105 protein-coding genes (2 of these 105 only partly in view) are annotated in these 113,024 nt (G+C 63.6%); 41 read left to right on the plus strand and 64 right to left on the minus strand.

Annotation, left to right across the window (positions count from 1 at the left end; genetic code table 11):
- From G5134_RS05700 to glyA, 13 genes are all read right to left on the minus strand, one after another.
- Nucleotides 1-1,292 carry the 5' portion of an ABC transporter substrate-binding protein gene (locus G5134_RS05700; protein WP_005298104.1) on the minus strand. It extends 265 nt beyond the left edge of the window, so the window shows 1,292 of its 1,557 coding nt (coding positions 1-1,292); it begins with the start codon at nt 1,290-1,292; its stop codon lies off the left edge, out of view.
- Between the two features lie 59 nt (nt 1,293-1,351).
- Nucleotides 1,352-3,076, minus strand: coding sequence for a dipeptide ABC transporter ATP-binding protein (locus G5134_RS05705; RefSeq protein WP_065016777.1), 1,725 nt, complete (start codon nt 3,074-3,076; stop codon nt 1,352-1,354).
- Between the two features lie 510 nt (nt 3,077-3,586).
- Nucleotides 3,587-4,081: a phosphatidylglycerophosphatase A gene (locus G5134_RS05710; RefSeq protein WP_065016776.1), complete on the minus strand. Its 495-nt coding sequence runs from the start codon at nt 4,079-4,081 to the stop codon at nt 3,587-3,589.
- The gene (thiL, locus tag G5134_RS05715) at nt 4,078-5,037 is read right to left on the minus strand and encodes a thiamine-phosphate kinase (protein ID WP_010633101.1); all 960 of its coding nucleotides are present in this window, start codon (nt 5,035-5,037) and stop codon (nt 4,078-4,080) included. Before thiL ends, G5134_RS05710 begins: the two co-directional genes overlap by 4 nt.
- Nucleotides 5,038-5,235: 198 nt before the next feature.
- The gene (gene nusB, locus G5134_RS05720; protein ID WP_005298096.1) at nt 5,236-5,649 is read right to left on the minus strand and encodes a transcription antitermination factor NusB; all 414 of its coding nucleotides are present in this window, start codon (nt 5,647-5,649) and stop codon (nt 5,236-5,238) included.
- A 14-nt stretch (nt 5,650-5,663) separates the two neighbouring features.
- The gene (gene ribE / locus G5134_RS05725) at nt 5,664-6,134 is read right to left on the minus strand and encodes a 6,7-dimethyl-8-ribityllumazine synthase (RefSeq protein ID WP_010633100.1); all 471 of its coding nucleotides are present in this window, start codon (nt 6,132-6,134) and stop codon (nt 5,664-5,666) included.
- A 131-nt stretch (nt 6,135-6,265) separates the two neighbouring features.
- Entirely contained in the window at nt 6,266-7,375 is a 1,110-nt protein-coding gene (gene ribBA / locus G5134_RS05730; protein WP_005298092.1) for a bifunctional 3,4-dihydroxy-2-butanone-4-phosphate synthase/GTP cyclohydrolase II, read from the minus strand.
- Between the two features lie 141 nt (nt 7,376-7,516).
- The gene (locus G5134_RS05735) at nt 7,517-8,170 is read right to left on the minus strand and encodes a riboflavin synthase (RefSeq protein WP_005298090.1); all 654 of its coding nucleotides are present in this window, start codon (nt 8,168-8,170) and stop codon (nt 7,517-7,519) included.
- A 54-nt stretch (nt 8,171-8,224) separates the two neighbouring features.
- Nucleotides 8,225-9,334 carry a bifunctional diaminohydroxyphosphoribosylaminopyrimidine deaminase/5-amino-6-(5-phosphoribosylamino)uracil reductase RibD gene (gene ribD / locus G5134_RS05740; protein WP_065016775.1) on the minus strand — a complete coding sequence of 370 codons (1,110 nt, stop codon included), beginning with the start codon at nt 9,332-9,334 and terminating at the stop codon, nt 8,225-8,227.
- A 96-nt stretch (nt 9,335-9,430) separates the two neighbouring features.
- Nucleotides 9,431-9,880: a transcriptional regulator NrdR gene (gene nrdR, locus G5134_RS05745; protein ID WP_005298086.1), complete on the minus strand. Its 450-nt coding sequence runs from the start codon at nt 9,878-9,880 to the stop codon at nt 9,431-9,433.
- Between the two features lie 122 nt (nt 9,881-10,002).
- Nucleotides 10,003-10,335, minus strand: coding sequence for an NIPSNAP family protein (locus G5134_RS05750; RefSeq protein ID WP_065016774.1), 333 nt, complete (start codon nt 10,333-10,335; stop codon nt 10,003-10,005).
- Between the two features lie 78 nt (nt 10,336-10,413).
- The gene (locus G5134_RS05755) at nt 10,414-10,887 is read right to left on the minus strand and encodes a hypothetical protein (RefSeq protein WP_421231920.1); all 474 of its coding nucleotides are present in this window, start codon (nt 10,885-10,887) and stop codon (nt 10,414-10,416) included.
- 82 nt (nt 10,888-10,969) lie between these two features.
- Nucleotides 10,970-12,223, minus strand: coding sequence for a serine hydroxymethyltransferase (gene glyA / locus G5134_RS05760; protein ID WP_005298078.1), 1,254 nt, complete (start codon nt 12,221-12,223; stop codon nt 10,970-10,972).
- A gap of 420 nt (nt 12,224-12,643) precedes the next feature.
- Here glyA and G5134_RS05765 point away from each other — a divergent pair, with 420 nt between their 5' ends.
- A complete protein-coding gene (locus G5134_RS05765; protein WP_017783746.1) occupies nt 12,644-12,931 on the plus strand; it encodes a hypothetical protein in 288 nt (95 codons plus the stop codon).
- A gap of 36 nt (nt 12,932-12,967) precedes the next feature.
- On the opposite strand, the gene torS is transcribed toward G5134_RS05765, so the two are convergent.
- On the minus strand, nt 12,968-15,778 hold the full coding sequence (gene torS, locus G5134_RS05770) for a TMAO reductase system sensor histidine kinase/response regulator TorS (protein WP_421231921.1): 2,811 nt from the start codon (nt 15,776-15,778) through the stop codon (nt 12,968-12,970).
- A 70-nt stretch (nt 15,779-15,848) separates the two neighbouring features.
- Here torS and torT point away from each other — a divergent pair, with 70 nt between their 5' ends.
- Both torT and G5134_RS05780 read left to right on the plus strand, forming a co-directional pair.
- Nucleotides 15,849-16,901 (plus strand): TMAO reductase system periplasmic protein TorT, encoded by a 1,053-nt coding sequence (gene torT, locus G5134_RS05775; RefSeq protein WP_421231922.1) that lies wholly within the window; start codon nt 15,849-15,851, stop codon nt 16,899-16,901.
- 21 nt (nt 16,902-16,922) lie between these two features.
- Nucleotides 16,923-17,327, plus strand: coding sequence for a GFA family protein (locus tag G5134_RS05780; RefSeq protein WP_421231923.1), 405 nt, complete (start codon nt 16,923-16,925; stop codon nt 17,325-17,327).
- A 60-nt stretch (nt 17,328-17,387) separates the two neighbouring features.
- Here G5134_RS05780 and G5134_RS05785 read toward each other — a convergent pair whose 3' ends face one another.
- On the minus strand, nt 17,388-18,809 hold the full coding sequence (locus G5134_RS05785) for a PLP-dependent aminotransferase family protein (protein WP_024941493.1): 1,422 nt from the start codon (nt 18,807-18,809) through the stop codon (nt 17,388-17,390).
- Nucleotides 18,810-18,943: 134 nt separating this feature from the next.
- Here G5134_RS05785 and G5134_RS05790 point away from each other — a divergent pair, with 134 nt between their 5' ends.
- Together G5134_RS05790 and G5134_RS05795 are read left to right on the plus strand one after the other, a co-directional pair.
- Nucleotides 18,944-19,969: a TlpA family protein disulfide reductase gene (locus G5134_RS05790; RefSeq protein ID WP_024941492.1), complete on the plus strand. Its 1,026-nt coding sequence runs from the start codon at nt 18,944-18,946 to the stop codon at nt 19,967-19,969.
- Nucleotides 19,970-20,034: 65 nt separating this feature from the next.
- Complete coding sequence (locus G5134_RS05795; protein ID WP_065016770.1) at nt 20,035-22,062, plus strand: protein-disulfide reductase DsbD family protein; 2,028 nt, start codon at nt 20,035-20,037, stop codon at nt 22,060-22,062.
- A 261-nt stretch (nt 22,063-22,323) separates the two neighbouring features.
- Here the strand turns inward: G5134_RS05795 and torR are convergent, their stop codons facing one another.
- The gene (gene torR / locus G5134_RS05800) at nt 22,324-23,037 is read right to left on the minus strand and encodes a two-component system response regulator TorR (RefSeq protein WP_065016769.1); all 714 of its coding nucleotides are present in this window, start codon (nt 23,035-23,037) and stop codon (nt 22,324-22,326) included.
- A gap of 155 nt (nt 23,038-23,192) precedes the next feature.
- On the opposite strand from torR, the gene torC reads away from it, so the two are divergent.
- The 7 genes from torC to G5134_RS05835 all read left to right on the plus strand — a co-directional run bounded on the left by torC (nt 23,193) and on the right by G5134_RS05835 (nt 32,491).
- Nucleotides 23,193-24,359, plus strand: a complete 1,167-nt coding sequence (gene torC, locus G5134_RS05805; protein ID WP_082969880.1) for a pentaheme c-type cytochrome TorC — start codon at nt 23,193-23,195, stop codon at nt 24,357-24,359.
- A 27-nt stretch (nt 24,360-24,386) separates the two neighbouring features.
- Nucleotides 24,387-26,879, plus strand: a complete 2,493-nt coding sequence (gene torA, locus G5134_RS05810) for a trimethylamine-N-oxide reductase TorA (RefSeq protein ID WP_065016767.1) — start codon at nt 24,387-24,389, stop codon at nt 26,877-26,879.
- A gap of 98 nt (nt 26,880-26,977) precedes the next feature.
- A complete protein-coding gene (gene torD / locus G5134_RS05815) occupies nt 26,978-27,646 on the plus strand; it encodes a molecular chaperone TorD (RefSeq protein WP_065016766.1) in 669 nt (222 codons plus the stop codon).
- Nucleotides 27,647-27,650: 4 nt separating this feature from the next.
- Nucleotides 27,651-28,019, plus strand: coding sequence for a hypothetical protein (locus tag G5134_RS05820; RefSeq protein ID WP_065016765.1), 369 nt, complete (start codon nt 27,651-27,653; stop codon nt 28,017-28,019).
- A 169-nt stretch (nt 28,020-28,188) separates the two neighbouring features.
- The gene (locus G5134_RS05825; RefSeq protein ID WP_019839502.1) at nt 28,189-29,331 is read left to right on the plus strand and encodes a hypothetical protein; all 1,143 of its coding nucleotides are present in this window, start codon (nt 28,189-28,191) and stop codon (nt 29,329-29,331) included.
- Nucleotides 29,318-29,938 (plus strand): hypothetical protein, encoded by a 621-nt coding sequence (locus G5134_RS05830; protein WP_065016764.1) that lies wholly within the window; start codon nt 29,318-29,320, stop codon nt 29,936-29,938. The genes G5134_RS05825 and G5134_RS05830 overlap by 14 nt, the downstream gene beginning before the upstream one ends.
- 102 nt (nt 29,939-30,040) lie before the next feature.
- Nucleotides 30,041-32,491 carry a sensor domain-containing protein gene (locus tag G5134_RS05835; RefSeq protein WP_206220607.1) on the plus strand — a complete coding sequence of 817 codons (2,451 nt, stop codon included), beginning with the start codon at nt 30,041-30,043 and terminating at the stop codon, nt 32,489-32,491.
- A gap of 34 nt (nt 32,492-32,525) precedes the next feature.
- On the opposite strand, the gene G5134_RS05840 is transcribed toward G5134_RS05835, so the two are convergent.
- Nucleotides 32,526-32,825 carry a hypothetical protein gene (locus G5134_RS05840; RefSeq protein ID WP_065016763.1) on the minus strand — a complete coding sequence of 100 codons (300 nt, stop codon included), beginning with the start codon at nt 32,823-32,825 and terminating at the stop codon, nt 32,526-32,528.
- 170 nt (nt 32,826-32,995) lie between these two features.
- Here G5134_RS05840 and acs point away from each other — a divergent pair, with 170 nt between their 5' ends.
- The 7 genes from acs (at nt 32,996) to G5134_RS05875 (ending at nt 40,839) form a co-directional block, all read left to right on the plus strand.
- Nucleotides 32,996-34,942 (plus strand): acetate--CoA ligase, encoded by a 1,947-nt coding sequence (gene acs, locus G5134_RS05845; RefSeq protein WP_065016762.1) that lies wholly within the window; start codon nt 32,996-32,998, stop codon nt 34,940-34,942.
- A gap of 265 nt (nt 34,943-35,207) precedes the next feature.
- Nucleotides 35,208-35,657: a type II 3-dehydroquinate dehydratase gene (gene aroQ, locus G5134_RS05850; RefSeq protein WP_010633081.1), complete on the plus strand. Its 450-nt coding sequence runs from the start codon at nt 35,208-35,210 to the stop codon at nt 35,655-35,657.
- Nucleotides 35,658-35,693: 36 nt separating this feature from the next.
- Nucleotides 35,694-36,152: an acetyl-CoA carboxylase biotin carboxyl carrier protein gene (accB, locus tag G5134_RS05855; protein WP_005298038.1), complete on the plus strand. Its 459-nt coding sequence runs from the start codon at nt 35,694-35,696 to the stop codon at nt 36,150-36,152.
- A gap of 15 nt (nt 36,153-36,167) precedes the next feature.
- A complete protein-coding gene (gene accC / locus G5134_RS05860) occupies nt 36,168-37,508 on the plus strand; it encodes an acetyl-CoA carboxylase biotin carboxylase subunit (protein ID WP_005298029.1) in 1,341 nt (446 codons plus the stop codon).
- A 79-nt stretch (nt 37,509-37,587) separates the two neighbouring features.
- On the plus strand, nt 37,588-37,866 hold the full coding sequence (locus G5134_RS05865; RefSeq protein ID WP_010633080.1) for a YhdT family protein: 279 nt from the start codon (nt 37,588-37,590) through the stop codon (nt 37,864-37,866).
- Nucleotides 37,856-39,334 (plus strand): sodium/pantothenate symporter, encoded by a 1,479-nt coding sequence (panF, locus tag G5134_RS05870; protein ID WP_065016761.1) that lies wholly within the window; start codon nt 37,856-37,858, stop codon nt 39,332-39,334. The genes G5134_RS05865 and panF overlap by 11 nt, the downstream gene beginning before the upstream one ends.
- Before the next feature lie 77 nt (nt 39,335-39,411).
- A complete protein-coding gene (locus G5134_RS05875) occupies nt 39,412-40,839 on the plus strand; it encodes a PTS transporter subunit EIIC (RefSeq protein ID WP_065016760.1) in 1,428 nt (475 codons plus the stop codon).
- Between the two features lie 2 nt (nt 40,840-40,841).
- On the opposite strand, the gene G5134_RS05880 is transcribed toward G5134_RS05875, so the two are convergent.
- A complete protein-coding gene (locus tag G5134_RS05880) occupies nt 40,842-41,714 on the minus strand; it encodes a LysR family transcriptional regulator (RefSeq protein WP_065016759.1) in 873 nt (290 codons plus the stop codon).
- Between the two features lie 100 nt (nt 41,715-41,814).
- Here G5134_RS05880 and G5134_RS05885 point away from each other — a divergent pair, with 100 nt between their 5' ends.
- From G5134_RS05885 to G5134_RS05900, 4 genes are all read left to right on the plus strand, one after another.
- Nucleotides 41,815-42,831, plus strand: coding sequence for a zinc-binding alcohol dehydrogenase family protein (locus G5134_RS05885; protein WP_065016758.1), 1,017 nt, complete (start codon nt 41,815-41,817; stop codon nt 42,829-42,831).
- Nucleotides 42,832-43,357: 526 nt separating this feature from the next.
- Entirely contained in the window at nt 43,358-44,236 is an 879-nt protein-coding gene (gene prmA / locus G5134_RS05890; RefSeq protein ID WP_005298012.1) for a 50S ribosomal protein L11 methyltransferase, read from the plus strand.
- A 426-nt stretch (nt 44,237-44,662) separates the two neighbouring features.
- A complete protein-coding gene (locus G5134_RS05895) occupies nt 44,663-45,640 on the plus strand; it encodes a D-2-hydroxyacid dehydrogenase family protein (protein ID WP_065016757.1) in 978 nt (325 codons plus the stop codon).
- A gap of 73 nt (nt 45,641-45,713) precedes the next feature.
- The gene (locus tag G5134_RS05900) at nt 45,714-46,277 is read left to right on the plus strand and encodes a sugar O-acetyltransferase (protein WP_065016756.1); all 564 of its coding nucleotides are present in this window, start codon (nt 45,714-45,716) and stop codon (nt 46,275-46,277) included.
- Nucleotides 46,278-46,626: 349 nt separating this feature from the next.
- Here G5134_RS05900 and G5134_RS05905 read toward each other — a convergent pair whose 3' ends face one another.
- Both G5134_RS05905 and G5134_RS05910 read right to left on the minus strand, forming a co-directional pair.
- On the minus strand, nt 46,627-47,175 hold the full coding sequence (locus G5134_RS05905; protein WP_065016755.1) for an NAD(P)H nitroreductase: 549 nt from the start codon (nt 47,173-47,175) through the stop codon (nt 46,627-46,629).
- 106 nt (nt 47,176-47,281) lie between these two features.
- Nucleotides 47,282-49,303, minus strand: coding sequence for an NADPH-dependent 2,4-dienoyl-CoA reductase (locus tag G5134_RS05910; protein WP_024941479.1), 2,022 nt, complete (start codon nt 49,301-49,303; stop codon nt 47,282-47,284).
- A gap of 310 nt (nt 49,304-49,613) precedes the next feature.
- On the opposite strand from G5134_RS05910, the gene sppA reads away from it, so the two are divergent.
- Entirely contained in the window at nt 49,614-51,458 is a 1,845-nt protein-coding gene (sppA, locus tag G5134_RS05915) for a signal peptide peptidase SppA (protein ID WP_065016754.1), read from the plus strand.
- A 58-nt stretch (nt 51,459-51,516) separates the two neighbouring features.
- On the opposite strand, the gene G5134_RS05920 is transcribed toward sppA, so the two are convergent.
- Entirely contained in the window at nt 51,517-52,074 is a 558-nt protein-coding gene (locus tag G5134_RS05920; protein WP_065016753.1) for an NUDIX domain-containing protein, read from the minus strand.
- 6 nt (nt 52,075-52,080) lie between these two features.
- Nucleotides 52,081-52,881, minus strand: coding sequence for a DUF2989 domain-containing protein (locus G5134_RS05925; protein ID WP_005297998.1), 801 nt, complete (start codon nt 52,879-52,881; stop codon nt 52,081-52,083).
- A 197-nt stretch (nt 52,882-53,078) separates the two neighbouring features.
- Here G5134_RS05925 and G5134_RS05930 point away from each other — a divergent pair, with 197 nt between their 5' ends.
- On the plus strand, nt 53,079-54,509 hold the full coding sequence (locus G5134_RS05930; protein ID WP_065016752.1) for a glyceraldehyde-3-phosphate dehydrogenase: 1,431 nt from the start codon (nt 53,079-53,081) through the stop codon (nt 54,507-54,509).
- 40 nt (nt 54,510-54,549) lie between these two features.
- Complete coding sequence (locus G5134_RS05935) at nt 54,550-54,843, plus strand: YeaC family protein (protein WP_017766723.1); 294 nt, start codon at nt 54,550-54,552, stop codon at nt 54,841-54,843.
- 394 nt (nt 54,844-55,237) lie between these two features.
- Here the strand turns inward: G5134_RS05935 and ansA are convergent, their stop codons facing one another.
- Entirely contained in the window at nt 55,238-56,245 is a 1,008-nt protein-coding gene (gene ansA / locus G5134_RS05940; protein ID WP_005297986.1) for an asparaginase, read from the minus strand.
- 512 nt (nt 56,246-56,757) lie between these two features.
- Here ansA and gltS point away from each other — a divergent pair.
- Complete coding sequence (gltS, locus tag G5134_RS05945) at nt 56,758-57,957, plus strand: sodium/glutamate symporter (protein ID WP_005297985.1); 1,200 nt, start codon at nt 56,758-56,760, stop codon at nt 57,955-57,957.
- A gap of 185 nt (nt 57,958-58,142) precedes the next feature.
- Here the strand turns inward: gltS and G5134_RS05950 are convergent, their stop codons facing one another.
- Entirely contained in the window at nt 58,143-60,014 is a 1,872-nt protein-coding gene (locus tag G5134_RS05950) for a methyl-accepting chemotaxis protein (protein WP_010633067.1), read from the minus strand.
- Between the two features lie 254 nt (nt 60,015-60,268).
- Between G5134_RS05950 and prfB the strand changes: the two genes are divergently transcribed.
- Both prfB and lysS read left to right on the plus strand, forming a co-directional pair.
- A protein-coding gene (gene prfB, locus G5134_RS05955) for a peptide chain release factor 2 (RefSeq protein ID WP_099358782.1) occupies nt 60,269-61,367 on the plus strand; the annotation gives its coding sequence in 2 pieces (ribosomal slippage) (nt 60,269-60,343 and nt 60,345-61,367; 1,098 coding nt in all).
- A 24-nt stretch (nt 61,368-61,391) separates the two neighbouring features.
- Nucleotides 61,392-62,927 (plus strand): lysine--tRNA ligase, encoded by a 1,536-nt coding sequence (lysS, locus tag G5134_RS05960; protein WP_005297982.1) that lies wholly within the window; start codon nt 61,392-61,394, stop codon nt 62,925-62,927.
- A 131-nt stretch (nt 62,928-63,058) separates the two neighbouring features.
- Here the strand turns inward: lysS and G5134_RS05965 are convergent, their stop codons facing one another.
- Nucleotides 63,059-63,865 carry a PhzF family phenazine biosynthesis protein gene (locus G5134_RS05965; RefSeq protein WP_065016751.1) on the minus strand — a complete coding sequence of 269 codons (807 nt, stop codon included), beginning with the start codon at nt 63,863-63,865 and terminating at the stop codon, nt 63,059-63,061.
- Between the two features lie 198 nt (nt 63,866-64,063).
- Here G5134_RS05965 and G5134_RS05970 point away from each other — a divergent pair, with 198 nt between their 5' ends.
- Genes G5134_RS05970 through G5134_RS05980 form a run of 3 tightly spaced genes read left to right on the plus strand, consistent with a single transcriptional unit; the run spans nt 64,064 to nt 68,359 of the window.
- Nucleotides 64,064-65,851, plus strand: a complete 1,788-nt coding sequence (locus tag G5134_RS05970; RefSeq protein WP_065016750.1) for an assimilatory sulfite reductase (NADPH) flavoprotein subunit — start codon at nt 64,064-64,066, stop codon at nt 65,849-65,851.
- Nucleotides 65,851-67,563, plus strand: coding sequence for an assimilatory sulfite reductase (NADPH) hemoprotein subunit (cysI, locus tag G5134_RS05975; RefSeq protein WP_019839486.1), 1,713 nt, complete (start codon nt 65,851-65,853; stop codon nt 67,561-67,563). Before G5134_RS05970 ends, cysI begins: the two co-directional genes overlap by 1 nt.
- Nucleotides 67,553-68,359: a phosphoadenylyl-sulfate reductase gene (locus tag G5134_RS05980; protein WP_010633062.1), complete on the plus strand. Its 807-nt coding sequence runs from the start codon at nt 67,553-67,555 to the stop codon at nt 68,357-68,359. Before cysI ends, G5134_RS05980 begins: the two co-directional genes overlap by 11 nt.
- Nucleotides 68,360-68,450: 91 nt before the next feature.
- On the opposite strand, the gene proX is transcribed toward G5134_RS05980, so the two are convergent.
- The 7 genes from proX to G5134_RS06015 form a co-directional block, all read right to left on the minus strand.
- Nucleotides 68,451-69,452, minus strand: a complete 1,002-nt coding sequence (gene proX, locus G5134_RS05985) for a glycine betaine/L-proline ABC transporter substrate-binding protein ProX (RefSeq protein WP_019839485.1) — start codon at nt 69,450-69,452, stop codon at nt 68,451-68,453.
- Nucleotides 69,449-70,603, minus strand: coding sequence for a glycine betaine/L-proline ABC transporter permease ProW (gene proW, locus G5134_RS05990; protein WP_065016749.1), 1,155 nt, complete (start codon nt 70,601-70,603; stop codon nt 69,449-69,451). Before proW ends, proX begins: the two co-directional genes overlap by 4 nt.
- Nucleotides 70,600-71,796 (minus strand): glycine betaine/L-proline ABC transporter ATP-binding protein ProV, encoded by a 1,197-nt coding sequence (gene proV, locus G5134_RS05995; protein ID WP_065016748.1) that lies wholly within the window; start codon nt 71,794-71,796, stop codon nt 70,600-70,602. The genes proW and proV overlap by 4 nt, the downstream gene beginning before the upstream one ends.
- A 514-nt stretch (nt 71,797-72,310) precedes the next feature.
- Nucleotides 72,311-72,802 carry a type 3 dihydrofolate reductase gene (gene folA, locus G5134_RS06000; protein WP_005297958.1) on the minus strand — a complete coding sequence of 164 codons (492 nt, stop codon included), beginning with the start codon at nt 72,800-72,802 and terminating at the stop codon, nt 72,311-72,313.
- Between the two features lie 24 nt (nt 72,803-72,826).
- Complete coding sequence (locus G5134_RS06005; RefSeq protein ID WP_065016747.1) at nt 72,827-73,294, minus strand: threonine/serine exporter family protein; 468 nt, start codon at nt 73,292-73,294, stop codon at nt 72,827-72,829.
- A complete protein-coding gene (locus G5134_RS06010) occupies nt 73,291-74,088 on the minus strand; it encodes a threonine/serine exporter family protein (RefSeq protein WP_005297956.1) in 798 nt (265 codons plus the stop codon). Before G5134_RS06010 ends, G5134_RS06005 begins: the two co-directional genes overlap by 4 nt.
- A 234-nt stretch (nt 74,089-74,322) precedes the next feature.
- Nucleotides 74,323-74,664 (minus strand): DUF3135 domain-containing protein, encoded by a 342-nt coding sequence (locus G5134_RS06015; RefSeq protein ID WP_065016746.1) that lies wholly within the window; start codon nt 74,662-74,664, stop codon nt 74,323-74,325.
- A 398-nt stretch (nt 74,665-75,062) separates the two neighbouring features.
- Here G5134_RS06015 and mog point away from each other — a divergent pair, with 398 nt between their 5' ends.
- On the plus strand, nt 75,063-75,593 hold the full coding sequence (mog, locus tag G5134_RS06020; protein ID WP_017766389.1) for a molybdopterin adenylyltransferase: 531 nt from the start codon (nt 75,063-75,065) through the stop codon (nt 75,591-75,593).
- 31 nt (nt 75,594-75,624) lie between these two features.
- On the opposite strand, the gene G5134_RS06025 is transcribed toward mog, so the two are convergent.
- The 18 genes from G5134_RS06025 to G5134_RS06110 form a co-directional block, all read right to left on the minus strand.
- On the minus strand, nt 75,625-75,963 hold the full coding sequence (locus G5134_RS06025; protein ID WP_017781065.1) for a DUF2541 family protein: 339 nt from the start codon (nt 75,961-75,963) through the stop codon (nt 75,625-75,627).
- Between the two features lie 165 nt (nt 75,964-76,128).
- Nucleotides 76,129-77,355, minus strand: coding sequence for a beta-ketoacyl-ACP synthase (locus G5134_RS06030; RefSeq protein WP_005297952.1), 1,227 nt, complete (start codon nt 77,353-77,355; stop codon nt 76,129-76,131).
- The gene (locus tag G5134_RS06035; RefSeq protein ID WP_010633053.1) at nt 77,352-78,077 is read right to left on the minus strand and encodes a 3-ketoacyl-ACP reductase FabG2; all 726 of its coding nucleotides are present in this window, start codon (nt 78,075-78,077) and stop codon (nt 77,352-77,354) included. The genes G5134_RS06030 and G5134_RS06035 overlap by 4 nt, the downstream gene beginning before the upstream one ends.
- A 9-nt stretch (nt 78,078-78,086) precedes the next feature.
- Nucleotides 78,087-78,548, minus strand: coding sequence for a hotdog family protein (locus G5134_RS06040; RefSeq protein WP_024943607.1), 462 nt, complete (start codon nt 78,546-78,548; stop codon nt 78,087-78,089).
- A complete protein-coding gene (locus G5134_RS06045) occupies nt 78,541-79,725 on the minus strand; it encodes a beta-ketoacyl-[acyl-carrier-protein] synthase family protein (RefSeq protein ID WP_065016745.1) in 1,185 nt (394 codons plus the stop codon). Before G5134_RS06045 ends, G5134_RS06040 begins: the two co-directional genes overlap by 8 nt.
- On the minus strand, nt 79,722-80,279 hold the full coding sequence (locus G5134_RS06050; protein ID WP_065016744.1) for a DUF3261 domain-containing protein: 558 nt from the start codon (nt 80,277-80,279) through the stop codon (nt 79,722-79,724). Before G5134_RS06050 ends, G5134_RS06045 begins: the two co-directional genes overlap by 4 nt.
- Nucleotides 80,276-82,624 carry an MMPL family transporter gene (locus G5134_RS06055; protein WP_082969878.1) on the minus strand — a complete coding sequence of 783 codons (2,349 nt, stop codon included), beginning with the start codon at nt 82,622-82,624 and terminating at the stop codon, nt 80,276-80,278. Before G5134_RS06055 ends, G5134_RS06050 begins: the two co-directional genes overlap by 4 nt.
- A gap of 50 nt (nt 82,625-82,674) precedes the next feature.
- Nucleotides 82,675-83,289 carry an outer membrane lipoprotein carrier protein LolA gene (locus tag G5134_RS06060; RefSeq protein ID WP_082969877.1) on the minus strand — a complete coding sequence of 205 codons (615 nt, stop codon included), beginning with the start codon at nt 83,287-83,289 and terminating at the stop codon, nt 82,675-82,677.
- Entirely contained in the window at nt 83,286-83,711 is a 426-nt protein-coding gene (locus tag G5134_RS06065) for an acyl-CoA thioesterase (RefSeq protein ID WP_065016742.1), read from the minus strand. The genes G5134_RS06060 and G5134_RS06065 overlap by 4 nt, the downstream gene beginning before the upstream one ends.
- Nucleotides 83,712-83,835: 124 nt before the next feature.
- Nucleotides 83,836-85,398, minus strand: a complete 1,563-nt coding sequence (locus G5134_RS06070; RefSeq protein ID WP_065016741.1) for an HAL/PAL/TAL family ammonia-lyase — start codon at nt 85,396-85,398, stop codon at nt 83,836-83,838.
- Nucleotides 85,385-87,088, minus strand: coding sequence for a glycosyltransferase family 2 protein (locus G5134_RS06075; protein ID WP_421231924.1), 1,704 nt, complete (start codon nt 87,086-87,088; stop codon nt 85,385-85,387). Before G5134_RS06075 ends, G5134_RS06070 begins: the two co-directional genes overlap by 14 nt.
- The gene (locus tag G5134_RS06080; RefSeq protein WP_065016739.1) at nt 87,085-87,441 is read right to left on the minus strand and encodes a hydroxymyristoyl-ACP dehydratase; all 357 of its coding nucleotides are present in this window, start codon (nt 87,439-87,441) and stop codon (nt 87,085-87,087) included. The genes G5134_RS06075 and G5134_RS06080 overlap by 4 nt, the downstream gene beginning before the upstream one ends.
- A complete protein-coding gene (locus G5134_RS06085) occupies nt 87,425-88,795 on the minus strand; it encodes an AMP-binding protein (protein WP_065016738.1) in 1,371 nt (456 codons plus the stop codon). Before G5134_RS06085 ends, G5134_RS06080 begins: the two co-directional genes overlap by 17 nt.
- The gene (locus tag G5134_RS06090) at nt 88,792-89,430 is read right to left on the minus strand and encodes a hypothetical protein (RefSeq protein ID WP_065016737.1); all 639 of its coding nucleotides are present in this window, start codon (nt 89,428-89,430) and stop codon (nt 88,792-88,794) included. The genes G5134_RS06085 and G5134_RS06090 overlap by 4 nt, the downstream gene beginning before the upstream one ends.
- On the minus strand, nt 89,399-89,647 hold the full coding sequence (locus G5134_RS06095) for an acyl carrier protein (RefSeq protein WP_005297934.1): 249 nt from the start codon (nt 89,645-89,647) through the stop codon (nt 89,399-89,401). Before G5134_RS06095 ends, G5134_RS06090 begins: the two co-directional genes overlap by 32 nt.
- Before the next feature lie 3 nt (nt 89,648-89,650).
- Nucleotides 89,651-89,917 (minus strand): phosphopantetheine-binding protein, encoded by a 267-nt coding sequence (locus G5134_RS06100; protein ID WP_005297932.1) that lies wholly within the window; start codon nt 89,915-89,917, stop codon nt 89,651-89,653.
- A 17-nt stretch (nt 89,918-89,934) separates the two neighbouring features.
- Nucleotides 89,935-90,693, minus strand: coding sequence for a lysophospholipid acyltransferase family protein (locus tag G5134_RS06105; RefSeq protein WP_024941451.1), 759 nt, complete (start codon nt 90,691-90,693; stop codon nt 89,935-89,937).
- Entirely contained in the window at nt 90,678-91,388 is a 711-nt protein-coding gene (locus G5134_RS06110) for a beta-ketoacyl synthase chain length factor (RefSeq protein ID WP_065016736.1), read from the minus strand. Before G5134_RS06110 ends, G5134_RS06105 begins: the two co-directional genes overlap by 16 nt.
- Nucleotides 91,389-91,634: 246 nt before the next feature.
- Here G5134_RS06110 and G5134_RS06115 point away from each other — a divergent pair, with 246 nt between their 5' ends.
- The 3 genes from G5134_RS06115 to G5134_RS06125 are packed head-to-tail and all read left to right on the plus strand — an operon-like array spanning nt 91,635 to nt 93,381.
- Nucleotides 91,635-92,027 carry a hypothetical protein gene (locus tag G5134_RS06115; RefSeq protein ID WP_005297924.1) on the plus strand — a complete coding sequence of 131 codons (393 nt, stop codon included), beginning with the start codon at nt 91,635-91,637 and terminating at the stop codon, nt 92,025-92,027.
- Nucleotides 92,028-92,044: 17 nt separating this feature from the next.
- Complete coding sequence (locus G5134_RS06120; RefSeq protein WP_065016735.1) at nt 92,045-93,121, plus strand: methyltransferase; 1,077 nt, start codon at nt 92,045-92,047, stop codon at nt 93,119-93,121.
- Nucleotides 93,122-93,165: 44 nt separating this feature from the next.
- The gene (locus G5134_RS06125) at nt 93,166-93,381 is read left to right on the plus strand and encodes a hypothetical protein (RefSeq protein ID WP_005297921.1); all 216 of its coding nucleotides are present in this window, start codon (nt 93,166-93,168) and stop codon (nt 93,379-93,381) included.
- A gap of 47 nt (nt 93,382-93,428) precedes the next feature.
- On the opposite strand, the gene G5134_RS06130 is transcribed toward G5134_RS06125, so the two are convergent.
- Both G5134_RS06130 and G5134_RS06135 read right to left on the minus strand, forming a co-directional pair.
- Entirely contained in the window at nt 93,429-94,184 is a 756-nt protein-coding gene (locus tag G5134_RS06130; RefSeq protein WP_065016734.1) for a DNA/RNA non-specific endonuclease, read from the minus strand.
- A 242-nt stretch (nt 94,185-94,426) separates the two neighbouring features.
- Nucleotides 94,427-95,404: a cytochrome-c peroxidase gene (locus G5134_RS06135; RefSeq protein ID WP_065016733.1), complete on the minus strand. Its 978-nt coding sequence runs from the start codon at nt 95,402-95,404 to the stop codon at nt 94,427-94,429.
- Nucleotides 95,405-95,853: 449 nt separating this feature from the next.
- On the opposite strand from G5134_RS06135, the gene G5134_RS06140 reads away from it, so the two are divergent.
- Nucleotides 95,854-96,579, plus strand: a complete 726-nt coding sequence (locus G5134_RS06140) for a carbonic anhydrase (RefSeq protein WP_024941446.1) — start codon at nt 95,854-95,856, stop codon at nt 96,577-96,579.
- Nucleotides 96,580-96,653: 74 nt separating this feature from the next.
- On the opposite strand, the gene G5134_RS06145 is transcribed toward G5134_RS06140, so the two are convergent.
- The gene (locus G5134_RS06145) at nt 96,654-97,562 is read right to left on the minus strand and encodes a pseudouridine-5'-phosphate glycosidase (protein WP_024941445.1); all 909 of its coding nucleotides are present in this window, start codon (nt 97,560-97,562) and stop codon (nt 96,654-96,656) included.
- On the minus strand, nt 97,556-98,647 hold the full coding sequence (locus G5134_RS06150; RefSeq protein WP_024941444.1) for a PfkB family carbohydrate kinase: 1,092 nt from the start codon (nt 98,645-98,647) through the stop codon (nt 97,556-97,558). The genes G5134_RS06145 and G5134_RS06150 overlap by 7 nt, the downstream gene beginning before the upstream one ends.
- A gap of 197 nt (nt 98,648-98,844) precedes the next feature.
- Between G5134_RS06150 and G5134_RS06155 the strand changes: the two genes are divergently transcribed.
- Both G5134_RS06155 and G5134_RS06160 read left to right on the plus strand, forming a co-directional pair.
- The gene (locus G5134_RS06155) at nt 98,845-99,351 is read left to right on the plus strand and encodes an RNA methyltransferase (RefSeq protein WP_065017517.1); all 507 of its coding nucleotides are present in this window, start codon (nt 98,845-98,847) and stop codon (nt 99,349-99,351) included.
- A gap of 7 nt (nt 99,352-99,358) precedes the next feature.
- On the plus strand, nt 99,359-99,466 hold the full coding sequence (locus tag G5134_RS06160; protein WP_005297905.1) for an RNA methyltransferase: 108 nt from the start codon (nt 99,359-99,361) through the stop codon (nt 99,464-99,466).
- A 48-nt stretch (nt 99,467-99,514) separates the two neighbouring features.
- Here G5134_RS06160 and G5134_RS06165 read toward each other — a convergent pair whose 3' ends face one another.
- A complete protein-coding gene (locus G5134_RS06165) occupies nt 99,515-100,258 on the minus strand; it encodes a hypothetical protein (protein WP_065017518.1) in 744 nt (247 codons plus the stop codon).
- 210 nt (nt 100,259-100,468) lie between these two features.
- Between G5134_RS06165 and G5134_RS06170 the strand changes: the two genes are divergently transcribed.
- Nucleotides 100,469-100,900: a universal stress protein gene (locus tag G5134_RS06170; protein WP_005297901.1), complete on the plus strand. Its 432-nt coding sequence runs from the start codon at nt 100,469-100,471 to the stop codon at nt 100,898-100,900.
- Nucleotides 100,901-100,963: 63 nt separating this feature from the next.
- Here the strand turns inward: G5134_RS06170 and G5134_RS06175 are convergent, their stop codons facing one another.
- From G5134_RS06175 to gpt, 6 genes are all read right to left on the minus strand, one after another.
- Nucleotides 100,964-101,599, minus strand: a complete 636-nt coding sequence (locus G5134_RS06175) for a murein L,D-transpeptidase catalytic domain family protein (RefSeq protein WP_005297899.1) — start codon at nt 101,597-101,599, stop codon at nt 100,964-100,966.
- Between the two features lie 154 nt (nt 101,600-101,753).
- Complete coding sequence (locus tag G5134_RS06180) at nt 101,754-103,007, minus strand: glutamate-5-semialdehyde dehydrogenase (RefSeq protein WP_065017519.1); 1,254 nt, start codon at nt 103,005-103,007, stop codon at nt 101,754-101,756.
- A 91-nt stretch (nt 103,008-103,098) separates the two neighbouring features.
- Nucleotides 103,099-104,202 carry a glutamate 5-kinase gene (proB, locus tag G5134_RS06185; protein ID WP_005297894.1) on the minus strand — a complete coding sequence of 368 codons (1,104 nt, stop codon included), beginning with the start codon at nt 104,200-104,202 and terminating at the stop codon, nt 103,099-103,101.
- Nucleotides 104,203-104,363: 161 nt separating this feature from the next.
- Nucleotides 104,364-104,756, minus strand: a complete 393-nt coding sequence (gene crl / locus G5134_RS06190; protein ID WP_005297893.1) for a sigma factor-binding protein Crl — start codon at nt 104,754-104,756, stop codon at nt 104,364-104,366.
- Nucleotides 104,757-104,817: 61 nt separating this feature from the next.
- Complete coding sequence (gene frsA, locus G5134_RS06195; RefSeq protein ID WP_005297890.1) at nt 104,818-106,086, minus strand: esterase FrsA; 1,269 nt, start codon at nt 106,084-106,086, stop codon at nt 104,818-104,820.
- 120 nt (nt 106,087-106,206) lie between these two features.
- Nucleotides 106,207-106,674, minus strand: coding sequence for a xanthine phosphoribosyltransferase (gpt, locus tag G5134_RS06200; RefSeq protein ID WP_005297888.1), 468 nt, complete (start codon nt 106,672-106,674; stop codon nt 106,207-106,209).
- Between the two features lie 921 nt (nt 106,675-107,595).
- Here gpt and G5134_RS06205 point away from each other — a divergent pair.
- A complete protein-coding gene (locus G5134_RS06205) occupies nt 107,596-109,047 on the plus strand; it encodes an aminoacyl-histidine dipeptidase (RefSeq protein ID WP_024941440.1) in 1,452 nt (483 codons plus the stop codon).
- A 699-nt stretch (nt 109,048-109,746) separates the two neighbouring features.
- Here the strand turns inward: G5134_RS06205 and G5134_RS06210 are convergent.
- The 3 genes in view from G5134_RS06210 to G5134_RS06220 are tightly spaced (at most 25 nt apart) and all read right to left on the minus strand, a layout consistent with a single transcriptional unit that may run on beyond the window.
- On the minus strand, nt 109,747-110,748 hold the full coding sequence (locus G5134_RS06210; protein ID WP_017781039.1) for an ABC transporter ATP-binding protein: 1,002 nt from the start codon (nt 110,746-110,748) through the stop codon (nt 109,747-109,749).
- Entirely contained in the window at nt 110,745-111,803 is a 1,059-nt protein-coding gene (locus G5134_RS06215) for an ABC transporter ATP-binding protein (RefSeq protein ID WP_042007445.1), read from the minus strand. Before G5134_RS06215 ends, G5134_RS06210 begins: the two co-directional genes overlap by 4 nt.
- Nucleotides 111,804-111,828: 25 nt before the next feature.
- Nucleotides 111,829-113,024, minus strand: the 3' portion of a protein-coding gene (locus G5134_RS06220; protein WP_065017520.1) for an extracellular solute-binding protein. 622 nt of this gene lie beyond the right edge of the window; 1,196 of the gene's 1,818 nt are visible here — the last part of the coding sequence; the start codon falls outside the window, past its right edge; the stop codon is at nt 111,829-111,831.

The raw sequence follows: 113,024 nt of genomic DNA on the forward strand, positions 1-113,024 counted from the left end.
GCATCCTTGGTGAAGGTCAGGAACTCGAAGAAGTTCGCGGTATCTTCGGTGTCGGAGTGCCAGCCGATCAGCTGCATGTCCGCAGCGCACTTGTCAAACTCCGGCCAGTACTGGGCCACCGGCATGGTCTTCAGATCAACCTTGATGTTGATCTTGGCCAGCATGGCGGAGACGGCCTGGGCAATCTTGACGTCGTTGACGTAGCGGGCAGCCGGGGAGATGAAGCTCATCTTGAAGCCCTTCTCGTAGCCGGCTTCCTTCATCAGCTCCTTGGCCTTGGCCAGGTCATACTGGGGCTTGAGCGCCTCGTTGTGACCGGCATAGCCTTTCGGGCTCAGCTGGCCGGCGGGGGTGCCAAAGCCCTTGTTGATCTTCTCGACAATACCCACCTGGTTGATGGCGTAGTTGATCGCCTGACGCACGCGCTTGTCTTTCAGCGCCGGGTTGGTGTTCTGGTTCAGCTCGATGATGATGGCGCGGGTACCGGACAGGGTCACCAGCTGGGTGTCCTTGCCGTTCTTCACGCGCTCCAGATCGTTCGGCGCAACCGGGTAGATCATGTCCACGTCGCCACCCAGCAGGGCCGCCACGCGGGTGGCGTCTTCCTTGATGGGCACCACGGTCAGGTTGTCAACGTTGCCCTTGGAGGCCTTGTCCCAGTAGTTGGCGTTGCGCACGTACTCCAGCTTCACGCCCTGCTCGCGGAACTTGACGCTGAACGGGCCGGTACCGGAGACGTGGGTGGAGGCGTAGGAGTCGCCGTTCTTGACGATCTCGCCCTTGTCCTTGCCCGCCTCTGTCTTGCCGGTATAGAACTTGGAGTCCATCGGGAAGATATAGGTCACGGTCTGCAGCACCAGCGGGAACGGCTTGGCGGTGACGAGATCCACTGTGTACTCATCGACCTTCTTCACTTCGGCGATGGGGTCGAAGATGGCCTTGAAGTCGACGGAGGACTTCAGACGGTTGACGGTCCACACCACGTCGTCGGCGGTGAAGTCGTTGCCGGAGTGGAACTTGACGCCCTTGCGCAGGAAGAAGCGGACGGTCTTGTCGTCGATGCGCTCATACTTCTCGGCCAGGCGCGGCTCGAACTGCAGGTCCTGGGTGTAACGCATCAGCGGATCGAACACCAGGTGGGACATCTCCAGGGTCTGACCGGAGAGCTGCTCCTGCGGGTCCAGCGAGGTGGCGTCAGAGGCGACACCGACCTTGATGTCGACAGCGGAGACGTTAAAGGCGAAACCAGCGGCAAACAGCGCCAGTGCAATCTTGGACAATCCTTTTTTCATTGTTTTCTCCATGCTTTTGGCTTTTTTATTGACATAGATACCGGCGAGCCGGTGCTTTCCTAGCTTGCGATTTCCAGCCCCTCGCGGGACATTCCCTTGAACTCCGGCATGAGGGAGATCAGCTTGCGGCTGTACTCATGCTCGGCATTGGTAAACAGTTTCTCGGTCTCGGCCACCTCCACCAGGTGACCGTGCTGCATCACGCCGATGCGATCGCACATCTGGCGGATGACCGGCAGATCGTGGCTGATGAACAGCATGGTGAGGCCAAGCTCCTGCTGCAGATCCTTGAGCAGGTTCAGGATCTGGGCCTGCACCGACACATCCAGCGCCGAGGTGGGCTCGTCGCAGATGAGGAAACGGGGCCGAGTCGCCAGGGCGCGGGCGATGGAGATGCGCTGACGCTGACCACCGGAAAACTCGTGGGGGTACTTGACCCCGGCGCCGCGGCCGAGCCCCACGTGATCCAGCAGATCCCCCACGATGCCGGCGATCTGGCTCTCGCTGCTCGCCAGCTTGTGAAAGCGGATCGGCTCGGCAATGATGTCGCGCACCTTCATGCGCGGGTTCATCGACGAGTAGGGGTTCTGGAACACCATCTGCATCTGGCGACGCAATGGGCGACGCTCATGCTCGCCCTTGAGGGCGGTCAAGTCGATCCCCTCGAAGAAGATCTTGCCGGTATCGGGCGGATAGAGGCCGGTGATGGCGCGGGCGATGGTGGATTTGCCGGAGCCAGACTCCCCCACCAGGCCGAAGGTCTCACCTTCGAAGATCTCGAAGCTGATGTTGTTGCAGGCCCGTACATACTGGCGACGGCTCGGGAAGAAGGAGTCCTTGGTGACGAACTTGAGATCCACGTTCTCCACCCGCAGCAACGCCCCTTCATAGGCGCGTTCGTCCTGGCTCTGGCCGAGCCAGTGGGTCTTGAGATCGATGCTGGTATCTGCCGCGCCGGCATCCTCGATATAGGAGACCAGCGGGAAGCGCACCAGCTTCACATCCGAGCGGGGCACCGCCGAGATGAGGCTGCGAGTATAGGGGTGGTTGGGGCGACCCAGCACCTGTTCGGTGGCGCCGAACTCCACCAGATCGCCGCGATACATGACCGCCACCTTGTCGGTAACATTGGAGACCACGCCCATGTCGTGGGTCACCAGCATGCAGCCCACCTGCCGCTCCTTGCAGAGGGTGCGGATGAGCTGGAGGATCTGATCCTGGATGGAGACATCCAGCGCCGTGGTCGGCTCGTCGGCGATGATGAGCTCGGGATCGCCGGAGAGGGCGATGGCGATCACCACCCGCTGGCGCATGCCGCCGGAGAACTGGTGCGGATACTGCTTGATGCGCAGCTCCGGGCTCGGGATCCCGACCGCCTTCATCAACTCGAGCGCCTTGGCAAAGGCCGCCTCACGTGACAGGTCAGTGTTGGCCAGGATGGTTTCAACCAGCTGATGTTCGACGGTGAACAGCGGGTTGAGGGAGGTCATGGGGTCCTGAAAGATGAAACCGATGCGCGAGCCGCGAATGGCCCGCATCTCGTTCTGGCTCTTGCCGGAGATGAGCTCGCCATTGAGGTAGATATCGCCACGGGCGATGCGACCCGGCGGGCTCAGGAGATCGATGACGGCGTTGCCGATGGTGGACTTGCCGGCGCCGGATTCACCCACGACACCGACTATCTCCCCTTTTTCGATGGAGAAAGAGAGATCCTTCACTGCGGCCAGTACCCCGTAGCGGGAGGGATACTCGATCCGCAAGTTTTTCACTTCGAGCAAGGACATGGTTACCTCTGCGGGGGACATCCGTCCCAAATAATTCGTCCGTAAATCGGCCGCAGATGCCGGTCGTGCCTTGGCGTGATCGTGAGTGTTTGATATGACGACTAAACGCTCAATCCATGAGACAACGAAACCAGCGATCCGGGCGGGTTTTTTGCATTTTTTTGGAATAACCCGCGAGTAACTTAGACGGTTTGACGGCGAGTGTAAATGATCGGGTTATACAATTTCGCAATACTTTGCTCAGTTAGCAGCCAGCACCGCAGTCATAAATGATGATTACAATCACATATCCAGACTTTATGACCACACAAATGACGATCTAGTGCTTTTACTTTCAACAAGGGTGTAACAGGCGGGAATATTCACTATTGACACAATAGTCTCAAGCCTCGAATGAGTAGTGAATATTTATGTGAAATGATTTTTTAACGGCAGCATATGCCGATGAATGAAAACTAAACAGAGATAAATAGGGGGATGCCAGCGCGGCATTCCCCCTCGTAATCCCCGTCACCCCAGCCAGTATGCCAGCAATTGCATACAAAACAGGGCGAACAGGGCGGCGATGAGATCGTCGAGCATGATGCCGAAGCCACCGTGGATGCGGCGATCAAACCAGGAGATGGGCCAGGGCTTGAGCACGTCGAACAGGCGAAACAGCACGAAGCCGGCCAGCACCCACTCCCAGCCGTCCGGCGCCGCTATCATGGTGACGCCAAAGCCGATTACCTCGTCCCAGACGATGGCGCCGTGATCCGGCATGCCGATGGCATCGGTGGCGCTCTGACAGATGCGGATGCCCGCCACGAAACCCACCACCAGCAGGGCAATAAACCAGGCTGTAGGCAAGCCGCTCACCAGCAGGTAGAGGGGGATGGCGGCCAGCGTCCCCATGGTGCCGGGCGCCTTGGGCGAGAGGCCGGAGCCAAAGCCCACCGCCAGGAAGTGAAGCGGGTTCCTGAGGTTCAGCCGCTTCAGCTCGGGCTTTATCATGAACCAGCTCATGCGAAGTGATCCCACCCTTTCAGCGTCAGCTCGACCGGCTGCTCGCCGTGCAGATAGTCGATGCCGGGCTCGCCAGCCAAGATCCGGCCGATGCGGGTGAACTTGACGCCGCAGTTGGCCAGCGCCGTGTCCAGCGCGCCGCGATGCTCCTCCGGTACGGTGAAACAGAGCTCGTAGTCATCGCCGCCGGCCAGCGCCAGCTGCCAGGCATCCTGCTCGCTCACCGCATCCTGCAGCACGGGTGAGAGCGGCAGCAGACCGAGATCGATCTGGGCCCGCACGCCGGACGCCTTGAGCACGTGGCCGAGATCCGAGGCCAGGCCGTCGGAGAGATCCAGCGCGCTGCTGGCCAGTCCGCGCAGAGCCTGTCCGGCCAGAATACGGGGATGAGGATGGTCGAGGCGCGGCAGCACGGCTGCCAGCTGGTTCTCGTTGAGGGTACGCTTGGCCAGCAGGTGGGAGAGCGCCAGCGCGGCATCGCCCAGGGTGCCGGTCACATAGACACCGTCGCCGGCCTTGGCACCACTGCGCAGCAGGGCACGGCCGGCCGGCACCGAGCCCTTGACCGATACCGTGATGGAGAGCGGGCCGCGGGTCATGTCCCCGCCCACCAGTGCCACATTGTAGTATTCGGCAAGCTCGAGGAAGCCTTCCGCAAAACCGGCCACCCAGGCTTCGTTGACGGTGGGCAGGGTCAGCGCCAGCGACACCCAGCGCGGCTCGGCGCCCATGGCGGCCAGATCGGAGAGATTGACCGCCAGCGCCTTGTAGCCGAGGTCTACCGGATCCATGTCGGGAAAAAAGTGTACGCCGCTCACCAGGGTATCCGTGCTCACCGCCAGCTGGGTGTCGGGGGGCAGGGTCAGCAGGGCGCAGTCGTCTCCAGGGCCCATCACCACGTCCTTGCGGGCGTGGGGGACCTTGAAGTACTTATCAATCAGCTCAAATTCACCCATACAGTAAAAAGCCAGCGATTAAGCTGGCTCCTCTATTAGATGCTGTTGCGGCTCTTGCTGCGAGACCGTGTTCAAGGCTGGTCGCTGCCGGGCTCTTCATGTATTTCCATACACGCCGGCCTGGCGCTGCGCTTCACCTTGCTGACGACGGCTCGCGACAGAGCATCGATCAGCATGGAATGCTGATGAACGCAGGGATCAGCGCTTGTCCAGCGACTTGATCACCTTGTCCAGTACACCGTTGACAAACTTGTGGCTGTCATCGGCAGCAAAGGCTTTGGCCAGCTCGATCGCTTCGTTGATCACCACGCGCGGCGGCACATCATCACGACGGGTCAGCTCATAGGTCGCCAGACGCAGGATCGCCTTGTCCACCATGTCCACTTCTTCCAGCGGACGGGAGAGGAAAGGTGCGAAGACCTTGTCCAGCTCGTTGCAGTGGAGGGCTACCCCGAACAGCAGATCGCGGAAGTAGTTCAGATCCACACCCTTGGTGTCCTGATCGATCTTGAACTGCTCTTCGATGTCGCCCACGTTGGCCTTGGTCATCTGCCACTGGTAGATGGCCTGGGTGGCGCAATGGCGGGCCTTGCGGCGCTCAGACGGTTTCAATGCATTTCTCCTCGTTACACGTCCAGTTCTTTCAGGACGTTGATCATTTCGAGCGCTGCCAGTGCAGCCTCTGCACCCTTGTTACCCGCCTTGGTACCTGCACGCTCGATGGCTTGTTCAATGTTTTCAGTGGTCAGTACGCCGAAGGCAACCGGAATTTCATATTCCATCATTACCTGGGCCATGCCCTTGCTGTTCTCGTTGGCGACCAGATCGAAGTGGTAGGTGCCGCCACGAATGACGGTGCCGACTGCCACGATGGCGTCATACTTGCCGCTCTTGGCCAGTTTCTTGATGACCAGCGGCATTTCAACCGCGCCCGGCACTTTCACCAGGGTCAGGTTGCTGTCCTGTACCTGGCCTTGACGCTTCAGTACGTCCAGTGCACCACTCACCAGGCTGTCGTTGATGAAACTGTTGAAACGAGCAACGACAATCGCAACGCGCGCTTCAGGAGCGGCGATATTTCCTTCGATAACCTTCATTGGAAATCCTGTATCTGTGAAAGCAAAAGGGCCGGAGTCAAAAGTGCGCACATTCTAGCACAACAGACCCACGACAAAAAACCATGGCCGCAACGGGCGGCCATGAGGATGATTTCAGCCGTATGCGGCGCTTACTCGCCGACGTACTCCACCACTTCCAGGCCGAAGCCGCCGAGGGCATGGTACTTCTTCGGCGAGCTCAGCAGGCGCATCTTGCCCACCCCCAGCGCCTTGAGGATCTGGGAGCCGACGCCGACCCGGCGCGAGGTACCCTGCCACTTGGCTCCTTCCGGCGCCAGCCCCTTGTCGGCGGCCTCGAAGCCCTTGACCCTGGCCAGCAGCTCGGCACCGTGGGCTTCCGCCCCCAGGATCACCAGCACCCCGCCCTCGTCGGCGATGCGGGCCATGGATTTGGGCAGCGGCCAGCTGCGGGCGGCGTGGCGGTCGGTCTGCAGCAGATCGCTCAGCACGTCGTGCAGATGGACCCGCACCAGGGTCGGCTGCTCGGCACTCACCTCACCCTTCTTCAGAGCGAAGTGAACCTGGTTGTCGATGGTGTCGCGGAAGGTGATGAGGTCGAACTCACCATATTCGGTGGGCAACTTGCACTCGGCCACCTTCTCGACTGTGGTCTCATGCTGGTTGCGGTATTCGATGAGATCCGCAATGGTGCCAAGCTTGATGCCGTGCTGCTCGGCGAAGATCTCCAGATCCGGTCGACGCGCCATGGTGCCGTCTTCGTTGAGGATCTCGACGATGACGGAAGCGGCCTCGTAACCGGCCAGCCGGGCCAGGTCACAACCCGCCTCGGTGTGGCCGGCGCGGGTCAGCACGCCGCCATCCTGGGCCATCAGCGGGAAGATGTGGCCGGGTTGCACCAGATCAGAAGCCTTGGCATCGGGCGCCACTGCCGCCTGCACGGTGACGGCGCGGTCGGCGGCGGAGATGCCGGTGGTCACCCCTTCGGCCGCTTCGATGGTCACGGTGAAGGCGGTGGAGAACTGGGCGTTGTTGCGGTCGACCATCAGCGGCAGCGCCAGCTGCTTGCAGCGATCCCGGGTCAGGGTCAGACAGATGAGCCCCCGGCCGTAACGGGCCATGAAGTTGATATCTTCCGGGCGGACACAGGAGGCGGCCATGATGAGGTCCCCTTCGTTCTCCCTGTCTTCGTCATCCATCAGGATCACCATCTTGCCAGCCTTGATATCGGCAATGATTTCCTGGGTCGTGCTCAGCGCCATGGGCTACTCCATCAACATGCTTTGGGGATTGAGCCAGTCGGCTCGACGTGATACTGCCTATTGTGCTCTAGATGGGGCACGCGGGGCCCCATTTCAATCGGAGCGGGATCACAGAAAAGCGTTTTTCCCGCCGAGGTTCCGTCACAGGAAACCGGAGCGGGCCAGCTTCTCCAGGGTCAGGGTGGAGGCACTGCTCTCCTGGCGCTGACCCGTCATCAGCCGCTCCAGATAGCGGGCTATCTGATCCACCTCGAGATTGACGCTCCTGCCCGGCTTCCAGCCGGCTATGGTGGTCTCCTGGGCGGTGTGGGGCACGATGGTCAGCCGGAACAGATCCCCCTGCACGGCGTTGACGGTAAGGCTGATGCCATCCACCGCGATGGATCCCTTCTCGGCGATGTAGCGGGAGAGCTCCGTCGGCGCCTTGATCCAGTACTCGATGGCACGGCCGCTGCTGGAGACGCTCTTGACCTCCCCCACCCCGTCCACGTGGCCGGAGACCAGGTGACCGCCGAGGCGGGAGGTGGGCATCAGCGCCTTCTCAAGGTTGACCCGATCGCCCACCTTGGCGGCAGAAAAACCGGTGCGGGAGAGGGTTTCCAGCGAGACGTCGGCGGTGTAGCGCTTGTCGCCCAAGGCGATCACGGTAAGACAGACGCCGTTGGTGGCGATGGAGTCGCCCAGTTTGACGTCGCCAAAATCCAGGGTGGGCGCGTGCACGGTGAGGGCCATGTCCTCCCCCTGGCGACGCAGCTCGGCCAGGGTTCCCACCGCTTCGATAATTCCGGTAAACATGCAGATCACCTTGCTGATGACGGGGGCGACAATGCCCCCTTTAACATTGATAAATCAGGCTATTTTGGCGGTAATACGAATATCCTGGCCAACCATGCGCACATCCTTGATGTTGAGCTTGGGTGCCTGGAACAGCCGGGTCAGCGCCGGCAGGTGGAACAGCCCGCGCCCCTCGTCCCCCATCAGTTTGGGCGCCTGATAGAGCACCAGCTCGTCCACCAACCCCTTCTCCAGCAGGGCGCCACAGAGGCGGGGCCCCGCCTCCACCAGTACCGAGTTGAGGTTTTGTTTCGCCAGCAGCATGAACAGGCTGACCAGATCCAGCCTGCCATCCAGCAGCGGTACCTCCAGCTGCTGCACCCAGGCTGGCCAGTCGCCGTCCGCCTTGTGGCGGGCCAGCAGCACCGGGCTCTCGCTCTGGAACAGGGGCAGATCCGGGGTCAGCCGGTTTTGCGAGTCGACGATGACCCGCAGCGGCTGGCGCAGGGTCTCTTTGGGATAGACGGCCTTGACCGAGGGGGGCAGCTCGTCCCAGCGCACGGTGAGGGAGGCGTTGTCCGCCAGCACGGTTTCGGCGCTGGAGAGCACCGCATCGTGGCGGGCCCGCAGTCGCTGCACGTCGCGGCGCGCCTCCGGGGAGGTGATCCACTGGCTCTCGCCGCTCGCCATGGCGGTGCGGCCATCCAAGCTGGCGCCGAGCTTGACTGTCACCTGCGGGAAGGCGGTACGCATCCGCTTGAAAAAGCCCGGGTTGAGCGCCTCGGCCTCAGCAGCCAGCAGACCGAAATCGGTCTTGATACCCGCTTCGGAGAGCATGCGCAGGCCGCGCCCCCCCACCTGAGGGTTGGGATCCACCATGGCGGCCACCACCCGGCTCACGCCGGCTTTGATCAGCGCCTCGGCGCAGGGCGGGGTGCGACCGTGATGAGAGCAGGGCTCCAGGGTCACGTAGGCGGTAGCGCCGCGGGCCTCTTCACCGGCCGCGTGCAGGGCATAGACCTCGGCATGGGGCTGACCGGCCCGTTGGTGCCAGCCCTCTCCCACCACCACGCCAGCCTTCACCAGCACGGCACCGACACAGGGGTTGGGGGCCGTGGTGTAGCGGCCGCGGCGGGCCAGTTCGAGGGCCCGGCTCATCCATTGGTAATCGTCTTGACTAAACATCTGGGCTCCTCTGACAGCACATCCAGGCTTACGCAATATCGTAGGTTCGATTAGCGCAGCGTAATCGAACGCGGCAACCTGGTTTGGAAGAAAGACTCACTTCTCCAGCTTGGCGATCTCTTCACCAAACTCACGAATGTCTTCAAAGCTGCGATAGACGGAGGCAAAGCGGATATAGGCCACCTTGTCGAGCCCCTTGAGCTCGTCCATCACCAGGTTGCCCACCAGCTCGGAGGCCACTTCGCGCTCGCCGGTGGCCCTCAGGCGGGATTTGATGTGGTTGACCGCTTTCTCGATGGCCTCCATGCTCACCGGCCGCTTCTCCAGTGCCCGCAGGATGCCGGCACGCAGCTTGTCTTCGTTGAAAGGCTCGCGCGAGCCGTTGGACTTGATGACGCGGGGCATGACCAGCTCGGCCATCTCGAAGGTCGTGAAGCGCTCGTGGCAGAGCAGGCATTCGCGACGGCGGCGTACCTGATGGCCTTCGGCCACCAGACGGGAATCGATCACCTTGGTATCTACCGCACTACAGAAAGGGCAATGCATCGGACCTCCGGCGTTGACGGAAAAGGGCGCCGACCACCGGGGCCGGCTCTAGGCCGGCCAGTGTAGCACGGCCATCCGGAACCGGTAAAAGCCCATGAAAACAAGGGAAGTGACAGATGCCATCAGCAACCACGAAGTGCATCAATGGCGACATCAGGCAGCCAGAGCACAGTATTGGTGTCGCTCTCTATCAGCTCGACGATGGCTTCTCTCGGACCTTTTCTCCATGCATCTGTGGCATAGAATGCCGCCTGTGAACGGTTCAGATCGTCAAGATCAGCGTAAGCCCGCATCAAAAAATAGACATCCGGATGGTGCAAGGAAGGGCCATGATTCACCACATCCATTCCCCACTCGCGGTGCAGCGGCAAACTCTGCTCTGCAACCAGCCTATGAAACTCTGTCCGACTACCGGCCTTGAGCCGGTAGTTCCGGATCTCCAGCACTCTCTTCATTGAGCTATCTCCTGCCATCCGTTTCTTGAACATCAAAGCTGTTTTAGGCGCCCATCCCAGTCATCCATTCGACCGGGCTCAGTCATCATAAGGCAGGGTATCGGGGTCGCAATCCTGATAATCGGGCGCCGGATCCACGGCAAAGCGGCGCGCCTCGATATGGCTGTGGCCCAGCATCAATGCCTTGCCCACCCGGTGCATGCCGTCCATCACCCGGCCGGCGCTGTCCAGCAGGATGGGATAGGCGAGATCGGCCGCCATCATGAGCTGGCAGTGCTCCACCACGCTGCGCACCGTGGGGCTGGCGGCGCCATGGCCGTACCAGTGCAGCTGGTCAAGCTCGGCAATCTCACCGAGTGCCACCGCCTGCACCGGCAGATCGCGGCTCAGCCACACCAGTCGGCGCACGTCCCAGGCCAGCAGCCCCTGTTCGCTGGCGCGAAAGTGGTACTGGGCACGGATCGCCTGCCTGAGCGCTGCCGACGCCAAGTCCCGCTCTGCATTGGGCCCGGCCCCTGTGCCCTGCAGCTGCTCTTTGCTGTGCTGACTCATAGCCCCTCTCATGTTGCCAGACGCCACAAAAAACAATGCCACCCGAGGGTGGCATTGCGGTTCAACCTGAAAAGCAGGCCGATTATGCGTAAACCGGGAAACGGCGGCAGATGTCCAGCACCTTCTCGCGGGTGTTGGCCAGCACTTCGTCGTTGTCGTGGTTGTCCAGCACGTCGCAGATCCAGTGGGTCAGCTGGATGGACTCGGCTTCCTTGAAACCGCGGCGGGTGATGGCCGGGGTGCCGATGCGCACACCGGAGGTGACGAACGGGGAGCGCGGGTCGTTGGGCACGGAGTTCTTGTTGACAGTGATGTTGGCTTTGCCGAGCGCTGCGTCAGCATCCTTACCGGTCAGCTCACGGCCGATCAGATCAACCAGCATCAGATGGTTGTCGGTGCCGCCGGAGACGATCTTGTAGCCGCGCTCGATGAAGGTGGCAGCCATCGCCTTGGCGTTTTTGACGACCTGGGCCTGATAGGTCTTGAACTCGGGCTCCAACGCCTCTTTGAAGGCAACGGCCTTGCCGGCGATGACGTGCATCAGCGGACCACCCTGACCACCCGGGAAGACGGCGGAGTTGAGCTTCTTGTAGAGCTCCTCATCGTCAGCGGCGGAGAGGATCAGACCACCGCGCGGACCGGCCAGGGTCTTGTGAGTGGTGGAAGTGACCACGTGAGCGTGGGGCACCGGGTTCGGGTAGACGCCGGCGGCGATGAGGCCAGCCACGTGGGCCATGTCGACGAACAGGTAAGCACCGATCTTGTCGGCGATCTCACGCATGCGAGCCCAGTCGACAACGCCAGAGTAAGCGGAGAAGCCGCCGATCATCATCTTCGGCTTGTGCTCAACGGCCAGACGTTCCATCTCGTCGTAGTCGATCTTGCCGGACTCGTCGATGCCGTAGGGGATGATGTTGTACAGCTTGCCGGAGAAGTTGACCGGGGAGCCGTGAGTCAGGTGACCGCCGTGAGCCAGGTTCATACCCAGCACGGTGTCGCCCGGTTGCAGCAGGGCCATGTAGACGGCGCTGTTGGCCTGGGAGCCGGAGTGCGGCTGCACGTTGGCGTAGGTGGCACCGAACAGCTCTTTGGCGCGCTCGATAGCCAGGGTTTCAACCACATCCACATACTCGCAACCACCGTAGTAGCGCTTGGAGGGGTAACCTTCGGCGTACTTGTTGGTCAGCTGGGAGCCCTGGGCTTCCATGACGCGGGGGCTGGTGTAGTTCTCGGACGCAATCAGCTCGATATGCTCTTCCTGACGACGGGTCTCGTCTGTGATGGCCTGCCACAGCTGGGGATCATAGCCGGCAATGGTCATGTCACGTTTCAACATCCGTTTCTCTCCTGAAAATCGTTTGCGCGATAGGTGAAGTGGGCAGGCGCATTGTAACGTGAGCTGGATCAAAGAGACAGTCCAACCACCCAAAAATTTGTTTAAAAAATGTAAAATGCGTCGCAAATTTCACACCTACCAGGCGGGCTGCGACCCGCCGGCGAGCCCACGCCCGCCCGGCCAGCGCACTCTTCATGCGCCGCCGATACACTCGGCCAAGAGCCGGAGCGTGGCTCATCAGCCGGCCAAAACCAGAGCCAGATCATGGATATAGCATTTACTAACAGATAACATCTTTAGCAGGCACAGCAGTTGCCCGGCGCGCAGGCCGGCAACGTAAGGGCCCCTCACCGCATCCGGTCAACTGCTGCTCGCATCACCCTCTTGTCTTGTCACACCGCAGACTCACGGGAGTAAGCCATGCTGGATAACTTGATGCTGTTTCTGATTATTTCGGTATTCGCGCTGTTCTACTGGATCTACTACACCGGCAGTCGCAAGAGCCCTTTCACCACCCAATGGGACCAGTTGCCCACCCGCGAGCAGTATCTGGCGGCCCACCCGGACGCCATTGACGGCGACATCATCTTCTGCATTCACTGCGGCCATCACCAGCAGCTGGATGTGGGCCTGGTGCACCAGGCCGACTTCCGCCGCCAGCACCTCTGCGCCCAGTGCAGGCAGCCGCTCTACCGCGAAGAGCAATAACTGTCCTGAGCGGGCATGAGCCACGCCCCCTTGCTGCTAATCCGGCAGATGCTTCGTCTGCCACGCCCGCAAACCGGCCAGCGCCTGCTCAAACGGCCCGGCCAGCGCCCCCCCATCCAGCCGTCCCTGCTCCACAGCGGCGCACTGCGCCGCGAAATCATCCAGCCCGAGCGCCAGGGCGCTGCCCTTGAGCCTGTGGGCCAGCGCGCGCTGCGCTTCCCCTTCGCTGTGCGCCAGCTCGGCCACCAGGGGCGCCCCCTGCTCGGCAAACAGGGCGATGAGCTGGCGGATGCGCTGACTGCCGAGCAGGGTCAGATCCGCCTCCAGCACCCGGTTGGCGGTCCCGCCACCAGCGAGCGGCTCGCCCGCCACCAGGCGAAGCGCCTCCTCCCCCGCTGACAAACGGTCGATGGCCGCGGCCAGCGCCGCCAGCCGCACCGGCTTGCCGACAAAATCGGCAAACCCGGCGGCGAGGCAGGCGCGCACATCCTCCGGGTACATCTGGGCCGAGACAGCGATGGCGGGCAGGCCGCAGCCATGCTCCTCCTCGCTGATGGCCACCAGATCCTCGCGCAGGGTCATGCCATCCATGTCCGGCAGGTTGATGTCGAGCAGAGCCAGCTCGAAGGGGCGCTCGGTCACCCGCGCCAGCGCGCTGCGCCCATCCTCGGCCAGGGTGACCCTGTGGCCGAGGCGCACCAGCATGCCCTCGGCCACCAGCCGGTTGATCTCGTTGTCCTCCACCAGCAGGATCTCCCGCGGCTGGCCGAGGCGCACCGGCTGGGCGCTGGCCGGCAGCTGGGCCGCCGAGCGCTGCAGCGGCAGGCTGAAGCTGAATTCACACCCCTGCCCCGGCTCGCTGGAGAGCATAAGCTCTCCCCCCATGGCGGCCACCAGCCGGCGGCTGATGGCGAGCCCCAGCCCCGTGCCCCCCTGATGGCCCATGTCCCGCTTGCGCTGGCGGAAGGCCTCGAATACAGCCTCCTGCTCCCCGGTCGGAATGCCGGGGCCGGTGTCTTTCACCACAAAGCGGATGCAGGGCTCGGCGCAGGGCCCCGCGCAGGCAAGCGGCGCCACCACCAGGGTGATGCGCCCCTCGCCGGTAAACTTGACTGCATTGCCCAAGAGGTTCGCCAGCACCTGGCGCAGCTTGCCCAGATCCCCCTCCACCACGGGGGGAAGTGAGGGGGCATACTCCAGCGCCAGCGTCACCCCTTTCGCGTCGGCCCTCGGCCCGAACAGGGCGATCAGCTCCTCGGCCAGCGGGCGCAGGGAGAAGGGCTCGCGGCGCGCCTCCACGTGGCCAGCCTCGATCTTGGAGTAGTCGAGAATGTCGTTGAGGATCTCCAGCAGGGATTCGCCGCTCTGCTCGATGGCGGCCAGGTAGCGCTGCTGGGTCTCGCTGAGGTGGGTGTCCTCCAGCAGGGTGAGGCCGCCGAGGATGCCGTTCATGGGGGTGCGAATTTCGTGGCTCATGGTGGCGAGGAACACCGACTTGGCCCGGTTGGCCTGCTCCGCCTCGGCGCGGGCCAGCCGCTGTTTCTCCACCTCCTCGTTGAGGCGCGCATTGGCGTGGCTGAGCTGCTCCGTGCGCTCCTCGACCCGCGACTCCAGCTCCCGCTGGTAGCGGCCAAGCTCGATGGCGTTGTCGCGAAACACCTGCAGCGCCCGCCCCAGCTCCGCCAGCTCGTCGCGCCCGACCTCCCCAACCGGCGTCAGCGGCGCCAGATCCCCCTTCGCCAGCCGGCTCATCCCGGCGACCGCTCGCTGCAGCGGCCAGACGATGCGACCATAGACCACCCGCCACATCAACAGGATGAGCAGCACCAGGGTGAGCAGGCCGATCACCATCAGGGCCCGCTCCAGCAGCTTGAGCCGCTGGCTCAATGCCTGCTGGCTCTGCCCCAAGGAATCGCGGGCCTGACTGACCAGGGTACCGACCTGACGGTTGAGACTCCCCATCAGGGCGTCGTTGGCGGCGGCCAGCACCCGCAGCGCCTCCCCCTTGCCGAGCCAGTCGCTGCGCAGTTGCACCAGCCGATCGCTCTGCTCCAGCACAGTCAGCGCCTGCTCCACCGCCTGGCGGCGGGCCGGATCGGTCACCGCTCCCGCTCGCAGCCGCAGGATGGCCAGCTCACCGCGCACCTCCTGCAGCAGGGTTTGCAGCCCCTCCTGCCGGTCGCTACGCCAGATCTCCTCGATGCGCTGCTGCTGCATCAGGGTGCGATGGCGCAGCTCCGTCATCTGCTCCAGCCAGTCGAGATCCTGCTCCAGCAGCCGATCGATCGCCCCATCTGCAGACCGCCCCTGCAGTGAATAGAGAGAGCCGAGCCCCGCCACCATCACGGTTTCGGCGTTCTCCATCTGGCTGCGGGCCAGCTCCGCCACCTGACCGGCGGCCGTCACCAGGCGGGAGCGCAAGGCGCTACCGTCGGCCATCAGCGTCAGCCGCTCCCCCACCAGCCAGCCCTGCTGGCCCAGGTTGCCGATGATGGTCTGGCTGAGGCGATGCAGCTCGTCGGGGGCCTGCTTGCCGCCACCATGACCCAGCTGCTCCAGCACCTGTTGCATCTGTTGCCCCTGCAGGGTGAGCAGCCGCCCCTGATGCGCCCGCTCCCCCTCGCTGGTGGCGGAGGCCAGCAGGTGGGAAGAGCTCTGGATCTCGCCGCCGAGCCGCGCCAGGGTGCGGGCCAGCTCCTGATCCGCCAGGGTCTGCTTAACCCCCTGCTCCAGCTGGCGCAGATGAGTGAGCCCAAACCAGCCCAGCAGGGAGGCCCCCAGGGTCAACAGCGCCATCAGGGAGAAGGCCAGCAGCAGCTTGCCACCCAGGCCGGAAAAGATTCTCACGCGAAGCCCCTTGGTTGTGGTCGACTTTGACCGGATAATATGGCCCCACACTTTAACAAAACCCCCGGCCATGCGAAGCGTCTGTCTCTCCCTGTTGCTCCTGCTGCTCCCGGCCTGCGCCCTCGCCTTCGAGGTGGATCACTGGCCGGATGGCGCCTTCGGTGGCAAGCCGGCCCGCCTGAACTGGCAAGAACCCGCCCCCGTCACCCGCCCCCTGACCCTGTGCGCCCTCTACCCCCACCTGCGCGACGCCTACTGGCTGTCGCTCAATCAGGGCATGGTGGAGGAGGCCAAGCAACTCGGCGTGAAGCTGCGTATCCACGAGGCGGGCGGTTACGGCGCCCTTGCCGAACAGCGCCGCCAGTTGCAGCAGTGCGTGAGCGAGGGGAGCGATGCCATCCTGCTCGGCGCGGTGAGCTACGACGGGCTCGACGAAGCAATCGGCGCCAGCCCGCTACCGGTGTTCGGCCTGGTCAACGATCTGCCCGCCGGACTGGTCAAGGCCAAGGTGGGGGTCTCCTGGTATCAGATGGGCTGGCAGATGGGCCACTGGCTAGCCAAGCGCCACCCTGCCGGCAGCCCGCCGGTGACGGTGGCGCTCTTTCCCGGCCCGCAGGCGAGTGGCGGCAACAACTTCGTCGAGCCCGGCTTTGCCGCAGCCATCCAGAGCAGCGCCATCAGACTGGTGACCACGGCGCGCGGTGACAACAGCCGCGAGATCCAGCGCACCCTGGTGCAGCAGACCCTGGCCCGCCACCCCGACCTCGACTATCTGGTGGGGGGCGCCATCGCCGCCGAGGTGGCGGTCAACGAGCTGGCCCAACGTGGCCTCGCAAAACCTCAAGTGCTGAGCACCTACTTCAGCCACGGGGTGCAGCGCGGCCTGCGCCGGGGCAAAGTCCTGGCCGCCAACAGCGATCAGATGCGCCAGCAGGGGCGCCTTGCAGTGGCCCAGGCGGTCTGCCTGTTGCAAAGTCCCGAGGCCGGCGAGCAGCAGTGCCCGCGGGTGATGGGCCCCCCCATCCTGACCCTGGAGGCCCCCCTGGCCAATCCCGCCGATTCGCTGTCCGATGGCACCTTTCGCCCCGTCTACCGGGTCGGCGTCGACGCCAGCGGCAACTAACCAAGCACTCAAGGAGAAGAGATGAACACATTGCATGCGAGCTGCCTGTGCGGCGCCGTGGCCCTGACCCTGCCGGATCAGTTCGACTACATGGGCAACTGCCATTGCTCCGAATGCCGCAAGTTTTCCGGGGCGGACTACGCCTCCGTCGGCGGGCTGGATGGTGACAAGGTGACCATCGCGAAGGGGAGCGAGGCCATCGGCCGCTACCAGAAATCGGACGAGACCAGCCTCGCCTTCTGCCGCCACTGCGGCTCCAGCCTGTTCAGCCAGAAGCGCAGCACGGGCAAGATCAATCTGCGGCTGGGGATACTGGACGAGGCGCCGAGCCAGAAGCCCGCGTTTCACATCTTCGTCGGCTCCAAGGCGCCCTGGCACGAGATAGGCGATGACCTGCCCCAGTTCCCCGAACGCCCCTGCCGCTAAGCGCCGGCAAACCCTGTGTTCTCCCAAGGCACGAGTCACGGGAGGGCGCCTGCTCATCCTTCAGGACGCCGCTTCGTCCTCCTGGTGCCCGATAAGATCCATCAGGTGGGCGCAGCACGCCTCCACCCCCTCTTGCGGGAGATTGGTGATGCCGAGCAGCAGGCCCGGCCTAGCCCGCGCCGGATCGGCGTACCAGACGGACAGGGGGGCAGGCGTCAGCCCGAAGGCATCGGCCCGATGCGCGATGGCGCGATCGTCACAGCCCACAGGCAGGCGCAGCAGCAGCGCCAGCCCCGCCAGGGTGACCGCCTCGGCGGGGACCGGCAGAGCCTGTTGCAGCGCCGCCGCCCGCGCACGGTAGAGCCGCTTCATCTTGCGCAAATGGCGCAGATAGTGGCCCTTGCGCATGAACTCGGCGAGGGCCAGCTGGTTGGCCACCGAGCCTGCGGGCGCCAGCGCGGCGGCCACCTCCCCCACCCGCTCGACTAGGGCAGGGGGCAGCACCATAAACCCGAGCCGCAGGCCAGGGCGGATGGTCTTGCTAAAGGTGCCGACATAAATGACCCGGCCATGGCGGTCGAGGGAGGCCAACGCCGGCGCCGCCCGGCCGGTGAGTTGCAATTCGCTTAAGTAATCATCCTCGACGATCCAGCCGCAGCCACTGGCCGCCCATTCCAGCAGCCGATGACGGCGGGCCAGGGAGAGGGTCATGCCCAGCGGCGCCTGCTGGCCGGCGGTGACGATGGCCAACGCTGCGTCCCCCGCCCGGGCTATCCCCTCCTCCACATCGAGCCCCTCTGCCGTGACCGGGACTGGCACCGGCGTCATCCCCGCCATGGCTAACGCCATGCGAGACAGGGGATAACCGGGATCCTCCAGCCAGGCAGCCTTCCCTTTAAGTTCAAGCGCATGGACGAGCAGCCCGAGAGCGCCGCTGTAACCGGAGGTGATGACGATCTGAGCCGGCGAGCAGCTCATCCCACGGGCCACACTGAGATACGCGGCGATCTCGGTGCGCAGGGGCAGCTCGCCACGGGGATCGGGATAGCTGACCATCCCAACGGCAGCCTGACTGGCAACCTGGGCCGCCACCCGCGACCACAGCTTGCCGGGAAAGCCATCCTGCGCGGGCACGCCGACTTGAAACACCCGGGGAGGCTCACCGAAAGGGTGCTGGTAAATTTCGGGCAAGGGATTGCGGGGAGTCGGAATGTCGGGTGGCAAGTGCACCGGCAGGCTCTGGGCGACGAAGGTCCCCGCCGCCCCCTGTGAGACGATCAGTTGTTCGTCGATGAGCCGTTCATAGGCAGCGCGGACTGTGCCCCGCGCGACGCCGAGCTGGATGGCCAGATCGCGCCATGAGGGGAGCCTGGCCCCCGCATAGAGCGTGCCCTGGCGGATAGACAGGCCGATGGCCGTGGCAATCTGGTCGACCAGAGAGCCGCCGGTTTCGCGGCGCAGCACGATGTGCAGCTCACGCATCGCCACAGGCCAAAGTACGCGATGGTACAGTGAAAACTGGCATTCCTGGTCCTTATTCTTGGACTATCAAACTGCATACAATCGGGTCATTAAACCATCCCCGATACATGTTCGAAAGCATTAAGGAGTCCATCTTGCTCAAACCACTCGCTGCCTTGTTGCTCCTGCTCAGCCTCGGCCATTTCGCCTACGCGAACGACAACAGCTACGACGCCGAAGGCGAGCAACGCGCCAAGAGTGCGGGCAGCCCCCTGATCGGCCAAGCGGCCCCAGCGGTCACACTGACCACCCTGGACGGCAAGCAGATCGATCTGGCCCAACTCTATGGCAAGAAACCGGTCTATCTGAAGTTCTGGGCCACCTGGTGCGTGCCGTGCCGCCAGCAGATGCCGGGCTTTGAGGCCATCAAGCAGAAACTTGGCGATCAGATCGAAGTGATCGCGGTCAACACAGGCTTCTCCGACGACGCCGAAGCCATCCGCGCCTACCGCAAAGCGCAGGGCCTGACCATGCCCATCGCCATCGATGACGGTACCCTGGCGACGGCACTGAACCTGCGGGTCACGCCCCAGCACGTGGTGATCGGACGAGATGGCAAGATCATGCACGTGGGCCATCTGGACGATCAGGCGCTGCACACCGCGCTGCAACAGGCGATCTCCGAAAAGGCGCAGCCCGTCGCGCCGGCTGCCGGTGCCAGCGCCGCCCCCACCTTCACCGTGGGCGACAAGGTCAGCCATCTCGGGATCACCCTGCTCAATGGCCGCCCCATGGACTTCGCTGCCGCCAACCAGAAGCCGCGCGCCATCGTATTCTTCGCTCCCTGGTGTGAATCCTACCTGGCCGAGAGTCGCCCTCAGACTGCCAAGAGCTGCCAGTTCGTGCGCGAGGAGGCCGAGAAGCTGATGGCGAGCGAGAAGCACGTGGAGTGGGTCGGCGTCTCCTCCGGCCTCTGGGTCTCCCGGGCCGATCTGCAGGAGTACCAGAAGAGCGGGGGCAGCAGCCTGCCGCTGGCGCTGAACGAAGATGACTCCCTGTTTCGCGCCTTTGGCATTCGCGACATCCCGAGCGTGGTGCTGCTCGATAGCCAGAACCGCGTCGCCCGCATCCTGGGCCCGCAGGACCGCCAGTTGGCCGACGCCATCAAGAACCTGAAATAAGCGCCAACCGTGATGGACACCGCTCCGATGGACCGGTGTCCTGTTGCTCCCAAAGAAGACGTCCCATGAAAATCAACACCCTGAAGCGGCAACTGCTCGCGCTTTGCCTGACGCTCACCCCCTTGCTCGCGGCCGCCATGCCCGGCGCCGGAGAGACACTGATCGCCTCCTCACTGCACGCCGCCAGCCCAACCCCCTCCGCCCATGGCGGCACCACCCTGGCGATCGCGATGACGCCGCAGCCGGGATGGCATGGCTACTGGAAACAACCGGGGGATGCGGGCCTGGCTCCTCAACTGACCTGGCACCTACCCGCTGGCGTCAGCGTCGGCGAGCCCGCCTATCCGCTGCCACAGACCCAGCGCTTTGGCGGCATCATGAACCACGTCTATGGCGAGCCCTACGCACTGCTGGCCGAGCTGACCATCGCCGAGGGGATCCCCGTGGGCACACCGCTGCCGATCCGCCTCGACATGCAGTACCTGGCCTGCCGTGACGACGCCTGCGTGCCGGAACGCGCCAGCTTGCAGACCACGCTGCGGGTCGGCCACGGCGAGCCCGACGTCGCCCTCGCCGCCGATTTTGCCAAGTGGCGCCAGGCGCTGCCGAGGCCGCTCGGCGCCCCTGTCAGCTTTACCGTGCAGCAGCAGCGGCTGCGCCTCGAGGTGCCGCTGCCCGCCGATATCCCCCTCGATAAGCCCCATCTCTTTCGCGCCAGCGGGCACGCCATCGTCGATGCCGCCCCCCAGCACTTCGAACGCCAGGGTGATCTGCTCATCGTCGAGACCCAGGCCGGCGCCACGCCGACCGAGCCGTTCCAGGCAACCCTGGTCCTCGGCCACGGCCTGGGGCTGAGCCTGGACGCCCGACTTGCCACCGCGCCCCAGGAGCACGGCGTCACCGCCCTGCTGCTGGCCCTGGCCGGGGCGATCGCAGGGGGGCTGCTGCTAAACCTGATGCCCTGCGTCTTTCCCATCCTCAGTCTCAAGGCGATGAGTCTGGCGAGGGCCGGCACCGGTGCGCGCACCGCACGGCGCGAGGCACTGGCCTATACGGCCGGCGTGATGGTCACCTGCATGGCGCTCGGTGGTGTGCTGCTGGCCCTGCGGGCAGGCGGTGCCCAGCTCGGCTGGGCCTTCCAGCTGCAAGATCCACGCATGATCCTGCTGTTGCTGCTGCTGACCTGCGTCATCGCCTTCAACATGGCGGGCCTGTTTGAGCTCAGCAGCGTCGATACCGGAGCCGGACTGACCCGACGCGATGGTGCCACCGGGGCCTTCTGGACCGGTGCCCTGGCCGCCTTCGTCGCCACCCCCTGTACCGGCCCCTTCATGGCGGCGGCGCTCGGCACGGCCCTGATCCTGCCCTCCGCAGCGGGCATGCTGGTGTTCGCCGGGTTGGGCTTTGGCATCGCGCTGCCCTTCCTCCTGCTGGGGTTTACCCCGGCGTTGCAGCGCATGATGCCCAAACCGGGCCCCTGGATGGCGACCCTGCGCCGCCTGCTGGCCATTCCCATGTTCCTGACCATGCTGGCACTGCTGTGGGTACTCGGCCAACAGGTGTCCGTCAATGCGCTGACCGCCAGCGTGGGCTGCGCCATGTTGCTGGCGCTCGGTCTCTGGCTGACCGGTCTGCGCCAACGAGCGCTCAAGCCGATGGCCTGGCTGCCCGCCCTGCTCGCGGCGGTATTGTCCATCGCCCTCGGCCTGAGCCAGGTGACCGAACGCTCCGTTCCCACCCAACCCGTTGCCAACCAGCTCCCCTTCGATGAAGCCAAGCTGGAACCCTTGCTAGCGGGCGACAAGCCGGTATTTCTCTACTTCACTGCAGACTGGTGCATGACCTGCAAGGTCAATGAGCAGGTTGCCATCGATCGCGACGCCACCCACGAGGCCTTTGCCAAGGCCGGGGTGGTGGTGATGCGGGGAGACTGGACCCGTGGCGACGCCGCGATCACCGCCTTCCTGGCCCGGCACGGCCGCTCCGGTGTGCCGCTCTATCTCTGGTATACGCCGGGTCAGCGTAAGCCCAGGGTGCTGCCCCAGGTGCTTGGACCCAACACCCTGATAGCGCTGGCACATGCCAGACCCTGAACGGCGCCAGCCATGTCCCCCTACCAGCTCTTCTCCGCCCTGGAGAAGGGCGCAGCCGCGCCATATCAGGGCACGGCCATCATGGACGTGTCGCACGAGGTACTTCGGGCCGGTTGCTTGGCGCAATGAGGAGATCATCCTTTTTATGATCAAAAGGATATAAAACATGGTGGCGGGAAGTTTTTGCCGCTCTGTCACACGGGCACAGCGTGACTCACAGGCGTGGGAAGCGGGCCGCAGACCCGCATGGTGAGCTGATGCCTAGTTGCTTATCTCGCCGGCGAACAGGTAGCCTTCCCCGTGCACGGTGACAAACAGCTGGGGATCCCGGGGATCCTGCTCCATCTTGCCGCGCAGGCGGCGGATCAGCACGTCTATGGTGCGATCGCTCGGGCCATCGCCACGGTGGCTGGTAAGGGCCAGGATCCGCTCCCGGCTCAGTACCCGCCCGGCGTTGGCGATAAAGGCCACCAGCACTTCATATTCCGCCTTGGTCAGGCGCACCGGCACTCCATCACGGCTGAGCTGGCGGCGGGGGATGTCGAAGCGCCAGGGGCCGAAGCGCACCGCATCGTCGGCCACCGCCGGCTCGCTCGGCTGGGCTGCGGCCAACGAGATGCGCCACAGCAGGTTCTTGACCCGCACCAGCAGTTCCCTGAGCTCAAACGGCTTGGTGACATAGTCGTCGGCCCCCATCTCGAGGCCCACTATCCGGTCCACCGCATCGCTGCGGCCGGTCACCAGGATGATCCCCACCGTGCTGCGGGCGCGCAGCTCGCGGGTCAGCAGCAAGCCATCCTCCCCCGGCAGGTTGATGTCCAGCATCACCAGGGCCACCTCCTGCGCTGCCAGCACGGCCCGCATCTCCTGGCCGTTCTCGACCGCGGTCACCCGATAGCCCTCCCGCTCGAAATAGCCGGTCAGCTTCTCGCGGGTCACGACATCGTCTTCAACAACCAGAATGTGGTGGCTCATGGGCAGGGTCCGCAGGGTTAGACAGAGTTCAACATGGGGGAATTATTCTATTCATAATTTTTCATAAATACCCCTATTTCGTTAATTTTCGGCGGCAGCCCTGTTCACAACGCCTCCCTATCATGGCCTCCATCAAAAAAGCGATGTGAGAGAGCATGATGAAAAAACTGTGGCATTTCCTGCGCACCCCCAGCCGCCGCTGGTCGGTATTGGCGCTGCTGCTGGCGGGCGTCGGGGTCACCCTGGCCGGCAGCGTCGGCTTGCACTACGGCTTCGAGAAGACCAGTACCCTCGAGTTCTGCATCTCCTGCCATACCATGAAGGACACCGTGTACCCCGAGTACAAGGAGTCCGTCCACTTCAAGAACGCCTCCGGCGTCCAGGCCATCTGTACCGACTGCCACCAGCCGAAGGACTTCGTCGGCAAGGTGGCCCGCAAGATGGAGGCGGCCAACGACCTCTATCAGCAGTACATAGGCCACAGCATCGATACCCAGGAGAAGTTTGAAGACAGGCGCCTACACCTGGCCGAGAAGGTGTGGGCGCGCATGAGCAGCCAGAACTCCAAGACCTGCAAGTCCTGCCACAGCTACGACAACATGGACCACGCCAAGCAGTCCCCCGCCGCCGCCCTGGCGATGAAGGATGCCGCCGCCAAGAACATGAACTGCATCGAGTGCCACAAGGGGATCGCCCACGAGCTGCCGAACATGGCGGGCGGCTTCCGTGCCACCTACGCCACCCTGGCAAGCGATGCGCAAGAGGCACCGGCTGCCGAGACCCTCTACACCCTGGGCGAGAAGGATCTCTACGAAAGCGAAGAGAGTACCGAGCCGGTCGGCAAGCTGCTGCCCGCCTCCCGCATCGACGTCGTGGCTCGCAGCGGCGATCGCCTCAAGGTGACCATCGAAGGCTGGCGCGAAACCGCAGGCAAGGGCCGCGTACTGAGCGAATACATGGGCAAGCGGGTCTTCGTCGCCACCATCCGTGACGAGCTCAGGGCCAACGAGCAGATCCTGAAACAAGAGACCGACAACGCCACCCATATCAAGTGGGAACAGGTGCAGGTGCAGGCCTGGGTCGATGGCAAGGGCCTCGAATCCTCCCTCAAACCGATCTGGGATTATGCCGGCGAGATGTACAAGTCCACCTGCAACTCCTGCCACGCGGCGCCGGATCCGGCTCACTTCACCGCCAACGGCTGGATCTCGGGTCTCAAGGCCATGTCCGCCTACTATCGCCTGAGCAAGGAAGAGGAGCGCACCCTGCTCAAATACCTGCAAAACCATGCCGCCGATACCGGTGGTCAGGGCAGCCACTAATTCCGGATTTGAGAAAGGAATAACAAGATGATCAATATTTCCCGTCGTGGTTTTCTGGGTGGCTTGCTGGCCAGCGGTGCCAGCGCCCTGATCGGCCCCTCCCTGCTCGGTCGCGCCGTGATGGCCGCCGAGTCTGGCGAAAAACTGGTGCAGTCCGGCTCCCACTGGGGCGCCTTTCGCGCCCGTGTGGTCGATGGCCGCTGGGTCGAAACCCTGCCGTTCGAGCATGACAAGCATCCGACCGAGATGCTCAAGGCCCTGAGTGAAGTGGTCTACAACCCCTCCCGCATCCGCTACCCCATGGTGCGGCTGGACTGGTTGCGCAAGGGCCACCAGTCCGACACCAGCGAGCGCGGCCAGAACCGCTTCGTGCGGGTGACCTGGTCCCAGGCGCTGGACTTCTTCTATCACGAGCTGGAGCGGGTGCAGAAGACCTATGGCCCGAGCGCCCTCTACGCCGGTCACTCAGGCTGGCAGTCGGTGGGCAAGCTGCACTCCGCCGGCGCCATGCTGGGCCGCGCCATGAACCTGCACGGTACCTATCTGGCCAAGGCCGGTGACTACTCCACCGGCGCCGCCCAGGTGATCCTGCCCCACGTGGCGGGCGCCATGGAGGTGTACGAGCAGCAGACCTCCTGGCCCCTGGTGCTGGAGCACAGCAAGACCATCGTCATCTGGGGTTCCGATCCCATCAAGAACCTGCAGGTGGGCTGGCTGGTGCCGGATCACAGCGTCTACGAATACTGGGCACAGCTGAAAGAGAAAGTGGCCAGGGGCGAGATCAGGGTCATTAGCGTCGACCCGGTCAAGTCCAAGACCCAGAAGTACCTCAATTGCGATCAGGTGACCCTGAACCCGCAGACCGACGTGCCCCTGATGCTGGGTATCGCCCATACCCTCTACAGCGAGAAGCGTCACGACGAGGCCTTCCTCAAGAACTACACCACCGGCTTTGACAAGTTCCTGCCCTATCTGCTGGGCACCAGGGATGGTCAGGTGAAAGATGCCGAGTGGGCTTCCGCCATCTGTGGCGTGCCTGCCGAGACCATTCGCGAGCTGGCGCGCACCATGGCCAGCGGCCGCACCCAGCTCATCGGCGGCTGGTGCGTGCAGCGCATGCACCACGGCGAACAGTACGCCTGGATGCTGGTGGTACTGGCCTCCATGCTGGGCCAGATCGGTTTGCCGGGGGGCGGCTACGGTTTTGGCTGGCACTACAACGGCGCCGGTACCATCACCAGCACGGGCCCCATCATGTCCGGCTTCAGCTCCGTCATTCCCGGGGTCAAGCCGCTGCACGACGGCGACTGGAAGGGCTACTCCAGGTTCATCCCGGTGGCCCGTTTCGTCGACTGCATCCTGAACCCGGGCAAGCGCATCGCCTTCAACGGTCAGACCATCACCTACCCGGAGATGAAAATGGCGGTGTTCTGCGGCAACAACCCGTTCCACCACCAGCAGGATCGCAACAAGATGATCGCCGCCTGGCGCAAGCTGGAAACCGTGGTGAGCGTGGATCACCAGTGGACCGCCAGCTGCCGCTTCGCTGATATCGTGCTGCCGGCCACCACCACCTACGAGCGGGATGACATCGAGCAGTGGGGTTCCCACTCCAACGCCGGCATCCTGGCCATGCACAAGGTGGTCGAGCCGCTGTTCGAGGCGCGCGACGACTACGACATCTTCGCCGATCTGTGCCGTCGCTTCGATCGCGAGGCCGAGTTCACCGGTGGCAAGAGCAAGCTGGAGTGGATCCAGAGCATCTATGACGACGCCCGCCTGCAGGGCCGCGGCATCGGTATCCGCCTGCCCCGCTTCAGCCAGTTCTGGCACGGTGAAGGCTTCGTCAGCTTCCCGGCGGGCCAGCCCTGGGTGCGGCACGAGTCGTTCCGCAAGGAGCCGGATCTGGAACCGCTGGGCACCCCGTCCGGCCTCATCGAGATCTACTCCAAGACCATCGCCGACTACGGCTACGCGGATTGCCCGGGCCACCCGGTCTGGATCGAGCCTTATGAACGCTCCCACGGCGGGCCGGGCAGCCAGCAATTCCCGCTGCACCTGCAATCCTGTCACCCGGACAAGCGGCTGCACAGCCAGCTCTGCTCCTCCGATGCCTACCGTGCCACCTACACGGTGCAGGGGCGCGAGCCGGTCTATATGAACCCGCAGGACGCCAGAGCGCGCGGGCTCAAGGACGGGGATCTGGTGCGGGTCTTCAACGGCCGCGGTCAGGTGCTGGCCGGTCTGGTGGTGAGCGAAGACTACGCCCCCGGCGTGGTGCGCATCCAGGAGGGGGCCTGGTACGGCCCGCAGGAGGGCGGCAAGGTGGGGACCTTGTGTACCTATGGCGATCCCAACGTGCTGACCGCAGACATCGGCTCCTCCAGCCTGGCGCAGGCCACCACGGCCCACACCGCGCTGGTGGAGATCGAGAAATTCCGCGGGCAGGCGCCGGCCGTCACCGCCTTCGGAGCGCCGGAATCCGCCAAGGGCATCGATCCCATGTTCCCGGCACTGTGACCCGAGGGGACGAAAGTCACCCCTTGAGTTTCCTTTATTTTTAAAGTCGTTAGAATCGGGAGCCTCTATGGCTCCCGATTGTCATCCACGGAGGATAAATGCAGGAATTCATGGCTACCAGCGAACGCCGGGCCGAGCTTTACTGGTGGTTCTCCACCCTGTTCGCTGCCGAGCTCAGTGATGCACAGATCGCTGAATACGACACCTATGACGTGCGCAGCTTCTTGAAGAGCCTCTCCACTCTCGACCCCATGCGCGAGGCCGTGGCCGAACTGAACGAGGCTATCGCCCGCCTGCTGGTGCGCCCCGATCGCCAGCTGGAGCTCGCCGCCGACTTCGCCGGCCTGTTCCTGGTGGATCCCAAGCAGGGCGCCCTACCTTACGAATCGCTCTATCGCGGTGAGGGCAAGCTGCTGATGCAGGCCCCCATGAGCGAGATGCAGGCCCGTCTCGATCGCCTCGGCATCAACGTCAGCGACAAGTACAAGGAGCCTGCCGATCACCTGGCCATCGAGCTGGATCTGATGGGCAACCTCATCATCCGCGCCGCCGAGGCGACCACCGCCGCCCAGCGTGAAAGCTGGCTCGGCGAGCAGGAGTCCCTGCTGCACGGCCACCTGCTCGGCTGGTTCGACAAATTCGAGAGCGCCTGCCGCGCCGCCGACCAGTTCGGCTTCTACGGCGCCAGTGCCCGGCTGCTGGGGGTATTCCTCAAGATGGATGCCAACTACCTCAGCCTGGTCAAACCGGCGCAAACCGCCGACTAAGCCGATGAAGACAGCCCTGCTCCTGATCGCATGCTGGCTGCTGGCCCTGATCCCGCAGGATCAGGGCATTACTCCCCTCGCCGCCCTGCTGTTCAACCCGGACCGGGAACTCTACGGCACCGCCCAGCTCACCGGCTTCGCCGGCATACTGCTGACCCTCTACCTCGCCAACCTCGGCGTCGAGGTAGTGCTGCGCCGCCGCTTCCAGATAGCGGGCATGCTGGCCCTGCTGGCCGCCTGGATCGACTTCATTCACAGCAGTGGCAGCGAGGCCCACTGGCTGCTGCTCTACGCCATGGCGCTGCCGTTTCACGTGGTCGGCTGGCTGGTCCTGGTGCGCGGCATCCAGGCGTTTGGCCGCCAGAAAGGCTGAAAAAGCGCCAAAACTATTACAAATCATGACAGCCCGATCCCCCCGGTTGCCCTTGTGGCAAGGTCAGCGGGGCAATTGCGGGTAACATTCGCTTACATTCAGCTCCCGTTCAGTTTCACGACAACCGCTATAGTGCCGCTCCTTTTCCGACCGATACAGGAGCATCAGCATGCCTCCACAGGATGCGCGCATCACGGGCCTCGATCTGCTGCGAGGGCTCGTCATCTTCATGGCCGTCTTCGAGCACTACACCGGCTACCTCAACTACTGGTACATCGACTTCTTCAATCGGGAGCACGCCCTGTGGGACAGCTTCTACCTCTCCCACAAGGCGATGGCCGGTCAGCTGCTGCCCATGGATCATCTGACGGCCCAGGTGTCGGCCTGGCTCATCCCCTGGGTCAGCCAGATCTACCTGGCGCTGGCCGCCTTCAACCTCAGTCGCCGTGATCAGGTCAGCTTCAGACCGCAGCTGGGCGGCAAGCTGGTGCTGTTCGCCAGCATCATACTGGTGCTCTATGTGGAAGGGCTGGTCATCGCTCCCAACTTCGGCGAGGCGATCTCTTTCTATCCGGTGATGCTGTGGATGTGCCTGCTGGCGCTCTTCTCGCTGGTCTACGCCTGGTTCGGCATCCGCGGCATGTTGCTGCTGACCCTGCTCAGCCTGCTGCTGGATCAGCTCGGCGTGCAGGATCTGCTCGGTCACCTCGATGGTTGGATGAAGCTGCACGTGCACCCCGACTACGAGCTGGATGCCCGCCTCGACCTCTTCATGGCCAGCGGCTGCTTCGGCTTCCTCTACGGCTGGTGCTGGCATCAGCGGCCCCAATGGCGGGACCGCCTCAACACGCTGGTGCTGACGCTCTCGCTGGTGGCGCTGGCCTGCTATCTCATGTTCGGCGAGACCAGCACGGTCGAGCTCAGCGACATCTACGCCAACGAGCACGAACTGGCGATGGACATGATCGGGCGTGCCGGCATCTGGGGCATGGAGTTTCTGGTGATCGGGGCCGTGCTCTGGCTGCATCAACGCAACATTCGCCTCTGCTGGCGCCCCCTCAACTGGATCGGCATGTACTCGCTGACCGTCTTCATCTTCCACAAGAGCATCTTCGTGCACCTGTGGGGCCCGCTCCTGCTGTGGTGGACCGCCCGCCAGGGCACCATACTGCCCAACAACTTCGGCCTCATCATGGCGCTCAGCGCCACCAGCGTGCTGCTCATCTACGCCTTCCAGCGCTCCGGCATCATCTGCCACCTGATGGGCATGCATCAGGATCGGGACTGGGTGCGGCTCTATGGCAACAAATAAGCACTGGCTGGTGCTGCTCCTGGCGCTGCCGGTCTGCGCCAAGGAGCTGGCCATCGGCGGTCAGTGGCAGCTGGACAGCAAGCAGGCGGGCAGCGGCAGCAGCGACAGCACCCAGTTCTGGGTCGGCTACGAGCGGGAGACCCAGGTCGGCCTCATTTTCGCCGACGGCCAGAGCGCCGGGGTGGCGCTGCCGCTCTACGACAAGAGCTTTATCGCCCTCGGCGTCAGCCCGATGGAAGTGATCGACCGCACCCGCTTCAGCGCGCTCTGGCGCCTGGGCTGGCAACTGGATGACGATCACCAGCTGACCCTGGGCCAGCTCTATGACGTCAGCGGGCGCTACGGCCAGCTCTGGTACATGGAGCACAGCCTGCCGCTGCCCGCCGGGCTCTCCCTCAATCTCTGGCTGACCCGCGGCAGTCAGGCCCACATGGCCGCCTATGGGGCGGACGAAGGCTTGCGGGACTGGGGGCTCACGCTGGAGCGCAGCTGGTGCTGGCAGCAGTGGCGACTGGGCACCGAGCTCGGCGCCAAGCAGTGGCTCATCAAGGAGCATGACTGGCAGCCGGTGATCAACCTCACCCTGAGCTACCACTTCGGAAAATAACCAAATTGGGGGCAAATGAGCCCCCACCCCTTCCCTCCAGCAGGCTTCATGCCATACTGACAACACCTAAAATGACAAATCAGTCAATTACGGAGTCCCGTGATGGGGAAAGAGCTTTTCGACGCCATGCCCGATCCGCCGCAGGCGGGGCAGTTGAGCGTGAACGAGCTGCAGCAGCTGTTCGAACTGGCCCCGTTTGGCATAGGCATCTTCGATCGCCACTTTCGCTGCCGCAGCGTCAACCAGACCCTGGCCGACCTCAACGGCCTCTCCCGGGAGGAGCACTACGGCCACACCCTGCGGGAAATCGTCCCAGCCCTGGCCCCCGTGCTGGAGCCCCTGTTCCAGCAGATCATCAGCAGCGGCGTCCCCCGGGTCGAGCTGAACCTGAGCGGCCATACCGCGGCCCATCAGGGCCAGCAACGCCACTGGCAGGCGATCTACAGCCCCATGCTCGACGAACATGGCGTGCCCGACGGCATTCTCACCATAGTGCGCGACGTGACCGAACAGGTCGAGTCGCAGCGGCGGCTGCAACTGGCCATGAATGCCGGCCGGATCGGAGTGTGGGAGTGGCACGTCAAGGAGGACAGACTGCAGTTTGACGGCCGGGTCGAACAGTTGCTCGGGACCGCCGCCAGCGAGTTTCAGGGGGGAATGGAGCAGTTCATCAAGCGCTTCGACCCTCTCTCTGGCGAGCAGCTCAGGGCGGCGCTCAAGGGCACGGCCCCCATTCATCTCACCCTCGGTTATCTGGGGCCCGATCAGCAGCGAGGCTGGGTCGACATCCATGCCGATCACGTGGCAGCCAGCGAACATCTGGGGCGACGCATCACCGGGGTGATCCACGACGCCACCGATCGCTGCACCCAGGAAGACAAGCTGCGCCAGGCCAACGTGGTGTTCGAAACCGCTGCCGAAGGCATCATCATCATGGATGGCCAGCGCCAGATCATCTCGGTCAACCCGGCCTTCTGCAGCATGACCCAGTACGAGGAGGACGAGGTCGTCGGCAAGTCACCGGAAGCCATCATGCACCCGCGCCGCCACACCGACATCGACTACCCCTGGCACACCCTGCTGCCCGGCAGCCACGCCTGGCATGGCGAGATGATGTGCCTGCGCAAGGATGGCGGCTACTTCACCTCCTGGCAGCATGTCAGCGCCGTCCACGACAGCCGCCACAACACCACCAACTATGTCATCGCCTTCTCCGACATCAGCGCCATTCGCAAGGCCGAGGCACAGCTCAATCACCTCGCCTATCACGATCCCCTGACCGAGCTCGGCAACCGCAACCTGCTGCAGGAGCGGCTTGAGCTGGAGATCAAGACCGCCCACCTCAACCGGCAGCAGCTCGCCTTGCTGTTTATCGATCTGGACGGCTTCAAGCTGATCAACGACACCTTGGGCCATCGGGCCGGGGACGAGCTGCTCAAGCTGCTGGCCGAGCGCATTCGCCGACTGCTGCACCACAACGACGTGGCGGCCCGGCTGGGGGGCGACGAGTTTCTGGTGCTGATCCCCTACTTCGAACAGCCGGAGGAGCTGGCCAGGCTCGCCGAGCAGCTGCTGGCCCGCCTGCGCGAGCCGGTCGAGCTGGATCACGAGCGGGTGGCCGTCTCCGCCAGCATCGGCATCGCCCTCTATCCGGAACACGCCACCACCCCGGACACCCTGGTCAGTGCCGCCGACAGCGCCATGTACGAGGCGAAGAACCAGGGCCGCAATGGTTACCTCTTCTATACCCCGGACATGACGGAACAGACCCGGGAGCGACTGAGCATGGAGCAGGGGCTGTTCCAGGCCATCGAGCAGCAGCAGCTCTGCATCCTCTATCAACCCATGACGGATCTGGCCAGCAACCAGCTGAGCGGGCTGGAAGCCCTGCTGCGCTGGCAACACCCCAGCGAGGGCATGATAGGGCCGACCCGCTTCATTCCGGTGGCCGAGGAGTGCGGCCTTATCGAGCAGATCGGGGAGTGGGTGATGCGTACCGCCTGCCAGCAGGGACAAGCCTGGCTGGCCGCAGGGCTGGCGGTGCCCAGACTGTCGGTCAATGTGTCGGTACGGGAGATGCGCTCGGCAGGTTACGTGGAGCGGGTCGCCGCCATCCTGGCCGAGACCGGTTTTCCGCCACAACGGCTGGAGATAGAGGTCACCGAGAGCATCATCCAGCGGGTCGATCAGAGCCTGCAGCTGTTCAAGCGGCTGAAGGAGCTGGGGGTGCAGATCGCCATCGACGATTTTGGCACCGGCTTCTCATCCCTGAGCCTGCTGAAAAGCCTGCCCATCGATCGGATCAAGATAGACAAGACCTTCGTGCAGGCGCTGCCCGATGACAAGCACAGCCGGGAGCTGTGCCGCACCATCGTCAACCTGGCCGACAGCCTGGGCATGATGGTGACCGCCGAAGGGATAGAGACCCAGGCCCAGCGCCAGTTTCTGCAATCCCTCCACTGTCAGGAGGGGCAGGGCTATCTGTTCAGCCATCCGCTGGCCGAGCCCCATCTGGCGGCGCAGCTGGCATCGGGCAGGAATCACTGGTGCTGAGCCCCGCGCCAGGGGGGTGACAGCCACAGCCAACTCAATCGTTGAAGGTCAGCCTGGCATCCCACCCTTCGTCCTGCTGCCGGCGTGACTCTTCCAGCAAGGAGTCCTGCGGATAGGAGGACTTTTTCTCCCCGAGAGTGACGGACACCGGCGGCTTGCGCACCAGCCATGCCTCGCTCAGCTGGCCGCTGATGTGATCCCGCAGTGAGGGTGAATCGGGCTGTGTCGGTGCCAGTTCAAGACCATTGGCATGGGGGGCGGCCAATGCGGCCTCATCGGTGGCCTTCGGGGCCTCGAACTGCCAGAGGGAGGAGCAAAGAAGCAGGGTCAACACGGGGGCTGTCTCCATCGGTAAAAGCGACGTTTTACCCAATCGGCGATGAATTGTCATCGACGCGACTGTAAGCGGATGTTGCCATCTATCCAAAAGTCTAATTGCCCTCCCCCGCCAAAGGTATAAGTTGTTATCCAATCATTACAAAAATGTATTCAAAGGAGTGACACATGAGCGAGAGCAAGGTCTACCCGGTCAAAGCCCACATCAGCCAGGGCGCCCTGCTGGACAAGGCAGGCTATGAGGCCATGTACCAGGCCTCGGTGCAGAACCCGGATGCCTTCTGGGGCGAGCAGGGCAAGATCCTCGACTGGATGAAGCCTTATACCCGGGTCAAGAACACCTCCTACGATCCGGGCCACGTCTCCATCAAGTGGTATGAAGACGGCTTGCTCAACGTCTCTGCCAACTGCCTGGATCGCCATCTGAGCGAGCGCGGCGACAAGGTCGCCATCATCTGGGAAGGGGACAACCCGGCCGAGGATCGCAAGCTCACCTATCGCGAGCTGCACACCGAGGTGTGCAAGTTTGCCAACGTCTTGAAGGCACAAGGGGTGCATCGCGGCGACGTGGTCTGCCTCTACATGCCCATGGTGCCGGAAGCGGCCATCGCCATGCTGGCCTGTACCCGCATCGGCGCCGTGCACAGCATCGTCTTCGGCGGTTTCTCGCCAGAAGCCCTGGCCGGTCGCATCATCGACTCCGGCTCCACCATCGTCGTCACCGCCGATGAGGGGCTGCGCGGTGGCCGCCCGGTGCCGCTCAAGAAGAACGTGGATGAAGCGCTCACCAACCCGGAGACCAAGGTCAGCAAGGTGATCGTGCTCAAACGTACCGGCGGCAACATCGCCTGGCACAACCACCGCGATCTGTGGTGGCATGAGGCAACGGCCACCGTCAGCAGCGACTGCCCGCCGGAGGCGATGGGGGCCGAAGACCCGCTGTTCATCCTCTACACCTCCGGCTCCACCGGCAAGCCCAAGGGGGTGCTGCACACCACCGGCGGCTATCTGGTCTATGCCACCCTCACCTTCAAGTACATCTTCGACTACCACGAGGAGGACATCTACTGGTGTACCGCCGACGTGGGCTGGGTCACCGGCCACTCCTACCTGGTCTACGGGCCGCTCGCCAACGGCGCCACCACCATCATGTTCGAAGGGGTGCCCAACTACCCGGCGACCAACCGCATGAGCCAGGTGGTGGACAAGCACCAGGTCACCATCCTCTACACCGCCCCCACCGCCATCCGCGCGCTGATGGCCAAGGGCAACGAGGCCGTTGAGGGTACCTCCCGTTCGAGCCTGCGCATCATGGGCTCGGTGGGCGAGCCCATCAACCCGGAAGCCTGGGAGTGGTACTACCGCACCATAGGCGACGAGCGTTGCCCCATCGTCGACACCTGGTGGCAGACCGAGACCGGCGGCATCCTCATCAGCCCGCTGCCCGGCGTCACCGATCTCAAGCCAGGCTCGGCCACCCGCCCCTTCTTCGGCGTGCAGCCGGCGCTGGTGGACAATATGGGTGAGCCACTGGAGGGGGCCACCGAGGGCAACCTGGTGATCACCGACTCCTGGCCGGGCCAGATGCGCACCGTATTCGGCGATCACGAACGCTTCGAGCAGACCTACTTCTCCACCTTCCCCGGCCGTTACTTCACCGGCGACGGTGCACGTCGCGACGAGGATGGCTACTACTGGATCACCGGCCGGGTGGATGATGTACTGAACGTCTCCGGCCACCGCATGGGTACCGCCGAGATCGAATCCGCGCTGGTGGCTCATCCCAAGATCGCCGAAGCGGCGGTGGTGGGGGTTCCACACGAGATCAAGGGTCAGGGCATCTATGCCTATGTCACCCTGATCGCAGGCGAAGAGCCGAGCCGGGAGCTGCACAAGGAGGTAAAGGAGTGGGTCCGCAAGGAGATCGGCGCCATCGCCACCCCGGACGTGATCCACTGGGCCGAGGGGCTGCCCAAGACCCGTTCCGGCAAGATCATGCGGCGCATTCTGCGCAAGATCGCCACCGGCGAGACCGACAGCTTGGGGGATATCTCCACCCTGGCGGATCCGGGCGTAGTGGACAAACTCATTCGCGAGAAGTCCGAAGCCGCCTGATCCCGTCTGCCTTTTGCCTCCAAAGCCGGCCCTGTGCCGGCTTTGTCATTCCTGCTAGTGAGTGTTTTGATAATCGACCAAATAGAGCAAAAAACAGACAGATGTAGAGATTAGACCAGTAAAATGCTGCTAATTTTCACGAAATCAATATAATTGCGAAATCTGTGTGCCAGTGCACACCGATTTGAGCAGAAAATGGCTAGATTTCTGGTAGTCCACAAGATAGCTGACAGATAGCAGCATTATCATCGAGGATGTACTCAATATGTCGCAAAAACACCGAATTCTCCTGCTCAACGGGCCGAACCTGAACCTGCTGGGCAAACGGGAACCGGGCATCTACGGCAGCAAGACGCTCGATGAGATCGTCGCCGATCTGACGCTAAGTGCCGGCGAACTCGGGGTCACACTGGAACACCTGCAATCCAACGCCGAACATGAGCTGGTCGGCCGCATCCACCAGGCCATGGGTCAGGTGGACTTCATCATCATCAATCCGGCCGCCTTCACCCATACCAGCGTCGCCCTCCGCGATGCGCTGCTGGGTGTGGCCATCCCCTTTATCGAGGTTCACCTGTCCAACGTCCACGCCAGGGAACCCTTCCGTCATCACTCCTATCTGTCTGATGTCGCCAAGGGGGTCATTTGTGGGCTGGGGGCCGATGGCTACCAATTCGCTTTAACCGCGGCCGTGCACCAGTTGCGCGCGGCTTGATAATCACTGATCAGATAAAGAAGAAAGAGAATGCTAATGGATATCCGCAAAATCAAGAAGCTGATTGAACTGGTTGAAGAGTCCGGCATCGCCGAACTGGAGATCTCCGAAGGTGAAGAGTCCGTTCGCATCAGCCGCAACTTCTCCGGTCAGGTGACCGCTGCTCCGCAGATGATCATGCCGCAGGTTGCTGCTCCGGTAGCCGCTCCTGTCGCCGCCGCTCCGGCCGCCGCAGCACCGGCTGCCGACGCCACCCCGGCCGGTCACCTGATGCGCTCCCCCATGGTCGGTTCCTTCTACCGCTCTTCCAGCCCGGAAGCCAAGCCGTTCGTGGAAGTGGGCCAGCACGTCAATGTCGGCGATACCCTGTGCATCGTCGAAGCCATGAAAATGATGAACCAAATCGAATCCGACAAGGCCGGCGTGATCAAAGCGATCCTGGTTGAAAATGGTCAGGCCGTTGAATTCGACGAGCCGCTGTTCATCATCGAATAAGGGAAATCGCCACCCATGTTGGACAAAGTAGTCATCGCCAACCGCGGTGAAATTGCCCTGCGGATCCTGCGCGCCTGCAAAGAGCTCGGGATCAAGACAGTGGCCGTTCACTCCACCGCCGACCGGGAGCTCAAGCATGTGCTGCTGGCCGACGAAACCATCTGTATCGGCAAACCGGCCAGTACCGACTCCTACCTCAACGTGCCGGCGATCATCGCCGCCGCCGAGGTGACCGGTGCCGTTGCCATTCACCCCGGCTACGGCTTCCTCTCCGAGAACGCCGACTTTGCCGAAGTGGTCGAGAAATCCGGCTTCGTCTTCATCGGCCCGCGCGCCGAGACCATTCGCCTGATGGGTGACAAGGTCTCCGCCATCGAGGCGATGAAGAAGGCGGGCGTACCCTGCGTACCGGGCTCCGACGGTCCGGTTGACAGCGATGCCAAGCACAACGCCGCCATTGCCAAGCGAATCGGCTACCCGGTGATCATCAAGGCCGCCGGTGGCGGTGGTGGTCGCGGCATGCGCGTGGTGCGCAGCGAAGCCGAGCTGGCTGCCGCCATCGCGCTGACCAAGTCCGAAGCAGGCCAGTTCTTCAAGAACGACATGGTCTACATGGAGAAGTACCTGGAGAACCCGCGCCACATCGAGATCCAGGTGCTGGCAGACGGCCAGGGCAACGCCCTCTATCTGGGCGAGCGCGACTGCTCCATGCAGCGTCGCCACCAGAAGGTGGTCGAAGAGGCACCGGCGCCGGGCATCACCGCCGAGATGCGCAAGTTCATCGGTGAACGCTGCGTGCGCGCCTGTATCGAGATCGGCTACCGCGGTGCGGGTACTTTCGAGTTCCTGTACGAAAACGGCGAGTTCTATTTCATCGAGATGAACACCCGTATCCAGGTAGAGCACCCGGTTACCGAGATGGTCACCGGCGTCGACCTCATCAAGGAGCAGCTGCGCATCGCCGCCGGCCAGCCCCTGTCGATCACCCAGCAGGACATCCGCATCCGTGGCCACGCCATCGAGTGCCGGATCAACGCCGAAGACCCGGCCACCTTCATGCCGTCTCCGGGCCTGATCCAGCGCTTCCACGCGCCGGGTGGTCTGGGCGTGCGTTGGGACTCCCACATCTACGCCGGCTACAAGGTGCCGCCCTACTACGACTCCATGATCGGCAAACTGATCTGTTACGGTGAAAACCGCGACGTCGCCATTGCCCGCATGCGTCAGGCGCTGGACGAGCTGGTGGTGGAAGGGATCAAGACCAACGTCTCCCTGCAAAAAGAGATCATGAAGGACGAAAACTTCCAGCACGGTGGTACCAATATCCACTACCTGCACAAGAAGCTGGGTCTGTAAGACTCGCGTCCGCAGATCTTCTGCTGAAAAAGGGCCATGGCGACATGGCCCTTTTTTGTTATCCTTGCGCCCCTCGAAATTGTCGGAGGCCAAGGTGAACCGTTTTGCGCTCGCTCGTCGGGAAGCAGCACTCTGCCTGCTGCTGACCCTGCTCTACTTCCTTGCCTGGTATGGCACGGCCTATTTCATCCCCGAAGAGATCGAATTCTGGGATATGCCGCTCTGGTTCCTGCTCAGCTGCATTCTGATGCCGCTGCTGTTCATCGTGCTGTGCGGCCTGATGGTGGATCGCCTGTTCGTGGATATCCCCCTCGACTCCCAGCCCCTCGATGACAAGGAGCCCCCCCATGAATCTTGAGCTGCTGCTGCCGCTGTGCATCTATCTGGTGCTGGTGCTGGGGGTCGGTTTCTGGGCCAGCCGCCACCGGGTGGGCGGTGACTTCGTGCAGGAGTACTTCATCGGCAACCGCAGCATGGGCGGCCTGGTGCTGGCCATGACCCTGGTGGCCACTTACACCTCGGCCTCCTCCTTTATCGGCGGGCCGGGTGCCGCCTACAAGATTGGCCTTGGCTGGGTGCTGCTGGCGATGATCCAGCTGCCCACCGTCTGGCTCACCCTGGGAGTGCTTGGCAAGAAGTTCGCCATCATCGCCCGCCGGGTCAATGCGGTGACCATCAACGACATGCTGTGGGCTCGCTACCAGAGCAGGGCCGTAGTGGTGCTGGGCTCGGTCACCATCATCCTCGCCTTCATCGCCACCATGGTGGTGCAGTTCATCGGCGGCGCCCGCCTGCTGGAGACCGCCACCGGCCTCTCTTATCAGCAGGGACTCTTGCTGTTTGCCGGCTGCGTGCTGCTCTACACGGTGATCGGCGGCTTTCGCGCCGTGGTGATGACGGATGCGCTGCAGGGGATCATCATGCTGATCGGCACCGGCGCCCTGCTGGCGGGGATCCTGATCGCGGGGGATGGTTTGCCCAACCTTATCCACCAGCTCAAGGCGATCGATCCCAAGCTGGTGAGCCCGCAGGGGGCCGGCGACATGCTGACCCAGCCCTTCATGCTGAGCTTCTGGGTACTGGTCTGCATCGGGGTGGTGGGGCTGCCCCACTCGGCCCTGCGCTGCTTCGGCTATCGCGACAGCAAGGCGCTGCATCGCGGCATCCTCATCGGCACCATCGTCAGCGCCTTGCTGATGTTCGGCATGCACCTGGCCGGGGCGCTGGGCCGCGCCATCCTGCCCGGCATGGACAGCCCGGACAAGATCATGCCCTCCCTGATGATGGAAGTGCTGCCCCCCTGGCTGGCCGGGGTATTCCTGGCGGCCCCCATGGCGGCCATCATGTCCACCATCGACTCCCAGCTGATCCAGGCCTCCGCCACGTTGGTGAAGGATCTCTACCTCAACTACCTGAGCCCGGAGAAGGCCGGCCAGGAGAAGCTGGAGGTACGGGTGCCGCGCCTCTCCCTGCTCTGCACCCTGATCCTGGGCACGCTGGTGCTGCTGGCGGCGCTGCAGCCCCCCGAGATGATCATCTGGCTCAACCTGCTCGCCTTTGGCGGCCTGCAGGCGGTGTTCCTCTGGCCGCTGGTGCTCGGCCTCTACTGGTCACGGGCCAACGGCCCCGGCGCCCTGGCCAGCATGGTGTGCGGCATTCTCTGCTACGCCGTCCTGAGCCAGTGGGGGATCAAGCTGGCCGGTCTGCACGCCATAGTGCCGAGCCTGGCGCTGGGGCTGGTAGCCTTCGTGCTGGTCAGCCTGCTGACCCCGGCTCCAAGCCAGAGCGTGCGGCGGCTCTTCGAACCTTGTTCAGCAATGGATTAATAAAGGGTTCCGAAACTATCCCAAAATGGGTGCTTTAAGGGTAAACTGTGCGCCATGTCACAAAACAGTGCACCCTTATGCCCGTCCAGAACGCCAGACAGATCCTGACCCAAGCCCTGCAGCGACTCGGTTACGCCCTGTTGCTGCCGGTCTCCATCCTGCCGCTGGCGGCCCTGCTCTATCGGCTCGGCCAGCCGGACGTGCTGGATCTGGCGGTACTCTCCCTCACCGGTCGCGCCCTGTTCAGCCAGATGCCGCTCATCTATGCGGTGGCCATCGCCTTCGGGCTGAGCCGCCAAGGCGAGGGGAGCCAGGCGCTGGCCGGGGCGGTCAACTTCCTGCTGCTGAGCTCGGCGCTCGGCACCCTGGCCCCCGGCCTGCACAGCGACATGATCTGCGGCCTGCTGGCGGGATTGACCACCGCCATCGTCTACCCCTGGCTCAAGCGCCACCCCATGCCCCACTGGCTGCGGCTAATCAACGGCGATTTCACCAGCCTGCTCGCCTCGGCGCTGGCCTGCCTGCTGTTGGCCTTCCCCCTCGCGCTGCTCTGGCCACTGCTGGAGCAAGGCATCACCCTGCTCGCCTCCGAGCTGCTCACCACCCCGCTCGGCGCCTTCTGCTACGGCGTGCTGAACCGGCTGCTGATCCCGCTCGGTCTGCACCAGGTGCTGGGCAGCCTCATCGGGCTGGGGGAGAGCAACCTGCAGGCGCTGGCCAGCGCCCAGCCGCTGCACGAAGGCTATGTGGCCGGGCTCTACCCCATCATCATGTTCGGCCTGCCTGGCGCCTGCTTCGCCATCTGGCTGCACCGCCAGCGCATGCAGCGACTGCCGCAGGGGGGGCTGCTGCTCACCCTGGCGCTCACCTCGGCGCTGGTGGGGATCACCGAACCCATCGAGTTCCTGTTCGCCTTCACCGCCCCCTGGCTGTTTCTGGCCCACGCCCTGCTGACCGGATTGTCGCTCGCCACCTGCAGTGCACTCGGCATCAAGGTGGGCAGTTACTTCTCCGCCGGCCTGCTGGATCTGGTGCTGAGCTACCACACCGGCGAGCACAGCTTCTGGCTCATTCCGGTCGGCATCCTGTTCTTTGTCGCCTACACCCTGCTGTTCTACCAGCTGTTAGAGCGCACGCCCCTCAGCCTGCCGAGCAAGCCCATCGCCCCGGAACACCCGCGGCTGGCGAGCGTCGCCCCCTCCGATCCCCAGATGCTGGCCATCCAGTACCTCAAGGTGCTGGGGGGCATGGACAACCTGCAGGCGATGAGCGTCTGCCTGACCCGCCTCAGCCTGCGGGTGCGCGACATCTCGCTGGTGGATCAATCCCGCCTGCTGGGGCTGGGCTGCCTCTCTTGGATCCAGCTCAACGACCATCAGCTGGTGCTGGTGCTGGGCCCCAACGCCAGCCTCATTGAAGGGCAGATCCGCATGCTGGCGGAGCGCCAGTCGGTGCCACTCGGCCTCAAGCCCAATCAGGAGTCCGCCGGCCAGAGCGGCTGGTAACCTCAGGCAAACGGCAGGCGCTCGGCCACAAAATCCATCAGGCTGCGCAGGGCGGGCGCCAGGTGCTCCCGGCTCGGGTAGATGAGATAGAAGGGGTTGGGCGGCACGGTGAGCTCGGGCAACACCTTCTGCAAGCGGCCACTCGCCAGATCCCCTTCGCAGACGTGATGGGGCAACAGGGCAATTCCCCCTTCATTGATGGCCAGCTCCCGCAGCGCCAGCAGGCTGTTGCTGATACAGGCCCCCTGCGGCCGCCAGCCCCCCTCCTGCAGCGGCCACACCGGCAACGACGTGTGCACCAGGCAGGCGTATCGACCCAGCTCGCTCAGCTGTTGCGGCATGCCGTGGGCCGCCAGATAGGCGGGTGCCGCCACCAGATGGCGCGGCACCTGACCGATGCGCCGGCAGATCAGGCTGGAGTCTTTCAGCGGCGCCGCCCGCAGCGCCAGATCGTAACCCTCCCCCACCAGATCGAGCTGCTCATCGCAGAGGGTCAGCTCCAGCACCACCTCGGGATAGAGGGCTCTAAACTCGGCCAGGATCCGACCGAGCAGCAGGGTGCCGGTGGCCTCCGGCGCGGTGATCCGCACCCGCCCGGCCGGGGCCGCGCGCAGCCGCGCCATCGCCAGATTGGCGCTGCGGGCCAGCGCCAGCAGCGCCCGGCACTGCTCCACATAGACCTCTCCCTGCGGGGTCAGGCTCAGCCGGCGGGTGGTGCGCTGCAACAGGCGCACCCCGAGCTGGGATTCGAGCCGCGAGATCTTCTGGCTGACCGAGGATTTGGGCATGCCTAGCAGCTCGGCCGCCCCGGTAAAACTGCCCTGCTCCACCACGGTGGCGAACAGCCCCATCAGCTCCAGTTCGACATTGTTCATATATTCAAACAGTCTTTACCAATTACCCATCTTAATCTGAATAATCAACCAGACTAGAGTGGCTGGCAATCCCCATCCAACCGATTTGAAAGGAACTGCCATGAAAGCCATCGTCCTGACCCACTATCTGCCGAGCGATCATCCCGACTGCTTCATCGAGGCCAATCTGGCCGACCCGACGCCGGGCCCGCGCGACCTGCTGGTGCGGGTCAACGCCACCTCCATCAACCCGGTCGACACCAAGGTGCGCGCCCCCAAGGCCAAGGTCGAGAGCAGCCCGCGGGTGCTGGGCTGGGACGCCGTGGGCGAAGTGATCGCCGTCGGCCGCGAGGTGACCCTGTTCAAGGCGGGCGACCGGGTCTGGTATGCCGGCGACATCAGCCGCCCAGGCAGCAACAGCGCCCTGCAACTGGTGGATGAGCGCATCGCCGCCCTCGCCCCCGCCAGCCTGAGCGACCTGGAAGCGGCCGCCCTGCCGCTCACCGCCATCACCGCCTGGGAGACCCTGTTCGAGCGGATGAGCCTCAGCCGCGAGAGCCGCGGACGACTGCTCATCATCGGCGGCGCCGGCGGGGTCGGCTCCATCGCCATCCAGCTGGCCCGCCAGCTCACCGGCATGGAGGTGATCGCCACCGCCTCGCGCCCCGAAACCCGGGCCTGGTGCCTGCAGATGGGGGCCCACCAGGTGGTGAGCCATCACCAGTTGCAAGAGGAGCTCACCGCCCTCGGCATCAACCAGGTGGACGCCATCTTCTGCACCAATGCCACCGAGCAGCACTGGGATGCCATGGCCAGCCTCATCAGCCCGTTCGGCCATATCTGCACCATCGCCGAATCGAGCGAGCCCTGGGATCTCTCCCTGCTCAAGAGCAAGAGCGTCACCTTCAGCCAGGAGTTCATGTTTACCCGCTCCCTGTTCCAGACCCCGGACATGATTGAGCAGCACAACCTGTTGGGGCTGGTCGCCGCCCTGGTGGATCAGGGCGTGGTCAAGAGCACCCTCAGCAAGGTGGTACCCGAGCTGACCCCGACGACCCTGGCTCAGGCCCATGCCGAGGTGGAAGCCGGCCGCATGGTGGGCAAGCTGGTGATCGACATGAGCCGGTTCGGCAACTAATCCCTTATGGGTAAAAACTGCACCATCATGGGGTGAACTCACCAGTGACAAGCCCCATCACTGCACAGCACATATCAGGCAACAGACAGTCACCACGCAGCTTCACCATAAAAAAGCCAAAAAAAAGGGGCCATCCCGCCGGGATGGCCCTAAATACCTGAACGTTGGGGTAACAATCACACACATATCCTTATGCAGGACCTCTGAACCTTTGCAGCTAGTGTGCCAATCTCGCCCCCCTCCCCGCTTGCTTGCCACATTGTGCCCTGCCACCGAGGTCTGCAGCCCCGGGCCACTCTGCGGGCAAAAAAAAGCCACCCGAAGGTGGCTGAAAAAGATGACGGAACTTTCCTAGAGCAAAGCATTCAGCGGGAACAGGTTGCTTCCCGTCACCCAATGAGGAATACATGAACCGTGCCAACTCGGCAAAGCCTGCCTCCTCCACCACACTGCATGGGCAAACCACGACAGCACACGCCCATGATGATAGAATCCCGCGGTTTCACATTTATGAAGAGTCGACGCCATGCCCTGGATACAAATTCGAATCAACGCCACTGCCAAGACCGCAGACAAGGTGAGCAACATGCTGCTGGGGCGTGGTGCCCAGGCGGTGACCTTTATGGATGCCAAGGATGTGCCCGTCTATGAACCCATGCCGGGCGAAACCCCGCTGTGGGGCGAGACCGAAGTGATGGGGCTGTTCGACGCTGAAACCGATCCGGCGCCCACCATCGCCTTCTTCCAGCAGATCTTCGGCGAAGACGTGGGCTACAAGGTGGAGCAGCTGGAGGACAAGGACTGGGTGCGCGAGTGGATGGATCACTTCCACCCCATGCAGTTCGGTGAGCGGCTTTGGATCTGCCCGAGCTGGCGCGACGTGCCAAACCCGGATGCGGTCAACGTCATGCTGGACCCGGGTCTGGCCTTCGGTACCGGTACCCACCCCACCACGGCGCTCTGCCTGCAGTGGCTGGACGGGCTGGATCTGGCCGGCAAGACAGTGGTCGACTTTGGTTGCGGCTCCGGCATCCTCGGCATCGCAGCCCTGAAACTGGGCGCCGCCCGGGTCATCGGCATCGACATCGATCCGCAGGCCATCCAGGCCAGCCGTGACAACGCGATGCGCAATGGCGTCGCCGATCAGATCGAGCTCTACCTGCCGGCGGATCAGCCGCAAGACGTCGAAGCGGACGTGGTGGTCGCCAACATCCTGGCCGGCCCGCTGCGCGAGCTGGCGCCGCTTATCGCCGGCCACGGCAAGGCGGGCAGCCTGATGGCCCTGTCCGGCGTTCTGGAAAGCCAGGCGCCGGAGCTGGAGACCATCTACGGCCAGTGGTTCGAGATGGACCCGACCGCCGTCAAGGAAGAGTGGTGCCGCCTCTCCGGCCGCAAACTCGGCTGATAAGCAACAAGCCACGGCGGCTGCCAACCCATCGGCCGCAAACTCGGCTAATAAACAACAAGCCACGGCGGCAGCCAACCCATAGGCCGTAAACTCGGCTGATAAGCAACAAGCCATGGCGGCTGCCAACCCATCGGCCGCAAACTCGGCTGATAAGCAACAAGCCACGGCAGTTGCCAACCTATCGGCTGCAAACTCGGCTGATAAGCAACAAGCTACGGCAACTGCTGCAAACTCGGCTAAGTCATCGAGACAAAGCTGCCAACGGGGCTCCCACACGGGAGCCTCGTCTGTTTTCGGCCCGCCGGCGGCAGCCGCATCTTCGCTGATTCCACCACCCAGCGCCATCCATGCTCATTTGACCACACAGCTCACCCCGTTTCCGGTAGGATAGGCCGCCAGTCCCCCCTGCGACACGGAGTGCTTATGCGGATTGCCATACTGGATGACTATCAGGATCAGGTGCGTCATCTGCCCTGCTTTACCCGCTTGGCGGGCCACGACGTCACCATTCTCACCCGAAGCGAACCTGACCCCGAGCGCCTTGCCGCCAAGCTGGCAGGGGTGGAGGCGCTGGTGCTCATCCGCGAGCGCACCTGCATCGACGAAGCCTTGCTACGCAGGCTCCCCTCCCTTCGGCTCATCAGCCAGACCGGCAAGATCAGCCAGCATATCGACCCCCTCCTGTGTCAGCGCCACGGGGTAGCCGTCGCCGAAGGCATCGGCAGCCCGGTGGCGCCCGCCGAGCTCTGCTGGGCCCTCATCATGGCCGCCTCCCGCCACCTCCCGGCCTATTGCCATGCCCTCGCCCAGGGTCAGTGGCAGCAGTCCGGCACACTGGGGCTGGGGCGTACCTTGCAGGGGCTGACGCTCGGCATCTGGGGCTACGGCAAGATTGGCAGACTGGTGGCCGGTTACGGCCGGGCCTTTGGCATGTCGGTGCTGATCTGGGGCAGCGAGGGCTCCCGCCGGCAGGCCGAGCAGGATGGCCATGCCAGCGCCTGTGACAAAGAGAGCTTCTTTCGCGAGGCCGACGTCCTCTCTTTGCATCTGCGCCTGAACGAGGCCACCCGTGGCTGCGTGACCCGCACCGATCTCGCGCGGATGAAGGCGGACTCCCTGCTGGTCAACGTCAGTCGGGCGGAGCTTGTCGAGCCCGGCGCCCTTTATGCCGAACTCGCCGCCAACCCGACCCGGCGCGCAGCCCTCGACGTGTTCGACGCAGAGCCCGCCACGGCGCAGAGCGAGCCTTTGCTGCGCCTGCCCAATGTGCTGGCGACGCCTCATCTTGGCTATGTGGAGCGCAACAGCTACCAACTCTACTTTCAGGCCGCCTTTGACAACCTGATTGCCTTTGCCGAGGGCAAGCCGACCAATCTGGTGCTGCCCGTAGCGGGCCGCTGATCACGGTTATCCGGCGACCGGACCGCTAGCATGTATAACCCAGGCGCCACAAAGACAAGCCACAGGAGCTCCCATGACCGAGTACGACAAGATGATCGCCAGCCAGCCTTACAACTGCATGGCACCGGAACTGGATCTGTTGCGCCGGGAGACGGCCCGCCTGTACCGCCGCTTCAATCGCAGCGACGAGGAGGATGAACAGCTGGCGCTGCTGCAGCAGATCGTCGGCGAGCTGGCCCAGGGCGCCTTTATCTGCCCGCCCCTCTACTGCACCTATGGCCGCCACATTCACCTAGGCGAGCGCAGCTACATCAACATGGGAGCCACCCTGCTGGACAACGCCCCCATTCGCATCGGCGCCGAGGTGATGATAGGGCCGAACGTGCAGATCTACACCGCCGCCCACGCGCTGGATGCCGATGAGCGGACTCAGGGGGTGGAGACCGCGCTGCCGGTCACCATCGAGGACAGGGTCTGGATCGGTGGCGGCGCCATTCTGCTGCCCGGTGTCACCATAGGGCGGGAGGCCATCGTGGGCGCCGGAGCCGTGGTCACCAAAGACGTGCCGGCCGGCGCCCGTGTGGTGGGCAACCCGGCCCGCGTGCTGCCCGCCAAAGGCAAGACGCCGGTAAGCTAGCGGCGCGCGCCGGGCGCTACGGAATTAAGGGGATCGGCGCCTGAAAAGCGCGGATAAAAATGAAGCCCAATGTCATCAAGACGTTGGGCTGTAAAAAGGTGCTACGGAATTGCGACTCTCATCGCAGAAAATTAGAAGGGGTCACCTTCTAAACTGGCACAGGGATATTAACGAGGCGCAAACGTTTTACATAGCGTAATAAACCAGGATTGAGAACGGCATCTCACTATTTAAAAAATTCCCTGCCAGCCACGGCCTGCCTCTTGGCAATTTTTCATTTATCAGTACAGCCTGTCGCCAGAAACAAAAAAGCCCTGACAAGTCAGGGCTTTATCGACAGTTCATCAGACTAGAAGCGACGCACGAACTCGCTCACCGGCAGCTCGCGCAGCTTGCGGGCCTCCAGCATGGGGGTGCCGAGGTAGAGGAAGCCCACCAGCTGATCGTCTGTGCCAAGGCCAAGGCCGGCCTGGATCTGCTCGTCAAATATAAACCAGCCGGAGCGCCAGATGCCGTTGAAGCCCTGGGCCTGGGCCGCCATCTGCATCGCCATCAGGGCGCAGCCGGCGGAGAGCTCCTGCTCCAGTCGCGGCACCTTGGGATGCTCCTGATGGCGGGTCGCCACCGCGATCACCAGGGGCGCGCGCAGCGGAGCTTCCCGGCACTTCTTGATGCTCTCTTCATCCTCACCGCGGCTGCGGGCGGCTTCAGCCAAAAGGGTGCCCAACCGTTCGCGCCCCTCCCCTTCGAACAGGATGAACTGCCAGGGGGTCAGGGTGCCGTGATCCGGCGCCCGCAGCCCGGCCTTGAGGATATTGTCGAGTATCTCACCGCTCGGGGCGGGCTCGGCCAGACGGCCACAGGAGTGGCGGTTGAGTAACAGGTGGAGGGCATCCATGAGCAGTTCCTTGTCAGGGGCTATGATGGCGCTACCTTAGCACAGCACCGCATGAAGAAAACCCCTGGGCTTCAGGGGTTTGTCGCAATACATGGCGGCCCGTCGACTAGATGACCGCAGCCAGCTCGGCCCCCTGGCGGATGGCGCGCTTGGCATCCAGCTCGGCGGCCACGTCGGCCCCGCCGATGATGTGCACCGGCTTGCCCGCCGCCTGCAGACCGGCCTGCAGCTCCTTGAGCGGCTCCTGGCCGGCGCAGATGATCACCTGATCCACCGGCAGGCACTGCTGCTGGTCGCCCACCCGGATGTGGAGCCCCTCGTCGTCGATGCGCAGGTACTGCACGCCGGAGAGCATCTCCACCTTGCGGTTCTTGAGCACGGTGCGGTGGATCCAGCCGGTGGTCTTGCCCAGGCCGTCGCCCACCTTGCTCTCCTTGCGCTGAAGCAGCCAGATCTGGCGCTCGGGGGCGTCGATCACCGGGGTCGTCAGACCGCCGCGCTCGCCGAGCTGCTTGTCGATGCCCCACTCCTTGAGCCAGTGATCCCGGCTCTGGCCCCCATCCGCCCGTTTTTCCACCAGATATTCGGCCACGTCAAACCCGATGCCGCCGGCGCCGATCACCGCCACCTTCTCGCCCACCGGCTTGTGATCCCGCAGCACGTCCAGGTAACTCAGCACCTTGGGATGCTCGATACCCGGAATGTTGGGGGTGCGCGGGCGGATGCCGGTGGCGAGGATCACCTCGTCAAAACCGCCGCCGAGCAAGCTCTCGGCACTCTGGCGCTGGCCCAGATAGAGCTCGACGCCGCACTTCTCCAGCCGCTTGGCAAAGTAGCGCAGGGTTTCGTGAAACTCCTCCTTGCCCGGGATCTGCTTGGCGAAGTTGAACTGGCCACCGATCTCGCTGGCCTGATCGAACAGGCTCACCTGATGGCCACGCTCGGCGGCGTAGCAGGCAAACGCCAGCCCGGCCGGACCGGCCCCCACCACCGCCAGCTTCTTGGGCTGAGGCACCCGGCCGAAGTTGAGCTCGGTCTCGAAACAGGCGCGCGGATTGACCAGGCAGGAGGCACGCTTCTGCTTGAAGATGTGGTCAAGGCAGGCCTGGTTGCAGGCGATGCAGGTGTTGATCTCGTCCGCCCTGTCTTCGGCCGCCTTGATGACGAATTCGGGGTCGGCCAGGAAGGGGCGCGCCATGGAGACCATATCCGCCTCGCCGCCCGCCAGAATGCGCTCGGCCACCTCGGGGGTATTGATGCGGTTGGTGGTAATAAGCGGCACCTTGAGGTGTTTTTTCAGCTCGGCGGTCACCCAGCTGAAGGCGCCGCGCGGCACGCTGGTGGCGATGGTGGGAATGCGCGCCTCGTGCCAGCCGATGCCGGTGTTGATAAGGGTGACCCCCACCTGCTCCAGCGCCTTGCCAAGCGCAATCACCTCTTCCAGCGTCGAGCCCTGCTCCACCAGATCCAGCATGGAGAGGCGGAAGATGATGATGAAATCCGGCCCGACCCGCTCGCGGATGGCGCGGACGATCTCTACCGGGAAGCGCATGCGGTTTTCACTGCTGCCGCCCCAGCCATCGGTGCGCTTGTTGGTGCGCTCACAGATGAACTGGTTGATGAGATAGCCTTCCGACCCCATCACCTCGACCCCGTCATAACCGGCCGCCTTGGCCAGCTGCGCGGTGGCGGCGAAGTCGCGGATGGTGCCGCGGATCTGCCGCTCGCTCATGGCGCGCGGCTTGAACGGTGAGATGGGGGCCTTGAGGGCGCTCGGCGCCAGGCTGAACGGATGATAGGCGTAGCGGCCGGCATGGAGGATCTGCAGCGCTATCTTGCCCCCCTCCTGATGCACCGCACTGGTTACCTTCTTGTGCTTGGCCACCTGCCAGGGAAAGCTCAGCTGGGAGCCGTGGGGCACCAACCGGCCGCGCAGGTTGGGGGCGATGCCGCCGGTCACGATGAGGCCGACCCCGCCCCGGGCCCGCTCGCCATAGAAGGCGGCCAGCTTGTCAAAGCCCCCCTTCTCCTCTTCGAGGCCGGTGTGCATGGAGCCCATCAACACGCGGTTGCGCAGCTGGGTAAAACCCAGATCGAGGGGGGTCAGCAGGGTCGGGTAACGGCTCATCATGAACTCCTTGTCGGGGCCGAGCTGGATGGCACCACGCCCATCCCCCGCCGTCCGGACTCAGGCCTGGAACAAGGCGGCAGCATGGGTGGGCGGCTCACAGGGCCTCCAGTTAATTTTTTGTTATCAAACCGAGGCTAGAGTAAAGAATCAAAAATGCTTTTTCAAACAAATGTTTGGACAATTTTTCGGCGAACAGACGTGTTCCGAACTCACCGGCTCCAATCCTCTCCAAGCGGAAATGGCATTTCACCGGCCAACTGGTTAATAATGGCGCTTCCCTCCCCATTAACAGGGCGATAACGCGACTATGTCTATTTTCAAAGGTCTGGGTTGGCTGTTTCGCAGCCTGTGGCGCCTGCTCAATTTCACCCGGCTGATGCTGGTCAATCTGCTGTTTCTCGTCGTGGTCTTGATCATCGTCTTCAGCGTCAGCCAGAAAGAGGCCCCCAGCGCCCCCATCGAAGGGGCTCTCACCCTCAATCTCTCCGGCGTGCTGGTGGAACAGCGCTCGCAAACCGATCCCACGGTGCAGCTGCTGCGCCAGGTGGACAACAGCGACGAGCTGCCCAGCGAGATCGTCCTCTCCGATCTGCTGTGGGCCATCAAGAACGCCAAGGATGACGATCGCATCAAGGCGCTGGTGATCAAGCCCCAGGGGCTGCAGGGCACCAGCTTCTCCAAACTGCAGGAGGTGGCGAGCGCCATCGATGCATTCAAGGAGAGCGGCAAGCCGGTCATCGCCATGGCAGACTTCTACACTCAGGGCCAGTACCTGCTGGCCGCCCACGCCGATCACGTGCTGCTCAACCAGAGCGGCGCCGTGGTGATCGAGGGACTCGGCGTCTACCAGACCTACTACAAGTCGGCGCTGGAGAAGCTCAACATCACCCCGCACGTGTTCAAGGTCGGCACCTACAAGTCTTTCGTCGAGCCCTATACCCGCGACGAGATGTCCCCCGAGAGCAAGGAGGCGAACCAGCGCTGGCTGGATCAGCTGTGGCAATCCTATGTGACCGACGTGGCCGAGCAGCGTGAAATCGAACCGGACGCCGTGGCACCGGGCAAGGATCGCTTCCTCGAGCTGCTGCGCAAGGCCGGCGGCAACGCGGCCAACTACGCCCTCGACAACGGTCTGGTGGACCAGTTGGCGACCCGCGACGAGATGACCCAGGCGGTGATCAAGGAAGTGGGCGAGAGCGATGACCACGGCTGGAAGGGGGTGGGGCTCAAGGAGTACCTGGCCGCCATTCCGAACCAGTATCCCCAGAGCGGCAAGGATGAAGTGGGCCTCATCGTCGCCAGCGGCGCCATCATGGATGGTGTCCAGCCTGCCGGCACCATAGGCGGTGACAGCCTCTCCGATCTGCTGGCCGATGCCCGCCGCGACGACAAGGTGAAGGCCGTGGTGCTGCGGGTCGACAGCCCCGGCGGCAGCGCCTTCGCCGCCGAGCAGATCCGCGCCGAGCTGCTGGCCCTCAAGCAGGCCGGCAAGCCGGTGGTGATCTCCATGGGCAGCTACGCCGCCTCCGGCGGCTACTGGATCTCCGCCGATGCGGACAAGATCTTCGCCTCCCCCACCACCCTCACCGGCTCCATCGGGGTGTTCGGCATGTTCGCCACCATCGACAAGGCGCTCTCCCAGTACGGAGTGCACACCGACGGCGTCGGCACCACCGACTATGTCGGCGTCGGCCTGACCCGTGCCCTGCCGGAACACGTCGGCCAGGCGATCCAGCTGAACGTGGAAGATACCTACCAGCGTTTCGTCGGTCTGGTGAGCAAGGGCCGTGGCCTGAGCCCGGAAGAGACCGAGAAAGCGGCCGAGGGCCGGGTCTGGACCGGTCAGGATGCCAAGGCGTTGGGCCTGGTGGACGAGTTTGGCGATCAGGAGGCGGCCATCAAGGCGGCAGCCGAGCTGGCCAACCTCAAGGAGTGGCAGGTCGCCCCCATCGAGCAGGAAGAGTCGGCCAAGGACAAGTTCCTGCGCCAGCTGTTCGACAGCAGCGCCCAGGTGCTGGCTTCGCACCTGCAGAGCTGGTTGCCGGCAGGCCTTGGCAAGGCGCTGGTGGAGGTGAACCGCAGCCTGGACCCGCTGACCCGCTTCAACGATCCGCAGGGCACCTACGCCCTCTGCCCGGTCTGCACACCCTGATCGGCAGCCAACAAAAAAACCGCCAATCGGCGGTTTTTTTGTTGCGTGGTGAAAGTACTCAGCCCAGCAGGCCGGCACAGTGCCAGTGCTGCAGTTCGGCCAGTACCCGGGTCTCCCGCGCCGTCCACTGGGGGCAGGAGCCCGCCAGCTGGGTCTTGTTGGTCTGCAGCGCCTCGGCCAGCTCGAACCAGCCTGGCGTAAAGCCGAGCCTGATCTCGTAGGGCTGGGGCCGCGGCTCGCTCCAGTTATCTCCCACCTGACAGAGGTAGTAGAAGGAGCGGATGCAGTAGGCGTCGTAGTCGGCCTCGCGGGCCGGACGGTACTCCCGCGTCTGCCCGAGCAGAGCACCGACCGCCACCAGCTCGGCGCCACACTCTTCGCGCAGCTCGCGGGCCAGGGCCGTGTTGTGACACTCGCCGTGCTCGATGCCGCCACCGGGAAACATGAGATCGCCGTTGACACTGGAGTGCACCAGCAGCAGCTGGTCGCCACGCAACACGATGGCCCGGACGGTGACCCGCTCCAGCTGGCGGCCATCCGTATTGACCCGGCCGTGGGTGAGCCGGATGTCGAAGGGGTGCGGCCAGTCGCTGGCCAGAGGTTCAATGTGGTTCATCAGGACTCAGGGACGATAGGTTCCGCTTTTCAGCTGTTCGACCAGGATGGCGGCCTGGCTGTCCAGCCCCTCCTGCTGTTGTTTGCTCAGGGAGTGGTAGAGGCTGAAACGGCTGGCCGACACCTCGGCGGCGTTCTGGAACGACTCGCTCACCTTGCCCCACAGATAGGCCTGCCCGTACTCCTTCTGGCCCATGTAGAGGGTGCTGAGGGAGGTAAGAATGCGGCCGTTCACCTGATCCCCTTCCCGGTAGAGAGAGAGAGCGTGCTGCATCAGCGCGATGGCCTTTTGCGGCTCGCGCTTGGCATAGATGCCCCCGAGCGCCAGCTGCAGTTCGGGCTCCTCGAGCGCGGGCTGCCCCTCCAGCGCCAGAAACTGCTGGCGGGCCAGCTCGTTGGTGTTGTTGGTCCAGTGCCAGAGCAGCAGATAGGGATCCTTGGCGTTGCGGGTAGCGGCATCAAGCTGGGCCAGCTGGTCGCCAGCCGCCAGCATCCCCTCCACCCGCGGGCTCTTCTGCTCGCGGGCCCGCTTGTACTCGATGTTGGTGGAGCGCTCGGCGCACTTGAGGTAGCGCTCCAGGCTGCGCATCAACTCGTACTGATGCCGCTCCGTCTGCTCCGCCTGCAGGTAGTAGCGAGCCCGGATGATGTCGCTGCGCTCGTAACGACACCAGCCGTCGTCCACCAGATCCTGACAGAGGGCCGGATAGTTGGCACAGATGTTGTGGATCCTGTCATCGTCACAGGCGGTGAGCACCAGGCCGCAACAGAGGCCGAACAGCAGGGTTCTAGCTGGAAAAGGGGTCATGGTTCACATCTTGTTGGTAACAATTGCAGCCCGCTATAGCCACCCTTGGCTAGCAAACGAATTACATATCCATTACAATGCGCGCGCCGTATAAGGCCGCGACTGCAGAATAATATAACGAAATATACACCCCTACACTGATCTGCATTCGACGAATTTCTATTTGCCCCAACAACGTGAAATAAAGGATCTGGTTAATGACCCACGAGCACTATCTGCAGGCGTGGCAGGAGAGCCAGGAGCTCGCCGAAGCCATGCAACCCCTGATCGGTCGCCTCTACCGTCAGCAAGGGATCGAGATCACCATCTTCGGCCGCCCGCTGCAAAACGCCTCCACCATCGATATCCTCAAGGCCCACCGGGTCGTTCGCCGCCACCAGGGAGCCCCCCTCCCGATCCAACAGAGCTTTCCCCTGCTGCAAGCCATCCTGGCCCTGAACCCGACCGCCGCCGAGATCGATCTGGGCAAGCTGGCCGTGGGTTACTGGCAGGATCACCAGGATGAAGCCGGTATCGACGACTACCTGCGTGCCAAGCTGGCACCGGCTCTGGGTCGCGGCGTACCGGCTCCGACCGACGTGGTGCTGTACGGCTTCGGCCGCATCGGCCGTCTGCTGGCCCGGTTGCTGATCGAGCGCACCGGCGCCGCCAACTCCCTGCGGCTGCGCGCCATCGTGGTGCGTGGCGGTCGCGACGGGGATCTGGAGAAGCGTGCCAGCCTGCTGCGCCGTGACTCGGTGCACGGCCCCTTCAACGGCTCCATCGAAGTGGATGCCGCGCGCAGCGCCATCATCGCCAATGGCACCTTCATCCAGGTGATCTATGCAAACAGCCCGGCCGACATCGACTACACCGCCTACGGCATTCACGATGCGCTGATCGTCGACAACACCGGCGTCTGGCGTGACGAAGCGGGTCTGTCCGAGCACCTCAAGGCTCGCGGCGCCGCCCGGGTGCTGCTGACCGCTCCCGGCAAGGGGGAGATGAAGAACGTGGTGTTCGGGGTCAACCACGAGGTGATCGGGCCCGATGACAAGATCATCTCCGCCGCCTCCTGCACCACCAACGCCATCACTCCTGTGCTCAAGGTGATGCAGGACAAGTACGGCATCCGTCACGGTCACGTGGAGACGGTCCACTCCTACACCAACGACCAGAACCTCATCGACAACTATCACAAGGGCGAGCGACGCGGTCGCAGCGCGGCCCTCAACATGGTGATGACCAGCACCGGCGCCGCCAAGGCGGTGGCCAAGGCGCTGCCCGAGCTCAAGGGCAAGCTGACCGGCAACGCCATCCGGGTGCCGACTCCCAACGTGTCGCTGGCCATCATCAACCTGTCGCTGGAGCAGACCACCGATCGGGAGAGCCTCAACGCCTATCTGCAGCAGATGGCGCTGAGCTCCGCCCTGCATCGCCAGATCGACTTCAGCGCCAGCACCGAGCTGGTCTCCTCCGACATGGTGGGCTCCCGCTTTGCGGGCATCGTCGACTCCCAGGCCACCATCGCCGAGGGGGATCACTGCGTGCTCTACGTATGGTATGACAACGAGTTCGGGTACAGTTGTCAGGTAGTGCGGGTGATGGAGCAGATGGCTGGCGCAGTTCGCCAGGATCTGCCGGTCTGATCCCGATTCGTCATGGCTCAATGTGCAAGGAGAAGGCCGGATGTCGTTTCAACAAGGTGAGTTTTTGCAAGCAATCAGGCAGATGCCCAAAGAGGTGTACGAACGCCTCAAGACCGCGGTCGAGCTCGGCAAGTGGCCTGATGGCAAGCCGCTCACCGACGAGCAGAAGGCCACGTCGCTGCAGGCTGTGATGGCTTGGCAGGCGATGCACCTCGACAACCCCGAGCACATGAACATCGGCCGTGACGGCGAGATCGTGATGAAGAGCAAGAGCGAGCTCAAGCGCCAGTATCGCGACGAGGAAGAGATAGTGCGGGTCGACCTCAGCCACTGAGGCAGGCCGCACGTCACCTATCGCGGTAACGAAACGAAAGAGGGGAGCCATGATGGCTCCCCTCTTTTTTCCTATCTATGCAGGATGACTCATCCCCCTCATCCCCGGCCCTTCTCCCGCCAGGGGAGAAGGGAGCAGGCTAGCAGCTGCTAACCGTAAGCGGGCCACCTGCCGGCGATCTTCATGGCAAACCTCGCCACCTCGATCTATCCCCTCTCCCCCCATGGTAGGGAGGTCAGAAGCTGTTCACGACCTGTCGCGAGAAGACGTCAGCAAGGTGAAGAGCAGCGCAGGAACCGGAGTGTATACGCATACATGAGCACTCTTGGTCACAAACAAGCGAGCAGCACATGAGCCTTGATCACGGCTTCGCAGTAAGGTCGTGGACAGTTTCTCAGGGGGTCAGCTCACCACGCAGGGATTGCTGCATCAGCTCGCGGATGCGCGGCGCCGGCAGATCCTGGCTCAGCAGGAAGTGCAGCTTGGTCAGCGCCGCCTCGGCGGTCATGTCGAAGCCCGAGATGACCCCGGCCCGCGACAGGGCGTTGCCGGTGGCATAGCCCCCCATGTTGACCTTGCCGTGCAGACACTGGCTCAGGTTGACGATGATGACGCCGCGGGCCGATGCCTCGGAGAGCAGCGCCAGCATGGCCGGATTCTGCGGCGCATTGCCCACCCCGAACGAGAGCAGGATCAGCGCCCGTACCGGCTGTTGCAGGATGTTGGCGATCACCTCGGCCGAGATGCCGGGATAGAGGGTCACCACGCCGATGGGCTGGGGGGTGATGTCGTGCAGCACCAGCGGCCGCTCGGACGGCACGCCCAGCTCGCCCGCCTCCAGCGAGATGGCGATGCCGGCGTTGAGCAGCGGCGGGTAGTTCGGCGAATCGAAGGCGTGGAAGCCGTCGGCGTGCACCTTCTTACTGCGGTTGCCGCGATAGAGCTGGTTGTTGAAGAACAGCGTCACCTCGTGGATCGGGTAGTTGGCCGCGATGTAGAGGGCATTGAGCAGGTTCTGCTGACCGTCGGAGCGCAGCTCGGCCAGCGGGATCTGGGAGCCGGTGATGATCACCGGCTTGTGCAGATCCTCGAGCATGAAGGAGAGCGCCGAGGCGGTGAACGACATGGTGTCGGTGCCGTGCAGGATGACGAAACCGTCGTATTTCTCGTAATTGTCACGAATGTCCTCGGCGATGCGCTGCCAGTCCGCCGGCGTCATGTCGGAAGAGTCGATGAGGGGCGCATATTCGTGAATATGGTAATCCGGCATCTCGGGACGATGGAACTCGGGCATCCGCGCCAAACAGTCTTCCATGAAGCCCGCCATCGGCACATAGCCGTGGTCGGAACGCTGCATCCCTATGGTGCCGCCTGTGTAGGCGATATAGATGGACTTCTTCACACCCTCTCCTCTTTGATGGGCACAACAGCCGCGAATCGTGGCTCAAACGGGACGAAACGGTGGCATCGACTGCCCGCCGCATTCGCCATGGGCCGAAAGCCCGCACATGATAGCGCGCCAGGCCGCCGGCTCACATCCCACCAGTGCCGTCCGCGGGCCAAAAATCGCCGAATTATAGGGACTGGTGCCCCAAATGACAGCCAGGAAATAGCCCTCACCCCGGCTTGCACCGCGACCAACCCGATAGTGTTAAATTTCACAACAAACACAATGAGCGACCATTTATCTGACAAATGTGGATATAAGTGGTGTTTTTTGCTACTATCCGCTCGATTTTTCATAAATCTCATCTGGATGCCTGATCAATTCAGGCCCGCACCGGTCCCATTCTTACGTGGGGCGGGGGCATGTCGCCCCTTCTTTGTTGGCACCTGAGCCACACTGTTTTATCCCGGCTGAATCTGTGAGTCTGCATCAACGAAAGACACAGCCAATCAACATGGGAGTACTGAATGCTACAACTTGATTCCTACGCTACCCTGGTCGCAGCCACCCTGGTGTTGCTGCTCGGTCGTCTGCTGGTGACCCGAGTCGGGCTGCTGCGCACCTTCAACATCCCCAAACCGGTTGCCGGCGGCCTGGTGGTCGCCCTGGTGCTGCTGCTGCTGCGCTCCACCCTGCAGATGGAGCTGCAGTTCGATACCAGCCTGCAAACCCCGCTGATGCTGGCGTTCTTCGCCTCCATCGGTCTCTCCGCCGATCTCGCCAGTCTCAAGCGCGGCGGCAAGGCGGTGCTCACCTTCCTGCTGGTGGTCACCGGCCTGCTGCTGGTGCAGAACAGCCTGGGGGTGGGTCTGGCCACCCTGCTCGGCCTGGATCCCCACATGGGGCTGCTGGCCGGCTCCATCACCCTCTCCGGCGGCCACGGCACTGGGGCGGCCTGGGGCGCCACCTTCACCGAGAAGTACGGGGTGCAATCCGCCGCCGAGCTCGCCATCGCCTGTGCCACCTTCGGCCTGGTGCTGGGGGGCCTGATCGGTGGTCCGGTGGCCCGCTATCTGGTGAAGAAGGTGCAGGTGCCCGGCGAGGAGCACAACCGGGACGACGCGCCGCAAGGCTTCGAGATGCCGGACATGGAGCGCCCGCTCACCACCTTCAGCCTGATCGAGACCCTGGCGCTGATCGCCATCAGCCTGAAGGGGGGCGAGATGCTCTCCGCCTACCTCAAGGGCGGCGCCTTCGAGCTGCCGGTGTTCGTCTGCGTGCTGTTCGTCGGCGTGCTGCTGCGCAACGTGCTGACCCTGCTGAACTGGCACGAAGTGAGCGACCGCGAAGTCTCCCTGCTCGGCAACGTCAGTCTGTCGCTCTTCCTGGCGATGGCGTTGATGAGCCTGCGACTGTGGGATCTGGCCAACCTGGCGCTGCCCATCTTCATCCTGCTGGCGGCCCAGACCGTGGCCATGGCGCTCTACGCCATCTTCGTCACCTTCCGGGTGATGGGCCGCAACTATGATGCGGCCGTGCTGGCAGCGGGCCACTGCGGCTTTGGTCTGGGGGCCACCCCCACCGCCATCGCCAACATGCAGGCCATCACCCAACGCTTTGGTCCCTCCCACCTGGCGTTTCTGGTGGTGCCCATGGTGGGCGCCTTCTTCATCGACATCATCAACGCCATGGTGATCAAGCTGTTCCTGGCACTGCCCTTCTTGTAATTCCTTTCCCGTCAGACGTATATGAACAGAGCCCACCCTCTGGTGGGCTCTGCCATTTCTGCTGGCCAGCTTCTCTGCACCACTTCCTTCATGGATAGCCGTGGCGAGACCCATAAACAAAAAGCCCCGCACTCGGCAGAGTGCGGGGCTTGGTCATGGCGGCCGTGTTCGCCGCGTTCAAGCACTTACAGGATAAAGGTCGAGACCTGCTTGTTCAGGTCGGTGGCCCGCCCCTTGAGGCTCTCGGCCTGATCCAGATCGCGCATGGCGGCGGCGGTGATCTCGTCACTCACATCCTTGATGGCGGTGGTGTTCTGGGTGATCTCGCCGGTCACCTGGGTCTGCTCCTCGGCGGCCGTGGCGATCTGGCCCGCCATGTCGGAGATGAGGCTGACTGCCTGGGTGATCTCTTCGAGCGCAGCGGCAGCGGCATCGGCGTCTTTCACGCTGTTGTCCGCCAGCCCCTGACTGGTCTGCATCAGGCTCACCGCACGGGCCGTGGTCTGCTGCAGGGTCTCGATGGTGGACTGGATCTCCTGGGTGGAGTCCTGGGTGCGGCGCGACAGCACCCGCACCTCATCCGCCACCACCGCGAAACCGCGACCCTGTTCACCGGCGCGGGCCGCTTCGATGGCCGCGTTCAGCGCCAGCAGGTTGGTCTGCTCGGCGATGCCCTGAATGGTGGAGAGGATGCCGGAGATGGCCTGGGCGTGGCGGCTCAGCTCGCCGATCACCTCGGTCGCCTGCCCCACTTCCTCGGCCAGACCGTTGATGGACTGACGAGTCTGGTTCACCAACATCTTGCCCTGCTCACTGCTCTGGGCGGACTGCTGGGCCGCGGCGGCGGTGTTCTCGGCGTTGCCGGCGATCTCCATGGTGGCGCTCGCCATCTCGGTAACCGCGGTGGCGACCATGGTCACCTCCTGCTGCTGGCGCTGCAACTCGTCCACGGCGGCCTGGTTGGTCACCAGACTGCGCTCGGCATCGGCGTTCAGCTCGTTGGCCAGCTGACGGATGTTGCCGATCAGCTGGTGCTGGCTGCCGACGAAGCGGTTGAAGCTGTTGGCCAGCTGACCCACCTCGTCGTTGGTGTCGATCTTGATGCGCTGGGTCAGATCGCCGTTACCGTCGGCGATGCGGGCCAGGGCCTGGGAGACCTTACCAAGGGGCCCCAACAGCAGGCTGACCAGCCAGGAGATGGCGAGGATGCTGCCTACCAGCACCAGCAGGGCCAGGCCGAGCTGGGTCATCAGCAGGGAAGAGAGCGGCGCCTCCAGGGTCTCCTTGTCCAGCACCAGCACCAGCTCCCAGTCGGTGTCGGGGATATCCACCGCCCACAGCAGCTTGTCGCGCCCTTCGCCGTCGAAGTAGGCCGGCACCAGGCTGTTGCTGGTCTTGCTCTGTTCGATCAGGGCATTGGTCAGATCGTTGTCGATCTCGGTGGCCGGTTTCATCGCCTTGGCCGCGTCCTTGTAGGCGATGACGGTGCCGTCCTTGTGCATCATGATGGCGAAACCGTCGGCCGGCAGCTTCATCTTGGTGACGTCTTCCACCAGGGAGGCGATGGAGAGGTCGCCGCCGACCACGCCGCCCTGCGCCGGCTGGGCCAGGGTCACCACCATGATGTTGTAGGCCACGTCAAGGTAAGGCTTGGTGACGATCATGCCCCCCTTGCCCATCGCCTCCTGATACCAGCCGCGGGAGCGGGGATCGTAGCCGTCACGATTGATGGAGGGATCGGAGTCGTTCATCTTGCCGCTGCTCTCGCCAAAGTAGGTGAGCTGGAAGCGGCCGGAGACTTGCGCCTGTTGCAGGGCGTTGAGGGGGTCGGCACCGGCCTTGTTGCCGAGCGCCTGAATGACGTCGCGACGGGCCGCGAGCCAGTCACTGACGCTGGCGGCCTGCTGGTTGCCGAGGCGCTGCACCTGTTCCTGACTGCCTTGCAGCAACAGGGACTTCTGGCTGGTGTAGCTCTGCCAGGAGAGCAGCAGGATCACCAGCGAGAGGGCGATGACCACTGACAACAGTATCTTCTGCTTGAGTGATAGATTTTTCATCATGCGTTCTTCTTATGGAGGTCAGGAACAGGATTTCCCAAAAAGTGCACAGCACTGCGTAGTTATTAACGACCCGTCGGCACAAAACTGAACCGGAAAATGGGGCGGTGGGCGATATTTTCCACCGAGTTGGGGAAAACTGCACCAGAAATTGACTACCAGGCACGCACAAGGACAGCCGACCCTGTTTATTCCTTCCACAATTGGCTAGAATATCCCGTTTTTAAATCACATCGACCCCGAGAGTTTTCACGATGTTTGAAGTCAATCCTGTATTAAACAAGCTTAAGGAGCTGTCTGAGAGGACCGAGCTGCTTAGGGGGTACCTTTGACTATGACGCCAAGAAAGAGCGTCTAGAAGAGGTCAACGCCGAGCTGGAACAGCCGGACGTCTGGAATGAACCCGAGCGCGCACAGGCGCTGGGCAAGGAGCGCGTCGCGCTGGAAAATGTGGTCGGCACCATCGACACCCTGACCCAGGGGGCTGACGACGTGGCCATGCTGGTCGAGCTGGCCGTGGAAGGCGAAGACGAAGACACCTTCAACGAAGCCGTGGCCGAAGCCGACGTGCTGGAGTCCAAGCTGGTGGACCTCGAGTTCCGCCGCATGTTCTCCGGTCAGCACGATCCTTCCGACTGCTACATCGACATCCAGTCCGGCTCCGGCGGTACCGAGGCCCAGGACTGGGCCAACATGGTGCTACGCATGTACCTGCGCTGGGGCGATGCCCACGGCTACAAGCCCGAGCTCATCGAATGCTCCGAAGGCGACGTGGCCGGCATCAAGTCCGCCACCATCAAGTTCACCGGTGAGTACGCCTTCGGCTGGCTGCGCACCGAGACCGGCGTACACCGTCTGGTGCGCAAATCACCCTTCGATTCCGGTGGTCGTCGCCACACCTCGTTCTGCTCCGTGTTCGTCTACCCAGAGATCGACGATGACATCGACATCGAGATCAACCCGGCCGACCTGCGCATCGATGTCTACCGTGCCTCCGGCGCCGGTGGTCAGCACGTCAACCGGACCGAATCCGCGGTACGTATTACCCACATTCCCACTGGGGTCGTGGTACAGTGCCAGAACGATCGTTCCCAGCACAAAAACAAAGATCAGTGTATGAAGCAGCTGAAGGCCAAGCTCTACGAGCTGGAAATTCAGAAGCAGAATGCCGAGAAGCAAGCCCTCGAAGAGACCAAGTCCGACATCGGCTGGGGCAGCCAGATCCGTTCCTATGTGCTGGATGATGCGCGCATCAAGGATCTACGTACCGGCGTCGAAACCCGCAATACCCAGGCGGTACTCGACGGCGATCTGGACAAGTTTATCGAAGCTAGCCTGAAGTCAGGCCTGTAAAAAAACAGAACAGCAGGAATCACCATGTCTGAACAAACCACCACTCCGGAAGTCGACCAAACTCTCGAACTGAACAACGAGATGCAGGAGCGTCGTTCCAAGCTGGCCGCCTTGCGCGCCCAGGGCAACCCCTTCCCCAACGACTTCCGTCGTGACCACCTCTCCGGCGATCTGCACGCCGAGTTTGGCGACAAGAGCGCCGACGAGCTGGCCGCACTGGGTAAACGGGTGAAGATTGCCGGTCGCATCATGACCCGCCGGATCATGGGCAAGGCGTCTTTCGCCACCCTGCAGGACATGGCAGGCAAGATCCAGGTCTACGTCACCCGTGACGACCTGCCGGAAGGCTTCTACAACGAGCAGTTCAAGAAGTGGGATCTGGGCGACATCGTGGGTGTCGAAGGTACCCTGTTCCGCACCAACACAGGCGAACTCTCCGTTCACGTCTCCGACATTCGCCTGCTGACCAAGGCCCTGCGCCCGCTGCCCGAGAAGCACAAAGGTCTGACCGACCAGGAAGCCCGCTGCCGTCAGCGTTACCTGGATCTGATCGCCAACGAAGAGTCCCGCAAGACCTTCGTGACCCGTACCAAGGTCGTGGCCGGTATCCGCAAGTTCCTGAATGACAAGCGCTTCATGGAAGTGGAAACCCCCATGATGCAGGTCATCCCGGGTGGCGCTTCTGCCCGTCCGTTCATCACCCACCACAACGCACTGGACATCGACATGTACCTGCGTATCGCTCCGGAACTCTATCTGAAGCGTCTGGTGGTCGGTGGCTTCGAGCGTGTCTACGAGATCAACCGCAACTTCCGTAACGAAGGTATCTCCGTTCGCCATAACCCCGAGTTCACCATGCTCGAGTTCTATATGGCCTACGCCGACTACATCGATCTGATGGACCTCACCGAAGAGATGCTGCGCACCCTGGCGCAAGACATCCTGGGCGACACCAAGATCCGTTACGCCAAAGAGGGCGAAGAGGGCCTGACCATCGATTTCGGTCAGCCGTTCCAGCGCCTCTCCATGGTGGACTCCATCCTGAAGTACAACCCGGATGTGACCCGTGACGATCTGGCGACCCTGGAGAAGGCCACCGCCGTCGCCAAGCGCCTGCACATCGAGCTGATGAAGAGCTGGGAGCTGGGCCACGTGATCACCGCGATCTTCGAAGAGACCGTGGAGCACATGCTGCTGCAACCGACCTTCATCACCGAGTACCCGGCCGCCGTCTCTCCGCTGGCCCGTCGCAACGACCAGAACCCGGACGTCACCGACCGCTTCGAATTCTTCATCGGTGGCCGCGAGCTGGCCAACGGCTTCTCCGAGCTGAACGATGCGGAAGATCAGGCCGAGCGCTTCCAGGCTCAGGTTGACCAGAAAGCCGCCGGCGATGACGAAGCCATGTTCTACGACGCCGACTTCGTCACCGCGCTGGAACACGGTCTGCCGCCGACTGCCGGTCAGGGTATCGGTATCGACCGTCTGGTGATGCTGTTCACCAACAGCCACACCATCCGTGACGTCATCCTGTTCCCGGCTCTGCGTCCACAAAAGTAAGCGCCGCAGAAACAGGGTCGTAGCAGCACAGCTGCCGTCCATGACAATCAAAACGCCCCGCAACTGCGGGGCGTTTTTTTATGGCGGACACAAACCAGTGGCGAACGTTCAATCCGCCGCCAACTTGCCGCTTATGAGGCTGGTGGCAGCAGCCACTCCCCCTGCCACAAGGTGACGGCCTGACCGGCCATCAGCACCCTATCTCCCTGCAGTTCAAGGCACAGCTCACCGCCCCTGGCCGAGATCTGGCGGGCCCGCAGCTGCTGTTTGCCTAGCCGCTCGGCCCAGAAGGGCACCAGAGCGCAGTGGTTGGAGCCGGTCACCGGATCCTCGTCTACCCCGACCCAGGGGGCGAAGTAGCGGGAGACGAAGTCATGGTCCGGATCGCGCGAAGGCGCCGTCACCATCAGGCCGCGACCGGGCAGGGCGCGCAAGGCCTGAAAATCTGGGCTGAGCGCGCGGACCTCCTCCTCGCTGGCGAGCGCCAGCAAGAACTTGGCGCCAGCCGCCAGGGTTTGCAGCGGCTGGCAACCGACCGCCGCCGCATAGGCCGGATCCAGCTCGAGCGGCGCCGGGGCAATGCGCGGGAAATCGAGCCAGATCCACGCTCCTTCGCGCCGGGCCAGCAACTCGCCGCTACGGGTCTCGAAACGAATGACCTCATCCTCAGACACCGCCCCCGTCTGCCACAACACATGGGCCGCAGCCAGGGTGCCGTGACCGCAGAGATCCACTTCCAGCTCGGGGGTGAACCAGCGCAGCTGGTAGCGGGCCCGGCCTTGGGGCACCAGAAAGGCGGTCTCCGACTGGTTGAACTCGGCCGCCATGGCCAGCAGGGTGGCATCCGGCTGGCTCGGCCCCAGCGCCACCACCGCCGGGTTGCCGCCAAAGGGGTGCTGGCTGAAGGCATTGACATGAAACAAGCTGATGATCGACATTCACGCTTCCTGTGTGGGTAATACGGGCTCATTCATCGCCCTTTATACCATGAGAGCCCTGTCGACCTGCGTCGCCTTGCAACTCTCTCCATCGCCTTTTTAATGCAGTAATAGAATAAAAAAGACATTTTTATTCTTTGTTGTTATCCATCACACCCCTTAACCTGACCAAAAATCAGACCATGGAAGACGTGTGTGATGCAATTGAAGGACTCCCTGACCAACCTGACTCCCCTCTCTGACGAGCAGCAGCGACAGCTGAGCCAGGCGCTATCGACCCTCAATACCCAGCAACTTGCCTGGGTGAGCGGTTATCTCTACGGTCTCTCCCAGGCGGGCAGCCAGCCTGTCGTGACCGGGGCAGCAGCCACCCCCAGCGGCAATCTGACCATTCTCTACGGCTCCCAGACCGGCAACGCCAAGGGCGTGGCCAGCGCCATCAAGGCGCAGGCCGAGGCCCGTGGCCTGCCGGTGACCCTCACCTCCATGGCGGACTACAAACCCAAGCAGCTCAAGAAAGAGACCCACCTGCTGCTGGTAGTGAGCACTTACGGGGAGGGTGAACCGCCGGAGAGCGCGGTCGATCTGTACGAGCAGCTCAAGAAGGGCAAGGTCGGCAAGCTGGAAGGGCTCAAGTTCGCCGTGCTGGGGCTGGGTGACAGCTCCTATGAGTTCTTCTGCCAGACCGGCAAGGACTTTGACAGCCTGCTGACCAAGGCCGGCGCCGACCGGGTGCATGAACTCGCCAGCCTGGACGTGGATTATCAGGATGCCGCCAAGGCGTGGGGCGAACAGGCGCTCAACGCCATCGCCGCCACCCTCTCTGCCGGCCCCGCCGGCAGCAGCGTAGCCAGCGCGGTACAGCAGGCGGTCGGCCACAGCCAGTACAGCAAGGAGAACCCCTTCCCGGCCAGGCTCTCGGTCAACCAGAAGATCACCGGTCGCGACTCGACCAAGGATATCCGCCACATCGAGATCAGCCTGGAAGAGTCCGGCATCCGCTATCAGCCAGGGGATGCGCTGGGCATCTGGTTTGACAACGATGCCGACCTGGTCGGTGAGGTCTTGGCGCTGGCTCATCTTTCCGGCGACGAAGCCACCGCTCGCGGTAGCCTGCGCGAGGTGCTCAGCCGCGAGCTGGAGCTGACCCGCTTGCACGGCGGCTTTATCACAGGGCTCGCTGACATATCGGACAACGCGGCCCTCAAGGATCTGGCCGGCGACAAGGCCCAGGTCAACGCCCTGGTGGCCTCTGCCCAGGTAGTGGATGTGCTCAAACGCTTCCCGACCGCGCTCACAGCCGAACAGCTGATCGGCCTGCTGCGCCCGCTCACTCCGCGCCTCTACTCCATCGCCTCCAGCCAGAGCGAGGTGGAGGAAGAGGTGCACCTGACCGTCGGCGTAGTGCGCTACCCGCAGGATGATGGCACTGTGCGCAGCGGCGCCGCCTCCTCCTATCTGGCGGACCGTCTGCCGGAAGATGCCGAGGTGCGGGTATTCGTGGAGCACAACGACAACTTCCGCCTGCCTGCTAACCCCGATACCCCTGTCATCATGGTGGGCCCGGGCACCGGCATCGCCCCCTTCCGGGCCTTCTTGCAGGAGCGGGAAGCGCAAGGGGCCGACGGCAAGAACTGGCTCTTCTTCGGCAATCCGCACTTTACCCAGGATTTCCTCTATCAGGTGGAGTGGCAGCGTTATGTGAAGTCGGGCCTGCTGTCGAAGATCTCCCTGGCCTTCAGCCGGGATCAGGCCAACAAGATTTATGTGCAGGACCGCCTGCGCGAGGCAGGGCTCGAGCTCTACCAGTGGCTGGAAGCAGGCGCTCACTTCTATGTGTGCGGCGATGCCAATCATATGGCCAAAGATGTGCAGGAAGCCCTGCTGGATGTGATTGCCGAACATGGCCAGAAGAGCCGTGAGGAAGCAGAAGAGTATCTGAGCGAATTGCGTCGTGCCAAACGTTATCAAAGGGATGTCTATTGATGAGCAAACAAGTTATTCCAGGACCGGTGGAAGGACCGCTGGCCGACAACGAACGTCTGAAACGCGAGAGCAACTTTCTTCGCGGCACCATAGAGCAGGATCTCAAGGACCCGCTCACCGGCGGCTTCAACGGCGACAACTTCCAGCTGATCCGCTTTCACGGCATGTATCAGCAGGATGACCGCGATATTCGCCCCGAGCGCGCCGCCCAGAAGCTGGAGCCGCTGCACAATGTTATGCTGCGCGCCCGCCTGCCGGGCGGCATCATCACCCCGGCCCAGTGGCTGGTGATCGACAAGTTCGCCGAAGAGCACAGCCTGTACGGCAGCATCCGCCTGACCACCCGCCAGACCTTCCAGTTCCACGGGGTGCTCAAGCGCGACATCAAGCTGATGCACCAGACCCTCAACAGCACCGGCATCGATTCCATCGCCACCGCGGGCGACGTGAACCGCAACGTGCTCTGCACCAGCAACCCGGTGGAGTCCGAACTGCACCAGGAGGCCTACGAGTGGGCCAAGAAGATCTCCGAGCACCTGCTGCCCAAGACCCGCGCCTACGTGGAGATCTGGCTGGACGGCGAGAAGCTGGGGGATGACGAGGAGCCTATCCTGGGCTCCAACTACCTGCCGCGCAAATTCAAGACGACCGTGGTGATCCCGCCCCACAACGACGTGGACATCCACGCCAACGATCTGAACTTCGTGGCCATCGCCGAAGGTGGCAAGCTGGTGGGCTTCAACGTGCTGGTGGGCGGTGGTCTGGCCATGACTCACGGTGACACCACCACTTATCCGCGCAAGGCGAGCGACTTCGGCTTCGTGCCCCTCTCCCACGTGCTGGAAGTGGCGGCCGCCGTGGTCAGCACCCAGCGCGACTGGGGCAACCGGGTCAATCGCAAGAACGCCAAGACCAAGTACACCCTGGAGCGGGTGGGGGTCGAGGCCTTCAAAGCCGAGGTGGAGAGCCGCGCCGGCATCCAGTTCGGGCCGGTTCGCCCCTACGAATTCACCAGCCGCGGCGATCGCTTCGGTTGGGTCGAGGGGATCGACGGCAAGCAACACCTGACCCTGTTCATCGAGAACGGCCGCCTGCTGGACTTCCCGGGCAAGCCCCTCAAGACCGGCATGCTGGAGATCGCCAAGGTGCATCAGGGGGATTTTCGCCTGACCGCCAACCAGAACCTCATCATCGCCGGCGTCCCGGCCGGCGAGAAGTCCCGCATCGAAGCCCTGGCGCGCCAGTACGGCCTGCTGGATGACGGCGTGAGCGAGCAGCGCAAGCAGTCCATGGCCTGCGTGGCCCTGCCTACCTGCCCGCTGGCGATGGCCGAGGCCGAGCGCATGCTGCCGGCGTTTGTCACCGACATCGAAGGGCTGCTGACCAAGCACGGTCTGGCGGATGACGCCATCATCTTCCGCGTCACCGGCTGCCCCAACGGCTGCGGCCGCGCCATGCTGGCGGAGGTGGGACTGGTGGGCAAGGCGCCGGGTCGCTACAACCTGCACCTGGGTGGCAATCTGGAGGGGACCCGCATTCCGCGCCTCTATCAGGAGAACATAACCGAGCCGCAGATCCTGGCCGAGCTGGACGCCCTGATCGGCCGTTGGGCTAAGGATCGCAACCCTGGCGAGTGCTTCGGCGACTTCGTCATTCGCGCCGGGATCATAGCCCCGGTCATCGACTCCGCGAGGGACTTCTATGCAGCCTGATCAGACCGATACAGAGCGGCTGGCGCGCACCGCCGACGGCCGGCTCGACCTCGACGCCCTGCTGGCCCTGGGCCGGGAGGAGCAGGTCGAGGCGCTGGCCCCCCTCAACCGGGCGCTGGACGCCATGAGCGCCCCCGAGCGGGTGCACTGGGCCCTGGCCAACCTGCCGGGGGAGCACGTGCTGTCGTCGAGCTTCGGCATCCAGGCGGCGCTGATGCTGCACCTGGTGAGCCGCGAGCGGGCCGACGTGCCCGTGGTGCTGACCGATACCGGTTATCTCTTCCCCGAGACCTACCGCTTCATCGACGAGCTGACCGAGCGTCTCGCCCTCAACCTCAAGATCTACCGGGCCGCGCTCACCCCTGCCTGGCAGGAGGCCCGCTTCGGCCTGCTGTGGGAGCAGGGAGTGGAGGGGATCACCCGCTACAACCAGCTCAACAAGGTGGAGCCCATGGACCGCGCCCTGAACGAGCTGGGCGCCCGCACCTGGTTCTCTGGCCTGCGCCGGGAGCAATCCGGCAGCCGGGGCAAGCTGCCGGTGCTGGCCATCCAGCGCGGTCGCTTCAAGTTCCTGCCGGTGATCGACTGGAGCAACAAGGACGTCTTCTACTACTTCAAGGAGTTCGACCTCCCCTACCACCCCTTGTGGGAGCAGGGCTACCTGTCGGTCGGCGACGTGCACACCACCACCAAGTGGGAGCCCGGCATGAGCGAGGAGCAGACCCGCTTCTTCGGCCTCAAGCGCGAGTGCGGTCTGCACGAGGAGAGTGGCGAGAGCGATGGCTCCGGCATCTAAGCCGGACTTTCCACCCGCACGGCTCCCATAAAAAACGCCCGGCAACTGCCGGGCGTTTTTCTTTGCGCAAAAAAGCGACCTACCGCCCTCATTACCTGGCGGCGGCGCGCGCCTGGGTCAGCCAGTCGTTCACCAGCGCCTCATGGCCCTTGAGCCAGGCATCGGCGTGACGCTCCACATCCGCCGGCTTGTTCTGTCCCTTGTTCATCAGGCCGTTCTGCACGTTGATGTCATTGAGCGGCAGCTTGACGATAGAGAAGAGCCTGGCGGCCGCCGGGTTGGCCTCGGCGAACCGCTTGTTGGCGACGATGTGCATGGTGTTGACCGGGAAGCCATAGTTCTTGCCGTTCGGCAGCCGGGTCTTGGCCGCATCAGGGCCATCGGCGGGCACCTCCAGCCACACCACATCCCGGCCGGGCACCAGCTCGCTGCTGAGCCAGTAGGGGGTCCAGGTGTAGTAGAGCACCGGCTTGCCGCTCTTGAAGCGGGCCTGGGTATCGGCGATGAGCGCCGCGTAGTTGCCCTGCTTGTGGGTGACGGTCGGGGTCAGCCCGAACTCGGCCAGATGGCGGTTGATCGCCTCTTCGCAACCCCAGCCCGGGTTGCAACCGATGAGATCGGCCTTGCCGTCGCCATCGCCGTCAAACAGCGCCGCCAGCTTGGGATCCTTGAGCTGTCCCAGGTTGGTGATGCCATAGCGGGTCGCGGTCTGCTTGTCGATGAGATAACCCTGGGCGGCCCCGGCCACATAGGTCCCCTCACGGAAGAACACCTTGTCACCCCCCGCCTGCTCATATTTGTTGTTCTGCAGCGGTATCCAGTTGAAGGCCAGAAAAGTGCCATCCCCCTGCGCTACCGAGGCGTAGGCCACGTTGTAGTCCACCTCCTGGGCCGGCAGGACGTCATAGCCGAGACGCGCCATCAGCTTGCTGACCAGCAGGGTCTGAAAGCTCTCCTCCGGCAAGGAGCTCTGCAGGGGCTGAACGCGCACGCCCTCCCCCGGCAGCTCGGTGCTGGCCATGGCGAACGGGCCGAGCAGTTGGGCGCTCAGCAGCAGGGAGCCCAGGGTCAGCGTCTTGGTGATCAGTCTCATGCATTTACTCCTTTGTAATCGATTGGCTTGTCGCGACCGAGCAGGCGCAGCAGCAGGGCGGCGGGGCCGCGCTGATACCAGCGGCCGGTCCGGCTGCGATCCGGCTGCCCCATCGCCTGGGTCAGGCGGTCGAGCACGATGGCCAGCAGCACTATGCCGAGGCCGCCGATGGAGGCGAGCCCCATGTCGAGCCGGCCGATGCCGCGCAGCACCATCTGGCCGAGGCCCCCTACCGCGATCATGGAGGCGATCACCACCATGGAGAGCGCCAGCATCAGGGTCTGGTTGACCCCGGCCATGATGGTGGGCATGGCGAGCGGCAACTGCACCTTGAACAGCAGCTGGGAGGGGCTGGCACCGAACGAGTGGGCCGCCTCCACCAGATCGGCGGGCACCTGGCGAATGCCCAGCATGGTGAGCCGGATCATGGGCGGCAGCGCAAAGATGACGGTCACCACCACCCCGGGCACGTTGCCGATGCCGAACAGCATGACGATGGGGATGAGGTAGACGAACGCCGGAGTGGTCTGCATGGCATCCAGCAACGGCCGGGTCCAGCGTGACAGTCGCTCGCTCCGCGCCAGCAGGATGCCGGCCGGCAACCCTAGCAAGACGCAGAAAAAGAGCGAGGTCAGCACCAGCGACAGGGTCACCATGGCATCGGACCAGGCGCCAATAAGCCCCACGATCACCAGCGAGACCAGGGTCCCCAGCGCCATGCGGCCGTTCACCAGCTGCCAGGCGATCAGGGTCAGCAGGCCGATCATCAGGGTGGAGGGCACCGTCTGCAGCAGATGGGTCATGCCGTTCAGGGTCAGCTCCACCGGCGCGCGGATCAGCTGGAACAGCGGTCGCAGGTTCTCCACCAGCCAGCCGATGCCACCCTCGACCCAGCTGTCCAGCGGCACCAGCGCCTGCTGGAAGGGATCCAGCCAGTCGACGGCAGCTGTGGTATCCACCGTCTCGATCTGGTTCTGCCAGTCGGTGGCGGCGGTGGCGGTATCGCTCCAGGGATCGGCCACCTCGGTGGCACTGGAGGCCGTGGCGCCCCAAGGGTCGGCCGCCACCTCGTCGGCCCGCAGGGAGGGGCTCGCCAGCAGCACCAGGGCCAACAGCCCGCTCAGTAAAAAATGGGGATTCATCCGCTTCATGCCGGGGTACTCCTGTCCAGGGTGTTCAGCAGGTTGGCCTTGGAGATGAGGCCCAGATAAGTGCCATCCTCCTCGACCACGGGCACCTGACAGGGGGCGGCCGCCACCTGGCTGATCAGTTCGTTGAGGGCGGTGTCCGCCAAGATGGGCTGGATGTCCGCCAGCAGCGCCTGCTCCAGGCTGCCTTTGGCCCTAACCACCTGACCGAGCGACTCCACCGAGACGACCCCGAGGAAGCGACGCCGGCGATCCACCACGTAACCGAACTCCCGCTCCTGCTCCTTGAGCTGGCGCAGAGCGTTGCCCGGCCCGTCGGTGGTGTGCTTCTTGATGAGCGGCATCTGCTTGCGGCTGGCCACGTCGCGGGCGCTGAATACATGGGCCAGATCCACCCCGCGAAAGAAGGCACGCACATAGTCGTTGGCGGGCTGGTTGAGGATCTCGTCCGGGGTGCCGACCTGCACCAGCTGGCCGTCCTGCATGATGGCGATGCGATCGCCGATGCGCATCGCCTCGTCCAGATCGTGAGAGATGAAGACGATGGTACGCTGCTGGCTGGCCTGCAGCTTGAGCAGCTCATCCTGCATCTCGGTGCGGATCAGCGGATCCAGAGCCGAAAAAGCCTCGTCCATCAGCAGGATGTCGGGGTCGTTGGCAAGGGCGCGGGCCAGCCCGACCCGCTGCTTCATGCCGCCGGAGAGCGCATCGGGGAAGGCATCGATCCACTGCCCCAACCCCACCTGCTGCAGCGCCTGGCGGGCACTCTGCTGGCGCTCGGCCAGTGGCACCCCGGCCAGCTCCAGCCCGAAGGCGGTGTTTTCCAGCACGCTCAGGTGCGGCATCAGGGCGAAAGACTGGAACACCATGCTGATCTTCTTGCGCCGCACCTGACGCAGCTCGCTGTCGGAGATGGCGGCGATGTCCTCACCATCGATCAGCACCTGGCCGCGGGTCGGCTCGATCAGCCGATTGAAGAGACGCACCAGGGTGGATTTGCCCGAGCCGGAGAGGCCCATCACCACGAAGATCTCCCCTTCGTCGATGGCCAGATTGACATCCTGGACCCCCAGGGTCTGCCCGGTTTTTTGCAGTATGCTGGCGCGGTCATGGCCTTTGGCCAGCAATTTGAACGCTTTTTCCGGCTGATCGCCGAAGATTTTGTAGAGTGATTTGACCTCGAGTTTGACTGTCATATTGTCCTTTTTTCTTGGCCGACGGGCTGCCTGGCAAACCGTCGAACGTGAGCCAATTACTTTTAACCCTAAGCAATTAACAACGAAAACAAAAGAACCATAAGAGTCTCAGCAAAAGGATTAATTTTTAATTTATTGATTTTTAAAGACTATTTTTAGGCATAAAAATGCACTCAGGTGTAATGAAACCCTGTCATTCCAACCGAATAAATCAATACAACCCCATCAAAATCAACGACAGATAGGCATGTAACGCGAGAAAAACAGAGCAATAATGGGAGGGAAAAGGAGGGGGCATGCCTCTCATTAGCGGGCCAACACATTTAGTTACAACACTAACTATAATATTGTCATTCGCTGCCACACTTCCACTGTGAAATAGAGGCCTGAGGTGTGGCGTGTCCACGCTATGGCACATCGCAATACCTGGGTATTCAATCCCTGTCCCGGACAGCAAAAAGGCCCCTTGTGCAACACAAGGGGCCTTTCATCAACCGGGGAAATCCGCCAGCCGTCAGCGCCGCTGCCAGGTCTCGAAACGGTAGGGGTGGGGGTTCTTCTCGTCGGGCTGATGTGACTCGCGCTCGATGCACGACCAGTCGCCCTCGTCGAAGGCCGGGAAACGGGTATCCCCCTCCACCGCCAGATCGATGCGGGTCAGATAGAGTCTGTCGGCCCGTGGCAGCAGCTGGCCGTAGAGATGACCGCCCCCGATCACCATCAGCTCGGTAACATCGCTGCCGGCCAGCAGCGCCAGCGCCGCGTCCACCGAGTCGATGACCTCCACGCCGTCAGCCCGGTAGTCGGGGTTGCGGCTGATCACCAGGTTGCGGCGGCCAGGCAGCGGCCGCCCGATGGATTCAAAGGTCTTGCGCCCCATCAGCACCGGCTTGCCCAGGGTCACCCGCTTGAAGTGGGCCAGATCCGCCGGCAGGTGCCAGGGCATCTGGTTGTCCAGGCCGATCACCCGATCGTGGGCCATGGCGGCAATCATGGAAATCATCATGGGGTCAACCTCTCGCACCGTCTGTCAGATAATGGGGCGATTACGGTACACGACCAGAGAGGGGATCGCCAAACCGAAACTCAGGGCCCCCACGATAAACAACGCCTTGAGCCCGTTTTCCACCGCGCTCTGGATAAGCTCCATGGTCACCCCGGAGATATTGAGCTCCACCACCGCGATCATCGCCTTGAAGGCGTAGCTGCCCGGGATCATGGGGATGATGGAGGCGACGCTGAACACAGGGCGCGGCGCCAGCAGCCGGCGCGACCAGTAGACGCAGACAAAACCGACCGTGGTCGCCGCCGCCAGGGTGGCCCACTCGATGGGCATGCCATGGTGAATGAGCAGGGTGCGCAGGCTGTGAGCCAGGGCGCCGCCCATGGCGCAGTACTTCAACATCCGTGGTGGCACGTTGAACAGCATGGCAAAGCCCACTGCCGGAATGGCCGACCAGAAGGCATCCTTGACCAGCAGCCAGATGAAATCCATCATACCTTCCACCCCCAGATACCGGTCACCGACATGGCGAGAATAATTCCTATCGCCGCGCTGATGGTCAGCAGGGTCGCCGTGCCCCAGCGGGCCAGCCCCATGTTGAAGTAGCCCTTCACCATGTCGGAGACCGCATTGATGAGCGGAAAGCCCGGCACCAGCAGCAGTACGCTGGCCGCCATGGCGAGATAGGGCTGGGCCCCCCAGTTGAAGAAGGTCGCGCTGGAGGCGAGCAGGGTGGCGATAAAGCCGGTGGTGGCAAAATTGATGAGGGGGCTGTGGTGATGACGCGCCATCAGCTGGCGTGCCCGCATGGCGACCGAAGCAGAGAAACAGGTCACCAGGAAGATGGGCCAGTCACCGCCAAACAGCAGACTGAAGGCACCGCAGGAGAGCCCCACCATGGGCACCACCAGCCAGGGGTGATAGTGGAACGGTACTATGGCCTCCAGGCGCTGACGCACTTCCCGCGCTCCGATCAGATCCTTCTCCGCCATGATGCAGATACGCTGGATCTCGCACACCACCTGCATGTTGATGCCGTGCTCACGCACCCGCCGGGTGGTGGTGACGCAACTGCCCTGATAGAGGCTGGTGAGCACGATGGCGCTGGAGGAGATGGCCATCTCGACGCTCTCCAGCCCGAGCGCCATGCCGAGCCGGACCGTGGTCTGCTCTATGATGCGACTCTCGGCGCCGAACTGGGCCAGCATCTGGCCCACCTTGACGATGATCCGGGTGATCTCCGTCTGCTGTTCCCGCGACAGCACCCGCCTTGGTGTGATACTTCTCATAATCCCTTCGAGTCGTAGCAAATTAAAAAAGTGTCGCCATGTTAGCCTAACTATCGGCGCCGTTCATCTACACATATCACGCCAATAAACAAACTCAAATAAAATAAAAAGCGACACAAAAATACATCAAATAGATTACAAATCACCCCAAACTGTTCAACGCCAGTCAGCTAGCCTCACCCGGAAACCACGATAATGGCGGGAATATATTAAAATGACTCATCCGGAATAATATTATTTTTTCTTGCGATAATAATCGCTGAAATAGAGGATGTTGTTCTCTTTATATTCCGGTAGCGGCTCGACATAATCAGGATTATTGAGCTGAACCATTTCACTGCGCATGGAATAAAAGGAGTCGTGCATCATGGCGGCAATCCGGATGCAGCTGTCCATGTTGTTCTTGGCCAGCTGGCGCTGACAGTCGATGCGAAATTGCAGGCCGCGCAGGCGCATTTGCTGCTGCGGGCTGACCCTGTCTATCAGACCTTCTATCTCTTGCTGAAGCAACTCGTCGAGCCGCTCGGGCTCCGCCACCGCCAGCCGTTTCAAGGTATCAAAATCAGGCAACTCCATATGCCCTCCCGCGGCCAGCCGCTGCATGGTGATACTCAAACAACAACAATCGGTTCATATTTTCACCAATCGCTTCAGGTGTTATATAAGCCGAACCCCGCTGCGGTTCAATCCATGAGGCCGGCTTTCCCCTCCCGCTGCGCCAAAAGATGACGGCGCATGGAAACCCCGAACTGGTTATTCGTTATGGATCAAGCGATTATTCCTGAATATCGATGGCGGATGTGTTTATACATTTTTGGCACGGCAATATGCCGATGTTATGTCTTATTGAAAGGAAGCGGCCAATATAGTTTGCCATTTGACGCTCGCCTTCGCGCCGCGATCTGGCTGGTTTAACATATCTTGCTGATTATGTTATTTTATTTGCCACTTATAGCGGCAACCAAGAGCAGACCATGAGCAAGGCAAGAATCGGTATCGTCACCGTCAGCGATCGCGCCAGTGCGGGCATCTACGAAGATCTCTCCGGCAAGGCCATCATCGACACCCTGAACGCCTATCTGACCTCGGAATGGGAACCCCTTTATGAGGTGATCCCCGACGAGCAGGAGCAGATCGAGGCAACCCTGATCCGGCTGGCGGACCAGGAGCGGTGCAGCCTCATCGTCACCACAGGTGGCACCGGGCCGGCCAAGCGGGATGTTACCCCGGAGGCAACCGAGGCGGTGTGCGATCGCATGATGCCAGGCTTTGGCGAGCTGATGCGGGCCGAATCCCTCAAGTTCGTGCCGACCGCCATCCTGTCGCGCCAGACCGCCGGTCTGCGCGGCAGCTCGCTCATCGTCAACCTGCCGGGCAAGCCCAAGTCCATCCGCGAATGTCTGGATGCGGTCTTCCCCGCTATCCCCTACTGCATCGATCTGATGGAAGGCCCCTATCTCGAGTGCGACGAGGCCGTCATCAAGCCGTTTCGCCCGAAGAAATAAAAGCTGGGCGGGGATTTGCCCCGCCCTTTGCTTATTTGCGGCCGTACACCTTGACCCCGGCCCGACTCCCTTCCGAATTGCCGTATACCTCGATCCGCTTGATGCAGAGCCGGCTGCCGAGGGATTTCCACTCCGACTCCTGATCCTCTCTCAGCTCCTTGCCGAAATAGAGGGTCTTGCTGCGATCATTGCCATAAAACACCTTGACCCGCTCCAGGGTTAATTCCCGCCCAGCCTTGACCATGATGGATTTGGTTGGCCGACAGGCGAGCATGGGAATGATGGCGGGATGATCGCCAACCCCGAGCAGAATGGTCTTGCCCAGCCGAAATTCATCATCGGCCATGGCCGGGGCGGCCAGCGCCCACAACAAGGTGGATAACAGAACGCCCTGAATGACGCGCAGACGCTTGGCAGAAAAAGAAAAAGCAGATAACACAGACATGATGCCTCCCGAAAAAAAACGGGGGGCATATTAATTCATCAAGGCTAAACCCAGCCTGTACCGGCGCCCTGCCAGGCAGGGCACCGACACTCAGGACCAGCGTTTGAAGATGAGGGAGGTGTTGATACCGCCAAAGGCAAAGTTGTTGGACATCAGGTACTCCACCGCCAGCGTGCGACCGCTGCCCACCACGTGATCGAGCGGAGCGCAGGCCGGATCCGGCTCGGTCAGGTTGATGGTGGGGGCAAACCACCCCTCCTGCATCATCTCCAGCGCCAGCCAGGCCTCGATGGCGCCGCAGGCCCCCAGGGTATGGCCGAAGTAGCTCTTGAGGGACGAGATGGGGGTGCGGTCGCCGAAGATGGCGGCGGTGGCGTGACTCTCGGCGATGTCGCCGCGCTCGGTGGCGGTGCCGTGGGCGCTGATATAGCCGATATCCTCAGGCTGGAGCCCGGCCTGGGCCAGCGCCATCTCCATGCAGAGCTGCATGGTCTCCTGCTGGGGCTGGGTCACGTGGGCGGCATCGCAGTTGGTGGCAAAGCCCACCAGCTCGGCGAGGATGGTGGCACCTCGCGCCTGCGCATGTTCCAGCTCCTCCAGCACCAGGGTGCCGGCCCCCTCGCCTATCACCAGCCCGTCCCGCTGCCGGTCGAACGGACGCGGCGCCAGCTCCGGGTTGTCGTTCATCTGGCTGGTGGCAAACAGGGTATCGAATACCACGGCCTCCGACGGGCAGAGCTCCTCCGCCCCGCCAGCCACCATCAGGGTCTGGTAGCCGTGCTTGATCGCCTCAAAGGCGTAGCCGATGCCCTGGCTGCCGGAGGTACAAGCGCTGGAGGTGGGAATGACCCGCCCGCGCAGGCCGAAGAACAGCCCGGTGTTGACCGCCGCCGTGTGCGGCATCATCTGCACATAGGTGGTGGCCGTGATGCTGGCGGTGCTCTTGTCGTTGAGCATGACCCCGAAGGCGCGGATGGGGTCCGTGCTGCCGGTGGAGGAGCCGTAGGCGATGCCGGTGCGCCCGTCGGTGAGCACCGGGTTGTCCAGCAATCCCGCCTGCGCCAGCGCCAGCTCGGTGGCGACGGTGGCAAGCGCCGAGACCCGTCCCATGGCGCGGGTCTTCTTGCGCGGATAGTGGGCCGGCAGCGTGAAGTCCGGAATGGGGGCCGCCAGCCGGGTGTTGAGGCCATCGTAGATGGCCCACTCCGGCATGTTCACCACCGCATTGCGCCCCGCCTGCAGGCGGGCCCGCACGCTCGGCCAATCCTGCCCGAAGGCGGTCACCCCGGCCATGCCGGTGACTACGACTCGCTTCATACCATGCCTCCGTTGATGGAGATGACCTGGCGCGTGACATAGCCGGCGATGTCGGACATCAGATAGGAGACCAGACCGGCCACCTCGTCAGCCTGCCCCATCCGCTTGAGTGGAATGATCTTCATCGCCTCCGCCTTCACCTCCTCGTCCACCATGCCGGTGTCGATGAGGCCGGGGGCCACGCAGTTGACGGTGATCTTGCGCTTGGCAAGCTCGAGGGCCAGTGCCTTGGTGGCCCCCATGATGCCCGCCTTGGCGGCACTGTAGTTGACCTGGCCCCGGTTGCCCATCAGCCCGGACACCGAGGAGATGGTCACGATGCGTCCGCCCCGGCGCAGGCCGATCATCGGCATGATGCAGGGCTTGAGCAGGTTGTAGAAGCCGTCCAGGTTGGTGTGCAGCACACCGTCCCACTCCTCGTCGGTGAGGGCGGGAAAGGCGCCGTCACGGATGATGCCGGCGTTGCAGACCACGCCGTAATAGGCGCCGTGCTCGGCCATGTCGGCCTCCAGCCGCGCGCGGCACCCCTCGCGATCGGCGATGTCGAACTGGAGCAGACGCCCCTGCCCGCCGGCCGCCTGCAGGCTGGCCAGGGTGGCTTCGGCGCCGGCCCGATCGCTGTGGTAGTGCACCACGATGGAAAAACCGTCGGCCGCCAGCTTGAGGGCGATGGCGCGGCCTATCCCCTTGCTGGCGCCCGTGACCAATACGCTAGAGATCATGAAGCTTCCTCAGGCTAACAAATCGGACAATTCGCCGGGGCTCGGCTGATAGGTGGAGAGCCGCGCCTGGGCGCATTCCTCCCCCGCCAGCAGGATCCGGCAATCAAAACTGGCCATGCCGCCGTCTTGCAACAGGCAGCACGCCTCTATGGTGAGCAGGCTGCCGGCCGCGAAGACGGGGCGCAGGCAGCGATACTTGCGACTGCCGAGCAGCATGCCGATGCGCACCGGCTCGCCGCGCAGGCGCCCCTGCATGCCGGCCCAGGCGGCGATGGTCTGGGCCATCAGCTCGATGCCGACCCAGCCGGGCAGGTTGCCCTCCCCATCCAGCAGCAGGGCATGGCGGGCGCCGATACGGGTCTCGCAGCGCGCCTGCTGGGCATCCGCCGCGCAGAGCCGGTCCAGCAGCAGCATGGGGGCCTGGTGGGGCAGCAGGGTCTCGATGGCGGGCAGTGAACCTGGCTCATTCATGGTGAACGCTCCCAAACAGCAGGCTGACATTGTTGCCACCGAAGGCAAAGGAGTTGGAGAGCACCCAGGGCGCCGCCAGTGGCACCTCGCCGCTCACCAGCCGGATGGGGGCCAGCGCCGGATCCGCCGTGGCCACCCGCTGGGGCGGCAGTGGCAGAGCGCGCTCCAGCAGCAGGCAGGCGAGCGCGGCCTCGATGGCTCCCGCCGCCCCCAGGGTGTGGCCGGTGAGCGGCTTGGTGGAGCTGCAGGGCACCTCGGCACCAAACAGCCGGTGCACCGCCTGGCTCTCCATGGCGTCGTTGAGACGGGTGGCGGTGCCGTGCAGGTTGACGTAGCCCACCTGCGCCGGCGTCAGGCCCGCCTGGGCCAGCGCCATGCGCATGGCCGCCTCGGCGCCCACCCCGTCTGGATGAGGCGCCGAGATGTGCCAGGCATCGGAGGACTCCCCCGCCCCCAGCAGGGCCAGCGGTGCAGGCGTGCGGCTCAACAGAAACAGCGCCGCCCCCTCGCCGATGTTGATCCCCTGGCGCGCCTCATCGAACGGCTGGCAGCGCGCACAGCTGAGGGACTCCAGGCTGTCAAAGCCGTTGAGGGTGAGCCCGCACAGGCTGTCGGCACCGCCCACCAGCACGGCGTCTGCCAGTCCGGCCGCCAGCAGCCGCTGGCCGCTGATGAAGGCGCGCGCGCTGGAGGAGCAGGCGGTGGAGATCGTCCAGGCCGGCCCGGTCAGGCCGAGATGGCGGGCCAGAAATTCCGACGGTGAGCCCAGCTCCTGCTGACGATAGTCAAACTCGGGGGGCACCGCCTCTCCGCGCCGGGCAGCGGCCACCGCCAGCTCGGCCTCGCCGATCCCGGCGGTGCTGGTGCCAAGCACCAGGCCGACACGGTCGCTGCCAAAGGTGGCCAGCACCTCATCGAGGGCGGGCCGGATCTGGGCCAGCGCCGCCAGCAGCAACTGGTTGTTGCGCGAGGCATAGGGGGCCAGCGCCGCCGGGATGACCGGCAACTCCCCTTCCACCCGCCCGACCGGGGTCAGCCGACCATCCAGCAGCGGCGCCCGGTGGCGATCCAGCGGGCTGATGCCCTCTCTCTGCCAGGCCAGCAGCGCCTCGGCGCTGGCATCACGCCCCGTCCCCAGTGCCGAGACGAGGCCATAGGCGGCGATATAACAGCTCATTGGCTCAGGGTCTCCAGTTGCAGACGGTAGTTGAACACGTGTTGCTGCAGGCCGACCGGCTCGCGCACGCCGTCGGCGTCGCGATAGCGGATCTCGGTGACCAGAGTGCCATCGGGGGCGCGCAGCCGGCGCAGCAGCCCCTCGTCACGCAGCGTCCAGCCCGGCGGCAGTTGCGGTTGCCAGCTGGCCAGCGGCCAGTAGCAGAGCATCACGTCCGCCAGCACCTGGCTCACCGGTGGCATGCCGCTGGTGAGCAGCGGGCTGAGCTGGCGGGTCTCGATGCCCTGCTGGTCATAGCGCACCAGAAACAGCCGTACCCCGCTCGGGGTCAGCCCCACCAGGGTCAGCTGATGGCCGTCCGCCTCCAGCACCGTCATCAGCTGGTGAGTGCTCTCCCCCACGCTGGCGGTCAGCAGTTGCTGGCGATAGAAGGGGGCGGCCAGCACGGGGGCCGGCAGCGTCATGACGGTCCCCTTGTCGAGATAGGCGGTGGGGGTCGGCTGGCTGCTGCAACCGGTTAGCAGCAGGACGACGAACACGAACAAGGCTTTCATGATGAGGTTGGCTCCCGGCCATGTGGCCCCGGCAACTGCGGTCGCACCCGGTCCAGTACCAGGGGCGAGAGCAGGAAGGCGGTAAAGATACCGCCGCTCAGCACCAGACCAAAGCCCGCGATGGCGGGGGTGTGACTCAGCGCCAGCAGACCGAAGGCCAGCTGGGTGGTGAGGTTGGCCAGCAGGATGGCGAGCAGGGTGGAACTCTGGCGCGCCACCCCGTTCCCGCTATGGGCAAAGAAGAGGCCGTAGTCGATGCCGATGCCGAAGATGAGGCTGAGCGCCAGCACTCCGAACAGGGTGAGCGGCTGACCGCAGGCGGCGAGCAGCGCCAGCCCCATGGCCAGCGCAATCAGGTTGACCAGCAGCACCCGGGCCGCTCGCGCCGCCCCCATCCGCCGCCACAGCAGCAGGGCCACCAGCGCGATGGCCACCGACAGCAGCTCCGCCAGCTTGATGCGGTAGTGGGCGAACAGCTGGCTCCACTGGCTGCGCTGATCCTGCCAGTAGACCCCTGACTCGGCCGCCGCCAGCGCCGTCAGGGCTCCTTCGTCTGCCACCCCCACCAGCGGCACCCAGATGGCAACGCGGCCATCCGCCAGGGCGTGCCACAACAGGCGGCTCCCCTCGCTGACCGGGCTGGCCAGCCAGGCGGCCGGGGTCAGCCAGTGTGGCTCGCGCACGGGCGGCTGCAGCGGCAGGCCGGCCGTCTTGAGCCGACTCACCACCTCGGGCAACAGGGCCCGGATGGCGGCGGCATCCTCCTGCTGGCGCGCCAGCGAAGGCAGCCAACGGGCCAGCGAGACGAACTCCTGCAGCGCACCGCGCTGTTGCAGCTCGGCCAGCCGGCCATCGAGCCGCTCCAGCCGTTGCAGTGCCTGCTCGCCGTCCGCTCCCGTCACCAGCAAGCCCTGCATGCCCCCCTGCTGGCCGGTGAGGGCCTGGATCCGCTGCTCCTGCCCCTGCAACGCCACCGGCAGAGGCTGCAGCCGGCGGATGTCGTCATCCACCTGCAACCGGCTGATGCCGAGGGCCGCCAGCAGCAGGCAGCAGAGCGGCAGACCGATGCGCAGCAGCGGGCGTTGCTGCCAGGCCAGCAGCCAGCCCTGCAACCAGCGCTGGCCCCGCAGCGGCCTTGTCGGCAGCGGGCCGGCCCAGCGCGGAAACAGGCAGAGCACCGTGATGAAGGCACTGAACAGCCCAGCCAGCGCGCACACCGCCAGCTGCTGCAAGCCGGGGAAGGGGGCGAACCAGAGCAGGCCATAGCCGATCAGGGTGGTCAGCACCGCGAGCGACAGGCTCGGCAGCAACTTGAGCCGGGTCTGGTGCGGCGTTTCCTCGTCGCCGTGCAGCCGCCGCTCGCACAGAAAGTGGATGGCGTAGTCGATGGCGATGCCGATGAGGCTGCTGCTGATCACCAGGGTGAAGACGTGGATCTCGCCGAACAGGATGAGCACTGTGCCGAGCCCCCACATCAGCCCTACGCCGATGGGCAGCAGGGAGAGCAGCAGTGCCCGGGTGGAGCGAAACACGCCCCAGATGAGCAGGATGACCCCGACCATGGAGCCCAGCCCTATGGTGGAGATGTCCTGCTGGGCCAGCTGGCTGGCGTGCTGGCTGTAAAAGAGGGTGCCGCGGCGCAGCAGTTCGGCGCCAGGATAGGCCTCGGCGAGGCGCTGCTCGGCCCCGGCCAGTTCGCTCAGCAGTGCCTGGTTGCGCTGGATGTCGAAGGCGGAGAGATCCAGCTCGGCGCGCACCATGTACCAGTCGCGGCCGACGTCGTCCCGGCTTACCAGCCAGCCCTCCTTGAGCTGCATGGGGCCGCGGGCCTCGGCCAGCACCCCGGCCCGGGTCAGCAGCAGAGGGTCGCTCTGCCACTCGGCGCGGGAGACGCCGCCGAAGGGGGAGTAGATCTGGCCGAGCACCCATTGACTCCACCCCTCGGCCCCCCCGGCAAGCCGGGCCCTGCTTGCCGGATCCAGCCGCTGCCAGGCCAGCTCGTGCAGATAGCTCTGCCAGGCGGGGGCCAGCTCGGGCTGATACCCCTTGATGCGGGACAGGGCAGGCAGCTCGCCGAGTTGCTGCGCCCAGAAGGTGGCGGCGGCGCGCCCGTCCTGGCCGGCGGGCAGGCTCAGCAGCCAGACCAGCTGGCGGTCGAGCTGCTGCAGCAGACCCTGCTGCAGGGCCGGGTCCAGATCGCTGCGGGACTCGTGGGGCAGCAGATCCATCAGGCTGGTGTTGATGCGGCTGTGGGGCAGTTGCCAGGCAAGCACCGCCGCCAGCAGCAGGCAGAGCCCGATCCAGAGGGTCCCGAGCCGGCGCCAGGTGGTTTCAGCGTGCAGCAAGGTGGGCTCTCCTCGTCCCGGCGGGGACGGCGCGCTGGCGCAGCGGGATACTAGTGGACAGCAAAGCGGGCCTGCTCCTCAGGGGTCAATGGCAGGGGGCGCTCGCGCCAGTCGCTGAAGCGAATGCGGGTGCTGTCACCCTGCTTGTCGGCGATGAGCAGCTGATCCAGCTGCCCCTGCCCGCTCAGGGTGAGGCTGGCGAACACCTTGTCGAGCGGCGCCAGGGTCGGCACCAACACCAGTTGCCAGCCCGCCTCTGTGCTGTGAAAGTCGATGCTGAAGTAGCGGCCCAGGGTCGCCTCGTCCGAGCCGAACAGCGCCAGCAGCATCTGGCTGAACTCCAGCAGCTGGGGGTTGTCGATGACGGTGGCGGGCTGGCCCGCCATCTGCTGCACCATGCGCGTCGGCGTCAGGACAAGGGTCAGCGGGAAGGGCTTCTGCTGCTGCCACCAGAGCCCCAGATCGCGCACCAGCAGCAGCTCGCCGGAAGCCTTGAGCGGCTGGCTCAGCCCCGCCACCTGCTTCTCCTGCTCGAAGCGGGCCGCCTTGGCCTGACTCAGGGCGAGCAGCTGCTGCACCTCGGCCCGGCTCAGAGGCGCCGCCTGCAGCGGCCATGTCAGCAACAGGATCAGACCGGCCAGCAGCAGCCCCATCAGCCGGCTCACTGGCTCACCCCCAGCTTGTCCAGCAGCACCTGGGGCGAGGCCAGACACATCTCGCCGCTCGCCTTGCTCACCGCCACCTGGATGCTGTAACCCTTGCTGGTGCGGGTGCCGCTCACGGCGTCGCTCAGCAGGTAGTCGATCTTCAAGCGGTTCTGGTACTCGGTCAGGGTGGCGCGCACCCGCACCCGCTGGCCGAAGCGCAGCGGTGCCAGGTACTTCATCCGGGTGTCTATGATGGGCCAGAGGTAGCCGGAGGCCTCCATCTGCGGGTAGTTGTAATCGATAAGATCGAGCAGGGCACAGCGGGCCAGCTCGATGTAGCGAAAGTAGTGGCCGTGCCAGGCGACTGCCATCATGTCCACGTCGTGGAACGGGATCGTCACTTCTATCTCGGTGCTGATCTGCCAAGGTTCTGGCTGCATGGTTTTTCTCACAAGTCGTCTCCCCGCCAGCGCGACACAGCCACCCAGTCCACGTCGTGGAACGGGATGGTCACTTCTATCTTGGTGCTGATCTGCCAGGGTTCAGGCGTAGTCTGGATACGGCTCATAGTGAAGAGTCCTGATAGAGGGGATAGTGGCGCTGGCGAATGCGGGCGATCAGCGCTCTCAGCTCGGGCTCGAGCCCCCGGTCTTCCAGCAGCGGGGCAAACTCGGCCCGCACCTGCGTGACCATGCCGGCCAGCGCCGTGCCGAGCGGGCGGGTGAAGGGGGTGGGCCGGGCGAGGCGCAGCTCCACCCCCTGCACCGCCGCCAGCAGGCAGGCGGCCCCTACCTGCTCGGTCAGGGTCAGCACCCGCAGCGCATCGCGTGCCGCTATGGTGCCCATGCTCACCTTGTCCTGATTGTGGCACTCGGTGGAGCGGGAGAAGACGCTGGCGGGCATGGTCTGCTTGAGCGCCTCCGCGGTCCAGGCCGAGACGCCGATCTGCACCGCCTTGAAGCCGTGGTTGATCATCTGCCGCCCCTGTGGCGCGCCGGAGAGGTTGCTCGGCAGGCCGCCGTTGAACTTGCTGTCCACCAGCTGGGCCAGCTGGCGATCCAGCAGGTCGGCCAGGTTGGCGACGGCCGCCTTCATGCTGTCCATGGCCATGGCGATGTGACCGCCGTAGAAGTGGCCGCCGTGCATCACGTGCTCCTCTTCGCCGTCGATCAGCGGGTTGTCGTTGGCGCTGTTGAGCTCGTTTTCGATGAGCTGGCGCCACCAGGGCAGGCTGTCGGCCACCACCCCGATGACATGGGGGGCGCAGCGCAACGAGTATCTGTCCTGCAGCCGGTCGCTGTGGCGCGGCAGCTCGCCGGCCACCAGATCCTCTCTCAACCAGGCCGCGACCCCCTGCATGCCGGGGTGCGGCTTGGCGGCAAACAGCCGCTCGTCGAAGTGGAAGGCGTTGCCCCCCATGGCGACGCTCACCAGGGCGGTGATCCGGGTCGCCAGCCGCATCAGGTAGTCGGTTCTGGCGTAGGCGAGGCAGGCCAGCGCCGTCATCACCGAGGTGCCGTTCATCAGCGCCAGCCCCTCTTTCGGCCGCAGGGTCAGGGGAGTGACCCCCAGCTCCCGATAGACCTCGGCGGCGGGGCGCAGCACACCATCATGATGAAGCTCGCGCTCCCCCACCAGCACGGCGGCGACGTAGGAGAGCGGGGTGAGATCGCCGCTGGCGCCCACTGATCCCTCTTCCGGAATGCGCGGCACCAGATCCTGCTCCAGCAGCCAGCAGAGCCGCTCGAGCAGGGCCGGGCTGACCCCGGAGACCCCCTGCGTCAGGGAGCAGAGCCGGGTGGCGAGCACGGCGCGCGCGGCATCGAGCTCGAGATCCGCTCCCAGCCCGCAGCCGTGAAAGCGGGTCAGGTGCAGCGGCAGCTCGGGTACCAGCTCGGTTGGCACCGGCCGGGTCACCGAGTCGCCATAGCCTGTGGTCACCCCGTAGATGACCCCCTCTTCGGCCAGCAGGCGGTCGAGGAAGTCGGCGCCCCGCTGGATGCGGGCCATGAAGGCGGGATCCGGGTTCAATGCGGGGGTGGCACGGCGTTCGGCCAGGGCCACCACGTCTTCGATGGTCAGCGGCTTCGCGCCGAAGACAACCCTGCTCATCTCACTCTTGTTCATCGGTCAGCTGCCAGAAATCAAAAAAGTTGAACCAGTCCAGCGGGGCGCGCAGGCAGTGGTGCTGCAGGCGATCGGCATAGGCCTGTACCCGGGACGCGAGAATCTGTTGGCGCCCCTGCCGTGGCAGGGGCTGGCCATCGGCAAAGGGCTCGAAATGCACCCGAAAGCGCCCCTGCTCCTTGAGGCCGAACATCAGGTAGACGGAGCAGCCCAGAACGCTGCTGAGCACGAAAGGGCCGAGGGGAAACGGCGCAGGCGCGCCGAGGAAATCGGCCCAGATCACCCGCTTCTCCCGGGTCACCGAGGTGCGATCGCCGACGATCACCACCCACTCCCCCCGCTCCAGCTTCTCCTTGAGCAGGATGGCGGTATCGGCCCCCAGCTCCTGCACCTGGATGAGGTTGAGGTGCGAATCAGGGTTTATCTGCTTGAGCAGGGCGTTGAAGCGGGCCGCGTGGCGGGTGAACACCAGCGCATTGATGCGCAGCCCCTGCTTGCGACTGCCAAGGGCCCGGCACAGCTCGAGATCGCCCAGGTGGGAGCCCAGCAGCAACACTCCCTTGCCGCTGTTGATGGCGGCCTGGTAGTGCTCAGCCCCCACCAGTTCAACCTGCTGCTCGGTGATATCTCCGCGCCAGCCCGCCAGCTTGTCGAGGGCCGCCTCGCCAAAACGCAGGAAGTGGCGAAAGCTCGATCTCGGCTCGGCGGGCAGCGCAACGCCTTGTGCGTTGGCGAAGGCCTCGAGCCGGGCCAGATAGGCCCGGGATGCCTCCCGCTGGGCGCGGCCGGTCAGCCAAAAGTAGCCGATGACCGGATAGAGCAGCAGGGAGAAGCCGCGCCGCCCCAGCAGGCGGTAGCTGGCCAGCATGATCTGCATGCCGAGCAATGAGCCCCGCTCCGGGGTACGCGACCAGTGGGTGCGCCGCTCGCGCCACAGCCGGGTCAACCGGGCACCGAGGCGAGCGGGCCAGCGGCAGAGGCGCAGCAGCAGATCCCACAGCAGACGGCACACCAGCCGGGTGTGCATCCAGGAGATGTCGAGGTTGTCGCGAAAAAGCCGGAAGTGGGAGCGGCCGTCGACGGGATAGATGACCCGGGTCGGCACGAAGCGCATCGGCACCCCGGCCCAATGGAGGCGCACCATCACCTCGGTATCAAAATCCATCCGCCGGCCGAGGGCCACCCGCTCCAGCAGGGCGCAGGTGGACGCCAGCGGATAGACCCGAAAGCCGCACATGCTGTCCTTGATGGCGAACGACAGCGTCTCGATCCAGACCCAGACATGGGTGATGTAGCGGCCGTAGAGGCGCCCCTTGGGCACGGAGTCGTCGTAGAGCGGGCGACCGGAGACGAGCGCCGCCGGGTGCTGGCGCGCCTCCGCCAGCAGGGCCGGCAGATCCGTCAGATCATGCTGGCCGTCGGCATCCACCTGCAGGGCGTGGCTGAACCCCAGCTCATGGGCGCGGCGCAGCCCCGTCATCACGGCGCCCCCCTTGCCCTGGTTGTGGGGATGGCGCAGCAGGCTGACCCAGGGGTGCTGGGCGGCCAGCGCATCGAGCGCGGCGGCGGCGACGGGCTCGCTGCCATCGTCGACCAGCAGGCAGGGCAGCTTGAATTCGGCCAGCCGCGCCAGTACGGCGGCCAGCGGGGCTGCGTGGTTGTAACAGGGAATAAGAATGCAAGGGTTCATAGGGTCAGCCGCACCCGTCCGCTGCTCGCCGGCTCGTCCCCGAGCTGGTAGCTGAAGAGGAGCTGGCCCTTGTCCGCCTGCCACTGCAGGCTCAGGCTGCACTCGGCCCCGGGGCGCAGCGGGCGCTGGAACTTGAGCTGATCCACCCCGTGAAACGGCAGTGTCAGCTTGAGCCGGCTGGCGGCGTAGTGCATCACCCAGTGAATCTGGGTCACCCCGGGCAGCAGGGGCGCGCCGGGAAAGTGCCCCGCAAACCAGGGCAGTGCGGGATCGAGTCGCAGCCGCAGGCGCACGCCATCGGCCAGCACCTCGCAACCCAGCTCGGTTGGCAGCGTGTCAGCGGACAGGCTCATCGAACAGCTCCTTGAGTTGTGACCAGGGGCGCTTGCCCTGGGCGTTGACGGGCATCTGCACCACCCGGCGCACGCTGCGCGGCAGGGCGACCGGCTCGAGCCAGGGGCGCAGCTGCTGGCGCAGGGCCAACAGGAAGCGACCCTGACCGAGTTCGTCCCAGCGGGCGGCCCCCAATTCGCTTAGCACCAGCACGGCGCCGAGGATCTGGCGCTGACCCTGCTGCAGGGGCAGCACGGCGGCCGACTCCACCTCCGCCAGGGCCTGCAGGCGCACCTCCACCTCGTCGAGGGAGATGCGCTTCTCCTCCAGCTTGACGATCCTGTCCTGGCGTCCCAGCAGTTCGAAACCCTCCTCGTGCAGGGCGATGCGATCGGCGCAGGCCAGCCAGTCACCCGCTTCCAGGAAGGGAGAGCGCAGCAGCAGCCCCTGCTCCGGGCCGACCCGCACCTCGACCCCGGGCAGCGCCGTCCAGGGGGTCTGCTCCTGGTGGCGCTGACGCCAGCCGATGCCGCCGGTCTCGCTGCTGCCGAAGATCTCCACCGGCAGCTGGCCGAGCAGTGCCCGGGCTTGCCGGGCATCTTCCAGCTGCAGGGGACCGCCGGAGGAGACGATCAACCGGCAGCCAGTGGCCGGCATGGCCGGATCGAGCCGACTCAGAAACGCAGGGGAGGCGATCAGGCACCAGGGGGCGCCTTGCGCCGCCAGCTGCTCCGGGTAGTCGATGGTGCGGCGATCGAACGGGCGACCGAGGGCCAGCGGCAGCAGGATGCGAAACAGCAGGCCGTAGATGTGCTGGTGGCTGACGCTGGCCAGCACCCGGCTATCGGCCAATCGCTCGCCCCACAGCACCATCTGCACCCGCAACTCGGCCTCCAGCTGGGGCCAGGCCTTGGGGATCGCCTTGGGCTCGCCGGTGGAGCCGGAGCTGAACAGGGTGATATCCAGACGCGCGGGCGCAAGATCACCGTGTGCGGCATCCAGCCCTTCGTGGCCATCGGCCAGCGGCAGCCTGAGCTGAGGCACGACAAGTGCCGCCCCCGGCAGCTCGGCGTCGGTGAGCAGGCCGTCAAACTGGCTCTGCAGTTCCTGCAGGCCGGCCAGCCGCTGATGACCCGGCAGGATCGCCTGATAGCCGCCGAGGGCGCAGGCGAGCAACGCTTGCGTGAACAGCAGGCTGTCGTCGAAGCAGAGCGCCCAGCGCGCGCCTGGCTGGCCGGCGCCGTCATGACGGGCCATGGCCCTGGCCAGTTGCAGGCTGGCGCGGCGCAGCTCGGCCAGGGTCACCTCCCCCTGCGGGCCGAAGGCCACCGGCTGGGCACCATCGCGCTGCCAGAGGGTTTGCAGCAGGCTCATGGAGTCAGCCTCTTGAGCAGGCGGCGACGCACCAGATACTCAGCCCCCATCAGGCCGCCCATCAGGAGGTAGCTGACGAGGCCGTTGTAGAGGCTCCAGAGCGCCAGATCCCCGTGCCAGATGGTGAAGGCCGCCAGGGCGCCGTTGATGACGAAGAAGCCGCACCAGACCTGGGTCACCCGCCGGGTGTAGCCGATGGCCGCCGCCGGTAAAGCGGGCTCCTGCAAGCGGGCCAGCCGCTCCACCAGGCTCATGGGGCGGGTCAGGCTCCAGCCAAACAGGCAGAGCAGGCAGAGGCTCACCGCCAGCGGATAGTAGAGCAGCCAGTGCCGGGCGCTGAACAAAGCGGAGAGCAGGGTCAGCCCCAGCCCGATGCAGGCCAGCAGGCGCCCCAGCCAGAGCCACTCCGGCAAGGGGCCGAGCCGGACTCGCCCCTTGAGCAGGCCGGGCAAGAGTCGCAGCGAGAAGATGAGCAGCAAGCCGAGCAACAGCGGGGTCTGACCGGCATGGGTCAGCCCCCAGTAAACCGCCAGCGGGTAGAGCAGCAGGGCACCACCGGCCAGCCAGGAGAGCCAGCGCATCATGGCAGGGCAGACACCGGCATCAGGCGTCGGCCAGCAGACGCTCGACCGCATCCACCACGTCGTTGACGCTGCGCACCGATTTGAACTCCTCCGGCTTGATCTTCTTGCCGGTCAGCTTCTGCAGGTGCACCACCAGATCGATGGCGTCTATGCTGTCGAGCTCGAGATCCTGATAGAGGCGGGCCTCGGGGGTGACGGCCTCTTCGTCGACTTCGAACAGCTCGACGAGGGCGGCCTTGATCTGGGCAAAGATGTCGTCGCGGGTCATGGCTCAGGCCTCCCCTTTCGACTGGGCCTGCACCAGGGCCACCAGGGCCGCAACGGAGGCAAAGTGGCGACGGGTGTTCTCATCCTCGGCGGAGAGGACGATGCCGTAGCGACCCTTGATGGCAAGGCCCAGCTCCAGCGCATCGATGGAGTCCAGCCCCAGGCCGTCCCCAAACAGTGGGGCCTGGCTGTCGATGTCGTCAGGGGTGAGCCCCTCGAGGTTGAGGCTGTCGATGATGAGTTGTTTTATCTCTAGATGCAGGTCTTGCATAACTGTTCCATATGCTGTCATTGGGGCCCGGGTTGCAGGGCCCGGGTGAGAAACCGGGTCAACTGGCGAGCGGCCAGCGCACTGCTCTGGCCGGCGGCGACCACCTCGTCCGCCGCCACTTGCTGCAGGAATTCTATGGTGAAAGTCGGCTTATTTTCCGGGATCTTGAACCATTTGTCCTGCTTGGTGAGAAATCGGGTGCTGCAGTGGATCCGCACCAGTTGCAGCGGCACCTGGCTGCGCACCGCCAACTGGGCCGCGCCGCGCTGCAGCTTGATGGGTTCGCCCGGCGTGGTGCGGGTCCCTTCCGGGAAGATCAGCAGCAGGCCGCCGGCCCGGATCCGCGCCATGCACAGGGCCAGCAGATCCTCCCCCGCCACGTTGGGCAGGTAGTCGGCCGCCCGCACCACGCCGCCGATGAAGGGGTTGCGCCAGAGTGACTGCTTGACGATGCAGTCGCACACCGGCATCTCGGCCGCCAGCATGACGTAGTCGAGCAGGCTGGGGTGATTGGCCACCACCAGGGCGCCACGCAAATCGGCGGGCATGCCGCTGACGCGATAGTCGAGCACCCCCCAGCCGCGCAGCATGGCGAGAAACAGCCGGAAACTGTGGCGGATGGTGAGCTGGGCCAGGGTGCGCCGCCGCTCCCCGCGCAGACAAAGCGCCAGCAAGGGGAACCAGAAGAGGGTGAGCAGCAGGCCGCCCACCCCGAACAGGGTGAAGCCAAGGGCCGTGCCGATCAACCGCCAGGCCCGATTCAGCAACGCTGCCATCTCCACGCCTGACGGTCATCGCCGAGGATCAGGGTCGGCTCGCCTAGCAGCAGGGCGCGCCACAAGGCGAGGCTCTGGGGCAGCGAACGGGCAGCATCAACTGCGGGGCTAACTCCCTCGCAGCGCCACTGCTCACCGGCCTCCAGCACCAGCCCCAGCGCGTGGGGCGGCGCCTCTTCCCCCAGCCAGGGGCGATGAAATTCGGGCACAGGCCCCTCGAAGGCCACCAGCAGCACCCGGCGGGCGCCGGCCTGCAGGGCGCCGACCGCTTCGGTGAGGCCTGCCATCAGGCTGTTCTCCCCCGCGGCCAGCGAGCTCATGGGAATGGCAGCCTTGCCCTGGATGGAGCAGAGCCCGGCGGCGGTGTTGTGCACCGACATGGAGAAATCGGTGGGGGAGAGCGCCTGCCCGTCCGCCAGCGCCTGCAGCAGCGTCATGGAGCGGGCCAACTCGCCGTGGCGGCTGACGAAAACGGCACTGTCTACCTGGTGGCGGGCCAGCAGGCTCAACCCCACCTGCACCGCCAGCCGTGAGCCCTGGCTCAGGCGGCGCGCCATCATCATGGGCAGCAAGGGAGTGGCGGGAAACGGCGGGTCGACGGGCCAAAGCCCCTGCTGCGCCCACGCCTGCCAGGCGGCCTCATCGGCCAGACCGGGTGACAGCGCCTGACTATCCAGCAGCGAGAAAGAGAGCATGTTGCAGGCGACCTGTCCTTAAAACCGTGGTGGGAGCGAAGAGCATAAAAGGCACTCACCCGACGGGCAGTGCCTGCGCCATGGTATTGAATGGCGTCATCGGCTTAATACCGGCGGATAATACCATTATTCATCAAAAATAATAGCCAGCCCGGATTATCCACCGCCTTGGTGATTGAAAATAAACAATTTGTGTTGTCTCATTGCCACGCTCAATTGATGAATATCCTTCTCAAGGAAAATATTATGAAGATTATTAATAAAATATCCCTGCTACTGGCCTGTGCCCTGCTGGCCGCCTGCTCCACCAGCCAACCCATCCGCAATATGGCGGCCAATCCGGTGCCATCCAACCTCACCGAGGAGCAGGTTGCCAACGCCATTATTACGGCCGGTATCAGCAAGAGCTGGGTAATGCGCCAGGAGCAGCCGGGACTGATTCGGGGCCAGGTCAATGTGCGTCAGCATCAGGCGGTGATCAATATTCCCTACAGCGCTCGCGATTATTCCATCAATTATGTGAGCAGCGTCAATCTGGACGACAAGGGCAAGGGCAGCATCCACCGCAGTTATAACCGCTGGGTACTGGGTCTGAACCAGGCCATTCAGCTGGAACTCGCCCGCGCGCAGAGCCGCTGATCCGGCAGGAGCCCCCCGTGAATCACTATCAGACAGACCCCTACAACGCGCTGGAAGCCATCAGCGAGGCCCAGAAAATCGCCTTCGGGCCCATGCTGTTTCAGGCCAGCTGGTGCCTGCGCGAAACCGGGGTGCTGGCCTATCTCGAGACCCGTGGCCAGCGAGGGGCACCACTGGTCGACATCGCCCAGGCATGCGAGCTGAGTGAATACGGCGCCGGCGTGCTGCTGGACATGGGGCTCGGCGGCGGGCTCTGCTACCTGGCCGAGGAGCACTATGTGCTGGGGCGGGTCGGCAAGTACCTGCTGAACGACACCATGAGCCGGGTCAATCTCGACTTCACCCAGCACGTCTGCTACCAGCCCCTCGCCCATCTGCTCGACGCCATCCGCAACGGCACACCGGCCGGCCTGCAGGAGTTCGGCCCCTGGCAGACTCTCTATCCGCACCTGAGCGAGCTGCCCGAGCCTGCCCGCCGCAGCTGGTTCGCCTTCGATCACTTCTACTCCGACTGGGCCTTCCAGCAGGCTCAGGACAAGGTGTTCGGTTACGAGCCGCGCCACCTCTACGACCTGGGTGGCAACACCGGCAAGTGGGCCATCGCCTGCGCCAAACGGGATCCGGCGCTGCAGGTCACCATCCTGGATTTGCCCGAGCAGCTGGCACTGGCTCGCCGCAACATCGAGGAGGCGGGGCTGACGGAGCGGGTACAGGGTCACCCGGTGGATCTGCTGCAAGCGGGCACCCTGCCCGGCGAGGCGGACATCTGGTGGATGAGCCAGTTCCTCGACTGCTTCAGTCACGAACAGATCGTCGCTATCCTGAACCGGATCCGGCTGGCCATGAAGCCGGACGCCCGGGTCTGCATCCTGGAACTGTTCTGGGACCGCCAATCCTTCGAAGCCGCCAGTTTCAGTCTCAACGCCACCTCCCTCTACTTCACCTGTCTGGCCAACGGCAACAGCCGCTTCTATCACTCCAAACAGCTTTATCAGTGCCTGCGCGAGGCCCACTTCCACGTGGAAGCCGAGCACGAGATCCCGGGCCCGGGCCACACCCTGCTGGTTGCCCGCCCCTTGCACACGAGGCCATAATGCCGCCATCGGCATAACGATGATGAAACGAGAAGGAGCACGGCATGAGGCGTGACTGCATGGCCCTGATGGCCCTCGGCCTGGTTCTGGGCAGCCTGCTCGGCGGCTGCGCCGACATCAAGGAGGCGGGCAGAACCGTGGGGCACACCACCCGCAATGTGACCCGCGAGATTGGCCACACCACCCGGGACGTGACCCGCGAGATAGGTCACGGCACCCGGGACACCGTCAAGAAGGTCGGTGATGAGCTGAGCAAATAGAAACAGGGGCCGACAGGCCCCTGTTTTCATCAGCGTCATGGGTGAACTCAGTTGCTCCACATGGCCATCAGCTGGGACTCCATGGCCTCTTCCTGTTCATCCGGCAGCTCGGCGAAGAAATCGAGCCCGGTCTGCTGCTCCACCTCATCCACCGTCACTATGTAATCCGCCAGCCGGCTGGCCGACACGTTCTCCTGCGGCAGGATGAAGGCGATCGCCTCCTGGTTGGCCACATCCATCACCACCCGGTAGTAGGCGTGGGGCACGGTCACACCGTTGCCGATGGAGGCATCGGAGTTGGTGAAGATGGGGCCGGTGATCACATAGACATCCTGATAGGCGATGGCCCACTGCCGGGTCTTCTCCTCCAGGATGCGCCAGGCCCCCTGGTTGAGCGCCGGCAGCTGCGGGGTCATGTTGGTCAGCAGGAAGCTCTGCTTCATGGTGGTGGCGGTGGAGCGCATGTCCGCCGCGGGCGCCTGGTGACCGCGGTCATAGCCGGAGCCCTTGTAGTCGGCCAGGGTAGCGCGAAACTGCACCGGCACCTCCTTGTCCTCGGCAAAGGAATCCTTGCGCGGCACCTGACCCTGGGCGCTGGCGGCTGTCATCCGATAAGAGACCCAGTCAGAGACCTTGGTGTCGTAGTTGTAACCGGCGGCATAGCCGTCCCGGCACAGCAGTTGACTGGATTGACTGGGTACCCCGAGCTTGACGTGATCCTTGCATTGGAAGCCCGCCGCTAGGCTCGGGAAGGTGGTGAGAGTGAATCCGATAGCCAGAACTAATTTATTGATATTATTCATTATTATGCCACTCCTTGTGTTAGGCGGAGTGATTTGACACCAGGTCGGATGAGTAAGGCAATCGAACGAATTGTGAGCGTGTCGGAAATGTGAAGAGGGCTGCAAATCGGTAAAATCGCCGTCGCCAGCTGGGGGATTGTCATCCCTTTGTCATTGTGTAGTGCAGTAACTTCGAGAGGCTTATCAGATAGATAGGAACAAAAAAGCGGAGCCGGCGGCTCCGCTGCAATCATCACGCCCGCTCAGCTCTTGACCTGAGGCCTGGGGGTATCGGGCTGGGAGGGCGGCAGGATCGGCAACACGATCTGCGGCTGCTCGCCGGTCAGGCTCTTGAGGTAGGCGGTCATGTCGTCCGCCTCCTGCTCGCTCAGGGTCTGGCCGAGCTGGATGTCCGCCATGATCTGCACCGCCTCCTTCAGATCCCACACGGAGCCGTCGTGGAAGTAGGGGTAGGTCAGCTCGATGTTGCGCAGGGTCGGCACCTTGAACCAGCCGATGAACTGCTTCTCGCCGGTCACCCCACCGCGTCCCTGGGACGGGTTGTCGGTCTTGAACGGCTTGACCAGCCCCATCTTCTGGTAGGAGTTACCGCCGATGGCCACCCCGTTGTGGCAGGCGGTGCAGCCCTTCTCCTTGAACAGCTGATAGCCCTTCAGCTGCTGCGCGGTCAGCGCCTTGCCATCCCCCTTCAGCCAGCGATCGAACGGCGCGTTGGGGGTAACCAGGGTCTCCTCGAAGGCGGCGATGGCATCGGTCACCTCGTCGATGCCGAAGTCCGCCTTGCCGTACACGGCGCTGAAGCGGGCCCGGTACTCGGGCAGGGTGTGCAGGGTCTCCACCGCCAGCTTGTGGCTGAAGGCCATCTCCAGCGGGTTCTCGATGGGGCCCGCTGCCTGCGCCTGCAGATCCTTGGCGCGCCCATCCCAGAACTGCACGAAGTTGAGGCTGGAGTTGAGCACGGTGGGCGAATTGATCGGCCCCTCCTTCCACTTGTGGCCGAGGGAGCTGACCTGGTTGTCCACTCCGCCGGTCGCCAGGTTGTGGCAGGAGTTGCAGGAGATGGCGTTGGATTTCGAGAGCCGCGGCTCGAAAAACAGCATCTTGCCCAACTCGACTTTTTCCGGTGCGCTCACCTTGGCTGCTTCCACTGCCTGGATAGGCTCGTTCGCCCACCCCATCCCTGGCAGGCCCAGCGCCAGCAACAGACAATATTTATTCATTTTTTATCTCTCCCTTGTGGCTGTGCATAACAGCAGCCTCAGCCTGCCCGGGAAAGCCTGTGCATTATTTGCTCAAGATCAAATGAGACCAAAAAAAACCACATTAAAAACAATGAATTAATATATTATGGACGGAATGGTGGCGGGGACTTGCGCGGCAAAAAAGAGCTGAATTCTGATGAATGAATTATGAACAAATTCATCCGCGATGACAGCCAATTAATTAGATTGCTGTCATTGAATAAAGCGATTATTCAATATGCAGGCGTGACCGCCCATTATTTAGATTCATATTAAATGCATCATAAATATCATCGGCGCTCACCCAGCCAATAATAACAATAGCGTCTGACCTTCTGTATCCCGCAATTCAGATGATGCCTTCCGTTATTTCCTCATCAATGCAGGAAACGGATGGCCGTGCTTTTCAATCAAGATAAGGATGCATGATGAAAGAGTCCCTGTTGGCCGCCACCCTGTTGCTCTGCCCCGCCGCCTTTGCCGCCACCCCGCACTGGGAATACAGCGGCGAGGCCGGCCCGGCAAAATGGGCCAGCCTGACCCCGGAATTTGGCCAGTGTGCGGGCAGCAACCAGTCGCCGGTCAATCTCTCGGGTCTGGTCAAGGCCGAACTGGCCCCGCTGCAGTTCCACTACCTGGCGGGGGGCCGCAGCGTCACCAACAACGGCCACACGGTGCAGGTCGACTATGCCCCGGGCAGCAGCCTTGAACTGGACGGCATGCATTTTGAGCTCAAGCAGTTCCACTTCCACGCCCCCAGCGAAAACCTCATCGAAGGCAAGTCCTATCCGCTGGAGGGTCACCTGGTCCATGCCAATGACCAGGGGGAGCTGGCGGTGGTGGCGGTGATGTTCGAGCCGGGCAAGGCCAATGGGGCCCTGAGCCAGGTCTGGCAATCCTTGCCAGCCAAGGCGGGGGAGCAGCACGCGCTCAAGGAGGCGGTCTCGGCAGAGCCATTGCTGCCCGCCAAACGGGACTACTACCGTTTCAGCGGCTCGCTGACCACCCCGCCCTGCTCGGAAGGGGTGCGCTGGCTGGTGATGAAGGAGCCGGTACAGGTAAGCCAGGCCCAGATCGACGCCTTCAAGGCGGTGATGCACCACCCCAACAACCGCCCTGTGCAGCCACTGCACGGTCGGCTGGTGCTGCAATAACGCCCCCGGCAACTCACAGAGCCAAAATGAAAAAAGAGGGCCAAGAGGCCCTCTTTTTCGTTTGCAGCAACTGATTACAGACTGGCGGCGATGCGCGCCCCCAGCGCGGCGTTGTTCAGCACCAGCTGGATGTTGGCGGCCAGCGAGTTGCCGCCGGTCAGCTCGCACACCCGGGCCAGCAGGAAGGGGGTGGACGCCTTGCCCTTGACCCCCTGCTCGTCCGCCTCCCGCAGTGCCTGGGCAATGGCGGCGTCGATGTCAGCCTTGGGCATGGCAAACTGGGCCGGAATGGGGTTCGCCACCACGGCGCCACCGGCCAGCCCCAACTCCCACTTGAGGCGCAGCGCCTCGGCGATGGCCGCCGGGCTCTCGAGGCGGTAATCCACCTTGAAGCCGCTCTCACGGGTGTAGAAGGCGGGCAGCTCCTCGGTCTGGTAGCCGATCACCGGCACCCCCTGAGTCTCCAGGTACTCCAGGGTCAGGCCGATGTCGAGGATCGACTTGGCGCCGGCGCAGACCACGGCCACCGGGGTCTGGGCAAATTCCTGCAGATCGGCGGAGATGTCAAAGGTCTCCTGGGCACCGCGGTGCACACCACCGATGCCGCCGGTGGCGAACACCCGGATCCCGGCCATGGCGGCGATGATCATGGTGGAGGCAACCGTGGTGGCCCCCAGCCCCTTGTTGGCCAGCACGAAGGGGATGTCGCGGCGGCTGCACTTGGTGGCGGCGTGACCGGCCCGGCCCAGCGCCTCCAGCGCCCCCTCATCCAGACCCACCTTGAGGCGGCCATCGATGATGGCGATGGTGGCCGGCACGGCGCCGTTGTCCCGCACCACCTGCTCCACCTGGCGCGCCGTCTCCACGTTCTTCGGATAGGGCATGCCGTGGGAGATGATGGTGGACTCCAGGGCCACCACAGGCTTGCCGGCGGCCAGGGCTTCGGCGACGACCGGTTGGATATCGAGGTAAGCGTTCAACATGGGTACTCCTCCAGCATGCGTTCAACGGCGGCCTTGGATAGGCCGGAAAATACGGTATCGGGACAATTGACGGTAAGGGCGGCGCAGCCGAGGGCGAAACGGGTGGTCTCGACGATGTCCTGCTCCTGCAACCAGGCGTGGGCCAGCCCTGCCATGAAGGCATCGCCGCCGCCGGTCACGTTGACGACCGGGCTGCCGAGCACGGACAGATGGCCCTGGCACTCCCCGTCGCTATAAAAGATCCCCTGATCGCCGAGGCTCAGGAACAGCCGCTGCACCCCGGCGCGGTGGAACCAGGCCGCCGCCATGGGCCAGGTGTCTGGCCCGGCGATGCGCAAGCCGCACAGCTGCTCCGCCTCGCTGCGGTTCGGTTTGAGGGTGTGGATGCGGTGCAGCCAGGGGCGGATCTTCTCCACCTTGGCCACCGAGACGGTGTCCACGAAGATGGTGTGCTCCCCCTGACGCTCGAACAACCAGTCGAGGGTGTGGGTGGCGAGGTTGGTGTCGAGCAGCCAGAGCCGGGCCGCCCCGAGAAATCCGCTCAGGGGGGCGAGTCGGGCCGGTGTGAGCTGGTCGATGATCCCCATGTCGTTGACGGCGCAGCTCATTTCTCCGCTGCCATCGTGCAGGCTGAGGTAACAGGAGGTGGCCTGGCCGTCCAGCACCAGCACCTGACGCACGTCGACGCCAGCGCGCTGGCTCACCTCCAGCAGGTGGTGGCCGTACTGATCGTTGCCCACCGCGGTCAGCAGCCGGGTGTCGGTGCCGAGCCTCGCCAGGTTTTCGGCAATGTTGCGCCCCACCCCGCCGGCGGAGGTGCGTACCCGGCCCGGGTTGGAATCCCCGATGCGTAGGTTGTCGTGGCTGCAGCCGCAGATATCCATGTTGGCGCCGCCGATCACCACGGCGTAGGGGCCCTCCCGCAGCACGTAACCGCGCCCCTGCACATAGCCCTGGCGCATCAGGCTGGAGATGTGGCTCGCCAGCGCCGAGCGGCTGATGCCGAGCCTGTCCGCCAGCTCCTGCTGGGCAATCATGGGATCCTGGCGCAGCAGGGCGAGGATCTCTTGCTCACGTTCCGTCATAGACAAACATCCAGTTACAAACGTTTGTCCATTATTGTCGAGAAACGTTTTCCTGCTATCGCGGCGTATGAAAATTGTCGGCTTGCGCACAAAAACTCGACGGATGGCAGCAAGCGACACTCGGCCATCGAGCGTCACTTTTCCTGCGCCTGACGGCGAGTGCGGCTTATAATGCGGCCGCCACAGAGGAGATCAGCATGAAAGAGTCAGACCACGAATGCCTGCCACCACAGGGGGATGAGTCCGCGCCGCACGGCGACGCAGGCTATTGCTGCATCGGGCTGGTCAATCCCAAGTCACCGGAGAACGTGGGGGCCGTGATGCGGGCCGCCGGCTGCTATGGGGCGGATGAGGTCTATTACACGGGGACCCGCTTCGAGCTGGCGCGCCGTTTCGTCACCGACACCAAGCAGATGGTGGAGCAGATCCCCCTGCTCGGTGTCGACGATCTGATGGGCATGGTGCCGGACAGCTGCACCCCGGTGCTGGTGGATCTGATCGAGGGGGCCACCTCGCTGCCGGACTACGTCCACCCCGCGCGCGCCTTCTACATCTTCGGCCCCGAAGACGGCACCCTGGAGCCGGCCCGCTTCAAGGCGGTGAAAGAGGTGATCTACGTACCGACCCGGGGATGCATGAATCTGGCGGCCTCGGTCAACGTAATTCTCTATGACCGACTGGCCAAGCAGCTGCGTGCCAAGTAAGCAAGAGGTGATCTACGTGGCCATACCCAAGGGCTGCATCAATCTAGCCGCCTCGGTCAACGTGATCCTCTACGATCGGCTGGCCAAGCAGCTGCGCGGCAACTCGGCAAGCTGACAGAAAAGTTCCTGAACAGGTAACCAGCCCTCCCCGACGCAGGGCGTTTTAGTTGTCAGGCTTTAGCCGCAGCTCCTGCTCTTCGATAAAACCGCGGTAGTAGTCGTGCAACCGATAGCGTCGGTAGATTTCGGCCAGGGTGCCGTGCCGCACCAGGTTGACCATGCCCTGATCCCAGAGCTGCTGCAGGGTGCGACCCTTCTCGGTATCGGCAAAGATGGGGTAGGTCGGGATCCAGCGCAGGAAGGTACGATGCATGTTGGCAGGAATGGAGTCCTCCGAGTAGAGCACCCCGGCGGTCAGATAGTAACGGTAGCGCTCCTTGGCCAGCAGTTGCAGCGCCATGTCGTGGCTGTCTATCTCGTGCCAGCGCATGGAGACCGGGATGTACTTGTCAAAGGCCCAGCCCCGCAACCACACCACCCCCTGCCCCTTGAGGCTCGACTCGCCCAACCACTGGGGCTGCCACTTCTTGAGCATCAGCACCGTCAGGTCATCGGCCGAGGCGGGATAACGGGGCTGCAGCACGCCGCTCACCTCATCCCGGTAGACTCCCATCGCCATGTCGCCCCCCTGCTGGGCGATCACCGCCAGCGCCCGCTTGTAGGGCACGATGCGGGGGATGACCTCGTAGCCGTTGGGCTGGTAGATGGCGCGCACTATGTCCAGATAGATGCCACGCCCATCCCGCTGGCAAAAACCCGGCCAGTCATCGCAATAGACATTGAGGGGATCGGCCCGACCGGGCCAGCAGAGCAGCAGCAATACCCATGAAAGCAGCAAACGAACCATGTCTTGACTATTTCTCCGGAGGCGAATGCTGTCACCCATCGAGCCGGCCTATCTGGCAAGGGTGCACAGGCCATATCCCATGATATGAAGATCCGTCGGCAAAGCACCACTTTTTACCGGTTTTGCGAGCGAGTCGAGGGTTATTGCCGACCGAATGGGTATTATTGACAATGAGATTCATTAGTAACCCAACCATAGGGGAGCCTTCATATGCCATCCATCAAAACCCTGCTCTGCCCGGTCGATTTTTCCCAGATGTCGCAAGCCGTGCTCGACTATGCCGTATTCATGGCCCAGAGCCATCAAGCCGAACTCAAACTGGTTCACGTGGTGGACCAGCTGCACGGCTTCGACAGCTACAAGATCCTGCACATGACCGCCATCGAGATCACCCACGAGATGGAGCGTCAGGCCAAGAGCCAGATGAAGGAGCTGATCGCCAGCCTGCCCATTCCGGCCACCTTCGAGGTACGCTTCGGCCGCGCCGCCGACGAGATCGTCGTGCAGGCCAAAGAAGAGAAGGCCGATCTGGTGGTGATGGGCAGCCACGGCCGCTCCGGCATCAGCCACCTGCTGGTGGGCAGCGTCGCCGAATCCGTGGTCCGTCACGCCCCCTGCCCCGTGCTGGTGGTGCGCAAGTAATCCATCACCCGAAACAAAAAGGCCAGCATATGCTGGCCTTCTTTTTTGGCTTTAAGGCAAGCCTCAGCCGTGAGCGTAGATGACGCTGCCCCCCTTGATGATGTCGATGATGGCCCTGGATTGCTCCTTGGGCAGCGCCGGGCAACCCCAGCTGCGCCCCAGCTTGTCATATTTGAGCAGATGACGGGGGCTCGCATAGTCGGCGCCGTGCACGACGATGGCCCGCTTGCGGGCGTTGCTGTTCTGGCCCGGGCTCAGGCCATCGAGGCGCAGCGAATAGCCGTGCTTGCCCTGATAGGTTTCGGCGGTGCGATAGACCCCGAGCGAACTCTTCATGGAGTTGAACTGGTTGGAAAACTGACGGGCGTCCCGCTCACCCGAATTGCGGCCATGGCTGACCCAGGTGTGATAGAGCAGCTTGTGGCGTTTCACGTCGATGACGAACAGACGGCGCTGGGTTGAGGGTTTGCTGTAGTCGATGATGGTGAGAATGGGTTTGCGCTTGTGGCGCACGCTCTGATAACTGTTGAGGGCCTTGCGAAACACCTGTTTGTCGAGCTTGCCGGCCAGCCCCAGCTGGCGATAGAGATCCTGATCCCAGCTGGCGTGGCTGCTGCTGCTGAAACAGAGCGCCCCCAGCAACAGTGGCACGCTCAGCCACAGCGCTCCCCAGCGCTTTATCCAATCTGTCTGCTTCATCCTTGAATCTGCTCCCGTTTTTGTTGCTAGCAAAGTGTGCAAATTATCGCCACACCCTGCTGGATAGTTATATGCAAGCCCCTGATAGCCCGCAAGAAAAAAGCAAAAAAATGCCGACCAGGGTCGGCATTTTCACACAGGGCAAAACGGGGGCTCAGGCGCGGCTCAGATAATCCGCCAATCCCACCCATTTGTAGCTGGTGAGCTCGGTCAGCCCCATGGGGCCACGAGCGTGCAGCATCTGGGTCGATACCGCCACCTCGGCGCCGAGACCAAACTGACCGCCATCGGTGAAACGGGTGGAGGCGTTGACGTAGACAGCCGCCGAACCGGCGCCGTTGACGAAACGCTCGGCATTGGCCAGGTCGTTGGTGAGGATGGCATCGGAGTGACCGGCATTGTGCTCGCGCATATGGGCCAGCGCCTTGTTCACGTCCGCCACCAGCTTGACCCCCAGGGTCAGCGAGAGCCACTCGGTATCAAAGTCTTCCGGGCCGGCGGCACGCAGGCTGTCGGCGCCCGCCAGCAGGGGCATGGCCTCCGGCGTGGCGACCAGGGCCACCTTGCGCTCGTTCATTAAGCCAACCAGTTGCGGCAACAGGGTCGGCGCCACCTTCTCGTGCACCAGCAGGGTGTCGAGGGCGTTGCAGGCGGAGGGGCGCTGCACCTTGGCGTTGTCGATGAGGGGCAAGGCACGGGCCAGATCGGCGCTCTCGTCGACGAAGATGTGGCTGATGCCAAATCCGCCGATGATGACCGGAATGGAGCTGTTCTCCTTGCACATCTTGTGAAGACCCGCGCCACCGCGGGGGATGATCATGTCCACGTAGCGGTCGAGGCGCAGCAGCTCACCCACCAGGGCCCGGTCCGGGTTGTCGATGTACTGCACCGCCGCCTCGGGCAGACCGGAGGCCGCCAGCGCGCGCTGGATCACCCGTACCAGCTCCAGGTTGGAGTGGAAGGTCTCGCGGCCGCCGCGCAGTATGCTGGCGTTGCCGGTCTTGAGGCAGAGGCTGGCGATGTCGATGGTAACGTTGGGGCGCGCCTCGTAGATGACGCCGATGACCCCGATGGGCACCCGGCGACGGGAGAGACGCAGGCCGTTCTCCAGCACCCGGCTGTCGATCTCGCTGCCGACCGGATCATCCAGGGTGGTCACCTTGCGCACGTCCGCCACGATACCGGCCAGTCGGGCCGGATTGAGCAGCAGCCGATCCAGCATGGCCTCGGAGAGGCCAGCCTCGCGCCCGGCGGCGATGTCTTTCTCGTTGGCGGCCAGGATCTGGTGGCTGCGCGCCTCCAGCTCGTCGGCGATGGCGGCCAGCGCCCGGTTCTTCTGCGCCGTGCTGACGGTGGCCAGCTGATAGGCGGCTTCGCGGGCTGCCAGCCCCATTTTCTCCAGACTCATCTCTCTTCCCTTTGGTTCTTGCGGGGCGCCTGATGGCGGCGCCTCTCTTATCCTGGTGTGCCGCTGCCCATGCTCTGCAGCGGCTGACGCCTCACAGCAGCACCATGTCGTCGCGGTGGATCGCAACGGCGCCGTAGCCGTAGCCCAGCACCTGTTCGATGTTGTCCGAATGGACGCCGCGCAGTTTATCCAGCTCCAGATGATTGTAACGGCAGATGCCGCGCGCCAGCTCGGCCCCCTTGGGATCGAGAATGCGCACTACATCGCCGCGCACAAAATCCCCCTTCACCGCCACTATGCCCTTGGGCAGCAGGCTGGAGCCCTTCTCCTGCATGGCGGCGACAGCCCCCTGATCCACCTGCACCTCGCCGTGAGGGGGGGGCCCTGCCAGGATCCAGCTCTTGCGCCCTTCCAGCGGTGACGCCAGCGCCGGGAACAGGGTGCCGATGCGCTCGCCCCTGGCAAGACGCCCCACCACCTCCGGCATCTGGCCGGTAGCGATCACCACGTTGACCCCGGCGCGGCGCGCCACGTCGGCCGCCTGCAGCTTGGTGGCCATGCCACCGGTGCCGAGCCCGCTGACGCTGTCACCCGCCAGCTTGCGCAGGGTGTCGTCTATGGTCTGTACCTCTTCGATGAGCTGGGCATCCGGATTGGTGCGCGGATCGGCGGTGAACAGCCCCTTCTGGTCGGTAAGCAGGATCAGCAGATCCGCATCGGCCAGGATGGCGGCGCGAGCGGAGAGGTTGTCGTTGTCCCCCACCTTGATCTCGGCGGTGGCCACGGCGTCGTTTTCGTTGATGACCGGGATGATGCGGTGATCGAGCAGGGTGCGCAGGGTGTCGCGGGCATTGAGGTAGCGCTCCCTGTCCTCCAGATCGGCACGGGTCAGCAGCATCTGGCCGATGTGCAGCCCATAGAGGTTGAACAGATCCTGCCAGACCCGGATCAGCTGGGTCTGGCCCACCGCCGCCAGCATCTGTTTGTTGGGCAGGGTTGGCGCCAACGGAGGGTGGCCCAGATGCTCACGGCCGGCGGCGATGGCCCCCGAGGTGACCATCACGACCCTGTGGCCGTGACGGTGCAAGGCTGCACACTGTCTGACCAGCTCGACCATGTGGGCACGATTGAGCTGGGAAGATCCCCCGGTGAGCACGCTGGTGCCCAGTTTGACGACTATGGTTCTGTTTTCCATGGGAGCAAAAAGGCTGAAATGTAAGGAATCCCTTTATACCCACGGCCCTGTTGCCCTGCAAGGCAATTAACGCCACGCGGCAGGCGGGAAATCAGGATGGCCGGCAGCGCGGCAAAGAAATGCCCCGCCAGCCGATGGGTGGCTGGCGGGGCGGCGGGTCATCAGGCGGCGGTGACGGTCAGCTCGTTGGTGACCTGCTCGGCGGGAGCGAGCTGGCAACCAAGCTGGTGCAGCTTGTCGCTGATGAGCTTGTAGAAGTGGTTGAGGGTGCGTTCGACTTCCACCTGATGCTTCTTGGGCAACGGCTTGTCGAGCCACTCCCCGTCCGCATTGTAGAAGCCGACCTGATAGTGGTAGCTGAAGCTGTGATCGTCTTGCTCCAGCACCAGCCACCAGCCCCAGAACTCCCGTTTGTCCGGTGCCGGCTTGGCACTGACACAGACGGAAAGGCAGTCGAAACGGTAACGCCCCTCTTCACAAAGGTCCTCACGTAAATAGGGGCCAATCGCGGCAAACTGCCTCAGCAGTCGCTTGTAGGTCACTCTTTCTGACATGTTAACCTCCCTGTTGAACAAGCCACGTCACCCTGGGATGACGATAAGTTTTAGCGCTATATCATGTACATAAGTGCTTCTTGAGCCAGTCGACCATCTCTTTCAACGCCTCGTCGTACACCTCCAGCAAGGGTTGTTTGTCGAACACCACCGCCTTGCCGTTGCGGCTGGCGGAGGCCAATGCCCGTACATCCTGCTCGGGACAAATGAAATCTCGCTTGTGTCCAATACTCAATATCGGCACGGATGTGCGAGTCCCCAGCAATCCTTGCGTCTTGAGTGAAAATACCTGGCACTTGGTGCGCAGCGACTCCCACTCGGCCGCATCGGCGCCGAGGCGGTTGGCCAGCCCGTCCCGCATCATGCGCGGGCAGCGGGCGAACATCTCATGATTGGTAAACACCTGGTTGACGCCGGCGCCGATGCAGACCACGGTCCGCAGCTTGAACGGTTCGATGAAGGCGAGGCGCGCCGCCACATTGCCCGCCAGACGGAATCCCACCATGGCGATGCGCTGGTGATCGACCCAGGCCACCTCGGACAGATGGTTCAAGACCGCCTGGTGGAGCCGGCTGGTGTCCTGCACCAGCGGCCAGTGCTCGGCATAACCGATGCCCGGCATGTCCAGCGAGAGCATGCCGATGCCGTTGGGCTCCAGGCACTTGAGATAGAGGTTGAGGAAGTCGACCTGCAGCGAGTCGATGCCGCCGCTGACGATGACCAGGGGCACCGGCTTGTCGGTGGTCGGCAGGTGCAGGTAGCCCTGAATGTGCTTGCCGCGAAACGGCACCTGGAGCTCCTTGAGCGGCACCTTGAACAGGCGGCCCGCCTCGCGGTAGGCCATGTTGCCGAGCAACTGGGCCTGATCCGCCAGCTCGTCATTCTTCAGGTGGGGATAACTGGCAATGGAGTAGTAACGCACCGCCTTGAGCAAGCTTTTCAGGGCTGCGCCCCGCTCGCCCTGCGCCACCAGCTCGCGACCCCGGTTGAAGTAGCGGCCGGCCAGCTGGCTCCACTCATAGACCCAGTTGCCGGGCACATAGCCCTTGATGGTGTCGAGGAAACGCTCGTGGGTACGCTCGCCCTCGCCCATGGCGATGCGGGCCAGAGTCTGCTCCACCTCGACCGGATCCGCCCCCTGCCAGGCCCAGGTCGGCCGGCGCAGCAGACGATACCAGCGCGTTGACATAGAACCGTCGATGAAGCTCTCGTCCACATTGTGATCCTGCTCCTCCACCGGGCTGGAGTTGGAGACTTCGGAGGTCTCCAGCACCTTCTTGACCCGGGTAAAGAGCTGCTCGGTCAGGTTGAGGTCGTCGTTCAAGTCCAAAGCTGTTACTCATTTCTGTCATGCAATGGCTCCATCTTAACCACTTTTGCCGCCGGGCAGCCAGTTGCACCACAAAAAAACAGGGCCCCATACAGGGGCCCTTTGCAGCAGCTTTGCGGCTTACTCTTCGTCGCAGATGGGGGTGGCGAACTCCAGCGCCATGTCCCACGGCTGTTCGATCCAGGTGTCCTGCGGGATGGCCACTTCGAAATCATCCAGCAGCGGCTCGCCCATGGGCTTGGCGAAGATGGCGATGAATTTGGCCTTGGGGTAGAGCTCGCGGATCACCTTGGCAGTGGTGCCAGTGTCCACCAGATCTTCCACCACCAGCCAGCCTTCGCCGTCACCCGCGGTGCTGGCGGCCTTCACCACCACCAGATCGCGCTGGTTGTTGTGGTCGTAGCTGGAGATGCAGAGGGTTTCGACGTTGCGGATGCCAAGTTCACGGGCCATCAGCGCCGCCGGAACCAGGCCGCCGCGGCTGACCGCGATGATCCCTTTCCACTGGCTGACAGGCAGTTGACGACGGGCCAGACGGCGCGCTTCACGTTGCAGGTTGTCCCACGACACGTAGAATTTTTTTGGCATGCTATCGATCTCAAATGGTTATACAAAACAATTACTTAAAATCAAATGCCGACTCCGTAGTGAATCGGCAGCAGATAATGTCGGCCGCCTGTCTACCAAATTCAGCTTGCACCGCGGCCGCCTCGGGAGAAGACCCTCGGCAGCGAAAACAGATGCAATGGAAGCAGGATGGGCAGAGCTGGCGGTCATGTCGCAGAGGGGGCAGGACCGCAGACAGGCTGTTGGGCGGGCATGATACCATCGTTTGCGGATAAATTGACTGGCAAACGTATGCGAAATGCAGGAAAAAAATCGAAGCAAGTCCGGCTGACTCCCTCTTTTTCCTCTCCCCGGCGGGGTTTGCCGCTCGGCAGATAAAAAAATAGCAGGGGGAGGATAGATTCCTCACTCACCTGCTTTTTTCGATACGCCTGTCGTCAGCCTGGCTGACGGCCCGCATCAACGGCGGTTGGCGTAGGGGTTCGGGTAGCTGAAGCCCTGGGTATAAAGAGACTGGGCGAACCAATAGGTTGAATTGCTGCCTGACATAATAAACTCCTGATTGCTTAACAAGTTACGTACCTTTATGCGGGTTCAAATCCTTGAACGGACACTCGGTTCCATGGAGGCGCACTTGCTTTGCTTCGGTTCCCTGGAGGCATTCATCGTCATCCTGACGGGTGGCGAACCACGGTCGTTAATTTACCAGTCGGCGCCATAAACTCAATATTTTTGTGATGTGAATCACAAAAAATCTTTTGTGCTGGCTCATTTTGCCCCCATTGGAGCAGTTCGCTGCCAATCCCCCGCCTGCCAGCACAAGCTGCCCGCAATTTGCGCTGATCGCTCACATTTTTGTGTGATTGACTGTATTATCGTTATCCTCTTCCTCGCCCCGCTGCCGGGGCTCTGTCATTTTCCGTGCTGGTAAGGAGTCCCGACGTGGCACAGCTTAGCTCTCTCTCTCCCAAACTGATTTGGCACTTCTTCGAACAGATCTGCTCCATCCCCCACCCCTCCAAGCACGAAGCCCAGCTGAGCGCCTGGATCATGCAGTGGGCCGAAGGGGAAGGGCTGGCGGTCAAGCAAGATGCCGTCGGCAACATCATCATCAAGAAACCGGCCACGCCGGGGATGGAAAACCGCAAGGCGGTGGTGCTGCAGGCCCACATCGACATGGTGCCCCAGGCCAACGCCGACACCCAGCACGACTTCACCAAGGATCCCATCGATGCCTACATCGACGGAGAATGGGTCACCGCCCGCGGCACCACCCTGGGTGCCGACAACGGCATGGGCATGGCTGGCTGCCTGGCCGTGCTGGCCGACAAGAGCATCAAGCACGGTCCGCTGGAAGTGCTGCTGACCACCGACGAAGAGACCGGCATGACCGGCGCCTTCGGTCTGGAAGCGGGCTGGCTGGAGGGCGAGATCCTGCTCAACACCGACTCCGAAGAGGATGGCGAGGTCTACATGGGCTGCGCCGGCGGGGTAGATGCCAATATCCGCTTCCCGCTGGAGCAGGTTGCCGCCACTGAAGGCGAAGGTTTCGAGCTGCAGGTCAAGGGCCTGCGCGGCGGTCACTCCGGGGTCGACATCCATCGCGGCCGCGGCAACGCCAACAAGCTACTGGTGCGTCTGCTCAAGGCCGCCGAGCCGCTGGGCCTGCGCCTGGCCGAGATCCATGGTGGCACCCTGCGCAACGCCATCCCGCGCGAGGCCCGTGCCAAGCTGCTGGTGCCCGCCGCCAGCGTCAATGAATTCAAGGCACTGGTCGACCGTTACACCGGCATCTACCAGAGCGAGCTCGCTGCCACCGAAGCCAACCTGACCGTGCTGCTCACCGCCCAGGAGAAACCGGCCCAGCTGATGAGCGAGTCCCTGCAGGCCCGCCTGCTGGACTCCCTGATGGCCTGCCCGAACGGGGTGATCCGCATGAGCGATGCCATCCCGGGCGTGACCGAGACCTCCACCAATCTGGGCGTCATCAAGACCCAGGATGGCGAAGTGTACGTGCAGTGCCTGATCCGCTCCCTCATCGACTCCGGTCGCGAGAGCGTCGAGCAGATGACCCGCTCCCTGTTCAATCTGGCTGGCGCCAGCTGCGAGTTTACCGGCGCCTACCCTGGCTGGGCACCGAACGTGGACTCCCCGGTGATGGCGCTGGTACGGAGCAGCTACCAGACCCTGTTCGGCGAGATGCCGAACGTCATGGTGATCCACGCCGGCCTCGAGTGCGGTCTGTTCAAGAGCGCCTATCCGGAGTGGGACATGGTCTCCTTCGGCCCGACCATCCGCGGCGCCCATGCGCCGGGCGAGAAGGTGCACATCCCGGCGGTCGAGCGCTTCTGGCAGCTGCTGGTTCACGTGCTGGAACAGATCCCGGCCAAATAAGCCCGCAGGTCAAGGCCGACCGGCCACACCACATACCCCGCCAGGTGCGGGGTATTTTTTTGCATGCTCCCGCCAGCCCTTGGCGTGCTTCCCCTAGAAACCGCCAGACAGATCTGCAGCTTTGCTGCTCTGCCCCATCTCCCACTCACCTAGGCCTGTCAGCCTGGCTATCAGCACCGCAACCTGAGTGCCTGCTGAAACCGTCTCCATAAACAGCGCTGGATTTGAAAACCCTTTCCATGATTTATGTAAATTTACAACACAAAAAGTTGATCCAGCTCACAGAAGGCCATAGGATCAAAGCGTGACCCAGGTCACAGATAACAAGTCAACGACAGAGCGATGAGGTGAATATATGTTTGAGAATCTGGCAGTACTGTTCCACCTGAAGGGTGTAACCAGCAAGAAAGGCGTGGCAGAGAAAGATACCTATGCACCGTCAACCCGCAACTACTACTTCCGTTATGGCGCCTGATACCGCCTGCGGCCAATCTCGTGAAAGAGTTACCGGGCATTTAAGTAGTAAAATTACAAACAACAGCAATCCACACAGCAGCAATCCCCTCTCGGGGGCGCTGTCCTGCCCTGGCCAGATGTTCCACGGCCAAACCTGAACTCCAACCATGAAGATGGGGCCCGCAGGCCCCATTTTTTATTCGTTGTTTCCCGTGCCATCTTGCTGCGATGCGGGCACCGGCATCATACCGCCTTTCCCAGGGGGATCGCCTCGGCCAACGGCAACGGCGTGTGGCAGGCCACCTGGTGACCGGCCCCGTCGCACGACTGCAGACTCGGCGACTGGGTGCGGCACAGCTCGCCGGCATAGGGGCAGCGCTGGTGAAAGTGGCAGCCGCTCGGCGGCGAGATGGGGGATGGCACATCACCGGTCAGCAGGATGCGCTGGCTGCGCCGACGCGGATCCGGCACCGGAATGGCCGAGATGAGCGCCTGAGTATAGGGGTGACGCGGCGCCAGATAGAGCGACTGGGCCTCGGCCAGTTCGACGATCCGACCCAGATACATCACCGCAATCCGATCCGAGATGTGCTTGACCACCGACAGGTCGTGGGCGATGAAGATGATGGCGAGGTTCATCTCCCGCTGCAGGGTGAGCAGCAGGTTGACGATCTGGGACTGCACCGACACATCCAGCGCCGACACCGCCTCGTCACAGACCAGCAGCTTGGGCTTGAGCGCGATGGCCCGGGCGATGCCGATGCGCTGGCGCTGGCCGCCAGAAAACTCATGGGGATAGCGATCCACCGCGCTGCCAGGCAGCCCCACCTTCTCCAGCAGCTCCTGCACCCAGACCCGCCGCTGTTCGGCGTTGCCCTTGCCGTGGATGACGAAGGGCTCCTCCAGGATCTGCCCCACCGTGTGGCGGCTGTTGAGGGATTCTGCAGGATCCTGAAACACGATCTGCATCTCCTGGCGCAGGGAGCGCATCTCCTTGGGCGAGAGGTGGGTGATGTCACGCCCCTCGAAGGTGATGGTGCCGGCGGTCGGTTCGAACAGCTTGAGCAGGGTGCGTCCCAGGGTCGACTTGCCACAGCCGGACTCGCCCACCAGCCCCAGCGTCTCCCCCTGCTTGAGATCGAAGCTGATGCCGTCCACCGCGTAGACGTGGTACTTCTTGCGCAACAAGCCGCCGCCCAGCTGGAAGTGCTGCTTCACGTCGCGCACCGATAAAAGCGTCTTCATACGGCTAGCTCCCTCCAGTGGTGGCAGGCCACCCCGTGCCGCTCGGCGAGCTGCTCGGTGGCCGGAATGGCCCTCACGCAGATCTCGGTGGCATGGGGACAACGGTTGGAGAAACGGCACCCGGCGGGCATCTCGTGCAGGGCTGGCACCTGCCCCTTGATGGTCTTGAGCAGACTCTTGGGCTCATCTTCGAGCCGCGGGATCGAGCTCATCAGACCATGAGTATAGGGATGGCGCGGGTGGTCAAACAGCTCGAACACGTCGGCCTGCTCCACCGCCCGGCCCGCATACATCACCACCACCTCGTCACACAGCTCCGCCACCACCCCGAGATCGTGGGTGATGAAGATGATGGCCATGCCGGTCTGGGCCTGCAGCTCCTTCATCAGTTCCAGGATCTGGGCCTGGATGGTCACATCCAGCGCCGTGGTCGGCTCGTCGCAGATGAGCAACGCCGGCTCGCAGGCGAGCGCCATGGCGATCATCACCCGCTGGCGCATGCCGCCGGAGAGGTTGTGGGGATAGACGGCAAAGCGCTGGGCGGGCTCGGGGATCCCCACCTTCTGCAGCATGGCGATGGCCGCCTCCCTGCGCTGGGCCTTGTTGTAGTCGGGACGGTGGAGGCGGAACACCTCCATCAGCTGATCGCCGACCGTCTGCACCGGGTTGAGTGCCGTCATCGGCTCCTGAAAGATCATCGAGATGCGGTTGCCGCGCACCTTGTACATCTGATCCGGTGACAGCGCGAGCAAATCCTCCCCCTGAAAACGGATGGAACCCGCCACCACCTGACCATGGGGCTTGGGCAGCAGCCCCATGATGGCGAGCGAGGTGACGCTCTTGCCGCAGCCGGACTCGCCGACCACCCCCAGGGTCTGGCCGGGGGCAACCTGGAAGCTGACCCCGTCGAGTACCTTGATCTTGCCGTCGTCGACGGCAAATTCCACCTCGAGATCGCGCACCTCAAGAATCGGGGCCTTGCTCTGGCCATCATCCACGCCGAGCTGCCTCCCATGATCCCTGGCACCCGGGTGGGGAGCCTGTGTGTTGGGCATGACTGCTGCTCCCTTCTGCGCCATATCAGTGACGTGCATAGGTCTTGTCGAGCAGGTTGATGGGCGCCAGCGCCTCCCCTGCCTCCTTGGCTTTCAGGGTCTCTTCCTTCACCTTGGGATCGAGCCAGAGCAGACCGCCACTGCTGTGGGGGTAGCCATCCATGGGCCAGTAGAGCAGATCCGGCGTGTTCTTGGTGGCGGGCACCTCGGGCAACATCACGTAACGCCAGCTGCTGGCCCGCACGTAGTTGAGCTGGACTCCGGGCACGAAGATGGCCAAGTCATAGATGCGCTGCTGGATCTGGCGAGAGAGCTCGGCCCGCTTGGCCATGTCGAACTCGACGTTGTAGGCGTCGATCAGCGTGTCGAGATCCTTGTCAGCCACGTTGAACAGGTTGTTGGTCTGCGGCTTGTTGGCATTGGCGGAGTGGAACGACTCCCAATACTGCGGATAGAGACCGCCGCCGGCCCAGCCCATCCAGGCCGCCTCGTGTTTCTTCTCCAGCATCGCCTTGAAGCCGGTGGCACCATCCACCAGGTTAAGCTCCAGATCCAGCCCCGCCTTCTTGGCCTCTTCCTTGAGCACGGTCAACCGCTTGGAGTGCTCCTGGCTGGTGTAGGTGAGCGCCAGGTTCAGCCGCTCACCCTTGTCGTTCTGCAGGATGCCGTCCGGCCCCGGTTTGCTGTAGCCCGCCTTGGCAAAGTAGTCGCGCGCCTTGCTGATGTCATAGGCCCGCTCCGGCAGCTGCATGTCGGTGAACTCGCCAAAACCCGAGCCGAAGGTGGTGGCTCTGTCGTAGTCGCCACGCAGCACCGTCTTGATCATCTTGTCGATGTTGAGGGCATGCTGAATGCCGAGCCGCACGTTGATGTCCGCCAGCTTGGGAGTGGCGATATTGAGATGCAGCCCCTGCCCGCCCTGCTTGGTGTCGGTCATGGCCATCACCTTCTGCACGTATCCCTGCTTGTACTCGGAAGTGACCGCTTTTTCATGCCACCAGTTGGGCAGGATCATCTCGAAGGTATCCAGCTCCCCTTTCAGGAAGTGACGGAAGGCGATGTTGTGATCGCGGATCACCTGCACCTTGATGGTGTCGAGGTTGAACCTGTGCTGGTTGTAGCGATAGTTCTGGGCCCACCACCCCTTCTGCTTGCTGAAGGTGATGGACTTGCCCTTCTTCACGTCGGTCATCACATAAGGGCCTGTGGTGGGCACCACGG

The sequence above is a fragment of the Aeromonas sp. 600276 genome (assembly GCF_049175815.1).
Classification (GTDB): Bacteria; Pseudomonadota; Gammaproteobacteria; order Enterobacterales; family Aeromonadaceae; genus Aeromonas; species Aeromonas dhakensis.

Excerpts from the sequence above, each read along its gene's own strand:
- G5134_RS05705 (WP_065016777.1), bottom strand. The coding sequence starts at position 3,076 with ATGTCCTTGCTCGAAGTGAAAAACTTGCGGATCGAGTATCCCTCCCGC.
- G5134_RS05710 (WP_065016776.1), bottom strand. The coding sequence starts at position 4,081 with ATGAGCTGGTTCATGATAAAGCCCGAGCTGAAGCGGCTGAACCTCAGG.
- thiL (WP_010633101.1), bottom strand. The coding sequence starts at position 5,037 with ATGGGTGAATTTGAGCTGATTGATAAGTACTTCAAGGTCCCCCACGCC.
- ribE (WP_010633100.1), bottom strand. The coding sequence starts at position 6,134 with ATGAAGGTTATCGAAGGAAATATCGCCGCTCCTGAAGCGCGCGTTGCG.
- ribBA (WP_005298092.1), bottom strand. The coding sequence starts at position 7,375 with ATGGCGCTGAGCACGACCCAGGAAATCATTGCCGATATCAAGGCTGGC.
- G5134_RS05735 (WP_005298090.1), bottom strand. The coding sequence starts at position 8,170 with ATGTTTACCGGAATTATCGAAGCGGTGGGAACCCTGGCCGAGCTGCGT.
- ribD (WP_065016775.1), bottom strand. The coding sequence starts at position 9,334 with ATGTTTAGTCAAGACGATTACCAATGGATGAGCCGGGCCCTCGAACTG.
- nrdR (WP_005298086.1), bottom strand. The coding sequence starts at position 9,880 with ATGCATTGCCCTTTCTGTAGTGCGGTAGATACCAAGGTGATCGATTCC.
- G5134_RS05750 (WP_065016774.1), bottom strand. The coding sequence starts at position 10,335 with ATGAAGAGAGTGCTGGAGATCCGGAACTACCGGCTCAAGGCCGGTAGT.
- G5134_RS05755 (WP_421231920.1), bottom strand. The coding sequence starts at position 10,887 with ATGAGTCAGCACAGCAAAGAGCAGCTGCAGGGCACAGGGGCCGGGCCC.
- glyA (WP_005298078.1), bottom strand. The coding sequence starts at position 12,223 with ATGTTGAAACGTGACATGACCATTGCCGGCTATGATCCCCAGCTGTGG.
- G5134_RS05765 (WP_017783746.1), top strand. The coding sequence starts at position 12,644 with ATGCTGGATAACTTGATGCTGTTTCTGATTATTTCGGTATTCGCGCTG.
- torT (WP_421231922.1), top strand. The coding sequence starts at position 15,849 with ATGCGAAGCGTCTGTCTCTCCCTGTTGCTCCTGCTGCTCCCGGCCTGC.
- G5134_RS05780 (WP_421231923.1), top strand. The coding sequence starts at position 16,923 with ATGAACACATTGCATGCGAGCTGCCTGTGCGGCGCCGTGGCCCTGACC.
- G5134_RS05785 (WP_024941493.1), bottom strand. The coding sequence starts at position 18,809 with ATGCGTGAGCTGCACATCGTGCTGCGCCGCGAAACCGGCGGCTCTCTG.
- G5134_RS05795 (WP_065016770.1), top strand. The coding sequence starts at position 20,035 with ATGAAAATCAACACCCTGAAGCGGCAACTGCTCGCGCTTTGCCTGACG.
- torR (WP_065016769.1), bottom strand. The coding sequence starts at position 23,037 with ATGAGCCACCACATTCTGGTTGTTGAAGACGATGTCGTGACCCGCGAG.
- torC (WP_082969880.1), top strand. The coding sequence starts at position 23,193 with ATGATGAAAAAACTGTGGCATTTCCTGCGCACCCCCAGCCGCCGCTGG.
- torA (WP_065016767.1), top strand. The coding sequence starts at position 24,387 with ATGATCAATATTTCCCGTCGTGGTTTTCTGGGTGGCTTGCTGGCCAGC.
- torD (WP_065016766.1), top strand. The coding sequence starts at position 26,978 with ATGCAGGAATTCATGGCTACCAGCGAACGCCGGGCCGAGCTTTACTGG.
- G5134_RS05820 (WP_065016765.1), top strand. The coding sequence starts at position 27,651 with ATGAAGACAGCCCTGCTCCTGATCGCATGCTGGCTGCTGGCCCTGATC.
- G5134_RS05825 (WP_019839502.1), top strand. The coding sequence starts at position 28,189 with ATGCCTCCACAGGATGCGCGCATCACGGGCCTCGATCTGCTGCGAGGG.
- G5134_RS05830 (WP_065016764.1), top strand. The coding sequence starts at position 29,318 with ATGGCAACAAATAAGCACTGGCTGGTGCTGCTCCTGGCGCTGCCGGTC.
- G5134_RS05835 (WP_206220607.1), top strand. The coding sequence starts at position 30,041 with ATGGGGAAAGAGCTTTTCGACGCCATGCCCGATCCGCCGCAGGCGGGG.
- acs (WP_065016762.1), top strand. The coding sequence starts at position 32,996 with ATGAGCGAGAGCAAGGTCTACCCGGTCAAAGCCCACATCAGCCAGGGC.
- aroQ (WP_010633081.1), top strand. The coding sequence starts at position 35,208 with ATGTCGCAAAAACACCGAATTCTCCTGCTCAACGGGCCGAACCTGAAC.
- accB (WP_005298038.1), top strand. The coding sequence starts at position 35,694 with ATGGATATCCGCAAAATCAAGAAGCTGATTGAACTGGTTGAAGAGTCC.
- accC (WP_005298029.1), top strand. The coding sequence starts at position 36,168 with ATGTTGGACAAAGTAGTCATCGCCAACCGCGGTGAAATTGCCCTGCGG.
- panF (WP_065016761.1), top strand. The coding sequence starts at position 37,856 with ATGAATCTTGAGCTGCTGCTGCCGCTGTGCATCTATCTGGTGCTGGTG.
- G5134_RS05875 (WP_065016760.1), top strand. The coding sequence starts at position 39,412 with ATGCCCGTCCAGAACGCCAGACAGATCCTGACCCAAGCCCTGCAGCGA.
- G5134_RS05880 (WP_065016759.1), bottom strand. The coding sequence starts at position 41,714 with ATGAACAATGTCGAACTGGAGCTGATGGGGCTGTTCGCCACCGTGGTG.
- G5134_RS05885 (WP_065016758.1), top strand. The coding sequence starts at position 41,815 with ATGAAAGCCATCGTCCTGACCCACTATCTGCCGAGCGATCATCCCGAC.
- prmA (WP_005298012.1), top strand. The coding sequence starts at position 43,358 with ATGCCCTGGATACAAATTCGAATCAACGCCACTGCCAAGACCGCAGAC.
- G5134_RS05895 (WP_065016757.1), top strand. The coding sequence starts at position 44,663 with ATGCGGATTGCCATACTGGATGACTATCAGGATCAGGTGCGTCATCTG.
- G5134_RS05900 (WP_065016756.1), top strand. The coding sequence starts at position 45,714 with ATGACCGAGTACGACAAGATGATCGCCAGCCAGCCTTACAACTGCATG.
- G5134_RS05905 (WP_065016755.1), bottom strand. The coding sequence starts at position 47,175 with ATGGATGCCCTCCACCTGTTACTCAACCGCCACTCCTGTGGCCGTCTG.
- G5134_RS05910 (WP_024941479.1), bottom strand. The coding sequence starts at position 49,303 with ATGAGCCGTTACCCGACCCTGCTGACCCCCCTCGATCTGGGTTTTACC.
- sppA (WP_065016754.1), top strand. The coding sequence starts at position 49,614 with ATGTCTATTTTCAAAGGTCTGGGTTGGCTGTTTCGCAGCCTGTGGCGC.
- G5134_RS05920 (WP_065016753.1), bottom strand. The coding sequence starts at position 52,074 with ATGAACCACATTGAACCTCTGGCCAGCGACTGGCCGCACCCCTTCGAC.
- G5134_RS05925 (WP_005297998.1), bottom strand. The coding sequence starts at position 52,881 with ATGACCCCTTTTCCAGCTAGAACCCTGCTGTTCGGCCTCTGTTGCGGC.
- G5134_RS05930 (WP_065016752.1), top strand. The coding sequence starts at position 53,079 with ATGACCCACGAGCACTATCTGCAGGCGTGGCAGGAGAGCCAGGAGCTC.
- G5134_RS05935 (WP_017766723.1), top strand. The coding sequence starts at position 54,550 with ATGTCGTTTCAACAAGGTGAGTTTTTGCAAGCAATCAGGCAGATGCCC.
- gltS (WP_005297985.1), top strand. The coding sequence starts at position 56,758 with ATGCTACAACTTGATTCCTACGCTACCCTGGTCGCAGCCACCCTGGTG.
- G5134_RS05950 (WP_010633067.1), bottom strand. The coding sequence starts at position 60,014 with ATGAAAAATCTATCACTCAAGCAGAAGATACTGTTGTCAGTGGTCATC.
- lysS (WP_005297982.1), top strand. The coding sequence starts at position 61,392 with ATGTCTGAACAAACCACCACTCCGGAAGTCGACCAAACTCTCGAACTG.
- G5134_RS05965 (WP_065016751.1), bottom strand. The coding sequence starts at position 63,865 with ATGTCGATCATCAGCTTGTTTCATGTCAATGCCTTCAGCCAGCACCCC.
- G5134_RS05970 (WP_065016750.1), top strand. The coding sequence starts at position 64,064 with ATGCAATTGAAGGACTCCCTGACCAACCTGACTCCCCTCTCTGACGAG.
- cysI (WP_019839486.1), top strand. The coding sequence starts at position 65,851 with ATGAGCAAACAAGTTATTCCAGGACCGGTGGAAGGACCGCTGGCCGAC.
- G5134_RS05980 (WP_010633062.1), top strand. The coding sequence starts at position 67,553 with ATGCAGCCTGATCAGACCGATACAGAGCGGCTGGCGCGCACCGCCGAC.
- proX (WP_019839485.1), bottom strand. The coding sequence starts at position 69,452 with ATGAGACTGATCACCAAGACGCTGACCCTGGGCTCCCTGCTGCTGAGC.
- proW (WP_065016749.1), bottom strand. The coding sequence starts at position 70,603 with ATGAAGCGGATGAATCCCCATTTTTTACTGAGCGGGCTGTTGGCCCTG.
- proV (WP_065016748.1), bottom strand. The coding sequence starts at position 71,796 with ATGACAGTCAAACTCGAGGTCAAATCACTCTACAAAATCTTCGGCGAT.
- folA (WP_005297958.1), bottom strand. The coding sequence starts at position 72,802 with ATGATGATTTCCATGATTGCCGCCATGGCCCACGATCGGGTGATCGGC.
- G5134_RS06005 (WP_065016747.1), bottom strand. The coding sequence starts at position 73,294 with ATGATGGATTTCATCTGGCTGCTGGTCAAGGATGCCTTCTGGTCGGCC.
- G5134_RS06010 (WP_005297956.1), bottom strand. The coding sequence starts at position 74,088 with ATGAGAAGTATCACACCAAGGCGGGTGCTGTCGCGGGAACAGCAGACG.
- G5134_RS06015 (WP_065016746.1), bottom strand. The coding sequence starts at position 74,664 with ATGGAGTTGCCTGATTTTGATACCTTGAAACGGCTGGCGGTGGCGGAG.
- mog (WP_017766389.1), top strand. The coding sequence starts at position 75,063 with ATGAGCAAGGCAAGAATCGGTATCGTCACCGTCAGCGATCGCGCCAGT.
- G5134_RS06030 (WP_005297952.1), bottom strand. The coding sequence starts at position 77,355 with ATGAAGCGAGTCGTAGTCACCGGCATGGCCGGGGTGACCGCCTTCGGG.
- G5134_RS06035 (WP_010633053.1), bottom strand. The coding sequence starts at position 78,077 with ATGATCTCTAGCGTATTGGTCACGGGCGCCAGCAAGGGGATAGGCCGC.
- G5134_RS06040 (WP_024943607.1), bottom strand. The coding sequence starts at position 78,548 with ATGAATGAGCCAGGTTCACTGCCCGCCATCGAGACCCTGCTGCCCCAC.
- G5134_RS06045 (WP_065016745.1), bottom strand. The coding sequence starts at position 79,725 with ATGAGCTGTTATATCGCCGCCTATGGCCTCGTCTCGGCACTGGGGACG.
- G5134_RS06050 (WP_065016744.1), bottom strand. The coding sequence starts at position 80,279 with ATGAAAGCCTTGTTCGTGTTCGTCGTCCTGCTGCTAACCGGTTGCAGC.
- G5134_RS06065 (WP_065016742.1), bottom strand. The coding sequence starts at position 83,711 with ATGCAGCCAGAACCTTGGCAGATCAGCACCGAGATAGAAGTGACGATC.
- G5134_RS06070 (WP_065016741.1), bottom strand. The coding sequence starts at position 85,398 with ATGAACAAGAGTGAGATGAGCAGGGTTGTCTTCGGCGCGAAGCCGCTG.
- G5134_RS06075 (WP_421231924.1), bottom strand. The coding sequence starts at position 87,088 with ATGAACCCTTGCATTCTTATTCCCTGTTACAACCACGCAGCCCCGCTG.
- G5134_RS06080 (WP_065016739.1), bottom strand. The coding sequence starts at position 87,441 with ATGAGCCTGTCCGCTGACACGCTGCCAACCGAGCTGGGTTGCGAGGTG.
- G5134_RS06085 (WP_065016738.1), bottom strand. The coding sequence starts at position 88,795 with ATGAGCCTGCTGCAAACCCTCTGGCAGCGCGATGGTGCCCAGCCGGTG.
- G5134_RS06090 (WP_065016737.1), bottom strand. The coding sequence starts at position 89,430 with ATGCGGTCGAGCGTCTGCTGGCCGACGCCTGATGCCGGTGTCTGCCCT.
- G5134_RS06095 (WP_005297934.1), bottom strand. The coding sequence starts at position 89,647 with ATGACCCGCGACGACATCTTTGCCCAGATCAAGGCCGCCCTCGTCGAG.
- G5134_RS06100 (WP_005297932.1), bottom strand. The coding sequence starts at position 89,917 with ATGCAAGACCTGCATCTAGAGATAAAACAACTCATCATCGACAGCCTC.
- G5134_RS06105 (WP_024941451.1), bottom strand. The coding sequence starts at position 90,693 with ATGGCAGCGTTGCTGAATCGGGCCTGGCGGTTGATCGGCACGGCCCTT.
- G5134_RS06110 (WP_065016736.1), bottom strand. The coding sequence starts at position 91,388 with ATGCTCTCTTTCTCGCTGCTGGATAGTCAGGCGCTGTCACCCGGTCTG.
- G5134_RS06115 (WP_005297924.1), top strand. The coding sequence starts at position 91,635 with ATGAAGATTATTAATAAAATATCCCTGCTACTGGCCTGTGCCCTGCTG.
- G5134_RS06125 (WP_005297921.1), top strand. The coding sequence starts at position 93,166 with ATGAGGCGTGACTGCATGGCCCTGATGGCCCTCGGCCTGGTTCTGGGC.
- G5134_RS06130 (WP_065016734.1), bottom strand. The coding sequence starts at position 94,184 with ATGAATAATATCAATAAATTAGTTCTGGCTATCGGATTCACTCTCACC.
- G5134_RS06135 (WP_065016733.1), bottom strand. The coding sequence starts at position 95,404 with ATGAATAAATATTGTCTGTTGCTGGCGCTGGGCCTGCCAGGGATGGGG.
- G5134_RS06140 (WP_024941446.1), top strand. The coding sequence starts at position 95,854 with ATGAAAGAGTCCCTGTTGGCCGCCACCCTGTTGCTCTGCCCCGCCGCC.
- G5134_RS06145 (WP_024941445.1), bottom strand. The coding sequence starts at position 97,562 with ATGTTGAACGCTTACCTCGATATCCAACCGGTCGTCGCCGAAGCCCTG.
- G5134_RS06150 (WP_024941444.1), bottom strand. The coding sequence starts at position 98,647 with ATGACGGAACGTGAGCAAGAGATCCTCGCCCTGCTGCGCCAGGATCCC.
- G5134_RS06155 (WP_065017517.1), top strand. The coding sequence starts at position 98,845 with ATGAAAGAGTCAGACCACGAATGCCTGCCACCACAGGGGGATGAGTCC.
- G5134_RS06165 (WP_065017518.1), bottom strand. The coding sequence starts at position 100,258 with ATGGTTCGTTTGCTGCTTTCATGGGTATTGCTGCTGCTCTGCTGGCCC.
- G5134_RS06170 (WP_005297901.1), top strand. The coding sequence starts at position 100,469 with ATGCCATCCATCAAAACCCTGCTCTGCCCGGTCGATTTTTCCCAGATG.
- G5134_RS06175 (WP_005297899.1), bottom strand. The coding sequence starts at position 101,599 with ATGAAGCAGACAGATTGGATAAAGCGCTGGGGAGCGCTGTGGCTGAGC.
- G5134_RS06180 (WP_065017519.1), bottom strand. The coding sequence starts at position 103,007 with ATGAGTCTGGAGAAAATGGGGCTGGCAGCCCGCGAAGCCGCCTATCAG.
- proB (WP_005297894.1), bottom strand. The coding sequence starts at position 104,202 with ATGGAAAACAGAACCATAGTCGTCAAACTGGGCACCAGCGTGCTCACC.
- crl (WP_005297893.1), bottom strand. The coding sequence starts at position 104,756 with ATGTCAGAAAGAGTGACCTACAAGCGACTGCTGAGGCAGTTTGCCGCG.
- gpt (WP_005297888.1), bottom strand. The coding sequence starts at position 106,674 with ATGCCAAAAAAATTCTACGTGTCGTGGGACAACCTGCAACGTGAAGCG.
- G5134_RS06210 (WP_017781039.1), bottom strand. The coding sequence starts at position 110,748 with ATGAAGACGCTTTTATCGGTGCGCGACGTGAAGCAGCACTTCCAGCTG.
- G5134_RS06215 (WP_042007445.1), bottom strand. The coding sequence starts at position 111,803 with ATGCCCAACACACAGGCTCCCCACCCGGGTGCCAGGGATCATGGGAGG.